This window comes from Paenibacillus sp. FSL K6-3182 (assembly GCF_037976325.1).
GTDB lineage: Bacteria > Bacillota > Bacilli > Paenibacillales > Paenibacillaceae > Pristimantibacillus.
On sequence record NZ_CP150265.1, the window covers coordinates 2,991,617 to 3,106,959 of the forward strand.

General features: G+C 43.8%; 101 protein-coding genes, 2 tRNA genes, 1 pseudogene and 1 riboswitch (2 of these 105 running past the window's edge). Of the genes and pseudogenes, 78 read left to right on the forward strand and 26 right to left on the reverse strand.

Annotated elements, in window-relative coordinates; translation table 11 throughout:
* Positions 1-1,707, reverse strand: the 5' portion of a protein-coding gene (locus MHH56_RS12790; protein ID WP_339208622.1) for an SNF2-related protein. It extends 120 nt beyond the left edge of the window; only the first 1,707 of its 1,827 coding nucleotides appear in the window; the start codon lies at positions 1,705-1,707; its stop codon lies off the left edge, out of view.
* Between the two features lie 256 nt (positions 1,708-1,963).
* Between MHH56_RS12790 and MHH56_RS12795 the strand changes: the two genes are divergently transcribed.
* Positions 1,964-4,534, forward strand: a complete 2,571-nt coding sequence (locus MHH56_RS12795; RefSeq protein ID WP_339208624.1) for an adenosylcobalamin-dependent ribonucleoside-diphosphate reductase — start codon at positions 1,964-1,966, stop codon at positions 4,532-4,534.
* Between the two features lie 433 nt (positions 4,535-4,967).
* Here MHH56_RS12795 and uppS read toward each other — a convergent pair whose 3' ends face one another.
* Entirely contained in the window at positions 4,968-5,684 is a 717-nt protein-coding gene (uppS, locus tag MHH56_RS12800) for a polyprenyl diphosphate synthase (protein ID WP_339208626.1), read from the reverse strand.
* Between the two features lie 33 nt (positions 5,685-5,717).
* Positions 5,718-6,512 carry a lipid II flippase Amj family protein gene (locus tag MHH56_RS12805; protein WP_339208627.1) on the reverse strand — a complete coding sequence of 265 codons (795 nt, stop codon included), beginning with the start codon at positions 6,510-6,512 and terminating at the stop codon, positions 5,718-5,720.
* 274 nt (positions 6,513-6,786) lie between these two features.
* Here MHH56_RS12805 and MHH56_RS12810 point away from each other — a divergent pair, with 274 nt between their 5' ends.
* From MHH56_RS12810 to MHH56_RS12830, 5 genes are all read left to right on the forward strand, one after another.
* Positions 6,787-7,467, forward strand: coding sequence for a FadR/GntR family transcriptional regulator (locus MHH56_RS12810; protein ID WP_076270001.1), 681 nt, complete (start codon positions 6,787-6,789; stop codon positions 7,465-7,467).
* A gap of 95 nt (positions 7,468-7,562) precedes the next feature.
* Positions 7,563-8,891 (forward strand): sugar ABC transporter substrate-binding protein, encoded by a 1,329-nt coding sequence (locus MHH56_RS12815; RefSeq protein WP_339208630.1) that lies wholly within the window; start codon positions 7,563-7,565, stop codon positions 8,889-8,891.
* A gap of 60 nt (positions 8,892-8,951) precedes the next feature.
* A complete protein-coding gene (locus tag MHH56_RS12820) occupies positions 8,952-9,842 on the forward strand; it encodes a sugar ABC transporter permease (protein WP_339209580.1) in 891 nt (296 codons plus the stop codon).
* A 1-nt stretch (position 9,843) separates the two neighbouring features.
* Positions 9,844-10,671: a carbohydrate ABC transporter permease gene (locus MHH56_RS12825; protein WP_076269999.1), complete on the forward strand. Its 828-nt coding sequence runs from the start codon at positions 9,844-9,846 to the stop codon at positions 10,669-10,671.
* Positions 10,672-10,678: 7 nt separating this feature from the next.
* Positions 10,679-11,881 carry an aminotransferase class I/II-fold pyridoxal phosphate-dependent enzyme gene (locus tag MHH56_RS12830; protein ID WP_339208632.1) on the forward strand — a complete coding sequence of 401 codons (1,203 nt, stop codon included), beginning with the start codon at positions 10,679-10,681 and terminating at the stop codon, positions 11,879-11,881.
* 125 nt (positions 11,882-12,006) lie between these two features.
* Here MHH56_RS12830 and MHH56_RS12835 read toward each other — a convergent pair whose 3' ends face one another.
* The 3 genes from MHH56_RS12835 to MHH56_RS12845 form a co-directional block, all read right to left on the reverse strand.
* Positions 12,007-12,138: a hypothetical protein gene (locus MHH56_RS12835; RefSeq protein WP_339208633.1), complete on the reverse strand. Its 132-nt coding sequence runs from the start codon at positions 12,136-12,138 to the stop codon at positions 12,007-12,009.
* Positions 12,139-12,668: 530 nt separating this feature from the next.
* Entirely contained in the window at positions 12,669-12,971 is a 303-nt protein-coding gene (locus tag MHH56_RS12840) for a hypothetical protein (protein ID WP_339208635.1), read from the reverse strand.
* A gap of 74 nt (positions 12,972-13,045) precedes the next feature.
* The gene (locus MHH56_RS12845) at positions 13,046-13,942 is read right to left on the reverse strand and encodes a diacylglycerol kinase family protein (protein ID WP_339208636.1); all 897 of its coding nucleotides are present in this window, start codon (positions 13,940-13,942) and stop codon (positions 13,046-13,048) included.
* 240 nt (positions 13,943-14,182) lie between these two features.
* Here MHH56_RS12845 and MHH56_RS12850 point away from each other — a divergent pair, with 240 nt between their 5' ends.
* The 8 genes from MHH56_RS12850 to MHH56_RS12885 all read left to right on the forward strand — a co-directional run bounded on the left by MHH56_RS12850 (position 14,183) and on the right by MHH56_RS12885 (position 23,510).
* Positions 14,183-14,560, forward strand: coding sequence for a BlaI/MecI/CopY family transcriptional regulator (locus MHH56_RS12850; protein ID WP_339208637.1), 378 nt, complete (start codon positions 14,183-14,185; stop codon positions 14,558-14,560).
* Positions 14,561-14,573: 13 nt separating this feature from the next.
* Entirely contained in the window at positions 14,574-16,079 is a 1,506-nt protein-coding gene (locus MHH56_RS12855) for a M56 family metallopeptidase (RefSeq protein ID WP_339209581.1), read from the forward strand.
* Positions 16,080-16,245: 166 nt separating this feature from the next.
* Positions 16,246-18,204: a serine hydrolase domain-containing protein gene (locus MHH56_RS12860; RefSeq protein ID WP_339208639.1), complete on the forward strand. Its 1,959-nt coding sequence runs from the start codon at positions 16,246-16,248 to the stop codon at positions 18,202-18,204.
* Positions 18,205-18,260: 56 nt separating this feature from the next.
* Complete coding sequence (locus MHH56_RS12865) at positions 18,261-18,935, forward strand: response regulator transcription factor (RefSeq protein ID WP_339208640.1); 675 nt, start codon at positions 18,261-18,263, stop codon at positions 18,933-18,935.
* The gene (locus MHH56_RS12870) at positions 18,932-20,284 is read left to right on the forward strand and encodes a HAMP domain-containing sensor histidine kinase (protein ID WP_339208642.1); all 1,353 of its coding nucleotides are present in this window, start codon (positions 18,932-18,934) and stop codon (positions 20,282-20,284) included. Before MHH56_RS12865 ends, MHH56_RS12870 begins: the two co-directional genes overlap by 4 nt.
* Positions 20,285-20,448: 164 nt before the next feature.
* Complete coding sequence (locus tag MHH56_RS12875) at positions 20,449-20,934, forward strand: sigma-70 family RNA polymerase sigma factor (RefSeq protein WP_339208643.1); 486 nt, start codon at positions 20,449-20,451, stop codon at positions 20,932-20,934.
* Position 20,935: 1 nt separating this feature from the next.
* On the forward strand, positions 20,936-21,907 hold the full coding sequence (locus tag MHH56_RS12880) for a hypothetical protein (RefSeq protein WP_339208645.1): 972 nt from the start codon (positions 20,936-20,938) through the stop codon (positions 21,905-21,907).
* 241 nt (positions 21,908-22,148) lie between these two features.
* Positions 22,149-23,510: a sodium-dependent transporter gene (locus MHH56_RS12885; protein WP_339208646.1), complete on the forward strand. Its 1,362-nt coding sequence runs from the start codon at positions 22,149-22,151 to the stop codon at positions 23,508-23,510.
* A 57-nt stretch (positions 23,511-23,567) separates the two neighbouring features.
* On the opposite strand, the gene MHH56_RS12890 is transcribed toward MHH56_RS12885, so the two are convergent.
* Positions 23,568-24,317, reverse strand: a complete 750-nt coding sequence (locus MHH56_RS12890) for a class I SAM-dependent methyltransferase (RefSeq protein ID WP_339208647.1) — start codon at positions 24,315-24,317, stop codon at positions 23,568-23,570.
* Positions 24,318-24,650: 333 nt separating this feature from the next.
* Here MHH56_RS12890 and MHH56_RS12895 point away from each other — a divergent pair, with 333 nt between their 5' ends.
* Both MHH56_RS12895 and MHH56_RS12900 read left to right on the forward strand, forming a co-directional pair.
* On the forward strand, positions 24,651-25,745 hold the full coding sequence (locus MHH56_RS12895; RefSeq protein ID WP_339208648.1) for a glycosyltransferase family 2 protein: 1,095 nt from the start codon (positions 24,651-24,653) through the stop codon (positions 25,743-25,745).
* A complete protein-coding gene (locus tag MHH56_RS12900) occupies positions 25,742-26,356 on the forward strand; it encodes a glycerol-3-phosphate acyltransferase (RefSeq protein ID WP_339208649.1) in 615 nt (204 codons plus the stop codon). Before MHH56_RS12895 ends, MHH56_RS12900 begins: the two co-directional genes overlap by 4 nt.
* A gap of 97 nt (positions 26,357-26,453) precedes the next feature.
* On the opposite strand, the gene MHH56_RS12905 is transcribed toward MHH56_RS12900, so the two are convergent.
* Positions 26,454-26,915 carry a VOC family protein gene (locus MHH56_RS12905; protein ID WP_339208650.1) on the reverse strand — a complete coding sequence of 154 codons (462 nt, stop codon included), beginning with the start codon at positions 26,913-26,915 and terminating at the stop codon, positions 26,454-26,456.
* A 197-nt stretch (positions 26,916-27,112) separates the two neighbouring features.
* Here MHH56_RS12905 and MHH56_RS12910 point away from each other — a divergent pair, with 197 nt between their 5' ends.
* From MHH56_RS12910 to MHH56_RS12920, 3 genes are all read left to right on the forward strand, one after another.
* A complete protein-coding gene (locus tag MHH56_RS12910; protein WP_339208651.1) occupies positions 27,113-27,466 on the forward strand; it encodes a VOC family protein in 354 nt (117 codons plus the stop codon).
* A gap of 52 nt (positions 27,467-27,518) precedes the next feature.
* Positions 27,519-28,367: a methyltransferase domain-containing protein gene (locus MHH56_RS12915; RefSeq protein ID WP_339208652.1), complete on the forward strand. Its 849-nt coding sequence runs from the start codon at positions 27,519-27,521 to the stop codon at positions 28,365-28,367.
* A 169-nt stretch (positions 28,368-28,536) separates the two neighbouring features.
* Positions 28,537-28,839 (forward strand): hypothetical protein, encoded by a 303-nt coding sequence (locus tag MHH56_RS12920; RefSeq protein ID WP_339208654.1) that lies wholly within the window; start codon positions 28,537-28,539, stop codon positions 28,837-28,839.
* Between the two features lie 148 nt (positions 28,840-28,987).
* Here the strand turns inward: MHH56_RS12920 and MHH56_RS12925 are convergent, their stop codons facing one another.
* Positions 28,988-29,845 carry an SDR family oxidoreductase gene (locus MHH56_RS12925; RefSeq protein ID WP_339208656.1) on the reverse strand — a complete coding sequence of 286 codons (858 nt, stop codon included), beginning with the start codon at positions 29,843-29,845 and terminating at the stop codon, positions 28,988-28,990.
* Between the two features lie 94 nt (positions 29,846-29,939).
* The gene (locus MHH56_RS12930; protein WP_339208657.1) at positions 29,940-30,959 is read right to left on the reverse strand and encodes an alpha/beta hydrolase; all 1,020 of its coding nucleotides are present in this window, start codon (positions 30,957-30,959) and stop codon (positions 29,940-29,942) included.
* Positions 30,960-31,264: 305 nt separating this feature from the next.
* On the opposite strand from MHH56_RS12930, the gene MHH56_RS12935 reads away from it, so the two are divergent.
* A complete protein-coding gene (locus MHH56_RS12935; RefSeq protein ID WP_339208659.1) occupies positions 31,265-32,716 on the forward strand; it encodes an amidase family protein in 1,452 nt (483 codons plus the stop codon).
* Positions 32,717-32,942: 226 nt separating this feature from the next.
* On the opposite strand, the gene MHH56_RS12940 is transcribed toward MHH56_RS12935, so the two are convergent.
* The 5 genes from MHH56_RS12940 to MHH56_RS12960 all read right to left on the reverse strand — a co-directional run bounded on the left by MHH56_RS12940 (position 32,943) and on the right by MHH56_RS12960 (position 38,564).
* Positions 32,943-33,152 carry a YrzA family protein gene (locus MHH56_RS12940; RefSeq protein ID WP_139997791.1) on the reverse strand — a complete coding sequence of 70 codons (210 nt, stop codon included), beginning with the start codon at positions 33,150-33,152 and terminating at the stop codon, positions 32,943-32,945.
* A 52-nt stretch (positions 33,153-33,204) separates the two neighbouring features.
* Positions 33,205-34,578: a sugar porter family MFS transporter gene (locus MHH56_RS12945; RefSeq protein WP_339208660.1), complete on the reverse strand. Its 1,374-nt coding sequence runs from the start codon at positions 34,576-34,578 to the stop codon at positions 33,205-33,207.
* A 233-nt stretch (positions 34,579-34,811) separates the two neighbouring features.
* Positions 34,812-36,146 (reverse strand): AraC family transcriptional regulator, encoded by a 1,335-nt coding sequence (locus tag MHH56_RS12950; RefSeq protein WP_339208661.1) that lies wholly within the window; start codon positions 36,144-36,146, stop codon positions 34,812-34,814.
* Complete coding sequence (locus MHH56_RS12955; protein WP_339208663.1) at positions 36,121-37,572, reverse strand: histidine kinase; 1,452 nt, start codon at positions 37,570-37,572, stop codon at positions 36,121-36,123. The genes MHH56_RS12950 and MHH56_RS12955 overlap by 26 nt, the downstream gene beginning before the upstream one ends.
* Entirely contained in the window at positions 37,569-38,564 is a 996-nt protein-coding gene (locus MHH56_RS12960; protein ID WP_339208664.1) for a sugar-binding protein, read from the reverse strand. Before MHH56_RS12960 ends, MHH56_RS12955 begins: the two co-directional genes overlap by 4 nt.
* A 158-nt stretch (positions 38,565-38,722) precedes the next feature.
* On the opposite strand from MHH56_RS12960, the gene MHH56_RS12965 reads away from it, so the two are divergent.
* From MHH56_RS12965 to MHH56_RS12990, 6 genes are all read left to right on the forward strand, one after another.
* Complete coding sequence (locus tag MHH56_RS12965) at positions 38,723-40,459, forward strand: hypothetical protein (protein ID WP_339208666.1); 1,737 nt, start codon at positions 38,723-38,725, stop codon at positions 40,457-40,459.
* Positions 40,460-40,712: 253 nt separating this feature from the next.
* Positions 40,713-43,469, forward strand: coding sequence for a sugar-binding domain-containing protein (locus MHH56_RS12970; protein WP_339208667.1), 2,757 nt, complete (start codon positions 40,713-40,715; stop codon positions 43,467-43,469).
* 534 nt (positions 43,470-44,003) lie between these two features.
* Complete coding sequence (locus MHH56_RS12975) at positions 44,004-44,330, forward strand: metalloregulator ArsR/SmtB family transcription factor (protein ID WP_076268106.1); 327 nt, start codon at positions 44,004-44,006, stop codon at positions 44,328-44,330.
* The gene (locus tag MHH56_RS12980; RefSeq protein ID WP_339208670.1) at positions 44,327-44,743 is read left to right on the forward strand and encodes an SRPBCC domain-containing protein; all 417 of its coding nucleotides are present in this window, start codon (positions 44,327-44,329) and stop codon (positions 44,741-44,743) included. The genes MHH56_RS12975 and MHH56_RS12980 overlap by 4 nt, the downstream gene beginning before the upstream one ends.
* Positions 44,744-44,979: 236 nt before the next feature.
* The gene (locus MHH56_RS12985; RefSeq protein ID WP_339208671.1) at positions 44,980-48,147 is read left to right on the forward strand and encodes an ATP-binding cassette domain-containing protein; all 3,168 of its coding nucleotides are present in this window, start codon (positions 44,980-44,982) and stop codon (positions 48,145-48,147) included.
* Positions 48,148-48,280: 133 nt separating this feature from the next.
* On the forward strand, positions 48,281-49,666 hold the full coding sequence (locus MHH56_RS12990; protein WP_339208673.1) for a M48 family metallopeptidase: 1,386 nt from the start codon (positions 48,281-48,283) through the stop codon (positions 49,664-49,666).
* A gap of 64 nt (positions 49,667-49,730) precedes the next feature.
* Here MHH56_RS12990 and MHH56_RS12995 read toward each other — a convergent pair.
* Together MHH56_RS12995 and MHH56_RS13000 are read right to left on the reverse strand one after the other, a co-directional pair.
* A tRNA-Pro gene (locus tag MHH56_RS12995) sits at positions 49,731-49,807 on the reverse strand.
* 8 nt (positions 49,808-49,815) lie between these two features.
* Positions 49,816-49,891: transfer RNA gene (locus MHH56_RS13000), tRNA-Thr, on the reverse strand.
* Positions 49,892-49,984: 93 nt separating this feature from the next.
* Between MHH56_RS13000 and MHH56_RS13005 the strand changes: the two genes are divergently transcribed.
* Positions 49,985-51,106: a glycerate kinase gene (locus MHH56_RS13005; protein ID WP_339208674.1), complete on the forward strand. Its 1,122-nt coding sequence runs from the start codon at positions 49,985-49,987 to the stop codon at positions 51,104-51,106.
* 67 nt (positions 51,107-51,173) lie between these two features.
* On the opposite strand, the gene MHH56_RS13010 is transcribed toward MHH56_RS13005, so the two are convergent.
* The gene (locus MHH56_RS13010) at positions 51,174-52,493 is read right to left on the reverse strand and encodes a hemolysin family protein (protein WP_076268110.1); all 1,320 of its coding nucleotides are present in this window, start codon (positions 52,491-52,493) and stop codon (positions 51,174-51,176) included.
* 256 nt (positions 52,494-52,749) lie between these two features.
* Here MHH56_RS13010 and MHH56_RS13015 point away from each other — a divergent pair, with 256 nt between their 5' ends.
* From MHH56_RS13015 to thiI, 15 genes are all read left to right on the forward strand, one after another.
* Positions 52,750-53,520: a DUF1836 domain-containing protein gene (locus MHH56_RS13015; protein WP_339208676.1), complete on the forward strand. Its 771-nt coding sequence runs from the start codon at positions 52,750-52,752 to the stop codon at positions 53,518-53,520.
* A 72-nt stretch (positions 53,521-53,592) separates the two neighbouring features.
* Positions 53,593-53,677, forward strand: a riboswitch (cyclic di-GMP riboswitch).
* 85 nt (positions 53,678-53,762) lie between these two features.
* Positions 53,763-55,520, forward strand: coding sequence for a methyl-accepting chemotaxis protein (locus tag MHH56_RS13020; RefSeq protein ID WP_339208678.1), 1,758 nt, complete (start codon positions 53,763-53,765; stop codon positions 55,518-55,520).
* 163 nt (positions 55,521-55,683) lie between these two features.
* Entirely contained in the window at positions 55,684-57,456 is a 1,773-nt protein-coding gene (locus MHH56_RS13025) for an HSP90 family protein (protein WP_339208680.1), read from the forward strand.
* Positions 57,453-58,496 (forward strand): hypothetical protein, encoded by a 1,044-nt coding sequence (locus MHH56_RS13030; RefSeq protein WP_339208682.1) that lies wholly within the window; start codon positions 57,453-57,455, stop codon positions 58,494-58,496. The genes MHH56_RS13025 and MHH56_RS13030 overlap by 4 nt, the downstream gene beginning before the upstream one ends.
* A 73-nt stretch (positions 58,497-58,569) precedes the next feature.
* The gene (locus MHH56_RS13035; RefSeq protein WP_339209583.1) at positions 58,570-59,481 is read left to right on the forward strand and encodes a prenyltransferase; all 912 of its coding nucleotides are present in this window, start codon (positions 58,570-58,572) and stop codon (positions 59,479-59,481) included.
* A 29-nt stretch (positions 59,482-59,510) separates the two neighbouring features.
* Positions 59,511-60,239: a DUF6081 family protein gene (locus MHH56_RS13040; RefSeq protein WP_339208684.1), complete on the forward strand. Its 729-nt coding sequence runs from the start codon at positions 59,511-59,513 to the stop codon at positions 60,237-60,239.
* 23 nt (positions 60,240-60,262) lie between these two features.
* The gene (locus MHH56_RS13045) at positions 60,263-61,666 is read left to right on the forward strand and encodes a HAMP domain-containing sensor histidine kinase (RefSeq protein ID WP_339208686.1); all 1,404 of its coding nucleotides are present in this window, start codon (positions 60,263-60,265) and stop codon (positions 61,664-61,666) included.
* Entirely contained in the window at positions 61,659-62,357 is a 699-nt protein-coding gene (locus MHH56_RS13050) for a response regulator transcription factor (RefSeq protein WP_339208687.1), read from the forward strand. Before MHH56_RS13045 ends, MHH56_RS13050 begins: the two co-directional genes overlap by 8 nt.
* Before the next feature lie 83 nt (positions 62,358-62,440).
* Entirely contained in the window at positions 62,441-63,151 is a 711-nt protein-coding gene (locus tag MHH56_RS13055; protein ID WP_339208688.1) for a TIGR02206 family membrane protein, read from the forward strand.
* 51 nt (positions 63,152-63,202) lie between these two features.
* Positions 63,203-64,807 (forward strand): DUF2339 domain-containing protein, encoded by a 1,605-nt coding sequence (locus tag MHH56_RS13060; protein WP_339209584.1) that lies wholly within the window; start codon positions 63,203-63,205, stop codon positions 64,805-64,807.
* 170 nt (positions 64,808-64,977) lie between these two features.
* Entirely contained in the window at positions 64,978-65,580 is a 603-nt protein-coding gene (locus MHH56_RS13065) for a nitroreductase family protein (protein ID WP_339208690.1), read from the forward strand.
* Between the two features lie 170 nt (positions 65,581-65,750).
* Positions 65,751-66,506 (forward strand): HAD family hydrolase, encoded by a 756-nt coding sequence (locus tag MHH56_RS13070; RefSeq protein ID WP_339208691.1) that lies wholly within the window; start codon positions 65,751-65,753, stop codon positions 66,504-66,506.
* Between the two features lie 57 nt (positions 66,507-66,563).
* Positions 66,564-67,241 (forward strand): lytic transglycosylase domain-containing protein, encoded by a 678-nt coding sequence (locus tag MHH56_RS13075; RefSeq protein ID WP_339208693.1) that lies wholly within the window; start codon positions 66,564-66,566, stop codon positions 67,239-67,241.
* A 92-nt stretch (positions 67,242-67,333) separates the two neighbouring features.
* A complete protein-coding gene (locus tag MHH56_RS13080) occupies positions 67,334-68,482 on the forward strand; it encodes a cysteine desulfurase family protein (protein ID WP_339208694.1) in 1,149 nt (382 codons plus the stop codon).
* Between the two features lie 2 nt (positions 68,483-68,484).
* Complete coding sequence (thiI, locus tag MHH56_RS13085) at positions 68,485-69,705, forward strand: tRNA uracil 4-sulfurtransferase ThiI (protein WP_339208696.1); 1,221 nt, start codon at positions 68,485-68,487, stop codon at positions 69,703-69,705.
* A 153-nt stretch (positions 69,706-69,858) separates the two neighbouring features.
* Here thiI and MHH56_RS13090 read toward each other — a convergent pair.
* Together MHH56_RS13090 and MHH56_RS13095 are read right to left on the reverse strand one after the other, a co-directional pair.
* A pseudogene (locus MHH56_RS13090) lies at positions 69,859-70,134 on the reverse strand (helix-turn-helix domain-containing protein); the annotation flags it as partial.
* Positions 70,135-70,255: 121 nt separating this feature from the next.
* A complete protein-coding gene (locus MHH56_RS13095; protein WP_339208698.1) occupies positions 70,256-70,963 on the reverse strand; it encodes a TerC family protein in 708 nt (235 codons plus the stop codon).
* Between the two features lie 139 nt (positions 70,964-71,102).
* Between MHH56_RS13095 and MHH56_RS13100 the strand changes: the two genes are divergently transcribed.
* The 7 genes from MHH56_RS13100 to MHH56_RS13130 all read left to right on the forward strand — a co-directional run bounded on the left by MHH56_RS13100 (position 71,103) and on the right by MHH56_RS13130 (position 76,448).
* Complete coding sequence (locus MHH56_RS13100; RefSeq protein WP_076268134.1) at positions 71,103-71,765, forward strand: TerC family protein; 663 nt, start codon at positions 71,103-71,105, stop codon at positions 71,763-71,765.
* Between the two features lie 168 nt (positions 71,766-71,933).
* Positions 71,934-72,416, forward strand: a complete 483-nt coding sequence (locus MHH56_RS13105; protein WP_054027942.1) for a hypothetical protein — start codon at positions 71,934-71,936, stop codon at positions 72,414-72,416.
* 39 nt (positions 72,417-72,455) lie between these two features.
* Entirely contained in the window at positions 72,456-74,297 is a 1,842-nt protein-coding gene (gene typA, locus MHH56_RS13110; RefSeq protein ID WP_076268135.1) for a translational GTPase TypA, read from the forward strand.
* A gap of 179 nt (positions 74,298-74,476) precedes the next feature.
* Entirely contained in the window at positions 74,477-74,788 is a 312-nt protein-coding gene (locus tag MHH56_RS13115; RefSeq protein ID WP_339208700.1) for a YlaH-like family protein, read from the forward strand.
* Positions 74,785-75,057: a hypothetical protein gene (locus tag MHH56_RS13120; RefSeq protein ID WP_339208701.1), complete on the forward strand. Its 273-nt coding sequence runs from the start codon at positions 74,785-74,787 to the stop codon at positions 75,055-75,057. The genes MHH56_RS13115 and MHH56_RS13120 overlap by 4 nt, the downstream gene beginning before the upstream one ends.
* Positions 75,058-75,074: 17 nt before the next feature.
* Positions 75,075-76,124: an LCP family protein gene (locus tag MHH56_RS13125; protein ID WP_076268138.1), complete on the forward strand. Its 1,050-nt coding sequence runs from the start codon at positions 75,075-75,077 to the stop codon at positions 76,122-76,124.
* Between the two features lie 81 nt (positions 76,125-76,205).
* On the forward strand, positions 76,206-76,448 hold the full coding sequence (locus tag MHH56_RS13130; protein ID WP_339208703.1) for a hypothetical protein: 243 nt from the start codon (positions 76,206-76,208) through the stop codon (positions 76,446-76,448).
* 39 nt (positions 76,449-76,487) lie between these two features.
* Here MHH56_RS13130 and MHH56_RS13135 read toward each other — a convergent pair whose 3' ends face one another.
* Positions 76,488-77,024 carry a YhcN/YlaJ family sporulation lipoprotein gene (locus MHH56_RS13135; RefSeq protein WP_339208704.1) on the reverse strand — a complete coding sequence of 179 codons (537 nt, stop codon included), beginning with the start codon at positions 77,022-77,024 and terminating at the stop codon, positions 76,488-76,490.
* A 118-nt stretch (positions 77,025-77,142) separates the two neighbouring features.
* On the opposite strand from MHH56_RS13135, the gene MHH56_RS13140 reads away from it, so the two are divergent.
* Entirely contained in the window at positions 77,143-78,474 is a 1,332-nt protein-coding gene (locus tag MHH56_RS13140; protein ID WP_076268141.1) for a PhoH family protein, read from the forward strand.
* 140 nt (positions 78,475-78,614) lie between these two features.
* Positions 78,615-79,886: an extracellular solute-binding protein gene (locus MHH56_RS13145; RefSeq protein WP_339208706.1), complete on the forward strand. Its 1,272-nt coding sequence runs from the start codon at positions 78,615-78,617 to the stop codon at positions 79,884-79,886.
* A 75-nt stretch (positions 79,887-79,961) separates the two neighbouring features.
* On the opposite strand, the gene MHH56_RS13150 is transcribed toward MHH56_RS13145, so the two are convergent.
* Positions 79,962-81,068: a hypothetical protein gene (locus MHH56_RS13150; RefSeq protein WP_339208707.1), complete on the reverse strand. Its 1,107-nt coding sequence runs from the start codon at positions 81,066-81,068 to the stop codon at positions 79,962-79,964.
* Positions 81,069-81,141: 73 nt separating this feature from the next.
* On the opposite strand from MHH56_RS13150, the gene MHH56_RS13155 reads away from it, so the two are divergent.
* A complete protein-coding gene (locus tag MHH56_RS13155) occupies positions 81,142-82,296 on the forward strand; it encodes an SAM-dependent methyltransferase (RefSeq protein WP_339208708.1) in 1,155 nt (384 codons plus the stop codon).
* Positions 82,297-82,481: 185 nt separating this feature from the next.
* Here the strand turns inward: MHH56_RS13155 and MHH56_RS13160 are convergent, their stop codons facing one another.
* Complete coding sequence (locus MHH56_RS13160; RefSeq protein ID WP_053375484.1) at positions 82,482-82,718, reverse strand: DUF2626 domain-containing protein; 237 nt, start codon at positions 82,716-82,718, stop codon at positions 82,482-82,484.
* A 276-nt stretch (positions 82,719-82,994) separates the two neighbouring features.
* On the opposite strand from MHH56_RS13160, the gene MHH56_RS13165 reads away from it, so the two are divergent.
* The 21 genes from MHH56_RS13165 to ftsZ all read left to right on the forward strand — a co-directional run bounded on the left by MHH56_RS13165 (position 82,995) and on the right by ftsZ (position 108,738).
* Positions 82,995-83,645, forward strand: coding sequence for an RsfA family transcriptional regulator (locus MHH56_RS13165; protein ID WP_076268145.1), 651 nt, complete (start codon positions 82,995-82,997; stop codon positions 83,643-83,645).
* Between the two features lie 178 nt (positions 83,646-83,823).
* The gene (locus tag MHH56_RS13170) at positions 83,824-84,825 is read left to right on the forward strand and encodes a 2-dehydropantoate 2-reductase (RefSeq protein WP_339208709.1); all 1,002 of its coding nucleotides are present in this window, start codon (positions 83,824-83,826) and stop codon (positions 84,823-84,825) included.
* Between the two features lie 6 nt (positions 84,826-84,831).
* Complete coding sequence (locus MHH56_RS13175; RefSeq protein ID WP_339208710.1) at positions 84,832-85,227, forward strand: DUF3397 domain-containing protein; 396 nt, start codon at positions 84,832-84,834, stop codon at positions 85,225-85,227.
* 148 nt (positions 85,228-85,375) lie between these two features.
* The gene (gene bshC / locus MHH56_RS13180) at positions 85,376-87,016 is read left to right on the forward strand and encodes a bacillithiol biosynthesis cysteine-adding enzyme BshC (protein WP_339208711.1); all 1,641 of its coding nucleotides are present in this window, start codon (positions 85,376-85,378) and stop codon (positions 87,014-87,016) included.
* Between the two features lie 20 nt (positions 87,017-87,036).
* Positions 87,037-88,302: an adenosylhomocysteinase gene (locus MHH56_RS13185; protein WP_076268149.1), complete on the forward strand. Its 1,266-nt coding sequence runs from the start codon at positions 87,037-87,039 to the stop codon at positions 88,300-88,302.
* A 173-nt stretch (positions 88,303-88,475) separates the two neighbouring features.
* The gene (locus tag MHH56_RS13190) at positions 88,476-89,483 is read left to right on the forward strand and encodes a DUF4349 domain-containing protein (RefSeq protein ID WP_339208713.1); all 1,008 of its coding nucleotides are present in this window, start codon (positions 88,476-88,478) and stop codon (positions 89,481-89,483) included.
* A 145-nt stretch (positions 89,484-89,628) separates the two neighbouring features.
* A complete protein-coding gene (gene mraZ, locus MHH56_RS13195; RefSeq protein WP_076268151.1) occupies positions 89,629-90,066 on the forward strand; it encodes a division/cell wall cluster transcriptional repressor MraZ in 438 nt (145 codons plus the stop codon).
* Between the two features lie 29 nt (positions 90,067-90,095).
* Positions 90,096-91,046, forward strand: a complete 951-nt coding sequence (gene rsmH / locus MHH56_RS13200) for a 16S rRNA (cytosine(1402)-N(4))-methyltransferase RsmH (RefSeq protein WP_179089802.1) — start codon at positions 90,096-90,098, stop codon at positions 91,044-91,046.
* 23 nt (positions 91,047-91,069) lie between these two features.
* Complete coding sequence (gene ftsL / locus MHH56_RS13205) at positions 91,070-91,462, forward strand: cell division protein FtsL (RefSeq protein WP_256710903.1); 393 nt, start codon at positions 91,070-91,072, stop codon at positions 91,460-91,462.
* 56 nt (positions 91,463-91,518) lie between these two features.
* Positions 91,519-93,810 (forward strand): penicillin-binding transpeptidase domain-containing protein, encoded by a 2,292-nt coding sequence (locus MHH56_RS13210; protein WP_339208715.1) that lies wholly within the window; start codon positions 91,519-91,521, stop codon positions 93,808-93,810.
* Positions 93,811-93,947: 137 nt separating this feature from the next.
* Positions 93,948-95,888 (forward strand): stage V sporulation protein D, encoded by a 1,941-nt coding sequence (locus MHH56_RS13215; protein ID WP_339208717.1) that lies wholly within the window; start codon positions 93,948-93,950, stop codon positions 95,886-95,888.
* Positions 95,889-95,962: 74 nt separating this feature from the next.
* On the forward strand, positions 95,963-97,450 hold the full coding sequence (locus MHH56_RS13220) for a UDP-N-acetylmuramoyl-L-alanyl-D-glutamate--2,6-diaminopimelate ligase (RefSeq protein ID WP_339209585.1): 1,488 nt from the start codon (positions 95,963-95,965) through the stop codon (positions 97,448-97,450).
* Positions 97,447-98,862: a UDP-N-acetylmuramoyl-tripeptide--D-alanyl-D-alanine ligase gene (gene murF / locus MHH56_RS13225; RefSeq protein ID WP_339208718.1), complete on the forward strand. Its 1,416-nt coding sequence runs from the start codon at positions 97,447-97,449 to the stop codon at positions 98,860-98,862. The genes MHH56_RS13220 and murF overlap by 4 nt, the downstream gene beginning before the upstream one ends.
* Positions 98,863-98,866: 4 nt before the next feature.
* A complete protein-coding gene (gene mraY, locus MHH56_RS13230; protein WP_076268158.1) occupies positions 98,867-99,826 on the forward strand; it encodes a phospho-N-acetylmuramoyl-pentapeptide-transferase in 960 nt (319 codons plus the stop codon).
* 75 nt (positions 99,827-99,901) lie between these two features.
* A complete protein-coding gene (gene murD / locus MHH56_RS13235) occupies positions 99,902-101,341 on the forward strand; it encodes a UDP-N-acetylmuramoyl-L-alanine--D-glutamate ligase (protein ID WP_339208719.1) in 1,440 nt (479 codons plus the stop codon).
* A gap of 46 nt (positions 101,342-101,387) precedes the next feature.
* Positions 101,388-102,485, forward strand: a complete 1,098-nt coding sequence (spoVE, locus tag MHH56_RS13240; RefSeq protein WP_076268160.1) for a stage V sporulation protein E — start codon at positions 101,388-101,390, stop codon at positions 102,483-102,485.
* A gap of 483 nt (positions 102,486-102,968) precedes the next feature.
* Complete coding sequence (gene murB, locus MHH56_RS13245) at positions 102,969-103,874, forward strand: UDP-N-acetylmuramate dehydrogenase (RefSeq protein ID WP_339208721.1); 906 nt, start codon at positions 102,969-102,971, stop codon at positions 103,872-103,874.
* Positions 103,875-103,889: 15 nt separating this feature from the next.
* Complete coding sequence (murA, locus tag MHH56_RS13250; protein WP_076268162.1) at positions 103,890-105,158, forward strand: UDP-N-acetylglucosamine 1-carboxyvinyltransferase; 1,269 nt, start codon at positions 103,890-103,892, stop codon at positions 105,156-105,158.
* 111 nt (positions 105,159-105,269) lie between these two features.
* Complete coding sequence (locus MHH56_RS13255) at positions 105,270-106,022, forward strand: FtsQ-type POTRA domain-containing protein (protein ID WP_339208722.1); 753 nt, start codon at positions 105,270-105,272, stop codon at positions 106,020-106,022.
* A 236-nt stretch (positions 106,023-106,258) separates the two neighbouring features.
* Positions 106,259-107,500, forward strand: a complete 1,242-nt coding sequence (ftsA, locus tag MHH56_RS13260) for a cell division protein FtsA (protein ID WP_339208723.1) — start codon at positions 106,259-106,261, stop codon at positions 107,498-107,500.
* A 119-nt stretch (positions 107,501-107,619) separates the two neighbouring features.
* On the forward strand, positions 107,620-108,738 hold the full coding sequence (gene ftsZ / locus MHH56_RS13265; RefSeq protein WP_339208724.1) for a cell division protein FtsZ: 1,119 nt from the start codon (positions 107,620-107,622) through the stop codon (positions 108,736-108,738).
* 977 nt (positions 108,739-109,715) lie between these two features.
* Here the strand turns inward: ftsZ and MHH56_RS13270 are convergent.
* Entirely contained in the window at positions 109,716-110,399 is a 684-nt protein-coding gene (locus tag MHH56_RS13270) for a DNA-binding response regulator (RefSeq protein WP_339208725.1), read from the reverse strand.
* Between the two features lie 430 nt (positions 110,400-110,829).
* On the opposite strand from MHH56_RS13270, the gene spoIIGA reads away from it, so the two are divergent.
* The 3 genes from spoIIGA (at position 110,830) to sigG (ending at position 113,461) form a co-directional block, all read left to right on the forward strand.
* Entirely contained in the window at positions 110,830-111,813 is a 984-nt protein-coding gene (gene spoIIGA / locus MHH56_RS13275; protein WP_339208726.1) for a sigma-E processing peptidase SpoIIGA, read from the forward strand.
* 38 nt (positions 111,814-111,851) lie between these two features.
* Entirely contained in the window at positions 111,852-112,574 is a 723-nt protein-coding gene (gene sigE, locus MHH56_RS13280) for an RNA polymerase sporulation sigma factor SigE (RefSeq protein ID WP_054027973.1), read from the forward strand.
* Positions 112,575-112,678: 104 nt separating this feature from the next.
* Complete coding sequence (gene sigG, locus MHH56_RS13285) at positions 112,679-113,461, forward strand: RNA polymerase sporulation sigma factor SigG (protein ID WP_054027974.1); 783 nt, start codon at positions 112,679-112,681, stop codon at positions 113,459-113,461.
* 55 nt (positions 113,462-113,516) lie between these two features.
* Here sigG and MHH56_RS13290 read toward each other — a convergent pair whose 3' ends face one another.
* Both MHH56_RS13290 and MHH56_RS13295 read right to left on the reverse strand, forming a co-directional pair.
* Positions 113,517-113,945 carry a DUF3995 domain-containing protein gene (locus MHH56_RS13290; RefSeq protein WP_339208727.1) on the reverse strand — a complete coding sequence of 143 codons (429 nt, stop codon included), beginning with the start codon at positions 113,943-113,945 and terminating at the stop codon, positions 113,517-113,519.
* Positions 113,946-113,961: 16 nt separating this feature from the next.
* On the reverse strand, positions 113,962-114,528 hold the full coding sequence (locus tag MHH56_RS13295; protein WP_339208728.1) for a TetR/AcrR family transcriptional regulator: 567 nt from the start codon (positions 114,526-114,528) through the stop codon (positions 113,962-113,964).
* Positions 114,529-114,706: 178 nt separating this feature from the next.
* Here MHH56_RS13295 and MHH56_RS13300 point away from each other — a divergent pair, with 178 nt between their 5' ends.
* Positions 114,707-114,988, forward strand: a complete 282-nt coding sequence (locus MHH56_RS13300) for a YlmC/YmxH family sporulation protein (RefSeq protein WP_339208729.1) — start codon at positions 114,707-114,709, stop codon at positions 114,986-114,988.
* Positions 114,989-115,206: 218 nt separating this feature from the next.
* Positions 115,207-115,343, forward strand: partial view of a peptidoglycan editing factor PgeF gene (pgeF, locus tag MHH56_RS13305; RefSeq protein ID WP_339208730.1) — the beginning only. The gene runs 715 nt beyond the window's last position; the window shows 137 of its 852 coding nt (coding positions 1-137); the start codon lies at positions 115,207-115,209; the stop codon falls past the right edge of the window.

A 115,343-nucleotide genomic window follows, 5' to 3' on the forward strand; every position in this document is an offset into this window, starting at 1 on the left:
CAAATGATTAATTTTTTGTTTTAAATCCGTATCGTTGCCCGATTCTAGCAGCATTCGAGCAAGCCGCTGCTCCAGCGAGCCATCCCCTTTTTCAAAACGCTCCAAAATATGATCCAGCTCGCCAATAACAAGCTCGAACAGGTTTATTTTTTCATGCAATAGGTTGACGATATGCTCTTCAATAGTACCGATTGTGCACAGATTGTAGATTTTTACATCTTCCTTTTGCCCGAGGCGATGCACCCGTCCAATGCGTTGTTCGACTCTCATTGGATTCCAAGGCAGGTCGAAATTAATCATGTGGTGGCAAAATTGCAGGTTTATCCCTTCGCCGCCTGCTTCCGTTGCGATGAGGATTTGCGCGCGCCCGCGAAATAAATCCATCATCCAATCCTTTTTGCCGCGGTTCATACCGCCGCGATAAGGGACGGCAATCATATTTTGAGCGCGGAAAAACTGCAGCAAATATTCCTGAGTAGCCCTGTATTCAGTGAAAATGATAACCTTGTCGTCCATTTCCTTGACAAGCTCCATCGCTTTTTCTGCTTTGGTATTGGCTTTGATATTACGAATTTTTTCTACAAGCTCCCATATTTTTGGACGCATCGGGGAGTCCTCGGACGTTTTCTTAAATAGATTTACAAGCGTTAGAAAAACCGCATCTCGGCTGCTGCAAACTTCACGCTGAAGGGTAACGAGTGAGAGCATGCTCGATAAATCGCCGCCGCTTTCTTCATACCGTTCCTTGACAAAGCCCGTCACCGCGTCGTACAGCGCTTTCTCTTCTTCTGAGAGAGTAAGCGGTATATTTTTGACAAAACGTTTCGTGAAATGAATGCCGCCGTCCCCGCGCCGATTCCGAATCATGACGCCAGAGAGTGCTTCCTGCAGCTGATCTTCATTTTTCGGAAGCCGCTTGTCGACAACAAAGTTTGCTGCAAATTCACTTTGACCTCCCAGCTGACCAGGCTTGAGCAGTGTAATGAGATTGAACAGCTCGTCCATATCGTTTTGGATTGGGGTAGCCGTAAGGAGCAAGCAATATTTTTTGCGTAAAAGATTAGCAAACTGATAGTTCGTCGTTTTCTTGTTTTTCAGCTTATGTGCTTCATCGATGATGATGATGTCATAATCTGTTCCAAGCACAATCTCGCGATGCGGATCACGCTTTGCGGTATCGATAGAAGCGACAACTACATCATATCCCCATGTATGCTCCTTCTTCTGAGCTACGGCTGAGATGCCGAATTTCTGATTAAGCTCACGCACCCATTGAAGCACAAGGGAAGCGGGGACAAGAATGAGAATACGCTTAGCTAAACCGCGCACAATATATTCTTTGAGCACGAGTCCTGCTTCGATCGTTTTGCCAAGCCCAACCTCATCGGCCAAAATCGCACGGCCGCCCATCTCATGCACCACTTTGCGCGCTGTGCTGATTTGATGTGCCATTGGCTCGAAGGCTGGAAGAGATCGCAAGCATAACAATTCTTCGAAGCTTTCAATTCGTTTCGCTTGCTCGGCTTCCATAGCGAGCTGATATAACGTCCAATCATCCCATGGGCCGCCTTTTGTTAAACGGTTTTGCAGTTCTTCAAACCAAGAGCGGTCATGCTGCAGCTCAACTAAAGGATGAAGCTTGCGAGAAGTAAAGGCGGCAGTGCCTGCTTCACCTGAGGCAGCCTGCGGCGTCGTCTGAAATGTCATCTAGTACAGCTCCTTCCGCAGTAAAAGGGATAAGTTGTTATTAGTATTGCCTTTTCATCTAATATTAATAAGATGCTGCTTAAAAAAGAGGATGGACTAGCAATATAACGAGAGTGGGCATGTAAGCGGACAGGTTTGCTAAATTTCGCCACAAACGAGCATGTGAATCAATATGTAGTATAGTATAATGGTTTTATGACACAATATATTGTGCTAAAAGCATATCTGATCTTACCTATGCCTTCAGCACGTTAGTATGAGGGAGGAAGCAGCTGCGATGGAGATGTCTGGTGGAAATCGGCTTGAGGGCCTTAGTGAAAAAATCTTTTTGGATCGATATGCGTGGAAAAATGCAGATACGAGTAAAACGGCGATCGGCGATATCGTGCTTGTTCTAACGAAGGATGATCCGAAATTCCCTGTTAAGGAAGTCGGAGAAGTTATCGGCCGTGATGGCAGCAAGGTGACCGTAAAGCTTAGAAACGGCGAGCATGTGGAGTCTACAACAGAGAAACTTACGCTGACGATTGAGAAAACGCCTGAGGAAGTGTGGGATCGTCTTGCAGATGCAATGGCATCCGTTGAAGATGGATCAGAGAAACAAAAGGAATGGCGGGACAAATTCAGATACTTATTAGATGATTGGAAGCTGGTTCCAGGCGGGAGAATTGCAGCGGGGGCTGGAGCCAGTGAAGAGCTGACGCTATTTAATTGTTATGTCATTCCCTCACCGAAGGATAGCCGGGGCGGCATCATGACAACGCTCACGGAGATGACTGAAATTATGGCGCGCGGCGGCGGTGTTGGGATGAATTTATCTTCACTGCGACCTCGAAGAGCGATAGTTGCAGGTGTTAACGGTTCATCGAGCGGTGCTGTGTCATGGGGCGGGTTGTTTAGCTATGCAACGGGACTCATTGAGCAGGGCGGCAGCCGCCGCGGTGCCTTGATGCTTATGATCAATGATTGGCACCCGGACGTATTAGAGTTTATAACGGTCAAACAAACGATGGGTCAAGTGACAAATGCCAATCTGTCGGTATGTATCAGCAACGCTTTTATGCGGGCTGTAAAGGAAGATTTGGAATGGGAGCTCGTATTTCCAGATACCAAAGATATAGAGTATAACGAGCTCTGGACCGGCGATCTGGATGCATGGCGCAAGCTTGGCAAAAAGGTTATCCCCTACAAAACGGTGCGCGCTCGTGAAATATGGCAAGCGATTATTGAATCCGCATGGAAGTCAGCCGAGCCAGGCGTTGTCTTTATGGAGTATTATAATCAAATGTCGAACAGCTGGTATTTCAATCCCATTATTAGTACGAACCCTTGCGGTGAACAAGGCTTGCCAGGCTGGGGCGTCTGTAACTTGTCAGCTGTAAACCTGTCGAAGTTTTATGATGAAGAGAAGCATGACGTTGCTTGGGATGAACTTGCTAAAGTTACGCGCTGGTCTGTAAGATTCCTTGATAATGTCATCGACAAAACACCCTATCATTTTGAAGAAAATGAGCGCAATCAGAAGCTTGAGCGGCGTATCGGGCTCGGTACGATGGGACTAGCTGAGCTTATGATTAAGCTGCGTATCCGATATGGCAGCGCAGAGTCATTGGTTTTTCTAGATAAGCTGTATGGATTTATGGCTAGGGAGTCTTATTTGGCGTCTTCGGAAATCGCTGCTGAGAAAGGTTCGTTCCAAGCGTTTGAAGCGGATAAATATGTTCAGAGCGGATTTATGAAGCAATTGATAGCTGAATTTCCGGAGATTGGCGACAATGTGACCCTGAACGGCATGCGAAATGTGACGGTCATTACACAAGCGCCGACTGGCAGCACGGGAACAATGGTCGGAACGTCTACGGGAATCGAGCCTTATTTTGCATTCGAATACTATCGTCAAAGTCGTCTTGGTTTTGATAAACAAGATGTTCCGATTGCAGCGTCTTGGAAGGCGTCTCATCCGGAGGAGGAGCTTCCAGATTATTTTGTAACCTCGATGAGTTTGTCGGCTGAGGATCATATTCGGGTACAGGCGGCTATTCAGCGCTGGGTGGACAGCTCTATTTCCAAAACAGCGAATTGCCCGGCAGATTTCACAGTGGAAGAAACAGGAAGATTGTATGAGCTTGCTTTTGAGCTCGGCTGCAAAGGTGTGACGATTTACCGAGATGGCAGTCGTGATGTTCAAGTTCTCTCTACGTCATCAGAAGAAGAGAAAACAGAAGCACCATTTGATGCGGATTTGGTGGAAGCCGTTATCCCAGCAGCCGTACAACCTGAGCAGGAGCTGGATAAGCAGTATAAACGCAGACCGCAGGTGCTGCGGGGTGCGACCTATAAGGTGAACACACCATTTGGCATGGCTTATATTACGATAAATGATCTCAATGGCACACCTGCAGAAATTTTCTTGAACGTAGGCAAGGCAGGTTCGGATGTGTTTGCGATGGCTGAGGCATTAGGGCGTGTGTGTTCGTTATTTCTGCGTTATGGCGATCATGGAAACAAGGTGAAGCTGCTCGTCAAGCATTTGAAAGGGATTGGCGGATCGGGGGCGATCGGATTCGGAGTCAACCGAGTGGAGTCCATTGCGGATGCCGTTGCAAAATCGCTTGAGATTCATATGGAGAATGGGACGGAGCAGGAGACGGCAGCGAAAATAGTACAAAGAGAAGAAGCAGCAGCGTCTGTGGATTATCCGGCGATCTCCAAATCTGCTGTAGACACTTCTTCCGTTGATTTGTGCCCCTCTTGCGGCTCAGCAGCGCTTATTAATATAGAAGGCTGCAAGCAATGTACGCAGTGCGGCTTTAGCAAGTGTAATTGATAGGGTATAGAAATGAATTAGGTAAGCAAAAAAAAGAGAACCTCAACGTTCTCTTTTTTATTTTGTGTAGTCTTTCCATTAATGCAAAAGAGTTAGGCTGGCTCTGGAAAGATATGATGACGCTCCAGCAAATACCAGCAAACCAAGTTAAGTTTATTCGCAATTATAGAGGGATTGTATACAGCTTTCAGAAAATATACCATATGTCGCCGATTACCAAACTGATCGATGGGTCCCCCATGAAATCGCAGCGTTAATGAATAAGTTTACAATTTTAAAACATAAATCTAATGTTTTGACTCCACATTTGGATGAGATTGCTCAGCAATTCAATGCCAAGTTTGTAGAAATAGCGAAACAAAACTAATATGATTTTCAAACAAAAAAGACCATTCTCCTCGTATAGGTGAAGGGTTTGGTCTTTGCAGGTTCATTATTCCCGTTCTTTTCTTTTCGAATAATTTTGTATCGCATCGTTCAATAGGGCATAGTTGAAATCCGGCCAGCTTTTATCTGTAAACCATAATTCAGCATACGCTGCCTGCCATAGTAGGAAGTTGCTCAGTCTCTTTTCACCGCTTGTCCGAATGATTAAATCAACTGGCGGATAATCGGAGGTAGCGATCGTTTTCTCAAATTGTTCATCGAAAGTGAGCGGGTCTGCTCCGCTTGCGATGAGCTTTTTTGCAGCTTGCAGAATTTCAGTTCTCCCCCCGTAATTAAGAGCCATATTTAGAAGCATGCCAGTGTTGTTCTTCGTTATTTCACATGTTCTCTGAATGACATCCACCGTATGAGCAGGAAACGAGCTAATGTCGCCGATATAAGTTACTTTTACATTTTTTTTATTTAGTTCTTCGATCGTTTGATTCTGAAAATATTTGATAGGCAGCTCCAATAAATAATCAACCTCGGCTTTGGGCCTTCTCCAGTTCTCTGTTGAAAATGCATATAAGGTCAAGCAGCTAAGCTTTAGCGAAATTGATCTTTTTATGATTTTCTGCATCGTTTTCATCCCGTAAAAGTGTCCAACGTTTCGTGGCAGCCCTTTACGAGTTGCCCATCTCCCGTTGCCGTCCATAATGATCGCGATATGTTTTGGAAAAAATTTATAACGATCCTGCTTGAAAAATAAATGTGACCACAGCATGACTTTCCTCCTCAAGCAAGTTAACTTTCTTTTTTATCTAGATACGACCCACAAAATCAAGGTTGCTGCCGGTACGAGCAGTAATTGTGCCAGCACGGTGCCCATCACACGGGACAACATAAGCAAACCGAATACTTTAGTTAACGCAGCGCTTTTTTTCTCTCCCTTTAGCACTTTATCCGTCAATAAGCCAATTTCAGGATCAATAAGAAGTGCTAACAATATCGTTGCTACCCCATTGATTAGTCCTGATGATTGAGAAGCTGCGATCGCATGCTCAGTCGTAATGGAAGAAGCGAGTAAAGCAGCCAGAACGCCAATCGTATAGATCGCAGTTACGATAATGTTGAGTAGAAACAATCGTTTTGGTATGCCGCCAATTCTTAATCGCGCCAGCATTCCCAGCTTTGGCAGCCGGATGTGTGAACGCGAGTTTTTAAGTTTCTCAATGGATACCGTCGTTCTAAGCAAGCCTGGGATAGAGCCTGCTACCTCCAAATGGGCAATGACTCGTCTAGCCAGCATCACCGCGGTTGGAAATGCTAGCATTGCAGCAATTGTTCCGAGTGACGCGCTTAAGATTATAATTCGAAATTGCTCAATCAGTGAATACTCCATGGAAGTTTTGGCAGAATCGATGAGCTTTCCCATAAGCGGTGCTTGCACCATGTTGGCTGTTCGCGATACGAGCAGGATAATGCCGGTTAACGATATAGCGACAGCTATTTTTCCCATACGCACGCCTGCTAATCGAAGAGAGTATGTAATCGTTTCTGCAAAATGAATAATAAACGTAAAGCTGCTAACTAGAATAATCTGCTCAAGCATGGCAGCACCTCTTTCCCTTATGGAGGTAAGATTCTACTATCATTAAATAGGAAATACCGAAATTAATAAATAGAAAGTAAATAAGCAAGTTTTTCTTATTTTATGTTCGAAGGAGCGTTATCATCTCTCATCTAGCAAAATATTAGTTGTGAAAATGGTAAACTCAGACTCTATCGGCTTGTAAGCAATGCTTGCAAAAAGAGAGCGCTTTATTGACAAAATACATATAATCGAATAAGATTCACCTATCTGAAAGGTAAAAAGGATGATAGAAATGATTCAGAAAGTTAAGAAGCAAAATGTCCATGAGTTGGTCTCAGAAGAGATTCAAAAATACATCGAGGTTAAAGGTTTGCAGGAGGGAGACAAGCTTCCATCAGCCGAAGAACTGACTAAATTATTAGGTGTAGGACGTTCCTCTTTGCGCGAAGCACTGAGGTATCTTGAAGCTATCGATATTGTTAAAGTGGTGAATGGAAAAGGTATATTTGTTAATGATTCTGAGTCCTATCGCTATAGCGGAAAGGTGAAAATTGAGAATGAGAAGAAGTTTCTTCTTCATATTCTTGACGTGCGCAGAGCTTTGGAAGGAAAGGCTGTAGAGCTTGCTGCTATACGGATTAGCAACGAAAAAATCGAGAAGATGAGACTATGTTTAGAAGAGTATGATGTGTGCAAAAACAGAGGTCTGGATACATCGGCAATTGACTATAAGTTTCACCAGCATATTTATGATGCTGCCGCTAATCCGCTGCTTCACAGCGTCTATGAATCTATCTCTGAATTAATCAAACGTTTCTTTGCTGGCCCGTTCGGCGTTAAGGAATTATTTGATAACACGTATCCGTTCCATCGTACGTTATTTGATGGTATTGCCAAACATGATGTACAGCATGCATTAGCTGAATTTAACAAAATGATGGATATTATCGAGGAAACGATACGTCATTATTAATTAAAATTAGTTATTGACAAGATGAAAGTGCTTACATTATATTTAACCTATCATACAGGTAGATAGTATGACACTACGTCTTTAGGGGGATTCATATGTTTGGTAAACCAATGAAAACATGGATGTTATCCGCTTTGACGGCTGTAATGGTTTTTACTCTCACTACAGCTTGCAGTTCATCAAATGATGGGAAAAAGCCTGACAGCGGAAGTAAAGAGAAAGTAATTACGCTTCGCATGATTGAAAGCTTGACCAGCCCGAGTCGTACAGCATTGATTAAAGCAAGCATCGACAAATTCATGGCCCAGAACACGAATATCAAGGTTGAATTGATTTCTCCACCGTTTGATCAGGCTGATAACAAAATCAGAACGATGTTGGCCGCCAAACAACCGCTAGACGTTTTGGAAGTACGCGATCTTAACGTTGCGGAATTCGTAAATAACAACTACGTAGAGCCATTGAACGATTATACAGGCTCATGGAGCGACTTTGGCACTGTAACGGCTGTTGCCAAATCCGTTGCTTCCGTCAAGGATAAGCTCTACTTCATACCAAACGGATTGTATCAGCGCCAATTGTTTTATCGTGCAGATTGGTTGAAGGAAGCGGGAATCAATGCTCCGGTTACCTACGAAGAGTTAGTTAATGCTTCTGTTAAGCTGACGGACGCTGCGAAGAACCGTTATGGCTTCTCATTCCGTGGCGGTCCTGGTGCCAACGGTGTTCCTGATACATTGATTCAAGCGTACGACGCAGACAAGATCAATGTTGATGATGCGATGTTCCTGAAAGATGGCGGAACAATCTACTCTTCTCCAGAAGCCAAAACGGCATTGGATCTATATGTGAAGCTGTACAAAGAAGGATCACCTCCGGATTCCATTAACTGGGGCTTCCAAGAGCAAGTACAGGCATTTACTTCTGGTGTAACTGCATTCCTTTTGCAAGATCCAGACGTTATTCAAGTATTGGGCGAGAACATGCAAGAAGGCACATGGGCAACAGCTCCAATGCCTACTGGCCCATCAGGTAAAGCGATGATTTCTGCAGGTGGAGCAGGTTGGGGTATCACTTCACACTCGGAGAACAAAGAAGCTGCTTGGAAATTAATTACTTTCCTATCCTCCCCTGAGGAGAATACACAGCTATCCAAAAGCCATGGTACTGTACCGATCCACTCTTCGGCTACAGAGGATGAGTTTTTCCAAAAAGGACCTTACAAAACTTTGCTTGATATGACGAACAAACCAGATACTTTCATCAATTTCAAACCGCCATTCGAATATCCTGCTAATGGACAATGGGGTACGGTCGCTATGGAAAGTGGTCAGGCGATGCTACTAGGCCAAACTTCAGTTGAGGATACGTTAACGAAGTGGAATGAATATTGGGCGAAAGCGAAAGCGGACATGAACAAATAATCTGAAAAATAGTGATGGGTGGCTCAGCAGCCGCCCATCGCATTTTCTAAGTCAAGGGCGGTGATTGCATTGAGAAAGCAGCGAACGTATATTTTGCTCAGCTTGCTACCAGCTTTGGTGTTGCTGCTCATATTTACGTTTTATCCATTCCTGCAAGGGGTAGTCATGGCGTTTCAGAACTATGTTCTGTTCGATCTGACGAACGTTCGATTCATCGGATTCCAGAACTTTGTAACCGCATTCCAAGATGCTAAGTTTCTAAAAGCAATGACGAATAGCGCATACTGGGTGTTTTTCTCCTTAACGTTTCAATTTTTGATTGGCCTCTCACTTGCACTGATTTTGCGCAAACCGTTTAAAGGCAGAGGGGTATATCAAGGGTTTATCTTTTACTCTTGGGCTTTGTCTGGTTTCTTAATCGGCTTGATTTGGAAATGGATGTTCAACTCCCAAATGGGCGTTATTAATGATCTTTTAATGCGCATCGGCCTTATTGATACTAGAATCGGTTTTCTCTCTGACCCAGATTGGGCGATGTCATCGGTCATTATCGCCAATGTATGGTACGGGATCGCGTTTTTTGCAATCATGCTGCTTGCGGCACTTCAATCGGTGCCAGCTGATTTGTATGAGGCAGCGGATATGGATGGAGCGGGGAGCATTCGCAAATTTGTTAATGTCACCTTTCCTTTTATTCTTCCTACGATTATCGCAACGACGTTGCTCAGAGCGATATGGATATTCAATGATCCAACGATTATTTACGGTTTGACTAACGGCGGTCCTGCGGGAACAACCCATATTTTATCCTCATTAATGCTGGATAAAATTATTTACGGCGGGGACTACGGGATGGCATCGGCAATTGGTGTTACGATGATCGGCATTCTAATCTTGTACACGATTTTCTATTTGTTTGTGACCAAGTCGGAAAAGGTGGGTGATTTTTAAGATGAAGCCACGCATACTGACAGGTCTGAAGGTGCTGTATCTAGCGTTGCATTTTGTAATCATGGTATTTCCTTTATACTGGATCGTCATTACTTCACTTAAGCCTCAAAAGGATATATTCTCTTTCCCGCTTCAATATTGGCCAAAGCAATTCACGCTGGATAACTACATCCAGATTTTTAAAATATCGAAATTCCATATTTACATTTTCAACAGCTTATTGGTGGCTGTTCTTGCTGCCGCGATCGTTATTTTTATAGCGACTCTAAGCGCTTATGTCATGGCCCGCTTTCAGTTTAGAGGGCATAAACAGATTATGATGGCGTTTTTCGTTACGCAAATGCTTCCGGGATTTATTGCACTAGCTCCATTGTACTTATTGATGGCGGACTTGGATTTGATTAATTCAAGGATGTCATTAATTATCTGCTACACGGTTATGCTTATTCCATTCTCAACTATTATGCTTCGAGGCTTTTTCCAACGCGTTCCGAGCAGCTTAGAGGAGGCAGCCATGATTGATGGTTGTTCACGTCTGACGGCGTTGTTAAGAGTGATCATTCCGGTCATGTTGCCGGGCATTGCTTCAACCTTCATCTTTGCATTTGTACAAAACTGGAATGAGCTGTTTATGGCTGTCATGTTTATCGATGACGAGGCATTGAAGACGTTGCCGGTAGCTATGAACTCCTTCGTTATGAAATTTGATGTCGATTGGGGTGCAATGTCGGCTGGAACGGTACTATCGGTCATTCCTACCGTCGTATTGTTCGCTTTTGCCCAGCGTTTCATCGTAGAGGGATTAACACAGGGAGCAGAAAAAGGATAATAAATTCATGGAATGGATAGAGGGAAACGACATGATGGAGAGAAAAGAAATGGATAATCAACTGCATACAAAAGTCTCTCACGATCAGGTAGACAAACAACATTACGGTGCGGTAACCATACCGATCTATCAAAATAGCTTATTTACTTTCGAGAATCATGAAACCTTCGATCAAGCGATGCAGGATGTATTAGCTGCCAACGTATATTCCCGCGGCAACAATCCAACGGTAAAATATTTGGAAAGCAAAATCGCCGAATTGGAGTGCGGTGAGCAGTCGCGCTGCTTCGCATCGGGCATGGCTGCAATTGCAGGAACGCTGCATGCGCTGCTTAGTTCAGGCGATCATGTCATCTGTGTTGATCAGGCTTACGGGCCAACACGAGAGTTTCTAAACGAGATGTCAGAGAGGTATCAGGTTGAAGTCACTTATGTAGATGGCAGTTTGCTCTCCGATTTCGAGGATGCAGTACAGCCAAATACAAAAATTATATACGTGGAAAGCCCTACTTCAGGACTTTTCCAGCTGCAAGATCTTGAAGGAATAGCTGAGCTGGCGAAAAAAACAGGGATCATTACAATGATAGATGGCAGCTGGGCAACACCTTGTTTCCAAAGGCCGCTGACTATGGGAATCGATCTCGTGCTGCATTCAATGACTAAGTTTTTTTCAGGACATAGTGATTGTCTAGGCGGAGTTGTAACTGGAAGTGCTGCGCTAATTAGTAAAATTGAGAACAAAGGGTATATGCTGCTAGGAGGAATCATGACCGCTCATACAGCGTCGTTGATGATTCGTGGTTTACGTACGCTTCCGCTTCGTATGGAGCGCCATCAGAAGAGCGGCATGATCATCGCGGAGTATTTGGAGAAACACCCTATGGTCAATCGTGTAAACCATCCAGCTCTTCGTTCACACCCTCAGCATGAACTGGCACAGAAACAACTGGACGGATACAGCAGCTTGTTTTCTTTCGAAAGCAAGCTTCCCGTTGCTGTCATGAAGCAGTGGGCTGATGCGCTGCATTATTTCCGGATTGCAGTCAGCTGGGGCGGTTATGAGAGTCTCGTTACGGTCAATACAACGCCTGAGCGTAGAAACCCGGACGGAACGAACCCTTCAGTAGCCAGATTGTACATCGGTATGGAAGATCCATATACGCTGATCGATGATATGGAGAGAGCGTGGAAGCTAGTAAAAGCTTATTAGGGTAAATAGTGACTCATCGGGAGTAATAGCTGCTCTTTCACCGTAGTTGCTCCAGCGAGCAGCAGTATTATCTTATTGGAACGAAGGTTGTCGGGGAAGGTTGGCGGATTGCTAGCATGGGAGCTTTAGAATCCTCGTTCCTTGCGCAGCTTATCGAGCGTAATTGGAGCAACTTGCGGATATTGGGATGGGAAACGAAGGTTGCTGAGAAGCATTAAAGGATACGATTGCTTTAGTGGATTGATCTTTCTCAACATGCTGTTAGAGCACTTTTTTAACGATTTTCGGTTTTTTTGAAAATTATGCGAATATCAAGCGAATATCTTCAAGGCCACTTCTTCGGAAGTGGCTTTTTTGTATTATTAGAGCGTAGCAAAGGGGGAGCAGTCTCGAGTTTTCGAGTTTTTGAGGTTTTGAGCAGTGCTAACGGACATCAGTTCCGCTAAATTACGGTTTAAGGGGGTTTGTAAGTATGTAACGGACATGAGATCCGTTATTTGTGATAAACCTCCCGAAATTACGCAGATTTATAGCAAATAGCGGAACCTATGTCCGTAGAACTCTCAAAATGGGCTAATATTCACAAATAACGGAACTTATGTCCGCAAGATAAGCAAAATGAGGTTAAATGTTCGAAGATTAGAATCAATGTCCGTACGATGAGCAAAATGAGCTAATATTCACAAATAGTGGAGCCTATGTCCTTAAAATAAGCAAAATGAGCAGATGTTAGCCATTACGTCTTACATTCATCTGTCCAATCTTGGTAGGCAACCTTGCTCCAAAGCTAGTATTTGTCCTCGTAATCAACGACGAATGGACCTAACGTTGTAGAATCCGAAAAGGCTTGTAATGCTCCATTGACAAGGACACCTATCACGCCGATCCCACCAGTTTCAGCGTTCCTATTGATTCCGCCGACCTCAGTGATTCTTCCGATCTCACCGACACCTCCGACCTCATCGATTCCAATGATCCCACCAATCTCAGCGTTCCTATTAATTCCGCCGACTTCCACTGACCCCACCAATCTCACCGAATCAACCGACTTCATCGATTCTTCTGGTCCCACTGATCTCGCCGATCGCACGGACTCCATCGACCCCATCGATTCCACCATCGGATTAAAATTGAATTTGATCTACGAATAGCTGCGGACTAGGACTACGCTGTAGCCTCTTCCGGTACAATCACCTGAATATGACGAGGCATACTGCTTATTTGGATGGGCAAGGAGGGTCCTTCTTCACCATCAACGTTAGTCCTTACTGATTCAGGCGAGCTTATACTTACATTTTTGGCTGTAAAATAAACCACGTCTTTATGATTCTTAAAATTGCCGAACAGCAATGACAGGCTGGCTGTAATCGTATTGAATATAGTCAAATCCTTTATAATAAAACAGTGAAGCAGACCATCGTCAACAGCCGCGTCGGGTGCCAACCTCTCAAATCCGCCTACTGAATTGGTTAACGCAGCGAGAAAGAGTGGAGATTCTCCTTCCCATGTTTCTCCATCATATTGAATGCAAAGAGGATGAGTCGGCTGGTTCATAAGCTCTTTGATCCCTTCTTTTACGTAGGCTAAAGCGCCGAACCGGGATTTATCGTCTGACGTAACGGAAGAGAGTGATTCAGCAAATGAGCCTACAGCAACGGTGTTGACGAACAATTGGTCATTTAATTGGCCCAAATCTGCAATTTTTATTCGGGAAGAAGAGAGGGTCTGAATCGCTTTGTCGGGAAGAAGCGGTATCTGTAATGCGCGAGCAAAATCATTAACTGTTCCAAGAGGGACTACTCCAAGCTTTGGAAGATGTTCTTGATTGATAAGTCCATTAATCGTTTCGTGAAGCGTTCCATCCCCTCCGATTGAAACGACCAAATCATAACTGGCCTCACACGCAGAAATACAAAACAGGGTTGCGTCCTGTTCTTTTGCCGTCTCCTTGACCGTAACCTCGTACCTTTGATCAGTCAAAAGGTCTTCCACGTTTCTGACATAGTTGAGTGCCTCTTCTTTACCAGAAGTGGGATTAATAATGATCATCGCTTTTTTCATAAATAGTATCCTCTCTATGGACATTTCTATTAAATTCGTTCGTTAACACTTACTATTACCCCTCAGGGTTCGTCGTTAATCTGAAAGACTAGGAGAAAACGATGTAATCTTAATGGTTTAAAACCTTCAACAATTAACCTCCACCAACAGCTGTCAGTTAGCTACAGGAATGATTTGACAGTCAGAGGTTACTGTTGTAAACTCTAATCAGAGTCTACATACGTAACCTTGAGGAGTGGGATGATGAGCAGCTTAGTTTCAAAGATAACGGATTCAGAGCTTGAAGTTATGCGTGTATTATGGGAAGCCGGGACCGAGCTGCCTATATCTGAAATTAGAAAATGTCTTGAAAAATCAAGCAGCTGGGAAAGCTCTACAATAAAAACCTTGCTTCGGAGATTGTGCGAGAAGGGTGTAGTCATTGCAACCAAGAAGGAAGTGTTCTATTACAAGCCACAAGTGAGCGAGCAAGAATATAACGAGCATGCGACACAAACATTAATCGATCGTTTATATTCAGGCAGTGCAAAAAGTCTAGTGGCAACGCTATTAGGAGGCAATAAGCTAAATGAAGCAGACATTAAGGAGCTGCGTACCTTATTTAAGGTAGGTGACTGAATTGAATGACATCATGAAACTTATATTGTCGCTTTCGATATCAGGAAGCATCCTCTTCATTTTATTGTTTTTAATGAAGCCAAGAATCCAGCATAAATTCTCGAAGTCGTTTCAGTATTACATCTGGATCGTGGTTCTCCTAAGATTGACGATTCCGTTTTCGTTTGATGAGAGTATTATGAATGATGTTTTTAACAAAAATCCATTTCTAACAGGTCCCATTTTACAAGGTGGGGAAGCTGCAAACTTTGATATAGAGATCGACCCAACTCATGCGATCACCCTACCTCAAGCAAATGATGCTCAAGCAGTAGAAAGTATCAGAGCTGATAATTCAGAAATTTTTGTGATTACAATAATTAAGCAATATGCCATTTACGTTTGGCTAATTGGGACAATACTATCACTCTTTATAAAATTAAGAGGTTATACTCGATTTTTAAAGTATATGAAGACAACCAGCAAACCTGCATATGATTGTGAAAATAGGATGCTTGGCATGATGTTGAATGGACGGTATAAAGCGAAGCTTGTACGCAACTCCTACATCACCACTCCTATGCTTATAGGAATGATTAGGCCAATAATCATCTTACCGGATACCCACTTCACTGAGGTTCAGCTCAAAAATATTTTGATTCACGAAATCACACATCTGAAACGGTTTGATATTGTTGTAAAATGGTTTTCCATGCTCGTTACTTCTCTGCATTGGTTTAACCCCGTAGTTTATTTTGTAGAAAAAGAGACTAACCGTCTTTGTGAGCTGTCTTGCGATGAAGTGGTTATTCGTAAATTCACCTCATCAGAGAAGCAGGAATACGGTGAAACCTTAATTGCGTTAGCCTCAAATGAACAATACCCCGTTGGAGGATTACAAGCTACTTTTAGCGATGAGAAGACGATTTTAAGAGAAAGGCTGGTGGCTATTATGCGACCTAGCAAAAGATCGACATTCATAATATTATCCTCATTCGTATTAGCTGCAGTTGTCATTTTTAGTGCAATTGCACTTGGGGCTAGTGTGGGAGCAAGCAATTCCAATGTAAGCAGCATCATCAGTCCAGTTGAGCCACCCGCAATTGTTATCTCACATGAGAGAAATGCTGATCCCATCGAAAATTATTCAATATTAAAATCAAGTTGGAATGGGGTTAAGTATGATCGAATGTCCTTTTACCAAGCAGCTTGGCATAGTGAGCCTACTCTTCTAACAGGTCTGCGTCGTTTAAAGCCAGGTGAGAAATTGAAAGTCGATTTTGGAGAAAATACACCAGATAAAGTTACAGTGAAAATGGCTTTTTTGACTGAAAGCTTTGAGCAATCGTTATTGCCGATTGAAAAAGTTGCCGTAAACCATGTTAATGGAAAGATTGAATTCATTAATCCACCAACAACTGTGAGCGACATTCCGACAACTGGCCGAGTTTATAGCATCACAGCCACTTGGGGGCAAAATAGCTGCGAATATGTTTTCGCTTCGGATGGAAAGTTTGATTACGAGCAGTTTCCCGAATAAATAGATGGTTTATTACGATTAAGAGTCGCCCAAGCAGCATGCGGGCGGCTCTTTTTTTGTAAAAACTAGCGAGGTTCACTCTGCGTTCACAAGCTTATGTTATGCTCTCACAAGCAAGTCGAGAGTAGGTTGTCAAAAAAAATGCGCAGAATGTTGGAGGCTTATCATGTTATCGATTATGAAGAAAATAGGTTACAAAATGATGTTAGTCACATTACTTGTAGCTGTTGCAGGTTCGAGTTTATTCGGAGCTCAGGCGCCGATATCGGCAGCGCAGTCCACACCCGTAAAGTCTGAGGGAGAAGCCAATTCTCTAAACGATGTCGCTGGGCTAACGGCGTTCATTGATGGTATTATGAAAGTGCATATGGACAATTTCAAGTTTCCAGGTGCGGTTATTTCAATCGTCAAGGATGGGGAAATCCTGCTCGCTAAGGGGTATGGTTACTCTAACCTCGAGAAGAACCAGTTGGCGAACCCAGAGACAGATCTATTTCGAATCGCTTCAACAACGAAGCTGTTTACTTGGACCGCTGTGATGCAGCTTGTTGAGCAAGGCAAGATCGATCTGGACACAGACGTTAATACCTATTTGAAAACGGTGAAAATACCGAATACCTATTCAGAGCCGATTACGATGCGTCATCTAATGACCCATACCGCTGGCTTTGAAGAAGGCGGAGTCGGCTATCAAATTACTACAGATCCTAAAAAGCTGCCGGTATCGATTTCGGAAACGCTTGCCAAGCATATGCCGGCACGAGTAAGGCCTCCGGGCGAGATGTCGTCTTATTCCAACTATGGCGCCGCGCTAGCAGGATTAATCGTCGAGGAAGTTAGCGGGATAGCGTACAATGATTATATACAAAAGTATGTTTTTGATTCGCTGGATATGAAATACGCTACGGTTCAAGAGCCTATCCCTGCTGCATTAGAAGCTTTTTCTGTACCGGGTTATGCCAAGGAAAACGGCGTATTCGCAGCTCAGCCGCCAACGTTTGAGGGAGGATTTCGGCCTGCGGGATCTGCTGCAGTATCTGCAATTGATATGGCTCATTTCATGATTGCTCATCTTCAGAATGGACGTTATGGAGAAAAGCAACTTTTGAAGCCAGAAACTGCCCTATTGATGCATGCACCGGCTTTCCAGTTTCATAAGGATTTACCAGCAATGGATCTTGGTTTCTATGAGCTGTACATGAACGGGCGGAAGGTTATTTCCCACGGCGGAGCAGATATGCAGTTTAATACGGAGCTATATCTTGTTCCAGATAAGCAGATCGGCATTTTTGTTTCTTACAATGGCGGTGACGGCGCATTAGCTGCGGATGGGCTCGCAAAAGCCTTTTTAGACCGCTATTTCCCAGTCGAGGAAGCCAGCCTGCCTCTAGTATCCTCTGAACTTAATGATGCTGTACAAAAATATGCGGGTTCCTATCAATTTACTCGTCGCAATCATACCGATATTGATAAGTTTTATAGTTTTATGTCCAAGATCAGTGTAGCGGCTGCAGGTAATCGTTTATTCATTGGGAGTGGTGCCGAACAGCAAGTATTTGAACCTATTGGACCTGATGTATTTCAACAGGTAGGCGGAGAGGGACGGATTGGATTCCGCACCGACGAATCAGGAAAAGTCACGCATTTGCTTCTTGATTTCTTACCTGCGATGCCGCTTGAACGCGCGTCGCTGCTGGATCAAACATCGTTCTGGTTTCCATTGCTTGGCATCTCAGTTTTTCTATTTATTACGGTAATATTAGGCTTCCTATATCGCAGGCGTGAAATCAGCGCAATGCCAAATGAGCAGAAGTGGGCATATCGGCTGTCTGCAGCCACCGCCGTTTGGGCACTATCAACCATTGTTGCGACGCTTGTTATCGTGATGAATATGGATTTGCTCACTCGACTTAGCCGCATTACACAGTCGTTGAATCTTTATTTGTTTATGCCTATTCTACTCGTTGGATTTACTTTGGCAATGATCGTTTTGAGTGTGCTTGCTTGGAAAAACAAATATTGGACGGTACTAAAACGCGTGCATTACTCTCTTATTATGCTATCGGCAGTAGCACTCAGTTTGTTTTTCTATCATTGGAACTTGCTTGGATGGCATTTTGGTTGAAACAGCAATCCACCCATATGGGAGGCGCATGTTAAAGAGGGGAGACGTACATCTTAATGGCCAAAATTCTGATCGCGGATGACGATGCACATATTCGCGAATTGATGTCTTTATTTTTGAAAAACGAAGGTTTCGAAATTTTAGAGGCAAAAGACGGTGCGGAGGCGCAAGGAATTTGGGAAAACAATCAAATTGATATGGTTATCCTCGATATTATGATGCCTCACGTAGACGGTTGGGAATTATGCAGGGAGATTAGACGTGTTGATTCCAATATTCCTCTTCTGATGGTCACAGCCAAGGGAGAGTCTGTGCAAAAAGTGAAGGGATTTCAGCTTGGCACGGACGATTATTTAACGAAGCCGTTTGACCCAATGGAGCTTGTGATGAGAGTAAAAGCGCTGCTGAAGCGTTATATGATTGTGTCTTCACAAACGATACAGCTTGGCGGTGTTACCCTCAATCGCCGCAACTATCAAGTAATTCGAGGAGATGAAACGCTAACTCTTCCATTGAAGGAGTTTGAGCTGCTGTTTAAAATGGCGAACCATCCTGGGCAAATTTTTACGAGGGAACAGCTGATCACCCAGATCTGGGGCAAAAATTATGAAGGTGACGATCGAACCGTCGATGTTCATATTAAACGGCTAAGGGAAAGATTTGCTGGCGATGTACAGCATTTTCAGATTGAAACCGCCCGTAGTCTGGGTTATCGACTTGTCATCACATGATCAATACATTATATGTCCGCATCATTTGCACGTTTCTCGCCGTCATCATTTTCAGCTTATTGTCTTCATTTTTTATAGGCTATTCTATATTCAAGAAAGAAATAAACCATGTCGGTCAGAACGACATGCTTGCAGCAGGAGAGGAAATGATTACTCTCTATGAACAAACAAGGCCGGATGATCTGAGTGTTTTCCTAACAAGAATGGTAAAGGTGTCCGCTTATCCAATCCACATGTATGATGCATCCGGAAATGTTACGATCTATGCTTTAAACAATACGAGTAATGTGAAAATTGCGCCGGAGGCTGTTCAGCAGGTGCTTCGAGGGCAATTTTATCGCTCACCTGGTAAGGAAGGTCAAACATTCGTTGGTATTCCTTTTCCCATCGATGGGAAGATACAGGCCATGTTTATGCAGTTTTCAGCGCAAAATGAAGATATTATAAATCGAATGATGCTGCTCATACTGCTTCTTGGCTTATTTATTGGGAGCCTATGCATCCTCATTGCGGCTCGTTATTTGGTGAAACCGATTCAAGCGATGACGCAAGCGACCAAGAGGCTTGCCAAGGGAGATTTCGATGTGGAAATCAAACTGAAAAGCGCGGATGAAATAGGAGTCTTAAGCCATAGCTTTAATGAAATGGCGAGTGAACTGAAACAGCTGGAGCAGATGCGGCAGGATTTTGTATCGAATGTATCGCACGAAATTCAAACACCGCTAACGTCTATATCGGGTTTTGCAATGGCGATGAAGAACAACAGCTTGGTAGCAGAAAATAATCGTAATTATTATTTGGATATTATTATTATGGAGAGCGGGCGGCTATCGAGGCTTAGCGATAATTTGCTGAGGCTTGCCTCGCTTGATTCCGATCAGCATCCATTCGAGCCGATGACGTATAATCTCGACGAGCAAATTAGACAAATCGTCGTTACTTGCGAGCCTCAATGGTCGTCCAAAGACATTCGTATCGATTTAGAATGGGCGAACACGATCAAGATTACAGCAGATCAGGATCAGTTGAACCAAGTTTGGATGAATTTACTCGGCAACAGCATCAAATTCACACCTGAAGGCGGACATATCGAAATTTCTTTAACTCAATCCGATACTGAAGTGCTATTCACAATAACCGATTCAGGTATTGGCATTGCGGCAGATAAGCTTGAGCATGTGTTTGAGCGGTTTTACAAGTCGGACCAATCGCGCAACCGCAATATTAGCGGCAATGGTTTGGGGCTTGCGATCGCCAAAAAAATTGTTACTCTTCATCATGGAACGATCGAAATGAAAAGTAGGCTAGGCGAAGGTACGACAGTAATGGTATATTTACCCATTCAATAATAATAATTGGAGTGATCGGTCAAATGACCGATCATTTCTTTTTTTTTAGCATACTGTTGAACCCAATTTGAAACTAAAAAACGATTTTTCAAAAAAAAAGTAAAACAATATGTGACCAATCTACGTTCTTAATTGTGTTAATGGGTAAAGGAGGTCATATTACAATGCCAAGCAGTTCGCTCCGGCCGGGCGTCGATTTTGGGGAAACCTATCTTTTATACGGCAAAATGCTTTACCGAATCGCAATGATTCACCTCGGAAACAAAGAGGACGCAGAAGAAGCCATGCAGGAAACATTTGCGAAATTATTGTATAAATCACCTGAATTTAATGATCAGAATCATAAAAAGGCATGGCTCATAAGAGTCATCACGAACCAATGCAAAAATATGTTAGGCAGCTTATGGCGAAGACGTGTAGTGAAGATGGAAGAAATGAATGATTTTTTTGAATCGGAAACGGACCGTACCGTTATGGATCATGTCATGGCACTGCCGTTTAAATTCAAAGCGGTGATTCATCTTTATTATTATGAGGATTACTCGGTCAACCAAATTGCAGACATATTGCAAATTAGTGAGTCTGCAGTAAAGATGCGTTTGCAACGGGGAAGGCAGCGGTTAAAGCTTGAATTGGAAGGAGAACGATAATATGAATCACAAGGCGTACAAGCATATGATGGATCAAATAGAGCCGGAGGCAGATTTACAGAATAGAATCGCTCAACAGCTGCTTCGTCAGAAACCAGCGAGTCCATTTCGAATCAAACGATTTCAATATATTGTGGGTAGTTTACTGTTGGTCGTTATCCTTGGATGGATAGGTGCAGATAGGTGGATGAGTGATAATAAACTTCTTATTGATATAACGGAGCCCATTGTACAAAGAGACCCAGTTGAACCTATAAACGACCCGAATGCGATTGCGATTCCGAAAATAAAGCTTCCAGATCAATCAAATGCCATGGCTGATATGATCGGTCTAATCGTTTATAAAGGCAATATTTATACACAAACGCAAACTCGCATCTCTGCGGAAAATGCGAAGGAGCTGCGCGGCGACAAGCTTGGACGTACAAAAGCTGGTATTGACGAGTGGAGCAAGCAAACAGATTATGTTGAACTAGCTTCAACGATTGGCGTTGCTGACATTTATTCCGTGAACGGATACGATAGTGATTTTAGAATTATGTCCTACCAAGAGCATGAGGGACAGATCTATGCTGAATTGTATGAACATCTAAATGGCATTACGATTGCGAATGGCGAAGATTTAATAGGAAAAACGAAAGTAAAGGATCATATGGAATCAGTAAGATGGCAGGATTATAATAGCTGGAATTATAGCAAGCCGCAATTTAATAAGTTCCCAATCGATCAAACGCTTCATGTGTTCATGACAGCATTATATGATGCTAAGCCTATTGATGAGGATAAGCTGTACAAGGAAGGCATATACAATGAAGGTGCACAAAATCAGAAGGTTTTGTTCTTTAAGCTGGAGGATCAGACGGAAGTGCAGATGTGGTTGTTTAAAGGAAACTATGTAAAATATTCAAATGCACCTGTCTTTTTTCAGTTAGAGCCGGCAGCTTTCTCAGCGCTTTGGGATCGTTTGCAATAAGGCAGCAAGTTTTTTGGTAATAAAATATCGACAATAAAGGTTGACCTTTCGTTGTTGCCGTACTATAATTCCGTAGACTATTAATAGCGTAAGAGCGATAAGCAGGAAACAAAATTTGTTTTCAATTAGGGTGGTACCGTGTGAATAGCCTCGTCCCTATCGTTAAAGATAGAGATGTGGCTTTTTTTGTCTTTTACATTTTAAAAAAAAGACATAATAAAAATAGACTGGATTGATTTGTATGCAAACATCAGCGCAATGGACATCGAAGATTGGTTTTATTTTATCCGCGGCAGGCTCTGCTATTGGAGTGGGCGCAATATGGAAACTTCCCTATGTTACGGGGATAAGCGGGGGAGGGGCATTTTTTCTCTTATTTATTTTATTCACTTTTTTTATGGGTTTCCCATTGTTATTAGCAGAGTTTGTAATCGGGAGAAGCACACAAAAAGAAGCCATTAGTGCTTATCGCAGCTTAGCTCCTCATAGCAATTGGCATTGGATCGGAAAGCTCGGGGTATTTACCTGCTTTCTTTTATTGTCTTTTTATAGCGTTATTGGCGGTTGGATTGTTATTTATTTTGCAAAAGGTTTGTTTGGTGGAATCATTAGTGAAGGCGCAAATTATGGAGCGGTCTTTAACGATACCATTGCTAATCCTATTTTAGTTATTGCGGCACAATTTGTGTTTTTGGCTTTGACAGTTGTTGTAGTGGCAAAAGGGATTCAAAACGGTATTGAAAAGGTGAGCAAAATTTTGATGCCAGCTTTATTTGTACTCTTTATCGTACTCATCATTCGCTCACTTACGCTTGATAACGCGATGGAAGGTGTGAAGTTTTTTCTAGCACCTGATTTCTCAAGGATCACATCCCAAAGTGTATTGTTTGCGATGGGTCAAGCGTTTTTCTCCTTAAGTGTCGGAGTATCCGTAATGGTTACATACAGCTCTTATTTGTCAAAAAAAGAAAGCTTGATTCAACCGGCTATTTCCATCGTAACCATGAATTTGCTGATTGCATTATTAGCAGGATTGGCCATCTTTCCGGCTGTATTTTCACTAGGTTTAGAACCAGCGGAAGGACCTGGCTTGTTGTTTGTTGTATTGCCCGCGGTATTTGATCAAATTATTTTTGGAGAAGTTTTTTTATTAGGCTTTTTAGCATTATTTTTATTTGCAACATTAACGTCGGCCTTCTCAATGCTAGAAATCATTGTAGCTTCTATGGTTAAAGGCAAAGAGGAGAAGAGAACAAAATATGCCTATATGCTTGGTGCATTCATATTTGCGGTGGGCATTCCGTCTGCGTTATCTTATAGTGCTTTTGCCGACATTTTAATCTTTTCGAAAAATCTATTTGATTCAGCTGATTATTTAGTAAGTAATATTTTGATGCCGCTTGGCGTGTTTTTGATTTCGATTTTTGTACCGCTTAAAATGAAGAAAAGCACGCTGCGAGAGGAGTTATTGCAGCATTCTCGTTTTGGCGCTACTGCCTTTACTATTTGGTTTTTTATTATCAGGTTTATTATTCCTCTAGTCATTATCATCGTATTTCTTGATATTACTGGGGTGCTTGATAAAATAACTTCATTATTGTAGTATCCAACATTATGAGCAAAAGAAAGGGATACCCATAACCGGGTATCCCTTTCTATTTTATTTCCTTGCTGTAATCATAAATCGTTCTGAATTTGTTCTGATTCCTTGTTCGGTTTGGTTGTTTTTAATAAATTGTTGAAGGATTTGAAAATCTGTCTCGGATTGTCCGAAGTTCGGAATAATTGGCGTGTGTTTCAATAGAAAAATAAAGTCTTCAGCCGTCTCAAAATAATCGGTTGCGTTGTATTCAAATGACTGAATGTCTGTGAAGCCTGCATCAGCTAACTCCGCAATATATTGATTTTTCAACACACCTTTTTTTGTACCAAATGACTGTCCTCTTCCGAATGCCTCTTTAAGGTTGAGCTTATCGTACTCACTAACCTGTTGGGTAAAAAATACACCATCGTTCACCAATACTTTTGCGATTTCTTTGGCAGAAAAAGCGGAATGTCTGCAAGAGACTACATTGAAAAAGTGGTCAGGAAAATCGAGCTTCTCCGCATCCATTTGTAAAAAGCGTATATTTGATTTATTTGATTGTTTTACGTTATTTAATGCGGTCTCAATCATGCCTGTGGAAAGATCAATGCCAATTAAAAGCAATGCTGAATCTGCTATTGATAATAATGCTTCTCCGCCGCCAGTGCCGATATCAAGCAAAAGATCAGACTTCTTGCAATACTGGATGACTTCTTCATAAAAATCCCATGCGATTCCTTCTGAGACAGATTTCACTTTGCTGAAATCCCAACCGTTGATTTTCCCGACTTGATCATAAAATTGTTTGTATTCTACTGCATTCATATTTCTTCCACCTTCCAAAGAGGATAATAAAAAACAAATGGATTGCTGCCGATATCCGTTCAAAATTTAGTTTCATGTGGTCAGAAGGACAGACAATCCCCTCTGCAGCTGGTACGCGTTTTATCCAGCCCGGAAACTAATTACTTCGAACCATTCGGAAAGACATTCCATTCACCTCGATTGAAAGATTGTTCTCATTATATGGCAAAGTGAGCTTATCAATCAAGCCATCGTGCAAAATGTGCCGTTCCCATATGGATGGAAGAATCAATGAAACTAAAATAATACAGACGGCCCCTTCATATACATAAATACATGAGGGGGGATTAGAAAATGTGGATGCTCATTCTAATGCTAGTCGGATGTCTCTCTGGTTTTTTTCTGTTCAGGAAAAATACTCTGACCGTCACTAATCAGACAGATCAGAGCGTGTGGAAACTGTCCATTATTATTCCAGCTAGAAATGAAGAATGTAATTTACCACATTTGCTTGAATCCCTTAAGTCGCAAACGGTTCAACCCTTTGAAATTATTGTGGTAGATGATTATTCCGATGATCGAACCAAAGAAATAGCTGAAGGCTATGGGGTCAAAGTTATTTCAAATAGCAGCCTCCCTAAAGGCTGGACAGGTAAGAACTGGGCGGTATGGAATGGATATTTGCATGCCTCTGGTGATATGTTTGTATTTTTAGATGCGGATATAAGACTGGCGCCTAACGCCTTGGCTTCATTAATAAAGGCTAGGGAGCGATCGAAGGGTGTTATTTCAGTTGTTCCTTTTCATCACACCGAGAAGCTATATGAGAAGCTTGCTTTGATTATGAATGTGCTTGGGATATTTGCGTTTACATCGGTCTTTGAAAAGAAAAACCGGATGAAAGGGCTCTATGGCTCCTGCATTGTTGCTTTAAGGGAGGATTACGAAAAAATCAATGGCCACGAAAGCGTAAAAGCTGAAGTGCTGGACGATTTGTTTCTAGGCTCCAAATTTATGGCAGCGGGGGTACCAGTCACTAATTTTATCGGATATGGCTTGGTTTCTTTCCGCATGTATCCGCAAGGCATTCAAAGCGAAATTGAAGGATTTAGCAAAGGGGCGGTGTTAAGCACTTCGACGCTTAGTCCGTGGACAATTATCCCGATAGCTATTTGGGTGGTAGGACTGCTTCTATCGGAAACGGTGTTTATATTTGCGAATACTTCATGGGCTTTACCTTTCTTAATCGGTTATTTTGTCTATATGTTTCAATTATTTTACTTCACGAAGTATGTAGGCGCTTTTGGGATCGTTATTCCGCTGCTCCATGTTTTTGCTTCGTTATTTTTTATCATTGTTATGCTTTATTCCATGTATCAGGTGGTTATTCTAGGGCATGTAAGCTGGAAAGGCAGGCACATCCGGGTAGGGGGCAAGAGGGACCTATGATCATATTTTGGATTGCGGGTTCATTTCTATCGGGCTCTCTTATGTTTTCGTATTGGCTTGGTCTGCTCCGCAAAAAAAACATAAAAACGGTTGGCGACGGTAACCCTGGTGCTTTGAATCTTTGGAAGTCATCTGGATATAAATTTGGTGTGGTCGGTATTTTATTGGATTTTTTGAAAGGATACTTGCCGGTGCTTTTTATAATGGGAAGCAGCTATAATCATGGTTATCTAATCGTTCCGCTTGCCATCGCGCCTGTAGCAGGGCATGCCTTTTCTCCTTTCCTGAAAGGGAAGGGCGGCAAAGCTATTGCAGTAACATTCGGAATATGGAGTGCGCTCACGGGGTTCGAGGTTTCATTGGCTTATGCCGTAATTCTAGCGCTGATGGCCGGCGTGAGCCGTATGATATATAAAAATAAGCCTAAATCCACCGAGGCGGATGGCTTGCAGGTTGTGGTTGGTATGCTGCTTCTTTCCGTTTATTTGTATATAAGGATGTTCTCAGCTGCCATACTCCTCATATGGCTTGGAAATTTTGCAATTCTTGTTTATAAGCACAGAGTTGAAATAGGGAAGTCGTGGAAAAAAGGATATGACAAAGGTGTCTAAAATGAAAAAGAGATTGTCTCTTAAGGTGATGCCTACCGAGATAATCTCTTTAATTATGTTCCCGCCGAACGAGCCTTCATCAGGAGTTGTATTTATACTACGAACGGGAATTTTCACGCATAGCGCCCAATACGATGTGATATCCATCTGGGTCTTTGATATAAGCGTTTTTAAATTCGTGATTGCCGTGAGCATCAGTAAACGGTTCGACCGCAATATGTCCGCCAAGCCTACGCACTTCCTCGATAATGGAGTCCAAGTCCTCCCAACTAACGTGAATAAATGTGTCCCAACCATAGTCAGGGCCTTCCCATTCCGTTGGGTAGTCTGGACGTTTTTGTGAGCGTGCATTAGGTCGTACATCTTCTGGGGAAACCGCCTGTTGTAGAATCACGGTCATTCCGTCTCGTTCCGCATGTCCCCAGTTATCTACATGGCAACCGAGAACGTCACGGTAGTATTCCTGCGATTTCTTTAAGTCTGAGACCAACCGAACTTGAATGGTTTGACCGAATTTTGCTTTTTGACCTGTCAGAGTCTTTGCAGCTTGCTCGCTCATTTTATTTCTCCTTTGTCATCAGAAATTTTTCTAAGCATGCCTGACTTTATTCGATTATTCACCAAAGTTTTCCTGCAAGTTGGTTTAAAAATTGCCCTGTAATCTGGTGTTACGATAATCATCCGTAAGACTTCTATTGCTATTTTATATACATATACTTATAATAAGTTTAAAATTTACCATTATGGGAGGTACAGATGAACATACACGAAGCTGGAATCATCATTTTTATGGAAAATTATAAGGAAACATTAGACTTCTATAAGACTAAGTTAGGACTTCCTGTTAGAGAACAGAAAGAGGATTTGACTATTTTTGATTTCGGAAAAAGCTATCTCATGGTTGAGGATCATGGAGTGTCCTCGGCCGCTGAAAAAACAAGAGCTCAAAATCCAACTGTATTAAGGTTAGATGTGACTGATTTTGATGTAACTATAAAAGAAATAAGAGATCGCGGTATTGAAGTCAAAGTATACACACCCAGTTGGGGAACCATTGGAGTTATTATCGACCCTGAAGGAAATAGAATAGAAATTAAAGAAGCCATTTAAAATGGTAGAATGAATAATAGAAATGAGAATGCAGCGGTTGGAAAGGGGATTTATGGACAGCGACGAAACGATTCAAACCATTGTGAACTGTATGGCTGTTTCAGGTGAGGATACTTCGATACAAAAAATACAGACGGAGCATCGACTGAAATTAGCACAATTCTGGGGCATAACAAAAGGCAGCAGAGTGCTGGAAATAGGCTGCGGTCAAGGGGATACAACAGCAGTTCTTGCCTTTTTGACTGGAGAAAGCGGTCTTGTTCAAGGGATTGATATCGCATCTGCTAATTATGGAAGTCCAATCACATTAGGTGAAGCTTATGAGTACTTGAAAAAATCTGAATTAGGAAATCAACTAGAAATGAGCTTTGAAGTTGATATTTTATCCGATAAGATAAATTATCCTGATCAATCCTTCGATTTTATTGTATTGTCTCATTGCTCATGGTATTTAGAATCGTTTGAACATTTAACGAGCATTATGGAAAAAGTGAAGAAATGGGGGAAACAGCTTTGTTTTGCTGAATGGGATTTAAGAGTTCAATATCCGGAGCAAACTCCTCATTTCTTAGCGGCTTTAATCCAAGCACAATGTGAATGTTTTAAGGAAAACAGCTCGTCTAATATACGCACGCTGTTTTCTCAAAGTGATATTCGAAATATTATAGAGAACGCTGGCTGGGAGATAACTGATGAAATATCGATATATTCCTCGGAGTTGCAGGATGGCAAATGGGAAATTAATATGACATTAGAAGATTATCCACATGAGCTGAAAGCTCTTACCAAAATACCAAGCAAGCTAAAAACGCTCATTAACTCGGAGATTGGTTTACTTCTAGAAGCGGTGAAGCAAGATCATACAAAACCAATGTCGACTTTTGCATTGGTTGCACGATAATGTAAATGCTAGAAATGAATATTTATACGTTTGTAACGCTAGCTTGAATATAGATAAAAGTCCAAATCTATAAAACAATCAAATGTCTGGTTACAAAAGATAGAGTTGGTTCATATGTTGTAAGTATCTTCTAGAGGAGGTATTACAAATATGCCAAAAGAAAAGAAAAATGCAAAAAACAGCTCAACAGGCAATCGTAGCGAAGGAAACCGTACAGGCGGTAACCGTACCGGTGGAAATCGTACGGGAGGAAATCGTACAGGTGGCAACCGCACAGGCGGAAATCGTACTGGAGGTAACCGAACAGGAGGCAATCGCACAGGCGGCAACCGTACAGGCGGTAATCGCACGGGAGGCAACCGTACTGGTGGAAACCGTACTGGAGGCAACCGTACTGGTGGAAATCGTACCGGAGGCAACCGTACTGGTGGAAATCGTACCGGAGGAAACCGCACAGGCGGCTATCCTTTAGGTGACACAGCTCCAGGCAACGAAGTTTAATTGACGCAAATGAAGCTATAGTTGTGTAGAGACTATGCTTGAACAAGATGGCAGCTCATGACTCTTAGAGAAATGAGCTGCTTTTGTTTTCAAAGATTCATAGGAAGCGGCTGATCGACTCAACCTTTACCCTTGCGCGTCATTTCAGCCAGCTCATCCCATTGCTTATCGGACACCTCTGCTAAGCTGTTGAATTGCCCTGCACCTTGCAGCCACTCGCCGCCATCAATCGTTACAACTTCACCGTTCAAATAATGTGCGAAATCCGAAACTAAATAGGCGGCCAAATTAGCTAGTTCTTCTTTATTGCCAACACGTTTTAAGGGGATGCGGCTAATCATCTTCTCTTCAAGCTCAGGAGTGGGAGAGAGGCGAGACCAAGCGCCTTCTGTCGGAAAGGGACCTGGTGCAATCGCAACTTGGCGAATACCGTAAGGTGCCCATTCAACGGCGAGCGATCTTGTAAGCGCAAGAACGCCAGCTTTTGCAGCAGCGGAAGGTACAACATATCCCGAGCCGGTAGAAGCATAGGTGGTGACGATGTTCAACATCGTACCGCCTCTTCCTTGTTCAATCCACCGCTTGCCCACTTCCAGAGTCGTATAAAAGGTGCCATGTAAAACAATATGTAAGATTGTATCTACTGCTCTTGGAGAGAGCCTCTCGGTAGGACTGATGAAATTTCCAGCAGCGTTGTTGACGAGGATATCGATATGTCCAAAATGGTTCTCGACGGCTTCAATCAGCTCATGAACTTGTGATGGATCACGAACGTCACAGCTTTTGTAGTAAACGGTGCTGGTGGGCAAGCTCATTTCTTCAGCCGCTTGCTTCAATACCGCCTCACGGCGGCTGGCAATTGCGAGTTTAGCACCTAACGCAACAAATTTCTCACCCATGGCGCGTCCAAGTCCGGTCGCTCCTCCCGTTATTAGAACGACCTTTCCTTGCAATAAATCGTTTGTAAATGGTCCCAAATGCACACTCTCCTCTGAATCAGAATGATTCTGTCTGTTTATTCATATCAGGGAGTGGTATAGGTTATGTGCAAAATAAAGAATCATTTAGACACTATCCATTCATAACATATCGACTGAGAAATGCCGCCACTTTTTGTTCATAGGCTGTTGTATCCGTACCATAGGACATGCCGTGACCAGCACCCTCGGCGATATAAATATCTTTGTCAGCTTTACAAGCTTCATAAAGCCTCCACACCATTTCTGTAGGTACAAAAGTATCGGCGGAACCATGAATAAAGAACATGGGCAGCTTATTTTTATCCAGCTGCTTGATTGCAGATGCCTCCTCGAAGCTATAACCTGCTTTAAGGCGGGTTAATAAGCTAGTTGCAGGCAAAATCGGAAAAGCAGGCAGCTTGTACATCCGCTTTAGTTGATAAGAGAGCTGATCGGTAACTGACGTATAGCCGCAGTCCTCCACAATGACCTTGACTTGTTTTGGAACATTTTCACCGCTTACCATCATCACAGTCGCTCCACCCATTGAAATGCCGTGCAGCACGATTTGCACCGATTCACCAAGTTTCTGTACGACCTCGTCTATCCAAAGGAGATAATCCTTCCGATCTGGCCAGCCGAAGCCGATGTAATCGCCTTCACTATCGCCATGACCTCGATCATCAGGCATGAGCACGTTATACCCAAGCTTGTCATAATAAAATTTAGCGAAGCTGCCCATATCTTTCCCTTGCGAGGAATAGCCGTGTGCAAGAATGACGGTTTTGGACGTCAAAGTTTTGGCTTCAAGGTAATAGCCAACCAAGGAGAGACCGTCACTTGAAGTAAGATGCCAAATTTCATAAGCTTGTTTTTCTATCCATTCTACCCCTATAGCCTCTACCGGTGTTGGACCAGATTCATCTGCTAATGCAATGGCAGCTTGATCATCCATTTCCTTTTCTCCGTGAATTTGCGCTAAATCCTGATTATTGCTTAAAAATGCTTTGGAGTTTCGTTTGATTGCCACGTAATAGAAATAATAACTAATCACGGTAAGTAAACCGATAAAAAGGACCGCCAAACCTCCTATTCCAAGTACAATTCTGCTCATCAGCATCGTCATAGTCATTCATTCCTCCAAGTAGGCGGTTATGTGTGAATTTGTGCTATGTCTCTATCATACTGAAGAAAGCTGCTAAAAGGGAGCGGATTGTTGAAGTGATGGTTTGATTGTGGAGATTATAAAGGTATTGCCAGCTTCTTTATGGAATCAATCGTTATTATTGTTTCTTTTCTAATGAAAATCATTCCTTGTCTGCAATATTTCTAGTCTAAGCTCATTAGCTTACCTTTATCAATGATGTTCATTACCAAAAAATAGTATATACTAGGCTCATATCGTACATATTCGGGTTTATGAGGGGTATAAGAGGCATGGAAATCGTAGAGGCAACCATTTCGTCCATTCAAGCCGCTTTGGAATCTGGCGAGATCACATCTCGCGAGCTTGTACTATTTTATTTTGACCGAATTGCAGCGCATGATAAAGATGGACTCACGATAAATTCGGTGCTTGAGCTTAACACCGATGCTTTATTTATAGCTTCTGCATTAGACAGCGAACGAGCTGTCCAAGGCCCAAGAGGTCCGCTTCACGGCATCCCCATCATGCTCAAGGATAATATTAATACAGGGGATAACATGCATACGAGCGCTGGCTCGCTTGCGCTTGCCAATTCCTATGCGGGAGAAGATGCTTTTATTGTAAAAAGGCTGCGCGAAGCGGGGGGCATTATATTAGGGAAAGTGAATATGACGGAGTTTGCTAACTTTATGACAGATGGAATGCCGTCTGGCTATAGCTCGCGGGGCGGCCAAGTTCTTAATCCTTACAACATATCAACGCCGACTGGGGGATCAAGCGCTGGTTCAGGCGTCGCGGTGGCTTGTAATTTTTGTATGGCTTCGATTGGCACGGAAACCTCAGGATCGATCTTAAATCCAGGCAATTTAAGCTCAACCGTTGGCATTAAGCCGACTGTTGGACTGGTGAGCCGATCAGGCATATTGCCACTCTCGAACTCACAGGATACTGCGGGACCAATGGCAAGAACCGTAACGGATGCAGTGCTCGTATTAAACGCTATAACGGAGCATGATGACAGGGATGCTGCAATGGGTGCGGGGTACTTTAAAAAACATAAGGATTATCGTGTTTTCCTTGATCCGAAAGGTCTTGGGGGTGCACGAATTGGCATTCCTAGAGATTATTTTTTTGAGGAATTAACGGACGAGCAGCTAGCCATATTTAACGACGCAGTAGAGGTGATGAGAAAACAAGGCGCTGTCATCATTGACCCGGCTGATGTAAGAACTGCTAGGCAAATCGTTTATTCATCGGTAGTGCTGAATGAATTCAAATCCTCGATAAACGCTTATTTGTCCAAGCTGCCTCCAAACGGCAAAATTCGCTCGCTCAAGGACATTATTGCTTTTAATAACGAGCATCCGGTTGAAACCTTGAAGTATGGACAGTCTACTCTGCTGCTAGCAGAAACGACGACTTCAGGTACGCAGACGGAGCTTCCATATCTTCGAGATCGGATTGCAGATCTCCGTTTATGCAAGGAAGAGGGAATAGATGCGACGATGAAGGAGCATCAGCTTGACGCGCTGCTTTTTCCTGCTGACTTTGGAGCAAGGATTACATCGCGTGCAGGTTATCCATCGATTGTCGTCCCAGCTGGCTATACTTCAAAAGGAGTGCCGTTTGGTGTGACATTCGCTGCGAGAGCTTTCGAGGAGCCGATGCTCATTAAACTCGCTTATGCATACGAGCAGCACAGCATGGTGAGGCGTCCGCCTTCATTAAAGAGCTTTATTTAATGGGATAGGACGAGATGCCGCATCTCGACTATTATACGTTTGACGGAGATTTGACTCAGAGCTTTTTAAGCGCGTAACAAGCAAAAACGCCTTCGGCTTCCTTTAGACGCTGTGTAGCTTTGACGGTGAAATATAAGATAAGAATGAGAAAATGATATGCTTTCCTATATTTTTAAAAAATCCTCTCGACTGTTGGAGTCGGGAGGATTTGTATGCCTTTAAAGCGCTATTTCTTCGCTTTAAAGTGAACAACCGCACTATAAAGCATCTTTTCGATTTTAGGATTAAAAACAGCATGATGGCTGACGTGGAACACTTCCAGCAGCAAGCCTTTATTATTTTCAATTTGCTGATCAATCTTGCGCTCTAGCGTCTTCAAGTCATAGGCTTCAAAAAATTCGATCTTATTTTCAATTAAATCTAAACGAAAGTCCATTTGTTTATCTCCTATAAATAGATTTATAACCTAAACCCATTATACAGAGATATTACTTCGCCCACAAAGCTTCAATTTCTTCAAGTGATTTTCCTTTGGTTTCCGGTACAACACGCCATGTAAACAAGAAGGCGAGCAAGGCCATGCCACCATAAATCCAGAATGTAGCGGCAGGTCCTGCGGAGCTAAGCATAGGCGGGAACGACTGTGAAACGAGATAATCCGCTGCCCAGAGCGCCATTGCAGCAATAGCCGTCGCTTTTCCGCGAATACGGTTAGGAAAGATCTCAGACATGATGACCCATACGACCGGTCCAAGCGAAATAGCAAATGAAGCCACATACAATAAAATGAAGATAAGCACGAGTGGACCTGCTGCATGTCCCGTTTGAAAAGCGATGCCTATAACAATCAAACAAATTGTCATAGAAGCCGAACCAACGAGCAGAAGCGCTTTGCGTCCTACTTTATCAATGAGCCATAGAGCAACGAGGGTGAACAATAAGTTGATAAAGCCGACCAAAATCGTTTGGATCAATGAAGCGTTTGTTCCTGCGCCAGTTGCTTTGAAAATTTCTGGGGCATAATACATGACGGCGTTGATGCCTGTCACCTGTTGGAGCACAGCAAGTCCAACTCCTACAATTAAAGCAATTCGAAGCCCTGGAGAGAATAGCTGCCGAATCGAACCGCTCTCTTGCTCGAAAGAATGCTTAATATCGATCACTTCTTTTTTGGCGAGCTCTTCGCCGTGAATACGCAATAAGATCGGAAGAGCTGCCGCTGCGCGCCTTTGTTTGATCAGCCATCTTGGGCTCTCGGGCACAAAAAATAGCAAAATCAAAAATAACAAACCAGGTATAGCGCCAACTCCGAACATCCAGCGCCAAGCGGAGGCGATGCCCCATGCTTCGTCACCTGAGCCGGAAATCCATAGGTTTACGAAATAAGTAAGAAAGATGCCTGTAACGATGGCGAGTTGGTTAAGTGCAACAAGTCTGCCGCGATATTTTGCAGGTGCAATTTCGGCATTGTAAAGCGGGCATAACGTAGAGGTAATTCCGATTCCGATTCCACCAATAATCCGAGCCACAATAAACGCGGAAAAAGTATCCGGAACAGCTGAGCCAATCGAGCTGATAATAAATAGAGTCGCGGCAGCAATAAGAACCTTTTTACGTCCGAAGCGGTCTCCCAAAATACCAGACATAGCCGCGCCGACAATACAGCCAATAATTAAGCTCGATACAGCCCATCCCACTTGTAGCTTAGATAAGTCGAATCGATCCTCCATAAAACCGACAGCACCTGATACGACTGCTGTATCGAATCCGAATAATAATCCGCCAAGAGCGGAAACAATGGAAACAAGCGTCACAAATTTCATGCTTACTTGTTCATTTTTGTTAGTAATCGGCATTTCCATTTCCGTTTCTCCTCTCTGTCAAAAACCTTTCCTGCGTGAAAACGAACTTTATTATAGCATGCAAAAAGAGCGAATCCGCTCGTAAAAACCTGCATTAATGAGTGTTGTTCCCGCATTTATTTTAGACATTGCAAGCATAGGGAAACGAATAAAGAGAACTAGCATTTTGTTGTCATCCCAGCACAAAAAAGTCCATGTCGTTGCAGCATGGACTTTACTTTTTTGCTCATTTTTTATCCCCGGTAGTCGGAGGGGGGGACACCGGTCACTTTTTTAAAGACACGGCTAAAATAGTTTGGATCATTATAACCGACCTCGAAGCAAACTTCCTTTAAACTTAGTTTTCCAGTTGCCATTAACGCTTTCGCCTTTTCGATACGAAGGGCAGTGACATATTCGATAAAGGTTGTGCCTACTTGCTGCTTAAATATTTTACTGAAATAGTGTGGGTTTAGATGAACGGATTCGGCTACTTCTTCGAGTGAGAGGTCCTTTGTATAGTTGTCCTGAATAAAACGTTGTGCACGGTCAAGCACGGATTGGGTTTGCTGCTCCCGCTGCTCTCGAATACGCTGCATTGCTGAGATAACATACGCTTCAGGTATAGCTTCCACATGTTCATGCTGCTTGTTATTACGATTCAGTGAAGGGACTGCACCATGTATCAATTCATCAAAGTGGCATATCTTGCCGCATTGCTCATAATAATTGGAGGCAAATACAGCCTCAAAATAGGATTTGCGCAAACCCTCAACACCCGAGCGCGTTTTTCCGATTCCGACTAAGATGTCAACCTCTAGCTGACGTGCTGCGATCGTGCATAGTTCTTCACCTAAAGCGGTTCCGGCTGCCTTCCAATCTGCGTCCACAACAGATTTATCATGATTGATGAAGATAGCCATATGGCGATCAATTAAGGAGCTTACAATACTATTCGTTAAAGATGATTTGATAAAGCTTCTAATCGTATCGTAAACTTTTTGCTTGGGATTAGCTTTGACATGCTCGGGAAATGCGATCACGATCACACAGCCTTGTTCTAGTGGAAAGCTGAGCCATTCTGATAATTGCTCGATATCGGTATTTGTAACATGATCGACCATAAACATCATAGCGAGTTCATTTTCTGCTAAAGGCATTAATTGAGAAACTTTATGCCGCAGCTCTAGTTCATCCGAGCGTTTCCTCTTCTCCAGCTCGAGTTCCTGTATGAGCTGCTGAAGCGTATGTACGATTTGCTCGCGTTTGGCAGGCTTGACTAAATATTCCTTCACTCCGAGAGAAAGGGCTTCTTTGGCATAAGCAAAATAATCATAAGCGGTCACCATGACGAATTTGGCATCCGGCAAGGTATGCTTGATTTCGCGGATCGCTTCTAAACCTTGAATGCCGGGCATATTGACATCCATAAGTATGATATGGGGGCGATATTCCTCTGCTTTTTCTATCGCGACACGTCCATTCTCGGCATGGATTATTTGAAAGGTATTCGGAAGCATTCGTTCAATAATCAATTCCAAGCCTTCCCGCTCAAGTGCTTCATCATCCGCGATTAACAGTCGGTACATGTATGTTTTCACCGTCCTCTCTAACAGGTATTCGGATTGTGACTGTCGTTCCTTTACCCCGTTCGCTTTCAATATCGACTAATCCATGTAGACCATAAAATAGTTGGAGGCGCTTAAACACATTTTTTGTGCCAAGGCCTGTTGATTGTTCGGTGAATGCGCCAGCTTCCATTCGGAGCATCGAATCTCGAATTTCTTCAGTCATACCGCTGCCATTGTCGGAAATAGAGATACGTACATGATGTTGATCATGCTTTATTTCAAGGCGGATCTTCGCTCCATTCTCCATACGTTCAATGCCATGAACAAAGGCGTTTTCTACGATGGGTTGAAGTGTGAGCGCAGGGATGTGATATGACAATGCAGATGGGTCGATATCCTTCACCAGCTGAATGCGTTCGCGAAAGCGTGCTTGTTGAATGGTGAAGTACTCCTCTACATGTGCTACCTCATCTCTGAGCGTGACCGCATGCTCCAGATTGCGCAAGTTATATCTCAGTAAATTGGACATCGAAATAATGAGATCACTTGTTTTCTCGGCTCCTTCAATGAGCGCTAGCTTGGATAATACATTGAGCGTATTAAAGAGAAAATGCGGATTAATTTGGCTTTGCAGCGCTTGCAGCTCTAATTCCTTAACGAGTCGATCCTTCTCCAGGCTTTCTTTATCCCGCTCCATCAATTCGAGGAGGTCGCTCGACATTTGCTCGAATGCGCCTGATAATACGCCAAGCTCATCCTTGGCTTGCAGCTCGTTTGAGCTTTGCTTTAGATGTCCCTTGGAGATCTGCTTCGCACGTGAGACAAGACTGCTTACAGGTCCAGTAATGCTGCGTGAAATCCAAATGGCAAGTAAAATGCTCAGCAGGGTGTTCGTTATGAAGACGGCGGCACCGAGCAAATACATGCGTTTATTTTCTGCTTGAATCTGCTCATATACAGGTTCATAAATGTTTAACTCCAATTCAACCAGCTGCTGGCTGTCCTCTTGTATGAAGCTTGCTGTCCTTTCCGCATTCTCGTATTGAGTGAGCGACACCTTCGATCTTTCGGCAGAAGCTGCAGTGAAAGCGTCTTGCTGCTGCTCCAAAAAAGTATCTAACAGATGAACGTAGCTAGTAATAGTGGAGGAAGATATGGAAACATTCGACTTTTCTTGGAGCAGCAAGCGCAGATCCTGAAGTTCCACTCGACTATGATCGTATCGCTCTTTATTGCTGTCGTCTGGATTAAGTAAATAGCTATACAGCGTACTTAAGTTGTTATCTACAATCTTGGAGGACTGGTTGTACAAAAGGATACGATCGATCATTTGATTATAGCTTTGCTGAACCATCTTTCCACTTTGAAATAAAAAGAACGTAACCAAATTAATAAGGAGAACGAGTAATGGGATGAAAATGAGCAGCTTAGTCCGAATGGTCATGGGCTAGTTTCTCCATTTTCTTGAACGAAGGGCTTCTGGCTTTGTACCGATATTTTCGTAAAATGCTGCACAGGAAGCTCCTTGCCATGGAGGTAATCGTTCAACTGCGATACGGCTTCATTGCCCATGTCGTAAGGCTGCTGGACAATGGTTGAATGGATGATTCCACTGAGAATAAGCTCCAGAGTTTCATCGAGCGCGTCAAATGCAAAAATTTGCAGGCCTTTTGGCCGAATGCGTTCAGTTGCCTCTGCGATGCCGATCGCATCGAGTGCGCTTAATCCGACCATTACATTCAGCTGTGGATAGTGCTGAAGCAGTTCCTCTGTTTCACCTGATGCTTGGAGGCGTGAAATGTTTGAGGAGCGCACCTCGACAAGATTCAGCTCGGGGTAACGTGAAATAACCTCTCGAAATCCAGCAAGCCGCAGCTGCTGATTGGGGGCTTGCTCGTTTCCGATTAAAGCGGCGATTTGCCCATGGTTTCCAGCCGCTTCGGCAACCAATTCACCCATAACTTTGCCTGCATCGAAATTGTTTGTGCCGACATAAGAGAGCCTGCGGCTGTTCGGAGCATCTGTATCAATCGTTAAGACAGGAATGCCATAGCTAATCGCTTTATTAATTAATCCGATATACTGCGGGTCGTTAAGCCCCTGTACGAGCAGCGCATCAGCTTTGGCTGCAATAGCTTTCTCCAGCAGCTTCATTTGCTCCGCGGGATTAATGCGAAACGGACCTGTATATTCAAGCACCATCCCAAATTCAACCGCTGCATCTTTTGCACCTCGTTCAATTGATCGCCAATATGGATTATCGATTTCTTGGGAGATGAGGACAATGTGATAAGGAGGTTTCTCGCTTACCTCGGTTGAGAGAATGGGCTGCAGCAGATCCTTTATCCGAAGCGTGGAGAGAAAGAAGCTTAGCAGAAGGCTGGAAAATACAATAAACAGAATGGCAATGCCTATGTTCCATTTACGATTAGACATTATACAACTCCCTTACTGCGTCCATTTATATCGGATTATTATACAAGAACAGGCGAATAATCAAAAGCTGCAGCGAAAATGAGCGATATTGAAGCTATACAACATACAACTAAATCATTATAATTTAGTAAAATTACGGAAAAAGAAAGGGGTTTATTATGGAGCATCAACCGCCTAATGCCCAAAGCAATCTACATAACCAACTACATGATCCAGACAGTCTGCCTCAGAGAATATGGAAGTACAAGCTGCATTACTTGATCGTCATTCCCGCTCTTATGCTCATATTGATTTTTAAGCTGCTTCCATTTGCTAACGGTATAATTTTATCGTTTGTCGACTACAAAGTTTTTGTTGGCCTATTTGAGAGTTCGTGGGTAGGCTTTAATCATTTTGCCCAATTGTTTAACGATGAGAACTTCCAAAGGGTAATTGTAAATACATTTGTTATCAAAACGGGTTATACACTGGCTAGCGGTTGTATCGCATTCCTTCTGGCGCTTGCTCTGAGCAATATTAGTTACAAGTGGTTGAGAGGGCTGTTCTCGTCTTTATTTCTTATTCCTTTTTTCATTCCTTCTATTGTTTTTGTGTATATTTTCATTTATATACTGTCGATAAGCACATCTCCCTTTCTAACCTCGGGGACGCTGATTTTGGGTGATGAGACATTATTTCGACCGATCATTGTATTCGTTGAAGTGTTAAAAACATGCGGTATTCCGATCATCATCGCGCTTGCAGCTATAGCCTCGAAGCATGCTTCATTGAACCGTCAAGAAACGGGGCTTGCAGGCATCGGGAATAGCTACCTTGTAATGAATGTGATTCCAGCACTGAAAGCGGTAGCCGCTTTTATGGTGCTGCAGCTGTCTGCCATCATGTCCACGGACTATGAGCTCATTAGAAGCTTGCTGAATCCCTTGGTATCGAAGACAGGAGAGACGCTCGACGCTTATATTTTTCAACTAGGTTTTTTGATGATGAACGTAAGTCCTTCCGCTGCTGCGGGCATTTTTCAGTATGCGGTTCAACTGCTCTTTACGATCATCGCTTATTTCATTGTAAAAAGACTGTTTTTAAAGCAATTATTCAGTATTCACACAGGTGCAGCTGACATTAAAACAACAAATATTGGACGTAGCATAATTGGGATTGTGACAGCTTGCTTATATTCAATCGTTGTCATTTTTTTACTGTATATGCTGTTCATCTATCCGTTTACTGGAACCGGAGAAGCAAGGCAATCGGTGTGGAGCTTCATATCGTTCTGGAACGTTTTTTCTTATTCAGTCGTTAACTTTGTTGCTGTAATTATATTTTTATTGATGACTGTCACACTGGCTTATCCGCTGACTGTCAAACATTTGCCAGGGCGCAGCTGGTATAAGTTGTTTCTGCTTATCGTCATTTCGATGGGAAGCGGGATGATTAATGAGTACCTATTCGTTCGGAGCCTAGAAATGGTCAATACGATTATTCCGCAAATGATATTCGGCTTTTTTAATTTAGCGGCGGTTTTTGTTCTCAAAAGTATTTTCAACAGTAGACACGCCGACTTAAAGACTGAGGCCGAGCTATCGGGAAAAGGGGAACTGCATACGTTTTTCACTCTGTTTATCCCAAAAATATGGAAGCCACTGCTTGCGCTTGGCGTGCTCCATTTCGTCGTATTATGGAACTCATACTTACCAGCGTTAATTTATATTTCTAATATGGAGCTGCAAACACCGATAATGAAATTAGTACAGTTAGCAAGCTCAGGAGGAGAAATGGACAGTGCATTAATGCTGCAGCTTGGAGCATTGACAAGCCTGCCGTCAGTTATGTTATTTCTTATATTCCGGAGATGGCTGACTTCCGAGATATTTATCGGTCAGATCAGAAAGCTTTAGCATTATATTTGGAGGGAGCTTGGCTAAGGCCAGCTTCCTTTTTTGATTTCAATGAGGATTCACTATATATTAGAGTAACTTAATAGTTAACTATATAATAGGTTTATCACGGGTTTTCAAAGTAATAGTTGACAAACAAGTTAATGAAGACGTATTCTTGTTACGAAATGGTTGTTATTTCGGTTTATTATTAACTTTTTAATTAATCTTATGAACGTCATCAAAATATCAAAGAGAGGCAGTGTGATTAATAATGTCTTTAAATACGGTACATGCATCACAAGTGAACATCCCTCGAGCTGAGTATCCTCGGCCAGATTGGCAGCGCTCGGAATGGTTGAATTTGAATGGAGCATGGTCCTTTGAATTTGATCATGAGAATCGCGGCATCGGTGCAGATTGGCATAAATCGAAGGGGCAATCCTTAAAGTCGGAAATCACTGTTCCTTTCTCCTGGTCAAGCCCGTTGTCGGGAATCGGAAGCAATGATAAAGGCATCGCTTGGTACGATAAGGAAGTAGATTGGGCACCAGAGCTAGCTGATGCCCGAGTAATCCTTCGCTTTGGCGCGGTCGATTTTAAGTCCGACGTATGGGTAAATGGGATCTCCATTGGTTCGCATGAAGGCGGATATGGCCATTTCGAATTTGATGTAACAGACGTATGGTCAATCGACAGCACAAACTCGATTACGGTTCGTGTTGAAGATTTTGATCATTCATTCCAAGGCCGTGGCAAGCAAGGTTATGGGGAAATTCGCGGCATTTGGCAGCCCGTATGGCTGGAGGCTCGTCCTCAAAACTATGTACAGGATTCGAAGTTTAATACAAAAATGGACGGTACTATACAAGTTACGACTAGAGTGACAGCAAGCCGCGCAGGTCATGCTCAGCTTTCCTTCTTGTTTGCAGAAGGTGCTGTATCACATCAATTCGAAGCAGAGCTGACAGAAGGAGCCAATACGATCAGCACTTCATTTGTAGTGGCAGATCCTAAGCTATGGAGTCCAGAATCTCCTTTCTTATATGAAGGCGAAGTTTCCCTGTCCAGCAATGGCCAGTCGGATGTTATAAGCACTTATTTCGGTATTCGTGAAATTTCAACTGCACTTGTAGGCGATCGGAATTATCGCTGGATTATGTTGAATGGCAAACCTGTTTATTTGAATGGAACGTTGGATCAATCCTTCCATCCAACCGGATTTTTCACGTACCCGTCCGATCAAGAAATGCATGATGAAATTTTCCTTTTGAAACGTTTAGGCTTGAACTTTGTTCGGATTCACATTAAGCCGGAAGAGCCGCGCAAGCTTTACTGGGCTGACAAACTTGGAATTCTCGTAATGGAGGATATGCCATGCTTCTGGGGGGACCCGGATGAGCAGGCACGGCTTGCTTACGAGAGTGAAGCGCGTGAAATTATTGATCGTGACTACAATCACCCGTCAATTTTCTCTTGGGTTATGTTTAATGAGACATGGGGCTTGAAAACGGAAAGTGAATCCGCTTCGCTTACAACAGATGCATCACATCCGCAAAATTATTTGCCGCAAACGCAGGAGTGGGTTCGTTCCATCTATCGTTGGGCCAAACAGGTTGATCCAACCCGTATAGTTGAAGATAACTCACCATGTAACTATGATCATGTGGAGTCTGATATTAACACTTGGCATTTCTACATTAATGGCTACAATGAGCTACGAAACCATGTAACAGAGGTCGTTGATAAAACGTTCGTAGGTTCTACCTTTAACTATACTGCGGGCAATGTACAATCAGATGCACCATTAATGAATAGCGAATGCGGCAATGTGTGGGGGATCGAAGGCGGAGCAGGAGATAGTGACTTAGCCTGGCATTACCGCTATATGATGAATGAATTCCGCCGTCATGATAAAATGTGCGGTTTCGTATTTACAGAATTCCGAGATGTTGTAAATGAGTTTAACGGTTATTACCGTTTGGACGGCACCGACAAGCATTTTGGCTACGAGTGGTTCGTTCCCGGCATGACGATCGCAGATTTGCACTCGCCAGATTTTATCGTTATTGATGCACCTCCTTGTCAAACGCTGGATACAGGGGCACAGGTTACATTGGAGCTTTTGCGTTCCAGCTTCTCGGATCGTTATCATGGTCAAGCGCTTCAGCTGGCGTGGGAGCTGTCGTATGATCATTTTGGTGTACGTACTGTCGCACAATCAGGACACGAAATCATTGACTGGAACGGATTTGGCGTGAGTGCATTGCAGCCGCTTTTCTTGAAAATGCCTCAGCAGGATGCGGTTGCGGTAATTGCAGTACGTCTCTTGTCTTCCGATGGCAAAACGATTACACGCAACTTCGTTACATTCGACGTTCGTAGCGGTCAAACGAATGGAAAATACGAGGTTGACGGTCAAACGATAAGCGTGCCGGTTGCAAGCTTCACCGATAGCGAGTGGCCGCATAGCTGGAATTCGTTGCAGAATCAGAAAGTGAATGGCGGAATTGCAGGACAATTTACTTATGATGTACAGCTGCCATCCATTTCGGAGCAAACGATGATTTATGATATTGAACTGTTTTTTGAAGCGGGCTCTAAGCGTCTGCTAAAACGTGATCTTGAGGAAAGCATTCAGAAAAAGCTGGACATTTCCTTTATGCATGGTGCGCTGTCTGATCCAGAGTACAACATAAATTCTTATTTTATGACGGATTCGGATCGCCATGAAGCTAAGCTAAATGTTCTCATTGATGGACAGCTGGTTGATACTATTGTGTTGACAGATGATCCAGCGGATAGCCGTGGCGTTCTGTCTTGGCACTATCAAGCGGTTTCTAACAAGCTGGAGGATGCAGGCTCATACGGCTATCTCTGCAAGGTCATTTTGCCTAGTGCGCTGACTGCTAAGCTGAACCAAAACCGCAGCTTTAAGCTTCAGTTCGAAGCTGAACAAGGCGGTTTGACGCTATACGGACGCAATGCTGGTCGTTATCCGATCGATATTATCGTTCACCATAGAGGTTAATTCATGAAGTGTAATCCGTTATTTGCTACTCCGTCCTTGATGATTTATGATTAGAAAAGTTACGAATTTGTTAACGGATCTGTTGAAAATAATCGAATGGGATCTTGTAAAATAGAGGGAGTAGACAAAGAGGGGGTACATATAGATGAACGTTCCTGCAGGTGTTTGGATTTTTTCGGGTATTATCGTTGTATTGCTCACATGGCTGACACTTTGGGTTACAAAAAAAGCCTATTCGAAAAAATGGGATGAATCGGATCATTAGTTGTAATGATAAACTAAACTTTAGATAAGAAGAGATAGAAGGAGAGACTCTTTAGCTACGCGGCTGAAGAGTCTTTTTTATGTAAGCAGGGTACTCTGTTAAACTAACAAAGTAAGATTTAAAAGCCACATAGTGGATGAGCAAGAAGCTTGACACGACACCTTTTGGTGTCCTATAATCAATATGACTCCAAAAGGTGTCATAATAAGCTGTAATGTCGTTTAATTGGCAACATCACAGTAAATAATAATGAAAAGGTGGGGGTGGTTTTGAACGATAAAGGTCAGATGAGGGATGTTTATGACGCTGTTGCCGATCCAACAAGGCGAAAACTAATTCAATTGTTGGCAGAAGTTGAAGACTTGCCCCTACATGAGATAACGGTTCATTTTCAAATGGGTCGGACAGCGGTTTCCAAGCATTTGGCAATCCTGAAAGATGCTGATCTTGTCATTGCTCAAAAGGTTGGCAGAGAAACGAGATATCGGTTGAATGCTAATCCGTTGAAAGAAATAAAAGATTGGGTATCATTTTACGAAGGATTCTGGAATGAAAGAATAGATAAATTAAAACTTATATTGGAGGAAAAAAAATGAAACCAGATGTATCATTAGATTATCAATTTACTAGTTCAATCGACCAAGTGTGGAATGCTTTAACGGATTCGGATACGCTTGCGAAATGGATTTGGAATAATGATTTTGAACCGGTCGTTGGACATAAATTTCAGTTCAAAACGGAGCCTTCCGAATGGTGGAACGGCATTGTAGATTGCGAAGTGCTTGTAGTGGACGAGCCGCATACCTTATCTTACACTTGGATAAGTGCTGGAGAAAATACGACAATTACATGGACTTTGAAAGAAGGTTCAGATGGAACAGTTCATCTGCACCTCGATCAAACTGGATTTAGTGAAGAAACAAAAGCCCGTCCGGGAGCAATTGAGGGAGCAAAATCTGCTTGGACTTACAAGGGCAATCAGCTTGGAAAAGTGTTAGCCGAACTGTAAATATGATTTTTTCAACTTTCATGATACCAGTTATTCAGCACAAAACTTAATTCATCAATACAAATAAATTATTTTTTAAAAATAGGGCGCAATTCCGCAGTAAGAATTGTGCTCTTTCTTTTTGATAAGATGCCTTTTGAAATCATTTTAAATGAGCAAACATAGCAGGTTGGCAGTAGAAGCTTGCTTTTATCATATAAAGAGACAAATTTTTAGAGATTGGAGAGGAGATCACAATGAAAATAAAGCAATTAATTGCGAACAATATTAACAAATTAGATGAAGTACTGCCAGTAGATAAATCGTTAGGCATAGCTGGTTTATCTGGATCTGGAAAAACAACTTTTTCTCAAACCATTGGTGAAGAATCGAAGAAACGTCTTGTTTCCTTATTGCCAAAGGCGGAGTATCAGTATCTATTTCCTAATATTATGGAAACCAATTTCAGTGCCATTAAGATGGAGGAAATGCCGCTTGTCCTTTTTCTAGGTCGATCATCCATTTCTTCAAATCCTCGTTCAACTATTGGTACGCATACTGGCGTGTTTACTGAAATTCGAGTTGCTCTTGCTGAAAAGTATAATCTTTCTCCAGAAGTTTTTTCATTTAATAATGAATTAGGCTGGTGTCCAGACTGTAAAGGCCGCGGAACAACTAAAAATATCGAATGTAAAAAATGTATGGGGAAACGTTACAATCAAGAAGTTGAACAATATAAATTTGAGTTACTTGAACAAGCACAGAGTATATCGGACATCAACGACTTCAGTGTGGAAACAATATATTCACTAGCAGAAGTTCTAAAGATTAGTGAAGGTAAACAAAACATTTTAAAAAATATAATCAATATGAATATTGGTTACTTAACGTTAAATCGGATTATGGGAACATTGTCAGGCGGAGAAGTAACTCGGCTCTACTTAGCTGAATTTATGGCAACAAGTGAGAATACGGTTATTATCATCGACGAAATTTCCGTAGGTCTTGATCATCAGACGTTATTAAAGATTTTAGCTGAGATTAAACAATTGGGAGTTAAAAATCAAATTTGGCTCATTGACCATTCTGACACGGTGCTGGACACAGCGGATAAGCATTTGTTTTTTGGCCCTGGAAGCGGTAAATACGGCGGAAAAATAGTGGAAGAATCACCACGTCCAAAGCCAATCCACGGGGAACGAAACGAGGCAGCACCAACAGAATATTATCAATTTCTTGATCTTCACTGCCGGAATATTCAAATCAATGAAATTCAGATTCCTAAAAATAGACTTGTCACTTTTACAGGCGAGTCAGGCTGTGGCAAATCCACACTAGTTAATGAGTGCATGTCCAAAGATTTTGTGAAGCGCTATCCGAAAGATAAGCTGGTTATGGTTGGGCAAGATCGAAACCAATCGATCACTAGTCGGTCAACCGTTGCCACATTTCTAGATATTAAAAAGAAGCTTACAAAATATAGTGATGATATTGATGATATTTTTCAGCGCTCGATTGAAGATATTATTGTTGAGCTGCCAAATGAAGACATCGCTCATAAACGCTTGAGCTTATTGATCAAGCTAGGACTTGGTTATTTGACGTTGGAGAGAAAAACACAATCCTTATCAACGGGTGAATTTCAATGTGTTCATTTAGTTTCTGAGTTGTTTGCGGGCTCCAGAAACCCGAATACGCTATTTATTTTTGACGAGCCTTCAAAAGGGTTGTCACAAAACATTTTGAATCAATTCATTGATAGTGTGAGGGTCATTCTTCAGGATGAATCCGTCTCCATGATCATGATTGAACATAATTCGTATATGCTGGAAAGCTCTGATTTTATCGTTGATTTTGGCAAAAGACAGCTTGCACCCGTGGAGCATCTTGATGTGGTCAGTCATGATGATTATTACTGGGAACAAAACAATGAAGATAAAGCTGCTCCTTTCCATATTCCTTCAACACTTGATCAAAAAAATGGCGTTAATTATTTAAAAGAAAACCAGATTGCCTATTTTAAAAATGCGGAAAATGTTTATAAAGGCGGCATCTTAAAAAGTTTATCATCAATGGCTCGTCTCATTTATGGCGAATATGAATCGGATACCATTGCACCCGTCATCGCCATTGATTTGGAACGCCACTTGTACAGCCAATATACGTTTCTCTACGAAATTGGCGGCTTAATCAACCATATTGTGGCGGCACATCCAACCAATAAAGATACGAATAGCTTCGATTTCTATAATCAAGCTAATCATTGCCCATGCTGCTCGGGCCGCCGTGTAATTGAAAAATTTGATTTTGATATTGTTATTCAGGACAAAGCCGCGCCATTCTGGGATGGCTTATTGCATCCAGATGTGATGGATATTTTGAAGTTTTATCAATTCCCAAAAATAAAATTTATTTTTGAAGAGATTAAAAATGAGCTCGGCCAGGATATAAGCAAAAGTTATGCAGAGATGACAGACGCAGAAAAGCATACTTTTTTGTACGGATATTGGGAAAAGTCATTCTATGATAAAGTAGGCAAGGCATCAAGGACATGGGAAGGCTTTAATCACATCATTGGGATGTATATGGTGGTATCGAAATCGGAGATTAAAGAGCGTATAAAAGAATCCAAAAAATTGATTACTTGCCCAATCTGTCAAGGAACGGTGCTAAAGCATCATAAAAAGCTGAAGTTTGGCGAGACGGATATTCGTGACATTATTCAGCAGCCTCTTGATCAAGTCATTAAAACCGTTGGAAATCTACAGGTTCTAGACAAAATGAAAGCAATTGTTGGGGGCGATATGGTTTTGACGGAAGAGGTTTCTCTATTGCCTAGGGAGACGCAAGCTGCGCTGAAAATGCTTGAACTAGAGGTAGCGAGCTTTTCCCACTACGAAATGGTTTTGCAAAATGTACTGCCTTTCTGGGGCCGTATTAGCAACAGTATCGAATCCATCAGTATTAATAATCGGATCACTGTCTGTGATTTTGCCAATATCACCGAAACGAGAGAAACGATCATTGATAAGTATTTCACCAATGGTAAATACAAAAAACTGACCTATGTTTATGAAGCGTTTGGTTACAAAAAAATTGTTACCTTAATAAACAAAATTAAAGCCAGCCAGCCATGCCCATTCTGCAAAGGGAAAAGAGTAATTTCGGAAGATGGGCTCCATGATGGCGTGTTTAAATTATCGGTACCATGTGTTAGCTGTTATGCAAGTGGCATCAACGATGAAGGGCTTAAGGAAATCGTTGAAGGCATAGACGTGCAAACATGGCTGACCGGCAAAGTAAGTGATGTTGTTAAAGACAGCTCAAATATCGAGGCTGTAGCTGATATTCCTATTTTCAATCGCATTCGTGAGTTGAATAAACAAGAAATGATGGCTGTTTACCAATTCCTTGAGCAAAGCTAGATGTCATACACTGAAAGAAACTCATTTGCAATCCTAAATTGCAGATGAGTTTTTTTGTTATGCTGAAGGTTGTATAATAACTTTGGGAAATCGTGTATAATGTGGGTATTATTTTAGAAGGGGATGCCATTTATTGAATGCAATTGATTTAGAAACGTCGCTCATACATAAGAAAGAGAATCGTTACTTCGTTCTTGCGCTTATCTTTAGTGTTTTCATTTATTTATGTCTGTTTATTTCTATTATTTTCATTTTCATCCTACCGATTCTTATTCTCTTGCCCTTATTCGCTCAAGCGATTATGATGGCAAGCATTCGAACCAATGGCGTTCGGATCACACCGAGACAATTCCCGGAAGTGTTCGCAATTGCCCAGGCACAGTGCGAGCGGATGGGCTTTACTGTTGTACCGGATCTCTATGTCATGGAGTCAAGCGGGATATTAAACGCGTTTGCCTCGCGCTTTTTTGGCCGCAATATGGTGGTGCTTTATTCCGATTTGTTCGAAATGATTCAGGCGGGTGGGGAAAAAGAGCTCACTTTTGTCATTTCACACGAGCTCGCCCACATCAAACGAAATCATTTGTCGAAGCAGCTGCTCATATTGCCAGCGTTATGGCTTCCATTTCTTGGCGAAGCATACTCGCGGGCTTGCGAATATACATGCGACCGTATGGCTGCTTATTACACCAATGATGCTGAAGCCGCAATGAATGGTTTGACGATATTAGCTATCGGCAAAACGCTCTACAAACGGGTAGACCGTGAGGAATATCTGCTGCAAAGCAGCTATGAGAAAGGTTTATTTGTATGGCTGGCTGAGAAGCTATCGACTCACCCTCCCCTGCCGAAGCGTATCTACGCGATTCAGCAATATGCAGGCATCTCATCGAATATCATTTTTAAGACATCTTCTTCGCGAATAGCACTTATCATCGTTTTAGCTGTTATTCTTGTTCTCGGGGGTTCTGTTACGATCGGAGTGACCTTCTCGAAATCGATTGATACCTTTATGTCTTCTCTTGATGGGCCACCAACCGATGATCAAATGCTTGGTGCAGCTTCAGAGGCTGATTTGGAGCTTGTTAAATCTCTGCTTGATGCTGGAGGAAATCCGAATGCAGCAGACGATGAAGGGTGGACAGCGCTAATGTGGGCAGCCCAGCTAAATGAAACAGCAATCGCTTCTTCATTGATAGATGCGGGAGCGCAATTGAATGTGATTGAGCAAAGTTATGAAGAAACGGCATTAACGATAGCGTTGTATAATGAAAGCATAGAGATGGTAGCGTTATTGCTGGAAGAAGGAGCTAATCCGAATTTACAGGATAGTACCGGATGGACACCGCTAATGACGGCAGCAAAAAATGGTGATATAGAGGGAGCGGAACTTTTGCTAAAAGCAGGGGCTGATCCGTTGAAAGTTGATGAAACAGGATATACAGCTGAGGATTATGCGCTGGATGCTGGGTTTGACGAGCTCGCTGAGCTGTTGCAAAATTTAGGCGATCAAATATAAAAGAAAGAAGCTTGATTGCTCAAGCTTCTTTCTTTTATGTATATTCAATTCATTATGTTTAGGATGGTCGGGACGACACGATTTGAACATGCGACCCCCTGGTCCCAAACCAGGTGCTCTACCAAGCTGAGCTACGTCCCGGGAAAAGATGGTGCCGTCGAGAGGACTTGAACCCCCAACCTACTGATTACAAGTCAGTTGCTCTACCAGTTGAGCTACAACGGCAAGATGTATTCGCTAAACACAAGATGTATTATCGCATATAAACTGAAATAATTGCAAGTGTTTTTTTAATTTTTTTCTGAAAGGATGATAAGAATGAAAATCGTTATTGCACCGGATGCGTTTAAGGGGTCAAGAAGCGCATTTCATATTGCTAGCACGATGGAAGCAGGCATTCGCACAGTACATCCACATGCTGAAATCGTACAGCTCCCAATGGCTGATGGCGGTGAAGGAACGATGGAGATTTTGGTACAAGTTACAGGCGGGAGTTATATCGAAGTTCCTGTTCACGACCCGCTGAACCGAAGCATTCACGCAAGATATGGCGTAATGGGGGATGGCCAAACCGCGGTTATTGAGCTTGCTGAAGCATCGGGTCTTGCTTTGCTCAAGAATGAAGAGAAAAATCCGCTTATCGCTTCAACAGTTGGCACCGGTGAATTGATTCGGCATGCACTCGGTTCTGGTTATCGTCAATTTATTATTTGCTTAGGAGGCAGCGCGACCAATGATGCCGGATCGGGCATGCTGCAGGCGCTCGGAATGAAGCTGTTAGATGAAAATGGAGCTGAGCTGCCGCTTGGAGGCGTTCATTTGTCGAAGCTTGCATCGATTGATGATGCTGGTTTCCATTCGAGCATTCGCGAAAGCAGCTTCATTATTGCTGGCGATGTACGTAATCCATTGTGCGGGGAGCATGGAGCTTCTTTGGTTTACGGTCCTCAGAAGGGAGCATCGTCTGAAGCAGTCAAGCAGCTTGACCTTGCATTAGCTCATTTTGCTGAAGGTATATCCAAGCATACAGGGATTGATGTGGCGAATTTGCCAGGCAGTGGAGCGGCAGGAGGAACAGGTGCAGCACTTTTAGCTTTTTTTGACGCCGCTATGCACGCTGGAGCAAAACTTGTTATGGATAGAATTGGGTTTGAGGAGCATATTGTTGGCGCTGATTGGATTTTGACAGGCGAAGGGAGATTAGACAGCCAAACGGGATCAGGTAAGGTGATCAAGGCGATATGTGATGCCGCTCGGGGGCAGCGCATCCCTGTTATCGCCGTTTGCGGGTCAATTGATGCGAGTTCAGCATACACGTCGGAACTTGGTCTTCGTGCAGGCTTCTCGCTCGTGCCGGGTCCATGTTCTGTAGAAGAGGCGATAGACCACACGGATGAGTGGCTGCTTGATCGTATCGTTCATATTTTCAGCTTGTTATAAAGACATAACAAAAAAAGAAGCAGCCTATGCAATGAGCAAAGGCTGCTTCTTTCTTGTTAACCTATCGTTATGCGGTTTCGCCTTCAACGGCTTCTTGATTTTGCTCAATTAGCATTTCGACCTTGCGAATCCGGTTTTTGCTCGTCTCACGAATGATAAATTTATAGTTTTCGTAAAAGTGCTCTTTGCCTGGCTTTGGATCGGTCACTTGACTGTACAACCAGCCGCCGACCGTATCCACATCCTCTTCCTCGAAGTTCATGCCGGTTAGATCGCTCAGCTCGCTAAGTGATACTTTACCATCGAGAAGATAGCAGTTATCGGCCAACTGTTCAATTTCCTTGCGTTCGTCAGCATCAAATTCATCACGAATTTCACCAACGATTTCTTCCAAAATATCTTCAATTGTAATTAGTCCGGAAGTACCGCCGTATTCATCAACGAGAATAGCGATGTGAACACGTTCTAATTGCATTCGCTTTAGAAGCATTTTGACTGGCGTAACCTCAGAAACGCTCAGTACAGGATGAACAAGCTTTTTGAAATCCAAATCACGATCTGATTCATATTCTAGGAAAAGCTGCTTCGTGTTAATCATGCCGACGATGTTATCCTTGCTCTCAAGTGCGACCGGGAAACGCGTATATTGTTCCTTGCGAATAATTTCCATGTTCTCAGCTAATGATTTGTTTGTATACAAACAAATCATATCGGTGCGAGGCACCATAATTTCTTTGGCCAGCAATTCGTCAAAAGCGAAAATGCGGCTTACATATCCGTATTCTGTATTGTTAATCTTTCCGCTTTGGTAGCTCTCGTTAAGAATAATTTGAATTTCTTCTTCCGAGTGTGCTTCTTCATGCTCTGTAGCTGGTTTCAATCCGAACAAGCGAACCAAAGCGTTAGCCGAGCCATTTAGCAACCAAATGAAAGGATATAAAATCTTGTGGAATAAAATAATCGGTTTTGCTGTTAAGAAGCTAATAAATTCAGCTTTCTGGATCGCCCACGTTTTTGGTGCAAGCTCCCCGACAACAACATGCAGGAATGTGACCGAAATAAATGCGATTAAAAAGGATAGAATATGACTGATGTCATCGTTAATAGCAAAACGTTCAAACAAGGGTAAAAGCATTTTTTCAACTGTCGGTTCTCCCAGCCAGCCCAGCCCGAGCGCTGTAATAGTAATACCTAATTGACAGGCTGACAAGTAGGCATCCAGATTACTCGTAACCCGTTGAACGGCAAGTGCGTTCTTCCGGCCCTCAAGCACTAACTGATCGATCCGACTGGAGCGAAGTCTGATGATGGCGAACTCCGTTGCGACGAAAAAAGCAGTTAATAAAATAAGAAGAGCAATCATGAATAAATTGAATCCTATACCCATTTTCGTTTTTCACTACCCTTTTATGTTTATATTTTTTTTATTCTTATGATCTACTATAACGAATGATTACATGATATGACAAATGCCATATCCAACGGTAACAGCCTTATACGCGCTTTAAAAGCGATTTAACGAGAATGAAAGGCTTATTCTCATTGATTTTCGAGCCTTTACAAGCGTCATTCTCCGGCATATGATGAGTTCATATGAACTTGTAATATAGGAATGCAAGACGAATGTGCGAGGAGGAAGCGAGATGGAGTCCTTTACGCTTACTCGAAAAGAGATGGCTTGCTTGCTGCTGGCTCTGGACGGAAAGTATAATTTGAAGCCACTGCAAGTGCTGCAAGCCGCATGGACCAAAACGCATCAATGTGATTTGGAGAAAGGCACGGGACTGCCTGCATTTATGTCTACGCTGCTGCCTCCAATTATTGAAAAGCTCATTAAAGGAAATGAGATTAAAGGCTTTTCACTACATGAAATTGCTGCGTTGGGCCAATTAATCGAATATTCGAATCTGTCGATTACCTCCATGCAAAACTGGGTAAAGCGAGATTTCAAACCTTATTTCGATTGTCCGAAAGCTGGGAAAAAATATTCTCTAAACCAAGCTGCGTTATTATTTATTATTGATGATTTAAAGTCAAATCTTGATTTTGAATCCATACGCAAGCTTTTTGAGATCGTATTCAAGAAACCAGAGGATGAAGCAGACGATTTAGTTGGGCCTATTGAATTATATGCATCTTATACTAGTATGTTTGAGGAGCTAGATGCGAATAACGATCAACTGCTCGACATTTCCGGTCATCTGAAGGAAAATCCGCATCAAGATTTATTGACAGAGCATGTCATTCGCTCTTCAGCGAATCAATTTGCAAGCAGATTGCCGAATTTAACAGAAAAACAATGGGAAGCGGTGCGAAATATTTTGCTCGTTGCGGTTATTTCCATCCAAACCTCCTATTTTCATTCGTTAGCAAGGCGTTATTGCAATGCAACCTTATTTTTAGCCACAGAATAAATATGGTTCAAGGGATGACAAACTCACTAAATAGTCCTATACTGGTTTAAGTTGTAAACTACAAAATAGACAAACTGAAAAAGGCAAACTTGTTGAAAGACAAGGACGCAAAGTTATGGGCCTAAGGTGTACGCACTATGGCTGCCAGACCGCCGGAAGGATAATAAGCTAACTGAGCTGTCCGCCTCCTGTGGCTGGATAGCTTTTTTTGTTTTCAGGAGACAGAGGAGAGAGCAAGCAGGATGGTTTTTAAGGATATGATAGAGAGAGCAAAAATACTGTTTAAGAAATTGAGTTTGAAGAAAATAACGAGCAAATTATTGCTTGTTACCGCAATCATCACACTATTTAATGTAGGCTCGGGCGTTTTGATTTATTTTCAAAATCATTCAGTAGCAACCTCAGTCGAAGGTTCAGAGGAATTGCAGCGTGCTGAACGCAATTATCAAGGTATATCGAATAGGCTGCTGAAAGTGATGCTTCTAATGGTAGATGCCATTGAAAATGGCAAAAGCGATGCAACGCTGATCATGAAGGATTTGGAAACGATGCCTGCCAACATCGATGAGTTGGAGAAACAGCTTATCGATATGGATAAGAAATATCCGCCTGCAACGGAAGATGGTCCTTATTATGCGAATCAAGTTAATGTTCTTAAGCTAGCATTAGATAACTTGAAAGTGACGAATACAGACGTGAGTGGATTATCATCAGATGAGAAATCGCTCCGCATAAGCAATCTAATAAGCGTATATACCGTCATTCTAAGTTATTCCAACGATACAATGCACGAGCGTTTGACCGCAGACGCTAACGCGACGCAGAGGCTTCTCGATAAAGACATATCCAGTGCGAACCTTATTGTGCTTATAAATGTCATTTTGCTAGCTATTCTTCCTGCTATTATGATTTTTGTCATCTCACAATCGATTAGAACAGGACTTGTAGGCATTACAAAAAGAATTAAGCAGTATGGCAATAATGATTTTACAAGTCAAGAAAAACTCGTTCGCTCTGACGAATTTGGCGATCTTGACCACGCTTTGGCTAATATGGGCGATCAGCTGCGAGAAACGATTAAAGCTACGCTTGAAGTGAGCGAATCTGTGCTCCACATCTCGAATAATATGGATAATATGATTGGTATTAATCGAAAAGCATCAGAGGATGTAAATGGCCAAGTGGAGCTGGGCAGAAAAGTGTTGCTGTCGCAGTATGACGATGCTTCATCCATTTCGGCAGTTACGGAAGAAATCTCAGCAAGCTCTCAGCAAATTGCTGCGTCGAGTGAATACATAAACAATGATATGCAAAATATGAAGCAATCATCTCATAACGGCACGCAGCAGATGGCTGGCGTGGTCTCGATGGTAAATGAAACAGTAGACCAGTTCTCAAAGCTAACTGAAGCTTTCGAAACGATGAATGAACGATATAACAATGTAGCTAAGTTTTTGAACGGCATTCAGGATTTGAACACACAGACGAATTTGTTGTCACTGAACGCATCCATTGAATCGGCAAGAGCGGGTGAGCATGGCAGAGGGTTCGCAGTAGTCGCTGATGAGATCCGCAAGTTGTCCAGTCAGACCGATATGATCTCGAAGCAGATCACGAAGGAGCTGACACTCATACAGAGCGATGTGGCAGCAAGCAGCCGCACGATCGGCAGCTTCGCGAATGTTATTAACACGACGCGTCAAGCATCTGAAACCGCAAGCAGCACATTCCAAGCATTGGAATCACAAAGCAGCATGCTGTCAGATCAAGTGAGCGAGATTTCTACGGCAATTAGTGAAATTACAACAGGCATGTCTCATATCGTGTCTGCAGTAGACAAGCTATTGACTACGTCTTCAGAAGTGAATGGGAAAATGGAACATATGAGCGAGCTTTCAGTTAAGCAAAATGATATTTCCGATGATTTGCGCACGCTTGCGGAGAAGCTTTCACTTTCCTCGCAGGATTTGAAGGAGAAAGCATCTGTTTTCAAAGTATAAGCAACACAAAATGATAATCGTGTGAGGCAGGCAGCATCCATAGGTTTGGGGTGCTGCCTGCCTCTTTGTGCAAATAAAGAAGGATAAGCGAGTATAATGCCGAATCAATGAATGGAATAGACCAATACAAAACAGATCCACTATGGGAGACAGGATGAGCGAAATGAACTTTCAAGTTAATTTACAAGGGATGATCGAGCTTCTCTCAAAGCATTTATATTCGAGCCCAGGCGTATTCATTAGGGAATTACTACAAAATGGCGTTGATGCGATAACGGCACGCAAACGGCTTGGACATCGTTTTGATGCACGCGTAACAGTTGAAATTTACGGTTCTCGAACGATTGCCGTTCACGATAATGGGATAGGCCTGTCCGAATCCGAAATCCAGCTTTTTTTGGCTCAAATCGGAAGTACCTCCAAGCGTGACGAAATGGATTCAGCAGACGACTATATTGGACAATTTGGCGTGGGTTTGCTGTCCTGCTTCGTAGTGAGCGGCGAAATCGTTGTTATTACCCGCTCCGCTCTAGAAGGCGATACTTTAGAATGGCGCGGGCGGCCAGACGGCACGTACACGATTCGCAAGCTTGAGAAGGATGCTCCAATCGGAACAACCGTGTTTTTGACATGCAAGGAGGGTTACGAGGATTATTACGAATGGGATCGTGTGATGGAGTTAATGAGCCATTATGGTCAGTTCCTACCTGTTCCGATTCATTTGTCCGAAGGGAAAACAGATATTAGGATTAACGAGGAAACTCCTCCGTGGTCCATGAATAGCAGTGATGCGCTCACCTATGGCGAAGATCACTTGTATCAAACCTTCTTGGATGCCATACCTTTAAAATCAGTAATTGGTGAGCTTGAGGGTGTCGCTTATATTCTTCCTTATGCTGTAAGCTTGCAAGCCGAGAAAAAACATAAGGTATATATGAAACGTATGCTGCTTTCCGATCAAGTTAACAATATGCTTCCGGATTGGGCTTTTTTTGTTACGTGTATCATGAATACGAATGGACTTCGACCAACGGCTTCTCGGGAGTCATTTATGGAAAATGAGCTTTTTCATACCGTAAAGGATGAAATTGGCGAAAACATTAAACAGCATATGATTCAGCTTTCAGAATCAAATCCTGTACTATTCGGGAAAATTATTGTTATTCATTCTGCTTCCATTAAAGCGATGGCTGCCGAAGATGATGAGCTTTATCGATTGTTTATCCCTTTCTTGTCGTTTGAGACTTCATTTGGCATGATGAAGATGAGCGAAATATTGGAACAGAACAAACGGATCGTTGTATCTTCAACACTTGATGAATTCCGCCAAGTGGCTCGCGTTGCCAAAGCGCAAAATGTGATGGTTATTAACGGCGGTTATGTCCATGATTTTGAACTTGTACGCAAGCTGCCTGCGCTGGATGAGGATATCGAGGCGTTAGTTCTAGATCCGATTAATTTCTCGAACGTCTTCCAATCCATAACTCCCGCGGAGCATAAAAGCATTCTTTCCTTTCTGGAGCTCTCGGATCAGCTGCTAGCTCCATTTCAATGCAGAAGCGTAGTAAAGCGATTTGAGCCAGTGGATTTGGCTGCTTTATACAATACAAATGATGAAGTGAATTTTCTGAGAATGGCAGAGCAAACGAAAGATGAAGCTAATGATTTGTTCGCAAACATTGTGGATGTTGTCATCCATGAGTTATATGAGGTGCCATATGCGACGATTTGCTACAACTTTAATAATCCGCTTATGCAGAGGGCTATGACCTGTCAGAATGCGGATATGCAGAAGCTAAGCATTGAGACCGTTTATACGCAGGCCTTGCTGCTTGGTCAATATCCTCTTGGCCCTGAGGAGCTGAAGTTAATGAACAAATCGTTTATGCAGGTGCTGGAAATCGGTCTTAGTCAGGCTGGTGATCGAGAGCTATGAAGCAGCGATATGATCAATTGCGAAGCGAGGCATGGAGCTTGCCGCAGGGAAAACAGAAGCTTGCGGTGCTTGAGGAGGCTATTCGGATAGCCGATTTGCATATGACGAAGGAAGACTCCTATTACGCCCGCATGACTTATTCCGAGGCAGCGCTTGATTCGGGCTATGAAGAGCGATTTCTTGTTTCGTTTACCTGGTGCTTAACTCAGTTTGAAAAAGATCCGGCTGCTTATTCGAGCTTCACCCTTATTTGGCACTATAAATGGTTTGTTAATCAAATTTGGCGGTTTCCGCAATTTGGTACGGATCAAATCAATTCGATTTTTAATGATTTTAAGGCAAAATGCTTACAATACGGTCACAGCCTGCGCCCATATTATCAATGTCTTCATCGATACGCGCTATCTCAAGGCGATCATGAGTCGGCTCAAGCAAACTATGAGCTTTGGCGCAAGACGGCTAGAGATGGAATGTCTGATTGCAGCGCCTGTGAGCAAAATGGCTTTGGCTACTATCATTTTACAGTTGGCAGATATCGGCGAGGACTGCAAGCTATGAAGCCTATTATGGATGGTCGAATGACCTGCAAATCCATTCCGCAAAATACGTACAGCCATCTGCTTCTCCCGCTCCTTGAGACGGAGCAAGCAGATGAAGCTGTAAAGATGGCAAAAAAAGGCGCGCGTTTGTTAAAGGGACCTGGTTACTTAAGCGAATATGGGAGCTTCCTTGCTTATTACACAGCAACCGACATTCATAAAGCCGCCAAATGGTTTGAACAAACCGTCCAATATGCGCTGGATACGAGAGTAGGCTGGGATCGGTTGTTGTATATGATTTCAGCTAGAGCATTTCTACAATTGTGGCATGCGAAAAACCGTCGGAGAAAGCTGAATGTTAGCAGCGATATTACGTATGAGATGATTGTAAAGGATACCGAACAATTAGCTGCTGCTTTTGATCTAAGAAACCAAAATCATTATTGCACCGAGCTGCTCAAACAGAAGCTTAAACAAGTTCAAAAACTAAGCCATTTTTAATCCATGTGTTGACGTATAGCAAATGGAAGTGGTTCAATTGAACGATCGACAACAGAGAGGGCAGTGGCAGCTTATGTTTAAACAATTTATGAAAGCATCCAGGCTGAGGGTTCTTCCTGTTATGCTTATTCCCGTGGCGTTAGGTGCGCTGGGGGCTTTTGTGTGGAACGGCATTTTCAATCCTTTATTATTTATCATCACCATAGTTGGGGCAGGAACAGCCCATTTATTTTCTAATATGATCAATGATTTATGGGATTATTATAACGGTACGGATACGGCCGCTCAATCGACGGAAGGGGCAATTGCAACCAACTCTGGCTATTTGACAAAAGGGACGTGGAGCATTCGCACCTTTGCGACCGTAACATGGGCATTATTTGGCATTGCAGCGATTTGCGGCATTATAATTAGTATAACAAGCGGCTGGCCGGTGCTCGTATTTGGCGGGCTTGGGGCGTTAATTGCTTATTTCTATGTAGCTCCGCCGATCCAATTCGGATACCGCGGCAAAGGCTACAGTGAAGTCGCGATTTTGATCTCCTTCGGCATACTGCCTGTCGTAGGCGCTTATTTTGTACAAACCTCAGAATTAGATTCTCGGGCATTTTGGCTATCGCTCCCAATAGGACTTTTGACTACCCTAATATTGTTTAATCACCATTTCCTGCACTGGCAGGCTGATCGTCAAGCAGGGAAAAGAACATTAGTCGTCGTTTGGGGAGAAAAGAGAGCACTCGTTTTCTCGCGCGTTTTGCTTTTTCTCGCCTATATTTCACTTATCCTATGCGTGGTCGTGAAAGCATTGCCTATTTACGGGCTGCTGGCGCTGCCAACAGCGATACCTTTATATTTGGTATACGGCAGGTTATCATCAAATAATGTATCTGCTGCATACGTACCGCTTATGGGTGCCTCGCTGAAAGCAACGATGCGATGCGGTGTGATCTTAATCGTTGCCTTAATCATTCAGGGTCTTATTTAAAACATACAACTTAGAAAGAGGTCAAGGATATGGAGAAGCAATGGACTTTAGGAGATTTTCATACGATTCTAAATGAAGGGGAAGTATGGAAAATCGGCGGTTTTCCGCTGCAAGACGGAACCTTCTGGCAGTACCGAGAGCCAAATGCGGTTGTCATTGTTCGCAATGGACTGCTGTATGTAAGAGCACCGCTTAGCCGCTCGAACGATCAAATTCAAATACTGGATAATGCTAAGCATATGTATTATTCTGCTGAACCTGTTCTTGTACCTGAATCCGGTGAGATCAGCTTTGAGCTACAAATTCGCGCACGTTCGCAAAATACAGCGCCTGATGATCTTTATGATGGTTTCGTTTCTTTGAATCTGCTCGATTTCACGACAGGCGGGGCACTCGACTTTTTTGCGGGAAATGACAAATATGCAAGTGTATATGCCGTTCTTCCTTTTCCAGGAGTAAAGGTGCCGGAGACGGATAAAACGAGATATTTCTGTGTGTTTAAGGAAGACACAAACTTTGCGGCGCGCGAATTTAATACGTACAAAATTACGTACAATCGCACCAATGATGAAGTCGTATTTTTTTTGAATGGCCAAGAAGTGCGGAGAGAGCGTGATGTTCCGGTTAAATTTAACCAATTTATCGTTGCGCTAGGCATTATGACGGAAAAGGATTTGTCGCCGGAGGGCAGCGTGTCGGTGCACGGACAGACTGTGATCGGAGAATGGTCTCCCATTACAATAGAAATTAAAGAGTAAAGTTGTTATGAAGGAGCTGCGTTATGCTATTCGTTCTTATTGCTTTGTGGGCTATTGCAGCCATTATATGGCTCTCCGATCGGCGAGCATCCGTTAATCATTGGTTAGGCGCTGTGGCGTTTAGCGGAGGAGCTGGTGCGCTTGCTGCCGTACTTGACCTGCAATGGCTGCCAGCAGCAGCGGAAGCTGGAATGAATCAAGTAGCGCAGCAGCTTCTTTATCGCTTGCAAGCGTTCTCCTCGTTGACCTCCTACTACGGATTGCCGTATTCCTTTGCATTGTTTGCTATAGCGTACAAACCTGTACGGCTACCAAAACGGCTGCAGCAGCTTATGCCCTTTTTACTGTTAATTCCGATTGTTTTATGTGTTTTGTTTACTCCATTTTATAATACGATGTACCCCATCTCGTTCAAGATTGTCGTATGGTGGGCGGTTCCTTATATTATGTACGGGGCGATACAGGTACTGCTCAAGCGGCAGCTGCATGCCTCTTTTTCTCGCACACACTGGATAATATGTTCAACCGTGCTGCCGCCAGTTATGTTCTGTATGGTCATGAATTACGTATTTCCAAGCTTCGGCATGCTGCGGATGTGGGTCTATAATACTTGGATCATTGGTTTAGCCGTAACTGTATTTGTTATTGCATTATTCACCTATGGCTTCATGGGTGTGCGAGTGAAGATCGATCGCCGCAGATACGATTCTACGTTAAGAGCAGTCACCTCAGGAACTGCCATACTTAATCATGCGATCAAAAACGATGCAGGAAAAATGCGGCTTTTCTCGGAGAAGATGAAAGCTTATGCCATTGAAACCGATCAACAAGAGCTGCTTGCGGATGTTGAAACGGTGCTGAACGCTTCTCGCCATATGCAGGAGATGCTGCAAAGGGTGCATCGTCGAACGGAGGATTTGGTGCTTCGTGTGGAAGTGACCGACATTGCAGCGCTTATCGAGAAGACGATGAAAGGATACGCCCAAAGCCTTGGCAACATCGAGCTGCAAAGCGTGTTAAACGAAGGCTGGAGTTGTCGCATCGATCCCGCGCAGATAAGCGAGGCTTTAGGCAATATAATAGCCAACGCTTTGGAGGCTATGCAAGACAAAGGCGTCCTGTCTATTCTGTTAAGCGAAACCAAAAGAGAGCTTATTATTGAGGTCAGAGACACGGGCCTTGGCATGGACAAGAGTGAGATAACGAAAGTAATGGAGCCGTTCTATACGACCAAAAGCGGCAGTGACACTAATTTTGGACTCGGACTGCCCTATGCGTACCATGTGATGCGCAAGCATAAAGGTATGCTTGGCTTGCGAAGCGTGCCAGGAGCTGGAACATCTGTCTACATGACTTTTCCGAAACGAAATGTTCAAGCCACAAAAATAGATGTACATGTTTCGCAGAGGAGGGAAGCAAATGGATAAAATCAAGGTATGGATCGTCGAGGATGATCGTGATTGGCTGCGCGGCCTTGTCGCTTATTTAAACAAGGAGCAGGATATTGAAGTGGTTTGGACTGCCAGCAGGGCAGACGATGTTAGACAGGCGCTTATGGAAGGGAAGCAGCAGTCTGTGCCTGCAGATGTAGTGCTGATGGATATCATGCTTGACGGAAGGCCGGAAGGCGTTCTGCTCGCTGAGGAGGCGGCAATAGCTACCGGAGGAAGGGTCATCATGCTTACGTCAATGGAGGAGAAGGAGCTTATCTTTCGATCCTTCCAAGCGGGAGCTATCGATTACCAAATCAAATCTGATTTTGAAAGCTTGCCTGAAGCTGTACGCTCGGCATACCGAAGCCAATCCCCCATTAACGCGGCTGTAGCAGAACGGATGCGCGAGGAATTCCGTCGACTGAAGCAGATGGAGCGCGAGTTCGAGGCGAAGAAGCTCGGTGATTTGATTACACCGTCTGAGCTTCAGCTGCTTGATTTAATTGATCAAGGATATACCCAGCCGCAGATTGCCGACAAGCTGGTTGTATCGATTCGTACCGTCAAAAACCATGTTAATCATATATTAAAAAAGCTGAATTTGAGCGGGTCGCGCGAAGCAGCAAATAAAGCCAAAGAGATGGGCTTATTTCATAAGAAAAAGGACGAGGATAGTACCATGTAAAGTTGGTACTATTTTTTTTATGTCATTTTTTACAAAATAGATAGTAGAAGAACGCTTACATCAACAGATTGGAGGCATAACCGATGGATTTTGAAATGTTCTCGGCTGCTCATTTTGGGGCATTGGCGATTCTCGTTGCAGCCATTATCTGCATTATCGTTTTCCGAAAGCGAATGAGAGTTCCTAGAATAAACAAGATGGTACGAATAGGGCTGGCTATTTTGCTAATATGCTGCGAGGTCTCGCTTCAGCTATCTTATATTCTCAATGATAATTGGGGAGTAGGCTCGCTGCCATTTCAGCTTTGCAGCTTAATGCTTTTGATTAGCGCGGTCGTATTGCTTTGGAACCCAAAAAGTCTGTATGATGCTTTATTTTTTCTTGGAAGCATGGGTGCGCTGCAGGCGCTGTTAACCCCCAATTTAGATGAAGCGTTTCCGCATTTTCGTTATTTTCAATTTTTCATCGCACATATAGGTATTGTTAGCGCAGCGCTATTTATCGTCGTAGTAGAACGCTATCGACCGACTTTCTTTTCCGTAGTGAAGGCTCAACTTTGGCTGCATGTATTCGCTATTCCGGCTGCGATTACGAACGTGGCATCGGGTAAAACAAACTTTATGTTTTTAGCTGAAAAACCGGGAACAGCCTCGTTGCTTGATATGCTGGGGCCATGGCCATGGTATTTGCTGCAGCTGGAGCTTATTGCATTTGTAATATTTTTGCTGCTATATGCCGCTGTAAGGCTGCTCGATTGCTTAATATTCGTTAAACCAAGCAGTTCTGCTCAGTAACATCAGAAATGTATTTATTATTTACAGAGAGAAGGTGGGAAAGTGAAAGAGATGCAGGAAATGGTGAATAGACATTGGACTTCACTGCTTGGGGTATTGTTCGTTATGGCTGCTTTTATTACGTTGTTCAAATATTCGATAGATCAAGGCTGGATTACGGAGTCGATGAAAATTGGCTTTGGTATGATATGCGGAGCGGGTGTAGGCGCAGTCGGCTTGAAGCTCGCAAGCCGGCTGCCACACAATCCGATTGGTGAAATCTTGATTGGCATGGCGGCTTGCATTTTGTATGCCACGTTTTCTTTTGCAGGAATTTTTTACCGGCTATGGAACCCAATGACCGTCTTGCTTGGAATGAGTGCAGTAACCATTGGAATATCCGTTTATGCGTATAAGTTTATGTCTCGGCTGCTGATGAATATAGCGATGCTGGGTGGTTTATTATCTCCGCTGCTTATGCGGCCGGAAACAGATCAAGTATTTGCTTTATTCCTTTATCTTCTTGTATTAAATGTTGCCTTCCTATTTCTTAGCATCTCGCGCAATTGGCATGAGCTGCGGTTCATCAGCTTTATCGGATCATGGCTGATGTATATCGTATATTTCATTCATTATAATCCATCGACTGAAGGTTTTTGGAGTATGCCGTTTCGATATGCGCTCGCAGCTTTTCTCTTTTATACAATCGGACTAATGGTCTCTTCATGGAGCAATAAGTTATCCTTTGAGGGAATCGATTTGTATATGAACGCGATAAATGGCATTCTTTTTGGATTTTGGGCACTATTCATTTTGAACGGTGAAGTGGCTTATGGGTACATACTCTCTTTTATCGGAATCGTTTTTTTATTCGGTGGTTTCGTTATTTATATGTTAACAAACAAGATTACGCCATCCTCAGGCGTGTATTTCCTTGGCGGTTTGCTGTTGATTCTCGTGTCGGTAAGCAGCATTGGCGGCGGATATGAGTCAAAGCCTTTAATTACGGTGCTTCTATGGGGCTGCATAGCTGCGATAGCAGCAGCAATCGGCTATGTTAAGCGCTGGATCCTGCTGAGCATCGGCTCGCTCGCTATCTGGTTTGTGGTCGGATGTTATTGGTATGTAGTCACTTGGGACACTCCTCGCGGCGAATGGTTTGGGATGTACATCCCGTTTCTGAATTGGGGGGCTGTTGCTTGGATGGTGCTGGCTGCACTGGGTTTCTTTTTTTCTAGAAAGCTTGTCGTTCCTCAGTTCGCTGATCAAGCGAATCGGATGCTTGCCCGTGTGTATGCACTGTTATCCCATCTCATCGTCGGCGGATTGCTGACAAGGCAAATTGAAAATATTTTCACAGAATATATGTATGATTCCGCTTCAAGTTATTTAGGTTTGGCTTTGTCTGTTTCTTGGGGCTGCTATGCATTGCTGCTAATTTTGTGGGGTGTTTATTATCGCGAGCTGCTGTTTCGTGCATTCGGTTCAGCGGTACTTGTTATCGTTGCAATTAAAGCGATATTTATGGATTTAAGCGGGCAAGAGGCACTTTACAAGGTGGGTGTACTGTTAATACTAGGAGCGATTTCGTTTTTTATTACGTGGATAAATAGCAAATGGCGTGTTAAGAATGGAGAAATTAATGGCAAAGGTGAAGAGGCTGTCACTGAATCATAATTAAGAACGCAGGGGGAATAATGAACCTGTTGGTCTTGACAAGTGTACTCCAATACAATAAAGTTACTTACGTAAAGTAATTAAATTTATTTGGATTTGTAACTGCCTTTTAAGGCGGATACTTAGTTCACAGATGGAAGACACACAACATGTGAGAGGCAGGAGAAAAAATGACATCACAAGCTTTTTTGGAAGCAGTAAGTAAAAGACGCTCGATCTACGGCATTAGCAAGGAGGCCGTTATCTCCGATGACAAAATTGTAGAATTGGTACATGAAGCGGTCAAGCATACTCCATCATCATTTAATTCACAAAGCACTCGTGTAGTTGTATTGCTTGGTGAAAATCATGATAAATTGTGGGATATTACGACGAATACGCTTCGCAATATGATTGCAGCAGATCAATTCGAGGCAACTGAGCAAAAAATGGGCGCTTTCAAAAGCGGATACGGTACCGTATTGTTTTTTGAAGATAAACAAGTCGTTGACGGCTTGATGGCCAACTTCCCAGCATATGCTCACAACTTCCCGATCTGGTCGCAGCATACTTCAGGCATGCATCAATTTGTAATATGGACGGCGCTTGAGAATGAAGGTTTCGGCGCTTCGCTTCAGCACTACAATCCACTTATTGATGAAGAAGTAAAAACGACATGGTCATTGCCGGATTCTTGGCAGCTTGTTGCTCAAATGCCATTTGGCAAACCAACAGCAGCTCCAGGCGAAAAAACGTATCAACCGATTGATGAGCGTGTGAAAGTATTTAAATAAGCACTATATTATATAATAGCTTTGAGCCAAAGATCGTTCCTATTTATAGGGGCGATCTTTTTTTATGCCGTATGAACACTGTCTATGAATTTATAGTTAACAGCTGCCATAAGCGCTATAATAAAAAAAGATTTAAAGCGACAGCATGATGCAACGATAGGAGATAACGAGTGATTAAAGCGGTCTATTTTGATTTGGACGATACCTTGTACGATCAGCTTCAGCCTTTTCGGCTTGCTGCTCAGGGTACTGACTTGGAAAAACATGTCATGGGGAGCTTTCCTATAGAAGATGTGTACAAACGTATCAGAAGACACAGTGATCGTTTATGGGAGCAGCATGCAAGAGGTGAATTATCACTTGAGGAGCTTCGCATCCAGCGGACGGTATCGGCGTTCTCTGATATTGGCCTAGCTGTGTCGAGCGAGGCAGCCGTGCAGCTGCAGCGGAACTACGAGCAGGAGCAATTGCAGATTAAGCTCCGAGCAAATACTGCTGAGCTGTTCGAGCAGCTGGAAGCTAGAGGCATGCAAATTGGCTTGATTACGAATGGTCCGGTAGAGCATCAAATGAGCAAAATTAGATCATTATCCCTATTATCATGGATAAATGAAGAGCACATATTCATTTCAGATGGCATGGGTATTGCTAAGCCTAATAGAGAAGTCTTTCAGCATGTTCAGCAGCAATCCGGTTACAGACCGGAACAGCTTATTTATGTAGGCGATGCATGGCATAACGATATCAAACCATCCTTTCTTGCTGGCTGGACGCCTATTTGGCTGAATCCCAGAAAGCAGCTGCCTCTTGCAGAGGATGGGCATGTGAAATATTTGGAGTGTCAATCGATAAAACAGGTAATGCCGCTCATTGAAAGGATTCATGAGGGGAAACTGGCTGTTTGCTCTAAAAACATGTACAATTAAAACCGATATACTTAAAGTACACGTAACAAACTTACATAATGATTCAGCTAGGAGGATATGATGAGTATTGACCCTCGGATAATCAAAACATTATTGCAGCTTCAGCTTTCACCAAATGTAAATTTACAAGCAGCTACTAATCCGTTGCAAGCGACAACAGGCGATGGCTCGGCATCCTTATTTGATACTCTTTTATCCCAATATATGACCGATACTTCTTCTGAAAATAATACATTGGCGCAAGTCATGCCAGCAGATGCGCTCGCGCAGCTGAGTTCACTTAGCGGCATGCCTAACCTGTCGTTTAGCAGTCAAGGCGTGTCTAACAGCTCTCCATCTGCTTATGACGAGCTTATTCAACAGGCATCAGCCAAATATGGCGTAGATTCTTCATTAATTCAAGCGGTAATCAAAACCGAATCCGGCTTTCAAGCAGATGCTCAGTCAGGTTCTGGCGCTAAGGGCCTTATGCAGCTAATGGACGGAACAGCAAGAGGTCTAGGCGTTAGCAACTCCTTTGATCCCGCGCAAAACATTGATGGCGGCACTAAATATTTATCGATGCTGTTAAACAAGTATAATGGACATGAGCAGGTTGCGCTGGCTGCGTACAATGCAGGACCGGGGCGAGTGGACCGTGCAGGAATAAAAACGAACGAGCAGCTAATAGAAAATCTTGAAGCGTTGCCGGAAGAGACGCAGCGCTATGTTGCCAAGGTGCTTCAGGCCAAGTAGAACGACAGCAATAAGATCACGATTTAGCGATCCGTCATGCAGGCGGGAGCAATCGATGATCTTTTTCTTTTTGAAAAGGAGACAAATCGAAAATGTTATATTTTGATCATTGTGCTTCAACACCACCGTATGAAGAGGTGGTGCAGACCATGATGGAAGTGATGAAGTCGCAGTATGCGAACCCTTCCTCGCTGCATCGTGCAGGTACTGACGCTGACAAGTTAATTGAACGCTCGCGTGCTGTTCTAGCCGAGCAGATGCAAACCTCTAAGGGGAAATGGGTATTTACTTCCGGCGGTACAGAGTCAAATAATATAGCGATAAAGGGTGCTGCTCGTCAGTACGCTGGACGAGGCAAACATTTGATAACGACACAAATTGAGCATGCCTCCGTATACGAATCTTTTGCGCAGCTGGAGCAAGAAGGCTTCAAAGTCACCTATTTGCCAGTGGGCAGATCGGGTCATGTAGAGCTTGAGCAATTGGAAGCGGCAATTACTGTGGAAACGATTCTCGTTAGCGTGATGCATATCAACAACGAGATCGGCTCCATTCAGCCAATCGAGAACATTGCAAAGTTGCTTAAACGATATCCGAAGGTCATCTTGCATGTCGATGCCGTTCAGAGTATTGGGAAGCTGCCGATTCATTTGGAAAACTTCGGCATCGATTTGCTTAGCGGTTCGGCGCATAAGCTTCGTGGTCCCAAAGGCGTAGGTTATTTGTACGTGCGTGATGGCATTACGCTGTCCCCTTTGTTTAGTGGCGGCTCCCAGGAGTATGGGCATCGCGCTGGAACACAAAACGTACCCGCTATCGTTGCGTCAGCGAAGGCATTGCGCATGTCGCTTGCTTCAATGGAGCAAAGATCAAAACGATTGAAAGTGCTCAAACAGCAGCTTTTAACGCATATTGAGCAAATTCCAGAGCTTAAGCTGAACGGGGCGGAGCCGTCAGCTTCCCATATTATACATTTCTCCTATCCGGGCATGAAGCCAGAGGTTGTCATCCATATGTTAGAGCAACGTGGTATAATGGCTTCAACGAAATCGGCATGTTCTTCTAAGGATGACAAGCCGAGCCGCGTGCTTCTTGCCATCGGTGCAAGTCATGAGCAGGCGAGCAGCGGCATTCGGATTAGTCTCGGAGACGAACATGAAGAGCAGGATATTGCAGCCTTAGGAGCCGCACTGCGTCATGTTGTCGCACAACTTAAGCCGCTTGAGAGGAGATTGACTTAATTTTGCTTTATGATCAGATCGTGCTCCGTTATGGAGATTTAATGGTAAAAGGAAGAAATCGGAACAAATTCGAGAAACGAATGCTTGATCAAGTAAAGCAGGCATTAATTTCTTATGATAATATTACTTATTTCAAATCGTTTGGTCGTCTTTATATCAAGCTGAATGGACATCCCTATGAGCCTATAGCTGATCGCTTGAAGGACTTGTTCGGCATCGTTTCTTTAAGTCCAGTTGTCAGCACAGAGGCTGATCTTGAGAAAATAAGAGCAGCTGCGCTAGCTCTTATGCAAGCTTTGCCAGAGCAGCCAAAAACGTTCAAGGTGAGCGCGAAACGTGCTTGGAAAGAGTTTCCTCATAATTCGCAGGAAATGAATCATTTGGTGGGCGGACATGTTCTGCGTGCGATGCCGGGACTTAAAGTTAACGTCAGCAAGCCGGAAATTGAGCTGCGGGTGGATATTCAAGCGGAAGCTACTTACATCTTCTACGATGTCATCACTGGCGCTGGCGGATTTCCGTTTGCATCGAATGGCAAAGCTATGTTATTGCTCTCCGGGGGCATAGATAGTCCTGTAGCGGGCTGGCTGGCACTGCGTAAAGGCCTTGAAGTGGAGGCAGTGCATTTCCATAGCTACCCATTCACGAGCGAGCAGGCTAAAGATAAGGTAATTGCGCTTGCAAAGCGATTATCCTATTTCAGCGGGGAGCCGATTAAGCTTCATCTTGTGCCGTTTACCGAAATTCAAACTACGCTAGTACAAGCGAAGAGCGATAATCTGATCATTACATTAATGAGAAGGGCGATGCTTCGGATCACAGAGCAGCTGGCAGAACGCAATGGGGCAAACGGTATCGTTACTGGCGAGAGCTTGGGGCAGGTTGCGAGCCAGACGCTGCCGAGCATGAATGTCATTGGTCGAGCAACAGATCTGCCGCAGCTTAAGCCGTTAATTATGATGGACAAGCATGAAATTATTCGGATGGCGGAGAGAATCGGAACGTTCGAAACGTCGATTTTGCCATATGAGGATTGCTGTACGTTATTTTTGCCGAAATCGCCAAGTACGAATCCGAATCTTCGTATCGTTGAGAAGATTGAGGCTCTAATTCCTAATTATAATCAATTGCTCACTGCCGCTGTTGACGGTACGGAGGAAGTTTTATTGTCACCGCAGCTTCAAACTGCTGCCCAAACCGCTGGAGAGGATAGCTGGTTTTAATTACGAATGAAGAAGCTTTGCAGGTATATGGTTCCTGCGGGACTGACCCTCATTTGTCAGACAGGGATTAAAATACCTTTCAAGTTTAAACGGCCAGTCGCCTGTAATCAATCGGCGACTGGTTATTTAGTTTCGTTTGAATACGAATTGCGTTAGCACATCTATTTGTTGCTTTAAGAACCGATTCTCCGCCTTTATTTGCTCCAGTTCCGAGGTGAACTCGGGTCCTTTACCGTAGCTGTATTGTTTGCCAGCAGGCTGCTCTAAACGGTTTAACTCGCCGCTACGATACCATCGCATCCAAGTCTTCACTTGCGTTTCATTTTGTATGTTGAGTTGCTCCTTTACCTCCTTAACTGGTATGCCTGCTATTCTCAATTCAATAGCTTTCATTTTTGTTTCCACTGGGCAACTTACTCTTGTTGCCAACGTAAAAACACCTCCAAGGTTGTCTCCATATCTTACGACATGGTTGCATTTTCTTGAAGGTGTTTTGATTTGTCTCACGTTATGGTCAGTCCCTTGCTGGATGCAACTACACAACGGCTTTTCAATGTTCTCCCTTAGTGGAATCGCTATTTAATTGTTCTGCCTTTTGTTTTTTGCCTTTATTGGTCAATAATCCAGCTGCGATTGTAAGAATAATGACTACGATAACAAAGGACCAGAAGAGGAGTTGATTCTCGAAAAATGCTTTAAACGATTTTTCATGTGTGATCATCTTCGCAGCGGTATATGCAAGAACCGCTGAGCCTAGATAAACGATCCAATTATAGCGATTGATTAGTTTGATGAATATCGTACTGCCCCATACAACGACTGGTACGCTGATGAGAAGCCCAAGAATAACGAGCAAAGTGTTCCCGTGGGCTGCGCCTGCAACTGCGATTACGTTGTCAAGTCCCATTGCCGCATCGGCAATAATGATTGTACGTATCGACTGCCAAAGGGTATTGCCTGATTTGATGCCATCATGTGCATCATCCTGTACGAGAAGCTTGTATGCGATCCAAACGAGGAGAAGTCCTCCAACAAGATTAAGCCAAGGAACGTTTAGAAGCTGAACAACAAGCAAGGTGGCAATGATTCGTATGCTAATCGCTCCAACCGTTCCCCATATAACGGCTTTCTTCTGCTGTTCCTTAGGTAGGTTTCGTGCTGCCATCCCAATAACAATGGCGTTGTCACCAGCCAATATAAGGTCGATAAAAACGATGGTCAGCAGGGCGGAGAAAAACTCGACAGAGAATAGTTCCATAAGTCATTTCCACCTTCCATAAAAAGGAATATCTTGAAGTCTACAATAAATACGCTGCGCAGTGAAGAGGGATTCAAAAATTTTTATGGACATATTCCTCACAGCTTGTTCATACAGCTGATTAGAGGGGGGATGTGACTTGGACAGCCTGATTATATTTATCGAAATCGTCTTAATTAATGTATTGCTGAGCGGAGATAACGCCATTGTGATTGCAATGGCTAGCGGCCAACTTCCGCCAGAGCAGCGTAAACGGGCTGTATGGTGGGGTGCAATGGCTGCTGTAGGCTTAAGATGCGTATTGACCGTCGTAGCGATTAAACTGCTTCAGGTGCCTTTTTTACAAGCCGTAGGAGCTTTGCTATTGTTTTACATAGCGGTTAAGCTGCTTGCAGAGGCAGGCGGCAATCAAGATATGCATACGGTGAAAAAAGCAAAAACGATTGGTCAAGCGATATGGACAATTGTTGTAGCTGATTTCATTATGAGTCTTGATAATGTTCTCGCTATTGCAGCGGTAGCAGATGGAGATATTGTACTTATTTTGCTCGGAATTGCGCTCAGCATACCTATGATTATTTGGGGAAGCCAAATGCTGGGAACGCTCCTTCAGAAATTTCCTGCTCTTTCCTATATTGGGGCAGCTTTACTCGCTTATGCTGCAGGTGGAATGCTAATGCATGACCCTGGCATGAATGATTTGCTGTTTCATGGGTCAAAAACGCTTGCTGAAGCCATTCCTTTGCTCTGTGTTCCGCTTGTCATTGTACTCGCAATTGTCAAAAAAAAGGCTGTTTTATAAGGATTATGACGCGCTCCGTTCACGCAAAATAATGCGGGACGGTTTTTTTTTTGTTAAGACCCTCGCAACGTACTGGTATTTTTGCCTCAGTTCCTATAAACTAATATAGATAAAAACTGTCGTCTTTCGTCAACATATGCGAAAGGCGCTGTAAGGAGCGGAACGCGAATGCCTAATAACAAATATTCCGCTGGAATCATTTTGCTGTTAGCCGGGGTCGTTATTTTGTTGGGCAAGTTAGGTGTATTCAGCTTTCTGGGCGCAATCTTCTGGCCGCTGCTCGTCTTAATTCCCGGCGTGCTTCTGCATGTTCTCTACTTCGGCAGATTAGTTCCGGCGGTCGTGCTCGTCCCAGGCGGAATGCTCGTCGTATATGCCCTGCTGTTTGTCGTTTGCAACCTTTTTGGATGGGATAGTATGAAATATTTGTGGCCGCTGTTTATCTTTGGAGTGGCAGCTGGTCTTTACGAATATTATTTGTTCGGTTCATCCAGACCGCGTGTTGTACTCACGGCATCGATTGCGCTTGCTGCCGCATCGGCTGTGTTTGTCATTCTTGTGCTTTTGTGGAGCTGGGGGATTTATGCGATTGCTGTTGCGTTAATTGCAGCAGGTGTTTGGATGATGCTAAGCAAACGCAAGCGTTGGTAAAAGATTTAAATAAAAAACAATTGGAGTGGATTACAAGTTATGCAAGCAAGAGAGAAATTACGGAATATCGCAATTATTGCCCACGTTGACCATGGTAAAACGACATTGGTTGACAAACTGCTACAACAATCAGGCACGTTCCGCGACCATGAAGCAGTGCAAGAGCGCGCAATGGACTCAAATGACATTGAGCGTGAACGCGGTATTACGATTTTGGCAAAAAACACAGCAATCAATTACAAAGACTACTTGATCAACATTGTTGATACACCTGGACATGCTGACTTCGGCGGCGAAGTTGAGCGTATCATGAAAATGGTTGACGGCGTTCTTTTGGTTGTTGATGCATTTGAAGGCTGTATGCCGCAAACGAAATTCGTTTTGCGCAAAGCGCTTGAGTCAAACCAAACGCCAATCGTAGTAGTTAACAAAATTGACCGTCCAAATGCAAGACCTCAAGAAGTTGTAGATGAGGTTCTTGACCTGTTTATTGAACTAGGTGCAAATGACGCTCAACTTGAGTTCCCAGTAGTTTATGCATCTGCATTGATGGGTACTTCAAGCCTTGACCCAGAAAAACAAGATGAGAACATGGAAGCACTTTACGAAACAATCGTAAGCAACATCCCGTCCCCAACTGAAGATACAGAACAGCCATTGCAATTCCTTGTAACTTTGCTTGATTACAACGAATACCTTGGCCGTATTGCAATCGGTCGTGTTAACCGCGGCATGATTAAACAAGGGCAATCCGTTGCTGTTATGACTCGTGAAGGCGGAGTTAAGCAAGCAAGAATTGAGAAACTGTTTGGTTTCGTTGGTTTGAAGCGTGTTGAGATCGAAGAAGCAGGAGCGGGCGATATCGTTGCGATTGCTGGTATTCGTGAAATCAACATCGGAGAAACCATTGCAGATCCACAAAATCCAGAAGCGTTGCCGGTTCTAAAAATCGATGAGCCAACACTTCAAATGACTTTCCTCGTTAATAACAGCCCGTTTGCAGGCCGTGAAGGAAAATGGGTAACTTCCCGTAAACTTCGTGAGCGTCTATTCAAAGAGCTTGAGACAGACGTAGCACTTCGCGTTGACGAAACAGACAGCCCTGATGCTTTTGTCGTTTCAGGTCGCGGTGAGCTTCACCTTGGTATTCTTATCGAGAACATGCGTCGTGAAGGTTTCGAGCTTCAAGTATCCAAGCCTGAAGTAATCATTAAGGAAATCGATGGTTCGAAAGTAGAGCCTTACGAGCGTCTTCTTATTGATTTGCCTGAAGAGAGCATGGGCGCAGTAATGGAGAGCCTAGGAACTCGTAAAGCAGAAATGATCAACATGATCAACAACGGCAACGGCCAAGTGCGTCTAGAATTCAAAATCCCTGCTCGCGGCTTGATTGGTTACCGTACACAATTTTTGACGTTGACACGCGGCTACGGCATTATGAACAACGCTTTTGACAGCTATGGACCTCTAGCTGGCGCTGGTGTAGGCGGCCGTCGCCAAGGCGTTCTTGTTGCAAGTGAAAATGGTGTATCAACATTCTACGGTATGATGGGCGTAGAGGATCGCGGTATTCAGTTCTTGGAGCCAGGTACAGAAATTTATGAAGGTATGATCGTTGGCGAGCACACTCGCGAGAACGACATCATCGTAAACATCTGTAAAGTAAAACAACTGAACAACATTCGTTCAGCAGGTAAAGACGATACCGTAACATTGAAGAGCCCGCGTCTATTCTCACTTGAGCAAGCGCTTGAGTACTTGAATGATGATGAGTTCTGTGAAATTACACCGAAGACGATTCGTCTTCGCAAGAAAATTTTGAACAAAAGCGAGCGCGAACGTGCGGACAAAAACCGTAAAAATGCGCAAGCAAGCGTGTAAGATTAGTTTTCTAAATGAACGTAAGGTTTTGCTCTGCAAAGCCTTACGTTTTCTTTAAAATATAAGTGGGATTATAAGTTGCTTAACTTATAATCCCACTTATATTTCACAGTGTAATGCCTACTGTGCAACTAAAGCACGGCGAAAGCCGTTTACAATGAATGAAGGAGGAATACGATATGCAAGCATGGTTAAGCGATCATAAGCTAGTCTCTTATTTAATCATTCTGGGTTTTACGATATACATATTCAATAAAGTATTTCGTGCACAGCAGAAGCTTCCGTTATTTAAAGAAATTTTAGTGTATACATTGATTGCCTTCGGCTCTTTCGTTCTAATGATTTTGCAGGTGGACAAGCTGCCAATCATTCAATGTATGGGAGTAGCCGTTCTTATGATGCTTATGCTCCGTGGTCGTCAATTGTACGACAAATGGAAGGGCAACAAACCAAATGACAGTCAATCTCCAAATGCGGAATCCGGCAAATGAAGTTCGAGGACGCACTATTCAACTGGCTTCAAATCAAGCTGGTTGCTGATGCTCGTCCCGATGACAATGCAGCATTTGAGACACTATCGTTTTTTGAGCAAATATTGACGGAGGATCATGGGTTGACGGAATTTGTAATTACGAAGACAGATGATACGATGGTTCATGTGAAATACGAGAAGGATGGCCGTACCAAACTTCAGCTTTATCCTCGTGAGCTGGGTGAACAGCTCTTGACGGATATTGAATCCAATCCCAAATACAACTGAACTTGAAGGTGGATCATATGAGTAAAGGATCAACAGCATTACCACCAAGAACGGGCTCTCGTCCACCAGCAAAACCAAAAAAGCAGAAGCCGCGAAAAAAACGTTCGGCAATGAAAATCTTTTTCACATTGCTATTTTCAATACTTCTGATCGTAGCTGCGGGTTTAACTTATTTGGTCTTGCAAGCGGATAAAGCCATTGATGAAATTTCATCGCCAGTTGATGAAGAGGTTGTTATACCGCCTGGAGAAGCGGTAAATGAGAAGGCAGTTGCCATGCTTCTGATGGGGATCGATGCTCGTGCTCATGGAGGAGGTTTGAATACAGACGTTATGATGGTCGCTGTATTTAATCCGAATTCGAAGAGCGCTACTATCGTTACCATTCCTCGGGATACTAACATTGATATCGAAGGGTATCGAGCTCGCAAAGCCAATAGCTTTTATGCTGATTTCTATATGAATGCGCTCAATAAGAAGAAATTAAGCAAAGAAGCAGCGTATGCAGATGCGAAGCAAGAAGTGCGCAACGTCATGAGCAAGCTGTTCGACATCGACATTAAATACTCTGCAGTTATTAATTTCCAAGGATTCGCTGATGTGGTTGATGCGCTTGGCGGCGTGTCAGTGGATGTAGATAAGCGAATGAAATATAAGGACTCTGCTGATGGTACAAATATCGATTTGGAACCAGGCGTTCAAACGCTAAGCGGTGAGAAAGCACTCGACTTTGTTCGTTACCGGAAATCAAATAATGGGAAAAACATGTCAAGCGACTTTGAGCGCAATGCACGTCAAAGCCAAGTTATCGGAGCACTAACAGACAAGATGAAATCATTTGACGGCGTTACGAAGATTGGGTCCGTCATGCAAGCAGTCGGCAAAAACTTGACGCTGGATATGCCTTCCAAAGAAATAAAAAATATGATGACTACTTATTTGGGTTTAAGCCGCAATGATATTACATTCATCCCTCTTGAAGGAACTTGGAGAAGTCCTTATGTTTATATGGACGAAGAAAAGCTTAAGGAAGCTCGGGCTGCACTTCAAGCAAAAATGGCTGAATAACCGTAGACTATAGCTAATATTATAGCTATAATAAATCTACAGAGGCCATTTTTGAAATCTGTTCAAAAGGAGGTCATGCGAATGACCAATACCGTATCCTTAGTATCCGAGCTACCGATCGAAGTTTTGCATAAGCAATCTATCGTTCTAATGCACAGAATTGATGCGGTTTCTGACGGACTGGCCTTGAACTTTTCTGATGGGCTCAGTGCGAACGACGACGTCGTAAGCTTGTCCACTACCCTTGCGTGCGAGGAACCGAATATGAATATTGCTGCGAACACCTTTGTTGTACAGGTTCTCGCAGCTGTGAAGAAAGCCTAGTGATTGCTCACTAGGCTTTTTGTGTCTTCAGGGATGCCTTTACAATTTCTTATTTATTTTTGGGGCTTGTTTCTCGAGTTCCTGAGGGATGACATCACGCGGCATTTGTGGAATTACTCTGCCGATAATATCGGCCATCTCCTCGGCAAAGCCAGATATCGGTTTGCCACGTCTAATATCGGCGCCGATTTCATTGATTCTCTGGGACATATCGATATCTGCAGTCACGAGTGCATCTATACCGTATGGATCTTTACGGAATGCTTCGGCTACGGCATATTTGATTGTACCGACTCTAGAACGCTCCATCTTGGCGTCTACATCGATGCCAACAATTGCAGTATTCCCGAACACGACACAGTGCGCGTTCGTAACTCCGTCAATTCCTTTGGCCAACTGCTCCAGATGTACCGCAACCTGTTCCGAGTTTTTAATTTCTTTTTTCCTTGGCTCGGTTTGCTGCGTATGGACACGGCCATCATTTCGTGGAGAGGGTGATGTTTCATTACGTGCGACGGTGCTGCAACCTGTCGCAACAATCGCAACAATGATCGCAGAAGTAAGCCATTTGTACATGTTTGACACCTCTTTTTCTCGATGAAAAGCTGATAGTCACCTGTCCGCCATAGTTTACCCGCAGCAGCGATATGCTATGTATGGCCTCTAATGAATATCCAACACCGGGAGGGTTCTCATGAAAAAAATATTCGTGCTCGATACAAATGTGCTGCTTCATGATCCGCAAGCGATTTTTGCTTTCGATGATAATGAAGTCATAATTCCCGCGGTTGTGTTGGAAGAAATTGATTCAAAGAAGAGGTTGGCTGATGAATTAGGACGAAATGCGCGTTCGATCTCGCGTCTGCTCGATAAGATGAGAGAAATAGGCCACTTGCATGAAGGGATTGAACTGCCTAGCGGCGGCTTGCTCAAGGTAGAATTAAATCACCGCAGCTTCATGCGAGTACAAGAAATGTTTGGGGAAATGTCCAACGATAATCGGATTTTGGCGGTTGCGCTGAATTACCATATAGAACAGGAAAATGAGCCGGAGAAACAAAGTATCGTATTAGTTAGCAAGGATGTACTCGTTCGTATCAAAGCTGATGTTCTAGGCTTGCAGGCTCAAGATTATTTATCTGATCGGGTTGTTGTTTCGTCGGAGTTTTATTCGGGCTATATGACGCTTTATGTTCATCCTGCAGTCATAGACGAGTTTTACACTTATCGCTTCCTTACAGTTAACAACATGCACTTGAATATTCGATTAAATCCGAATGAATTTGTGATTTTGCGCGATGAAATGGGAACATCGAAGTCAGCGCTGCTTAAGGTTAGCCAAGACGGGGCAAGGCTTGAGCCTTTATTTTTAAGCAATGATCCGGTTTGGGGAATAACCGCTCGCAATGCTCAGCAGCGCATGGCGCTTGAGCTGCTTCTAAATGACGATGTGCCGCTCGTAACACTTACCGGCAAGGCTGGTACGGGTAAGACGCTTCTCGCGCTGGCAGCGGGTCTTCTGAAGACGGAGGATGAGCATAAATACAAAAAGCTGCTAATCGCAAGGCCTGTCGTACCTATGGGGAAAGATATCGGATATTTGCCAGGCGAGAAGGAAGAGAAGCTGCGGCCATGGATGCAGCCGATTTATGATAATTTGGAGTATTTATTCGATACGAAGAAATCAGGCGACATTGATAAAATATTGATGGGAATGGGCAGCATTCAGGTCGAGGCTTTAACTTACATTCGCGGCCGATCTATTCCCGGGCAATTCATTATTATTGATGAAGCACAGAACCTTACGAAACATGAGGTGAAAACGATTGTTTCAAGGGTCGGTGAAGGAAGTAAAATCGTTCTTATGGGAGATCCCGAGCAAATAGATCATCCTTATCTGGATTCGATAAGCAATGGTTTGACTCATATTGTGGAGCGCTTCAAAGCAGAAGGCATCAGCGGCCATATGACGCTTGAGAAAGGCGAACGCTCCAAGCTAGCCCAATTGGCAGCGGATTTACTATAACGATTGTGCCCCTCTCTGGAGAGGGGCTTTTTTTATTTGCAAAAATATAAGGTTTTTTGGACAAAAAAACAAATTATTGTTATCCTATTTTTAGTAGATTTAAGGATGAAAGGAAGAAGGCTGTGACTCCCAGAAAATACGTGCTGGTTTTATTCGGCACATTACTGTTAGCAGCATTATTACTTATCCCATTCTCACGAAATGCAAACCCTGCAAGCACTGGAAAACCTGACGGGAAAACAAATGTTCAACCCGCTCCCGGTACTCTAGTTGTTGATCAGCTGTCTGACATTACTGTAAGCGTTTCCTTGCCGAACATGCAATATCAACAGCTGCAGGAATTAAACCGGAATTTTATGATGAAATACCCTCATATTCAAGTTGAGCTTTCAAATGAGCCCAATAAGGAAAGAGCATACGAACTGTGGACGCTTCAGAGCCAGCAGAGAGAAGCCGCAGATATTATGCTATTAGATAATGGATGGGTTAGATCATTTGCTGTACGAGGGTTTCTAAAGCCTGCAGACAGCATGATGACAGGTGACACGCTCACCGATCAAATGACAGGATTGCTCGATTCGCTCAGATGGAACGGTTATTTATGGGGCGTACCAAAGGACTTAAACCCGTATATCATCGTTTGGAACTCTGCACTGCTTAAGGAGACAGGTCTTAAGGAGCCTCCTTCTGACTTTGCTTCCTTTCAAGCCGCCGCTTCAAAAATGATCGAGCTTCACCCGCAAGCGAGTATTGTAAACTGGAGTGCAGGCGATTTGCAGCAGCAGCTAACTTGGTTAGCCGCGTTTCAAACGAAACCATCCAACTTGTTGAAATTGCTTCCGCTTAGTGAGCAGCAGACTCAGCAGCTGGAATGGTTTCAACAAATGGAAGTGAATTTGAGCAGAATCGATGTGGATGCAATCAATCAATTAGCAGAGGAGTTTCAAAATAATAATCTGTTTGCAGCTGTAATTCCTTGGAATCAATACGAGCGTTTAAATGAGGATTTGCAAATGAAATTAACGATTGATCGTGAGCAAGTCTATTATCCATGGTTGAATGGACGAAGCTACGCGATTTCCTCCAACAGCGATGAAGAAGAGGAAGCGATGCTTTGGATTGGGGAAATGACCGAATTAATGAATCAACAGATGACCTATGACCGATTTGGCTTTTTACCTGCAAGATCATCATTATATTCGTTTAACAGCTCCCTTCAAAGCGATCAAATTCATATCCCGCCTGCTTGGTGGAAAAATGCGCTGAACACTAAGCTCGCAGATGAAGATCTCCCGATTTCAGATCCAATTTGGCCTGAGAAATGGCGTCAAAGGGAGAAGTTATGGGGAATGTTTTCCGATGGCAATTTTCGATTGGCTGATTATATGAAGTCGCTTGCCGCTTTAGAGTAAAATGAAAACAGCCGGCCTCATTTTGCGATGATGGCAGGCTGTTTTTTTTGCTTAATAGATGAATGATGACAGCAGCTATAACTTTAGGCTGAGTTTGATGGTCAGTTCTCCGTCTTTCATTTCAACAGCATTCGCTTTAAGAAACGAAACGATTAAATCAGGATAAAATCCGAGATCGAATTCCTTCTCGAGCGCACTGCGTGTCGTGTCAGGAAGGGAGAAGCCATTAAATATGAGTTCATCGACATGAAATAGGATGGCGTTTTTGGGATCATTTTCGATCGTATAATGACCGCTGATTTTTATTTCCATGTTGTCGCGTTTTCCTTGAGCAATGACCTTGTCATCAATGAATTCAAAAGAGAAATGATTGAAGATATCATTTTGCTCGCGAAGGAATGTATTTAAATCATCTTCGGGTACTCGAATGGTGTATTGAAAACCTTTTATTTCGAGCAGCTGCTTATTTTCTTGTACCCAGCTTGGCAGCTTCTGCATAGCCTTCGAGAGTGCTCGGAAATATTGTTTCACTTCAGCTATTCCTGCTGTTTCCCAGTAAGAGGTAAGCTCCTTCATCAAAATGCGTATGCGATCGGCATCTGATCTACCAGCTAGCTGCTCGTCAAGCTGCATCTCTAGTGCAACTACGCGTTCTCTCTGCGTTTTGAGCTGTTGTTCAATCGTATTGAGCTCATTCTGCCTAGCTTCAAGCTTCTCATAACCCACTTTAACTTTCTTGTATTGCTCGACATATGTATTCAAGGTATGCTTGTCATGAGTAAGTATAATTTCGGCATAATCCAGCATTTGAAACAACTCCGATAATGAATCGAACGATAAAAGAGCGCTAAGCAAAAAATCTCGTTCTCCCATATAGTAAGCGCGCAGCACATTTCCTGCTTCTTCTTGCTTGTCCGCTATTTGCTGTTCTTGTATGAGCAGCTGCTTCTCCGTGTCCGTCATCGTCAGCATGAGCTGCTGCTTCTGTTCTTGTATGCGGATGATTTCTTTATCGATTTCCACGACAGACAAGCTTTTCTCAAGCAATGCATGCATATCCGCCTCATCAGCCGGCAGAGGCTCAGCCCAAGCGGGAAGCCGAAACAGGAACAAGAAGATGAGTAGAATCGAAGTGGCTGCGATAGAAAATCGATTGCGCCTGGCTGGCAATGTCAACGGCATCGTCCCTCCTCAGCATTCATTTTATGCGGCAATCCATTCTATTATATCTTACAATTGGAAAAGGATGAACCTTATGATGATGGAAAACGAGCTCGCAGCCTCCATTGCGGAAAAAATAGCAGGTGCAAAAACGTATGGCAAGTTTGTAGATGAGGCTGGAGGCTGGAGTTCAGTCAAATGCATCTCTTTTTTTCAATATATGCAGGCATGTCTATATGATCCGCAATATGGTTATTACCTTTCAGGGCCAATTAGAGTGGGCAAGGAGGGTGATTTTTATACGAGCTCAGGCATTGGGCAGGTGCTTGCTGAAGTTCTAGCGAAATATGCGCTGGACTATGCGGCATTAGTGGATAAACCTCTTAAACTAATCGAGTGGGGAGCAGGTACGGGGCGATTGTCTGCTCAAATTGCGGCTGCAGGTTGTGAGCGAGACTTGGATTGGAAAAGAAAAATGCAGCCAATTCTAATAGAGGATCATCCTGCGCATGCTGAGGCAGCGCGGCATGCCTTTGCAGATTTAAGCTTATCGGGTGAAGAACCGCTGCTTTCATCATCAGATGATGCTTGGGGGGAAACCTGGCTTAAGCAGCCAACGATTGTGCTCGCAAACGAGCTGTTTGATGCTTTTCCCGTACACCGTGTGCAGCTAGTGAATGGAGAACTGATGGAGTTAGGTGTTGCCTATCATGATGAGCGTGGCTTCGTTGAGGTTCAAATGCCGCTTACCGATACTCGGATTACAAATTGGCTTAATCGGGATCATATTCAATTGCTTGAGGGGCAGCAAACGGAGGTGCATGCTGGAGCAGTCGATTTCCTTAATAAGCTTGGAGCCGTAATGACTAGGGGACGTGTCGTTATTATTGATTATGGGCATAAAGCGGAGGAATATGCGGCGGAGCACCGGATGCTTGGTACACTTATGTGTTATTCGCGGCATCAGACGAACACCAATCCGTATAGTCGAATCGGGGAGCAGGATATTACTTCACATGTCCCCTTTACCTTTATACATCATTCCGCTGAAGAAAGCGGATTTCGCGTAGCAAGCTATATGACACAAAAACAATTTTTGATTGAGCACGGCGTAATGGATATGCTTCAAAATCACAACAGCACTGACCCCTTCAGCAAAGAGGCGCGAAGGAATAGAGCGATTAGGCAGCTGCTGCTAAGCGATCAGATGAGTGAGACGTTTAAGGTGATGGTTTTGGAAAAAGGATGAATGATATACAAAAAAAGTGTCAGCCCTAAAGGGGCTGACACTTTTTTGTTTAAGGAAAAGAACTCATATGTACTCTTGTTTGTTCTTACCTTAAGCGCATAACGAACCATTATCATATAAGATAATGGCTGTTCTTTCATGGCTTTGATTAAAGCTTGCCTTAGCGTATTTCGCTGACGCCTTTGTTAGAACGGCAAGTCCATCTTGAAGACCGACCAATACGTGAAACCCACGAATGAAATGATCATATATCCCCAGAACATTACAATGTAAGTTCTTTCGGAGAAATTCAAGTAGCCTAGAAATACGAAAGCAACGGCTTGTGCAAAAAACAATAGCGCAAATTCCGTCATATGGCCTGCGAAAGCCATAAGTCCGATTACCAGGGTCCAAAAGCCAAGTACCCGATACATACGTGCCATGATAACATCCCCCTTTCGCTGCGACCCGATTTTCTAATGATCATTATAACGTTTGGTGTAATAAGTGTAAACCAAAATACGTGAAGAAATCGCAAATTTTTTGTTTGCATCTAATTAACTCCTGTTGACTTAGATATAGTTTGCTCAAATATAAGAGCTAACATGTATGAGTAATTGAAAATTTGGTTATACAAATTAGTATCCAATAGATTCTATGAACTCTACCAAGGGCATAGAGATAAAGTAAGCGCCTTTACGTTAGGAGGTTTTTGTTGCATGACAGCAGTTAGACAAGATGCGTGGAGTCCGGACGATGATTTAATTCTCGCCGAGGTTACACTACGCCATATTCGCGAAGGTAGTACTCAGCTTGCAGCATTTGAAGAAGTGGGCGAACGAATTGGGCGTACATCCGCAGCATGTGGATTCCGCTGGAACAGTTGCGTTCGCAAAAGGTATGAGGATGCAATACAAATCGCTAAGCAGCAGCGCCAGAAGCGTAATTATTTAAAAAAACAAACGATTATCGCAACGCCGCATGTTTCATCGATTGCCGTTTTTGAAACGGAAGAACGTGGATTCAAGCAAGAGAGTGGTGCAATCGAGGAAAGTTTATCGGTAGATGCTGTTATTCGTTTTCTCCGTGGATGGAAGACGACCTATCAGGATTTAACTCGCCAACTCAAATGGTATGAGAAGGAACTGAAAGACAAAGAGGAAGAGCTATACCGTTTGCGTGATCAGAATGAGAGATTGTCCAAAGAGGTTAACAATGTTCAAACGGATTACCGTGCTGTGAACGACGATTACAAGACACTTATTCAAATTATGGATCGTGCAAGAAGGCTTACCGTTTTAACGAATGACGATGAAGCTAAGCCGAGATTCAAGATGGATGCTAATGGCAATTTGGAACGGATTGAATAGGTTATAATGCGTAAATAAGAGGAGCTGGCCATGATATGGCCGGCTTCTTTTTCTTTTGCGCTTTTTTATAGAAGAGTCTAGTCGGCTAAACTTGTATTAGTTGCAATATTTTCGGAAAATTTGATACGATGTTTGCTAATATTATTGATGAGCAGCAGCTGGTCGGAAGGAGTGTAAGGTGCAGATAGATGTAGTAGGTGGGGGCTCGTTAGGACTGCTCTATGGAGCAAAGCTAGCAGAAGCAGGGGCGGATGTTACGATTTGGACGCGCAGTGAGGAACAGGCTGATGTGCTTGCTAATCAAGGCATTAGGCTTAAGGAGCTAGATGGAGCAGATGAGAAATCGATTCGTATCAAAAGTTTATGGAGCGGGTCTGTTTCAGAACATAGAGAACGTTATGACGTCACAAAACAGAATGCCGACTATCGCTGGGTGCTGCTGAGCGTTAAACAATCGGATTTGGATGATGCTTTTCTAAATATGCTTGCTTCGCTTCTTGCCAGCTATGTTGGAGAGCCTGTGGCAGTCGTATGTATGCAAAATGGAATTGGGCATTTAGAGCGAATTAAAAGCAAACTTCCTACCTATCCGCTATTTGCAGCGGTGACGACAGAGGGGGCGAAACGACTCGATGTTCGTTCGGTTGAGCATACGGGGAAGGGACAGCTTTGGCTTGGTGAATGGGGAGAAAATGAGCGTAATCAAGATGATTCTCTCGATAACTCGCAAAAAATGTTGATTTCTTTGCTTGAAACGGCAGGATTTACCTCTTTTCTGTCGAAAGACTTGGAGGATCGAATTTTTAATAAGCTGCTGATTAACGCAGTCATTAATCCATTGACGGCAATATTGGATATGGAGAACGGACAGCTGCCGCTCCATCCTGTCGGCGTGAAGCTTATGCAAGCGCTATATGAGGAAACCGAGTTGGTGTTAATAAAAGCTGGAATGAGCTTGCCGGAGAATGGGTGGGAGCTCATTATAAAGGTTTGCAGGCAAACCAGCAGCAATATTTCTTCTATGCTTAGTGACGTAAGAGCTGGCAGAGCGACAGAAATTGATGCCATTAATGGCGGGGTCGTGCAGCTGGCTGAGAAGAATGGGCTGCAAGCGCCGTTAAACCAAGCAATAGTTACGATGATTAAAGCACTAAATCTTAAGTCGACTATGAAGGAGTGAAGGCCGATGGAAATGATTTGGGAAAGCATCAAACATGCATATGCTTATTTGGCTGTAATTCCAATCATACCCTTCACCATCATTTTGTTTGGATATGGAGCATATATTCAGGATCGAAAAAAAGCGTTCCGATTGGCAATGGATGTTACGACAGCCTTATTAATTGGCTGCGTTGCTGTATTGTTTGATGAGCTGTTTAACAGCAGATTCGGGATTTACGGCATATTGCTATTCATGCTGCTTGGCGGAGGATTGCTTGGAAACGCCCAATTTCGCAAGCGCGGCGCAGTGGATGCCAAAAAGATATTTCGGACGATATGGCGGCTAAGTTTTTTTACCATGAGCGTGCTGTACATTGTTTTTATGTGCATCGGCATCGGAAAAATGTTTCTGACTGCTTAACTCAAATAATAAATTGCTAAACGCCTCTCCCGAGCAGAGGTGTTTTTGTTTTGACGGACGGCTTCACCATTGTGTACAATTAAAATGTTCAGTTTTACAATATGAAGTCGTACTAACGACTATTAAGCGGGAGGTTACGGGCTGCGCTATGAGAACAGATACTTATGCATTGCCTATTGCACAGCCTTTGACAGAGGCTTATATACATCAAAACGATGACCGCATTGAAGCTTTATATGGCTATCATGCGGGAGTTGATCAAGATTGGGTTAAACGCTTTAATCGTTTGGAGCAAAGCGGAGAGGTAAGAGCTGATGAAGCTCAAGTAGCTCGCGCGCTTCGTGCTTACAATGAAGCGATTAACGCTGATCCAGAAGTTTTTGCTTCCATTTCTGCGATGGCAGAGGGGGCTCCGGTCGTGGTTGGAGGTCAGCAAGCTGGTTTATGGACGGGTCCGCTGCTTGTCATACATAAAGCGGTATCCATCATAGGTGCAGCCAAAGCTGCAAGTGAGCAGCTGGGGCGGACGGTTGTTCCTGTATTTTGGGTAGCTGGTGAAGATCATGACTGGGATGAAGCGAACCATGCCTACGTTATTACAACGGAGCAGGAGCTTCGCAAGTTGTCAGTTGCGCGTCCTGAAGGTGCGCGTACAGCTGTAAGCCGCACGATGATTGCAGCAGAAACATGGGAAGAGCTGCTTGCTGAGCTTGAACAATCGCTTCCGCATTCGGAGTTTAAACCTGTGATGCTAGAGGAACTGCGCCAAATGTCGGAACAAGCGAAATCATTATCTGATTTTTTTGCAATGATTTTGAGTCATTTATTCGGGAAACACGGCTTAGTATTAATGGATGGCGATCATGAGGATATTCGTCGTATAGAAGCGCCTATGTTCAGGAAGCTGATTGAGAAGAACGATGAATTAGAGCATGCTTATGCTGCTGCTGCAGATAAGGTGAGAGAGCTTGGTTACAGTCTTCAGGCGGATGTAACGGCTGGCAGCTCGAATCTTTTTCTCTTCAACTCGGATAACGGCGAAGAAAGAACGCTTCTTCACAAGAAGGATGGAAAATTCCAAGATCGTAAAGAGCAAGTGTCGCTAACGGAGGAACAGCTCCTTCGGATCGCTGACGAGCAGCCGCAGCAGCTTAGCAATAACGTTCTGACACGGCCGCTTATGCAGGATTATTTATTCCCTGTTCTTGCGACTGTGCTTGGTCCTGGGGAAATAGCCTATTGGGCTTTAACTGGAGAAGCATTCCGCACGCTGAATATGGAAATGCCCATTATCGTGCCGCGTATGTCTTATACTTTAATTGAAGGAACAGTTGCCAAGCACATGGATAAGTATGAGCTTTCCTTTGAGGATGTTATGGAACATTTCGAAGAGAGCAAAGGGAAATGGCTGAAGGCACAAGATGGCTTGTCCATTGAACAGCAGTTTGCCGAAGCAAGAGATACGTTTGAACAGCTATATAAACCGCTTCTTGAGCTTGCAACTTCCGTTCAACCATCGCTCTCTAAGCTTGGGGATACGAATTTGCAAAAAATAGTAGAGCAAATCAACTACATGGGCTCAAAAACGGTAGATGCCTTCAACAAACAATTTGAAGCATCCACACGTCAGCTTGATCGTATCCACCTGTCGATTAACCCGCAGAACAAGCCACAAGAGCGAGTGCTTAATATGGCAGCCTATTGGAATCGTTACAGCCTGATTTGGCTCGATAAGCTGCTTGAAGCGCCATTTAGCCGTACTGGTGGACATGAAATCGTTTATTTATGAAATATGAGGAGGCAAATGGAATGAGTACAGCAAATAAAAGCATCGTAGCCGATCTATCATTGGCACCTGAAGGCCGTTTGAAAATTGATTGGGTAGCTGCGCATATGCCGGTATTGAATACGATTCGCGAGCAATTTGAAAAGGAACAGCCTTTTAAAGGACTGAAAGTTACAATCGCTCTTCATTTGGAAGCGAAAACCGCTTATTTGGCTAAGGTTGTTAAGGCGGGCGGTGCAGATGTTACTATAACAGGCAGCAACCCGCTATCAACACAAGATGATGTTTGTGCCGCTCTCGTTGAGGATGGCATTACTGTATTTGCCAAATATAATCCAAGTGCTGAAGAATTTAAAGCACTTAATATTAAAGCGCTGGAGTGGAAGCCTGATCTTATCATTGATGATGGCGGCGATCTTGCAACGATTCTAAATTCGGAGCATCCAGAGTTTGGCGAGAATCTGCGCGGCGGCGCGGAAGAAACAACGACAGGCATTATTCGATTGAAAGCGATGGAGAAAGACGGTTCACTGAAATTCCCTATGGTCGCAGTTAACGATGCATATTGCAAGCATCTTTTTGATAACCGCTATGGTACAGGGCAATCCGTATGGGACGGTATTAATCGCACAACGAATTTGATGGTTGCGGGCAAGACCGTCGTTGTTGTCGGTTATGGCTGGTGCGGAAAAGGAGTAGCCATGCGTGCGAAAGGTCTTGGCGCAAATGTTGTCGTAACTGAGATCGATGCGATTAAAGCGGTCGAAGCTTATATGGACGGTTTCGCGGTAATGCCTATGATCGAAGCGGCTAAGGTTGGTGAGTTTTTCGTAACGGTTACCGGGAATCGCGATGTTATTCGCGGAGAGCATTACAAGGTGATGAAGGATGGGGCGATCATTTCCAACGCAGGTCACTTTGACGTCGAAGCAAACAAACCAGAACTTGCAGCATTATCTTCAAGCGTAAGGACCGTTCGCCGCAACATTGAAGAATATAAACTGGAGGATGGACGCAGCATTTACTTGCTGGCAGAAGGCCGCCTTGTTAATTTGGCTGCTGGCGATGGTCATCCTGCAGAAATTATGGATATGACGTTTGCACTGCAAGCTGTTGCACTGAAATATGTAAATGAGCAGTACAAAGCGATTGGCAGCAAAGTAGTCAATGTTCCTTATGAGCTCGATGAGCAGGTAGCGAGATTGAAGCTGCAATCTCTAGGCTTTGGCATTGATCAACTGACTGCGGAGCAATCGGCATATTTGGACAGCTGGAAAGAAACAGAATAGAGCATTGAATAAGCCGCGAGCAATCGCGGCTTTTTTTGTAGAAATAAAAGAAGCAATTGATACGTTTACATCAATGATTAGATCCGGCGGATGTTCGGGTTTTGATGGACAAAGTTGTAACCTTTTATTCCCAGATTTCGTCTAGAGGTAAATAAAAGCAAGGGGGTATTTTCTTGTATAGACATAAAAAAGGGATATTTGCATTTATTTTAATTGTTTCTCTGGTTGTTCTGCTTGTTGGATGCGCTTCCTCAGATGGGAATACAAGCAGTTCTAAAACCTCGGCTTCTGAACAGATGTTATCAACAACAGCTTCTAGAAACGTAGAAACTGAGATGAGCTATACCATGAATGACAATGCTGCTAAAGCGGAAGAGGCTCCAGCTGAGGGATCGGGCGAGAGCAAAGCATCGGGCGGGGGAATTGATGCTCAGCTGGCAATCGGCACGGATGGATTCAACCAGAAAATTATTTATACCGCTAATTTAAGTATGCAGGTGGACGATTTAGCTTCTGCAGCAACCTCGCTGCGCAATGCCATTCATCAAAGCGGCGGTTATCTTTTGCAATTTCAAGATACGAAGCACGAGGGAGAAATTGGATCAAGCTATACGATTAAAGTTCCTGCTGCAGGGTTTATGTCGTTCATTGATCGGATTGAGCAAATTAAACATAATGAATTTGAACGCAATATCGGCGGCAAGGACGTATCTGAGGAATATGTGGATCTTGAATCCAGGCTGAAAGCGAAGCAGCTTGTTGAAGCTAGACTGCTCACCATGATGGATAAAGCGACAAAAGCTGATGATCTGTTAAAATTTTCACAGCAGCTCTCAGGTGTGCAGGAAGAAATTGAACGAATCAAAGGAAGAGTTCGCTATCTGGATAATAATGTAGCGTTCTCGACGGTGGAGCTGCGCATGTACCAAACGAATCAAACACTAAAAAATAAAAGTATGGAAAAACCACATTTAGGCGGCAGAATGTCTGACGCGCTAGTTAACAGCACGAAAGTCGTTTGGGATGCCATCAATCTATTGTTAGTTATTTTAGCTGGAGCATTGCCTGTATTAGCTATATTGGCTGTTATTTCAATCCCAATCATTTGGTTTTATCGAAGAAGGAAAGAGACGGCGCCGAAGCCATCCAAGCCTGAAGAAGAGCAGCCGCCAACGCTGTAATGATTAATAATCTTTAATAGTGTGAAATATTTTAGAAAATCCTGCTCACTGAGCAGGATTTTTATTTTAGGTGGCGAACTACTGTTACTAGGTGGGGAAAAGTGGGGCAAAGTGGTGGAAATAGGGGAAGGGGTGGTTCAAAGTCATGTTTATGGGTGAATATCAACATAGCATTGATGAGAAAGGCCGAATCATCATACCTTCGAAATTCCGCGAATCGCTTGGAGCCTCGTTTATTGCAACCCGTGGATTAGATAATTGCTTATTCGTATATCCCATGAGTGAGTGGACTGTTTTGGAGCAAAAGCTGAAAACATTGCCTCTTATGAAATCAGATGCGCGAGCATTTACCCGGTTTTTCTTTTCCGGAGCAACCGAATGTGAGCTGGATAAACAGGGAAGGGTAAATATACCTAGCCATCTTCGTGAATATGCGAAGCTGGACAAGGATTGCATGGTGCTCGGCGTTTCTAGTCGCGTGGAAATTTGGAGCAAGCAGACTTGGGACGGTTATTACGAACAATCCGAACAAACCTTTAACGAAATCGCCGAAAAGCTCGTTGATTTCGATTTCAACTTCTAGAATAGACAACAAGAATGGAGGGCTTAGGCGTGTTTCAGCATATTACAGTACTTTTAGAAGAAGCGGTTGACGGTTTGGCTATAAAGCCAGATGGCATCTACGTCGATTGTACGCTTGGGGGTGCAGGTCACAGCGAATTAATAGCCTCCCGGTTAGGCGAAGGAGGACGGTTAATCGCTTTCGATCAGGATGACTGGGCGCTGGAAAATGCTCGTGTTAGGCTTGCTCCTTATTTAGATAAGGTTACACTCGTAAGAAGCAACTTCCGCGATTTGGAGCAGGAGCTTAGAAATTGCAACGTTCCAATGCTGGATGGCGTTCCGCAGGTCGATGGCATATTGTTCGACCTTGGCGTATCCAGTCCACAGTTAGACGAAGCCGAGCGCGGCTTCAGCTATAACCATGATGCCCCGCTCGACATGCGCATGGATCGCGAGGGTGATCTAACCGCTCATGAAATCGTCAATACTTGGGACGAACGTGATATATCCCGCATTTTGGATCGTTATGGTGAAGAGAAGTTCGCTCGGTCCATCGCTAGAAATATTGTGAAGGCAAGAGAAAAGGCGCCCATTGAGAAGACTGGTGAATTAGCTGAATTGATAAAAATATCGATTCCTGCTGCAACTAGGCGCACAGGCGGACATCCCGCCAAACGCTCCTTCCAAGCGCTTCGTATCGCAGTAAACGATGAGCTGGGAGCAGAAGAAGAAGCTTTGGAGCAAACGATTCGCTGTCTAGCCCCTGGCGGCAGAGCATCGGTGATCACTTTTCATTCGCTTGAAGATCGTATATGCAAACAATTGTTTGCAAAGTTTGTGGAGAAATGTACATGCCCGCCCGATTTTCCGTTATGTGTATGCGGCAATGCTGGGAAAGTGAAATTAGTCAATCGTAAGCCGATCGTACCTTCAGAGAGAGAGCTAGAGCTCAACCCGCGTGCAAGGTCGGCCAAGCTTAGAGTTGCAGAAAAATTGTAAGAGGGGGATTTGAATTGGCGTATGTGAATGGCAATTTAGCGCTGCAGCCTAAGCGAAAGCAGGATCAGCAACCGGTTATCAAGGAAACGAAGCGGCTTGTTAAAACTCGTAAATCCTTACCGGTTCAGGAGAAGTTGTTGTATATGTTTACTGTATTAATGTGCGTTGTAGTTGCTGGTGTCATTATTTTACGCTACGCGCAAATCTATGACATGAGCCTCGAAATTAAAAAGTTGAATAGCGAATACCAGACGATGAATGTAGAGATGGAAGACTTGAAGAAACAAGTAGAGATGCTCAGTGATTCAGAACGTATACGCAAGCTTGCAGAGACCCAAGGGATGGTTAGCTCTATTGAGAGTGGAATTACCGTAAATACAGGTGACGACGCGATAAAATCAGCAATGAGTGAATAGGGTGAGCGATGATGAAAAAAAGAATTAGATTGCGGACACTATTGTTTGGAGGGGTAATGACCCTCCTTTTTCTTGTTTTAATAAGCCGAATTTATATTGTGCAAGTAGTAGAAGGCGCCAAATGGTATGGACTTGCAAAGGAAAGATGGTCAACAGAAGAAAAGATGCTGGCCAAGCGTGGCACGATCGCCGATCGCAACGGGAGTGTTCTGGCAATGGATACGATCGCTTATAATGTGACGTTAAATCCGAAGCTGATTAACGATGAGAAACTTACAGAAGAAATTATAAATGGTTTGCATGACATCCTTGGCACTTCTAAGGAAGAGCTCCGGAAAAATGTAACTGCCAAAAAAGAGGACGGGAATTACTATGTATATCGGGAGGTGCGTAGCGGAGGCTGGCAAATTGACAAAGCACATGCCGATAAAATTAAAAAGTTTCGTGAAGATTTAGCCAAAGAAAAGGAGGTATATAGCGTCGGCATCGATTTGCAAGAAAATTTGAAACGGTATTATCCTAAAAATTCTCTAGCTGCACAGCTTGTCGGTTATTTGGATAAAGAGGGAGTCGCCATGACTGGCGTTGAAGCTTCGTTCAATGAGCAGCTCTCTGGCGAGGACGGCTATATCAAGTATGAGAAGGACGGAAAACGCGTTCAGCTCACGGAGGGCGAAGTAGACTACAAGCCAGCCAAAGACGGTCAATATGTACAGCTGACGATCGATAACGAAATTCAGCATTATGTGGAGGAAGCGCTGCAGGAAATTATGAAAACCTATTCTCCTAAGAGCGCGACAGCGATTGCGGCTGATCCAAACACGATGGAAATATTGGCGATGGCAAACATGCCGCAATATAATCCGAATGAATATTGGAAAAACAACTCGAACTCTTACAATCATGCAATTAAATCTTTATATGAGCCGGGCTCAACCTTCAAAATTGTAACGCTGGCTTCAGCGGTTGAAGAAGGTTTGTTTAATCCAGATGAATTATACAAATCAGGTCAAATCAAACTGAAAGGTGTACCTAATCCAATCCGTGATATTAAGCGAGAGGGATGGGGAACCATTTCATTTTTGGATGGCTTGAAATATTCAAGTAACGTTGCCTTCGTCAAGCTTGGTTATGAGAGATTAGGGGAACAGAAGCTGAGAGAATATTACACGAATTTTGGATTTGGGCAAAAAACAGGCATTAAGCTTGGGAATGAGCTAAGCGGTACGATTAACTTTAAATACCCGAGTGAGATTGCGAATGCTACCTTTGGTCAAGGGGTAGTTACGGTTACGCCTATACAACAGGTTGCAGCTGTCGCGGCAGTAGCTAACGGCGGAAAGCTGTTTCAACCACAAATCGTAAAAAGCATGACAGATCCGTCGACCAAAACGACGACGACTTTCGAACCGAAGATGGTTCGCCAAGTGATCTCAGCGGAAACCTCTAAAAAAGTCGGTGAGTATTTGGAGCAGGTTGTATCGGATCAGGATAAGGGATCCGGTAAAAACGCTTATATCGAGGGTTACCGTGTAGCAGGTAAAACAGGAACCGCTCAAAAGGTTACTACGGTAAATGGAAAAAGCGGCTATTCTGATTCCAAATATGTTGTTTCATTTATTGGCTATGCGCCGGTTGATAATCCGAAAATCGTCGTTTATGTCGTCGTAGATGAGCCAAATACTACTTTTGCTTCCGGGGGAAAGATCGCTGCTCCAGCTTTTAAACAAATCGTTCTCAAAAGCTTGCGTAAAATGGGAGTAGCGCCTAACTATCCGGCTGGTTCTGCAAACTCGAAGAAGGAAGCGACAATAACGGTTCCAGATTTAACAGAGTTTAAAGTTCAACAAGCGAAAGCAGAATTAACAGCGAAGGCCATGACATTTGATTTGATCGGAAATGGTAAAACCGTGCTGCAGCAAATACCTGCTCCCGGTTCAGCCGTACACCCGACACAGCGAATATATTTAATAACGGAGCAGCGTGAAAAGCTGGCTATCCCTGATCTGACTGGAGTTTCGCTGCGGGATGCTCTTGAATTAACCTCTCTTATCGGCATTCGGCTCATTCCGGAGGGGCAAGGGTTTGTTGTGTCTCAGAAGGAAGAGACTTTGAATAAAGTAAGAGTGCTCAAAGTTGTACTTGCTCCTCCGACAGGAAAAGAAGGCCAATCCGGCAATGCGGAAACAAACCCTGATGCGACAGAAGGCGGCGATAAGGGTAGTGAGGCTGGAAAAGAAGATGAAGCTGGCACGAACGGTGGAACCTCCGAGGGTCAGACAACTTCAAATGGGGATCAGGCTGCTAATTCCAATACAAGCAGTAATGGTAACGCTGCTCCTGAGTGATCCATATATCGAATTATTAAGGGATCTAATATGATGTTGCTTAAAGCTTGTTCTATCATCCGCTTGTCCCGAATAATCTGGGAATGAGCGCAATTGAGCGCTCCTTTCGAAACGGTCATGCGGAGGGGGAACAAGCGATGAAGGTATCTAATGTAACGGTTAGACGACGTTTATTTATCGTGCTCATACTTGCTGGGGTGTCATTCCTAGCATTATGTGTGAGACTTAGCTTTGTACAACTATGGCAAGGTGAGCAGCTGGCGGATAAAGCAGAGGATTCATGGAGACGCAACATCCCATACGTAGCCAAACGAGGCGAAATCGTTGATCGCAACGGTATTCAGCTCGCCTACAACGTAAGCTCACCTACCGTATATGCGATTCCTGTCCAGATCAAGGATCAACAGGCAGCAGCAGCAGCGCTTGCCCCTTTGCTCGACATGTCGCAAGAAACGCTCTATAAAAAAATTAAAACACGAGCGTTAATTGTTAAGCTTGGCCCAGGCGGGCGAAAAATTACGATTGATAAAGCTGAACAAATACGAGAGCTGGGTCTTGATGGCATCGTTGTAGCTGAAGACAACAAACGATTTTATCCCTTCGGCAGTTTAGCGGCGCATGTGCTAGGTTTTACGGGGATCGACAATCAAGGCTTAACCGGTGTAGAAGCAAAATATAATACAGAGTTAAGCGGTATCGGAGGCAGCGTATCCTTCTTGTCAGATGCAGCAGGCAGACAAATGCCTAATTCTTCGGACACCTACGTGGAACCTAAGGACGGGCTTACGATGCAGCTTACGATCGATAAGCAAATTCAGACGGTTATGGAACGTGAGCTTGATCAAGCGATGACGAATTTACAGCCTAATGGTATAATCGCGATTGCGATGGATCCGAATAACGGTGAAATTTTAGGCATGGCGAGCAGACCTACTTACGAGCCAGACAAGTATCGAGAGGTTCCAACTGAGGTTTATAATCGAAATCTTCCGATTTGGATGACATACGAGCCAGGCTCTACCTTTAAAATAATTACGCTTGCTGCAGCCCTTGAGGAAAAAAAGGTTGATTTGAAAAACGAACGTTTTTTTGATCCAGGCGCTATTGAGGTGGGCGGTGCTAGACTTCGCTGCTGGAAAAAGGGCGGACATGGCAGTCAGACTTTCCTTGAAGTTGTTGAAAACTCCTGTAACCCCGGGTTTGTAACGCTTGGTCAGAGGCTGGGCAAGGACAAACTATTTGATTACATTAAGAACTTTGGCTTCGGGACGAAGACGGGCATCGATATTGGCGGCGAGGAAAATGGGATCTTATTCAAGCTTAGTCAGGTCGGTCCGGTGGAACTTGCCACTACAGCCTTTGGCCAAGGGGTCTCCGTTACACCAATTCAGCAAATAACGGCTGTTTCCGCAGCAATTAACGGCGGAACGCTGTATAAACCCCATGTAGCAAAAGCATGGATAAACCCGGAGACGGGAGCGACCGTAGAAACGGTAGAATCGGTAGCGGTTAGGAAGGTTATTTCGGAGGAAACGTCCAAGCAGGTGCGTGAAGCGCTTGAGAGCGTCGTAGCCAAAGGAACAGGCCGCAATGCCTTTATTGACGGGTATCGCGTAGGCGGCAAGACGGGTACTGCTCAAAAGGTTATTAACGGACGTTATTCCCCTAATGAGCATATTGTATCTTTTGTTGGCTTTGCCCCGGCAGATGATCCGAAGATCGTTATTTATGTAGCGGTTGATAATCCGCAAGGGATTCAGTTCGGCGGAGTCGTTGCAGCGCCAATCGTTCGCAATATGCTGGAGGACGCGCTCACCATTCTGGAAGTTCCGGCTCGTGAGAAGCAGATCGACCGTATTTATAAGTATGGAGAAACACCTATTGTTACAGTTCCGAACTTGATTGGCAAGACGGTATCGGATTTGTATGAGGATATGAATATGAATTTCAATCTAACTTCCGCAGGTTCTGGGAAAACGGTCATACGCCAAGCTCCAGCTGCTGGAACCCGTGTAGATCGCGGATCAACGATTCGTATCTATTTGGGCGAAGAAGATAATATATCCCACTCGCATTGACTATAATGGTAGTTAACGAGGGTGCAGCAGGCGGGGAAGTTTGTCCGCCGGCGCTTAAGGGAGGAGCTGGGCAGATGCGATTAAAGGATGTTGCGGAATTGCTAATAGCCTCACGGCTGATAGGCGATGGGGAAACGGAACTGACTGGCATTGAGACGGATTCACGAAGCGTAATTGAAGGGCAATTGTTTATTTGCTTGAGAGGCCACACCGTTGATGGTCACGCGTTTGCTTCGGAGGCGGTTGCCGCCGGAGCAGCAGCACTAATAGCGGAACGAAAGCTGGACCTGTTGGTGCCGCAAATTATTGTAAGAGATTGCCGCCTTGCCATGGCTGTAATTGCTAATTATTATTATAGACAGCCTAGTCAAACCCTGAAGCTTATCGGTGTCACGGGGACGAATGGCAAGACGACAACAACTTATTTGATAGAGCAAATTCTAAATGACCAGAGTAAGCCTACCGGCGTGATCGGTACGATTGAGCGTCGGTATGCGGGAAAATCGTTCCCTATGTCCAGTACGACGCCTCAAACACTGCAGCTTCAAAGCTATCTCGGGGAGATGCGTGATGCGGGCACGCAATATTGTGCAATTGAAGTGTCCTCCCATGCTCTCGAGCAAGGACGGGTGAAGGGCTGCAGATTCCGAACGGCAGTATTTACTAATTTGACGCAGGACCACTTGGATTATCATGAAACGATGAGTCGATACGCTGCGGTAAAGGGATTGTTCTTCTCGCGACTTGGCAATGTGTATGCATCTGCGGAAAACGAAAGATCTTATGCGGTTCTTAATGCAGACGATGCTTTATCTGCAGAATATGCCGAGCTCACAGCGGCAGAGGTCATCACTTATGCTATTGATAAAGAGGCAGACGTTCGGGCAACGAATATTCGAATAACTGCACAGGGTACGACCTTTCATGTTGACACATTCAGAGGCGAGCAGGACATCACATTGCAAATGGCTGGGAAGTTCAACGTATACAACGCGCTTGCCGCTATAAGCGCTGTACTTCTTGAAGGCGTGGAACTAGAGGCGATTGCACACAGTCTAAGCAAAATTCCCGGCGTACCCGGACGGGTTGAAGCGGTTAATGCGGGACAGGATTTTGCGGTAATTGTAGATTATGCCCACACGCCGGATGGGCTAGAAAATGTACTCAGAGCTATTCAACAATTTGCAGAAAATCGAATTATATGTGTATTTGGCTGCGGCGGTGACCGTGATCGCTCCAAGCGGCCGCTAATGGGGAATATTGCAGTGAAATACGCGGATTACGCTATCATAACATCGGATAACCCACGATCGGAGCCGCCTGAGTCCATATTAAAGGATATTGAAGCTGGATTAATAAGCAGCAGAATTGATCCTTCATTTTATAAATTAATCGTTGATCGCAAGGAAGCAATTGAAAAAGCGGTTGAAATGGCAAGCCTCGGCGATGTAGTATTGATTGCGGGGAAAGGTCATGAAACCTACCAAGATATTAACGGAGTCAAATATCCATTTGACGATCGAAAAGTAGCGAAAGCAGCGATAAGGGGAATCATACAGTGATTAAACGTACTATTAAACAAATTGCCGAAATGAGCGGCGCTAGATGGAATGGAAATCATGCAGAGCTTAACATAACAGGAGTAACAACTGACTCGCGGCAGGCTGCTGCGGGCCAGTTGTTCGTTCCGATCGTAGGCGAGCATTTTGACGGGCATGCCTATTTGGAGCAAGCTATTGCAAATGGAGCGGTTGCTGCGCTTTGGCAGAAAGGCCGCGAGGTTCCAGCATCTCTTGAGGGAGTGCCGCTTCTTATTGTTGGGGATACGCTGGTTGCATTGCAGCGCCTTGCAACAGCTTATCGCAGTGAACTTGTCACTCGTGTTGTTGGCATTACAGGCAGCAATGGCAAAACAACGACAAAGGATATGGCAGCTGCTATTCTCGGCACAACTTATAAAGTGCATAAGACTGAAGGCAATTTGAACAATCACATCGGCTTGCCTCTGACGGTGCTGAGGCTTGAAGAGGACACGGAAGTAGCCGTGCTCGAAATGGGAATGAGCGGCTTCGGCGAGATCGAGCTGCTGACGAAGATTGCACAGCCTGATGCCGCAATTATTACAAATATCGGCGACGCGCATATGCTTCAGCTCGGCTCAAGAGCCGGTATTGCGAAGGCAAAGCTTGAAATAGCACTCGGGCTTAGCGAGGATGGTTTGCTGCTCTACAATGGCGATGAGCCACTTCTTGAAGCAGAGCTTGAGCGTTCAATACTTCCAGCAGGCATCGTACGCCGTAAATTTGGGTTATCGAAGCAAAATGAATGGTCAGCATCTGAAATCAGCATTGAATCGGAAGCGACGACCTTTACTGCTATTTATAATGGAACTGCCAGTGGCCTCGGAACTGTTCGAATTCCTGTTCCAGGGCAGCATAATGTCAGCAATGCGCTCGCTGCAATAGCGATTGGCCGCTTCTTCGGAGTTCCAGCTGCAAAAATTGCTGAAGGTCTAAGCCATCTTAAGCTGACAGGCATGCGCATTCAGCCTGTTCGCGCGTTTAATGGCACTATGTTATTGAACGATGCTTATAATGCCAATCCGACTGCCGTTCGTGCGGCGATTGATCTGGTAGAGCAACTGGACGGCTATAGCCGCAAATGGATCGTGCTTGGCGATATGCTTGAGCTCGGGCCAGAGGAGCAGACGCTTCATTTTGAAGTAGGTGCATATATAACGCCAAGCAAGGCGGATGCGGTTCTTACCTTCGGACCTTTGGCAAAACATATTGCTGAGGGCGTGAAGTCGCAATTTCCTAACGCAGGCGCGAATGATGTGATTAAACATTTCGAAGATAAAAATGAGCTGACGCTGTGGCTGAGGGAGCAAATGCAGCCAACGGACATCGTGCTCATAAAAGGTTCACGCGGCATGCAGATGGAACAGATTGTCCAAGCATTGGAAGTGGGGTGAGGAAATGGATATGATGGTCATTTTATTTTCGATTGGCGCTTCATTCCTGCTAGCGGTTCTACTCGGACCATTGTTCATTCCAGTGCTCCGCCGCTTAAAGTTTGGGCAGCAGATTCGTATGGAAGGTCCGCAAAGCCATTTGAAAAAAAGCGGTACGCCAACGATGGGCGGCATTATCATTATGGTTGCTCTAATGATCGCGTTCCTGAAGTTTTCTGATAAAACGGCTGAATTTTGGGTGCTGCTGACCGCATCGCTTGGATTTGGTCTTGTCGGCTTTTTGGATGATTACATCAAAATTGTATTTAAACGTTCTTTGGGACTAACCGCAAGACAAAAGCTTTTTGGTCAACTTCTTTTTTCTATAATCGTGTGTGCAATGCTCTATAATATGGGGCACAGCACCGAAATATCCGTGCCTGGTACAGGCTGGGGAATTGATTTAGGATGGTTTTATTATCCGCTTGTCGTCATCATTCTTTTTGCAGCAAGCAATTCAGTTAATTTCACCGATGGTCTTGACGGCCTGCTGGCTGGGACGAGTGCCATCGCATTTGGTGCCTTTACTGTAGTTGCTCTACAAACGTCAGCTCATGAATCAGCAGTATTCTCGGCAGCCATGGTAGGCGCTGTTTTAGGTTTTCTAGTATTCAACGCACATCCAGCAAAAGTGTTTATGGGAGATATGGGCTCGCTAGGCATAGGAGGCGGTATTGCAGCAGTCGCTATTTTGACCAAAACGGAGCTGCTCCTTATCGTAATCGGCGGTGTTTTTGTACTTGAGATGCTTTCTGTTATATTACAGGTAGGCTCCTTCAAGCTTAGAGGGAAGCGTATTTTCAAAATGAGTCCCATTCACCATCATTTCGAGCTTGTTGGTTGGTCTGAATGGAAGGTTGTTACTGTGTTTTGGTTTGTAGGAATCGTGTTTGCAGCAATTGGTTTACTATTTGTTATACTATAGAGATAAAGCTTTCGAAAAAGCGGCTTTTATTTGATTAAGAGCCGCTTTATGCATACATAGAAGGGACTGTCAGTTATGAATCATCCGGCATCTTATGAAGGCCGCCGAGTTGTCGTCTTAGGCTTGGCTAGAAGCGGGGTAAGCGTCGCAAAAGTATTTCATCAATTAGGCGCAGAAGTTGTAGTGAACGACATGAAGGAACGTGAATTATGCCCCGAAGCGGACGAATTGACTGCTTTGGGCATTTCTGTGCTATGCGGTTATCATCCAGATGACCTAATTACAGAAGAAACAGCGCTCCTTATCAAAAACCCTGGTATCCCATATACGTCTACTCCAGTCCAGAGGGCGGAGGAGCTTGGCGTTGAGGTCATTACGGAGGTTGAAGCTGCATATTGGCTTTCTCCTGCACCGATAATAGGCATTACTGGCTCAAACGGCAAAACAACAACGACGACTTGGATCGGCGAAATATTAAGCGCAGCTGGCTTGAATCCCATCGTGGCAGGCAATATCGGTCGTCCTCTATGCGAAGCAGCCTTGGAAGCGACACCCGATCAATGGATCGTTGCTGAGCTAAGCAGCTTTCAATTGAAAGGAACAAGCGAGTTCCGTCCGCATATTGCGCTATTGCTTAACATTGCAGAGACGCATTTGGATTATCACGGCGATATGGATGACTACGTCAATTCAAAAGCAAAACTTTTTGATAACCAAACGGAAGATGATGTTGCTGTCGTCAACTGGGATGACCCGGAATGCCGCGCGCTTTCGGAGTTTCTTATCGCACAGCTGCTGCCTTTCTCTATATATGAGCGACTGGACGCGGGCATTTACATTGATCCGCCATATGAGCGGGACAACGGTGACGCACAAAATGATGAAGCCGCTGTGGATAGACAAATTGTATTCCGCCAGTCTGAGGACTCGGAAATTAACATTTTACCAGTTTCAGAGCTAGGCATACCAGGCCGCCACAACGCCGCTAACGCGCTTGCTGCCATTGCGGCGTGTTTGGCTGCTGGAGTTGCACCAGAGCGTCTTGTAGAACCGCTGCAGTTGTTTAGAGGCGTGGAGCACCGCCTGGAGTTCGTCCGTGAAGTGAATGGTGTCAAATATTATAATGATTCGAAAGCGACAAACCCGGTTGCAACGATGATGTCCGTTCGCTCGTTATCGGCACCGATCGTTCTAGTGGCTGGAGGACTTGACCGCGGCTCTGACTATATGGAGCTTGTTCCTTTATTCCGCGATCGCTTAAAGGGGCTTGTTGCTTTAGGAGAAACGAGAGAAAAGCTCTCCCGTGTAGCAGAGCTGGCAGGTTTAGCTAAGGTGGAAATCGTCGAACCTAGTGAGGACGCCGAGTCCGTCCTTCAGCAAGCGGTGAAACAAGCAGCAGCGATCGCAGAGCCAGGTGATATTGTTTTATTGTCGCCTGCATGCGCAAGCTGGGATATGTTTACATCGTATGAGCAAAGAGGGCGCATTTTTAAAGATTCGGCGCATACCTTGTAAGTAGGGGGCATGTCCCTACTTTCCCATGCTAAGAGGTGTGTTCGCTATGGCCAAAGCGCGTTCTGCCCCGGATATTTGGATGCTGACTGCAATTGGGCTCATTCTCGCTATCGGGTTGATTATGGTGTACAGCGCTAGCGCAGTGCTTGCTTTTCATGAATTCGGTGATCGTTTTTACTATGTAAAGCGTCAGGTGCTATTTGCTGGACTCGGTATAGGCGCGTTGTTGTTTACAATGAATACGCATTATACGGTTTGGAAAAAGTGGGCGCCAATGGCTTTATTGGTTTGCTTCGGCCTTCTTCTGCTCGTGCTGATCCCTGGTGTCGGCGTCGTTCGCGGCGGCGCACGCAGCTGGCTTGGCATTAGCTCCTTCGGTATCCAGCCTTCTGAATTTATGAAGCTGGCGATGATATTATTTTTAGCCAAATGGCTCTCTGAGAAGCAGCAAACGATTACGCAGTTCACAAAAGGGCTTATGCCGCCGCTAGGGCTTGTTGGACTAGCCTTCGGACTCATTATGCTGCAGCCTGATCTAGGTACAGGAGCGGTGATGGTTGGCGCCTCTTTAATTTTAATTTTTACTGCTGGCGCTAGATTATCTCATTTAGGCGGCTTGGCGCTTATCGGTGTCGCAGGTTTTGTTGGCCTTATCATCGCTGCGCCATACCGATTAAAGCGAATAACGAATTTTCTTGATCCATGGGCAGACCCGCTCGGAGGCGGCTATCAAATTATTCAATCCTTATATGCGATCGGACCAGGTGGACTCGTTGGGCTCGGTCTAGGTATGAGCCGACAGAAGTTCAGTTATTTGCCTGAGCCGCAAACCGATTTTATATTCTCGATTTTAGCGGAAGAGCTTGGCTTCATCGGCGGAGTTACTCTTATACTATTATTTCTAGTTGTCATCTGGCGGGGGATACGCGCTGCTATTGCAGCTACGGATACATTCGGGAGCTTGCTGGCAGTCGGAATCACAGGCATTATCGGTGTACAAGTATTGATTAATATTGGTGTCGTCATTGGCATGATGCCCGTTACGGGAATTACGCTGCCGCTTGTTAGCTATGGGGGTTCATCCCTAACGCTTCTCTTAACTGCACTAGGGATTTTGTTGAACATATCTCGTTATTCGAGGTGAGGCTTCATGCCTAGGGCATTAACCAGCAGATGCTTAGTAGAAAAAAACAATAAACGTCCGGCTTGGATAGCTGCAGGTTGCATAACAGCAGCTGCAACTATCCAAGCCGGATATTGTTGTTTACAGGAAAATTTGCTCATTTAATATGATGAGATATTGAATACACTTTTATTTGAAAGAGACAGTCAATTCGCTAAAGCGGCAACCAGCTTTGAGTTCTGGTCTGCTGCACAGACCAATCAGTGAGCCAGTTGGCTCGATATAGGCCATTGTCACACAAGAGCCTATATGGGCATAAGATACACTATATTCGTGACCGTCACCCGAAAGGAGTGGTGATTACAACAGAAAAACCGGCAGCAGCGATTCAGACTGCTGAATGGGAATTTCTTTTTCTTCTTACACAGAAAGGCTTGTGCTTGCGGAGTAGGTTTTGCTTACGAAGTAGGTTTTGCTACGCAAAACCTTAGGGAGGTTCAACGAATGGAAGCTTTTAAAGCGGAATTGGAACAAGCTAATCTTGGCGAAGTTTTGTACTACGAACCGCTATCGAACTATACAACTTGGAAAATCGGCGGTCTCGCTGATATCTTAATCCTCCCTAGCAGCAAAGATGAATTGGTATCGGCGGTACGTTTGGTGCAAAAACATCAAATACCCTGGACTAATTTAGGCAGAGGCTCGAACATGCTGGTAAGTGATAAAGGGATTCGCGGCGTTGTAATAAAACCGCACAGAGGGCTCGATTACTTGCGTTTTGAAGGATCGACAGCAATAGCCGGTGCTTCATATTCTTTAATTAAGCTATCAGTCATGGCTGGGAAACAAGGTCTGACCGGACTTGAATTCGCGGGGGGAATCCCAGGTACGGTAGGCGGAGCCGTTTATATGAATGCTGGCGCGCATGGATCAGATGTGTCACGTATTTTTAAGTCAGCTGATATTGTACTGGAAACAGGAGAATTGGTTCGCTACGATCGTGAGGCTATGAACTTCGCTTACCGCCATTCCATACTTCACGAGCAAAAGGGCATTGTCATTGAAGCCGCCTTTGAGCTGGCAGAAGGGGATAGGCAGGAAGTACTCGCTAGGATGGCCTCCTACAAAGAGAGAAGATTGAGAACGCAGCCTTTGCAGCTTGCCTGTGCAGGCAGCGTATTTCGCAATCCGCCTAATGATTATGCCGCTAGACTCATTCAAGAGGCTGGATTAAAGGGTGAAAGCCTCGGAGGAGCGCAAGTATCGAAGCAGCACGCCAATTTTATTGTGAATACCGGGCAAGCAACAGCTGAAGACGTTCTCGCCCTCATGACTCATATAAAAAGCACTGTTCAGGACCGCTATGGCATCCTGTTGGTGCCGGAAGTATTGGTGGTGGGTGAGCGGTAATTCGGAGGTGATACATTGGACAAATTGGTGATTGAAGGTGGGAAACCTCTCTCAGGAACCATAGTTATCCAAGGAGCGAAAAATGCCGCTTTGCCGATTCTGGCTGCCAGTCTATTGGCCGAAGGCACAACAACGATAGATCATGTGCCTGATTTGCTAGATATCGATGTCATGCTGAACATTTTGCGCGAATTAGGATGCCGCGCCGAGCATACGGGAGGAACTGTGGTGCTGGACACTGAGACTGCACATACATCCCACGTGCCGGAATCGTTAATGAGACAGATGCGATCTTCTATTTTTTTAATGGGGCCTTTGCTTGCTAGATTTGGGGAAACTCAGGTTTATCAACCAGGTGGATGTGCAATCGGTGAGCGGAAAATTGATCTTCATTTAGAAGGTCTTCAGGCTCTGGGTGCAGAAATAGAAGAATTGGGTAACCGGATCATATGCCGTGCCGAGAAACTAAGGGGAGCGGATATTCACTTAAGCTTTCCAAGTGTCGGCGCAACAGAGAATATTATGATGGCCGCTGCTTTGGCAGAAGGCCGAACCACAATAAGCAATGCTGCAAGGGAACCGGAAATTCAAGACTTGCAAGGCTTTTTAAATGCAATGGGCGCTAAAATAATGGGAGCCGGAACCGATACGATAACGATAGATGGGGTACAGTCGCTAACACCTTGTCGTTATAAAGTGATTCCGGATCGTATTGTAGCAGGGACCATCATGGTAGCCGCCGCTGCAACACGCGGTCAAGTCACGCTCCAAAATACGCAGCCAGCCCATTTATCTTCCTTGATTCATGTTCTGCGCCGGGCAGGTGTTCAAATTGTTGTCGACGATGATATAATTAAAGTTGGCAGTGCAACAAGGCCTAGAGCGGTTGAAAGAATCGTAACCTCTCCATACCCGGCTTTTCCTACCGATTTGCAGTCTCAGGTTATGGTGCTGCTTACGCTTGCAGATGGTGTGAGCGTATTGAAAGAAACGATTTTTGAAGGCAGATTAAAGCATGTGGATGAACTGTCACGTATGGGTGCAGACATTCGCGTAGACATGAATGCGGCATTCATTCGCGGCGTGCCAAGGCTTTATGGAGCGACGGTGGAAGCAACGGATTTGAGAGCGGGTGCCGCCCTTGTCATAGCTGGTTTAGCAGCGCAAGGAAGGACGGTCGTTGAGCAAATTCATCACATCGATCGAGGCTACGAAAAAATCGAAACGATGCTGTCTAGGCTGGGTGCGCGGATTTCGCGTTATTCGCCAGTGCCTAATAACTAATACTATGCGCATGAGCTGCAAGATAGAAACAGCCGGTACCCTTTTGATGCTAAGCGAAGGCTGACGCGGAGAGGTTAACCGGATGTTTTTTGGGGAAAGAAGGGACAAGTTATGAGTGCACAGATGCCAGTACTTAAGGAACCACCGAAAAAAAGAATGGGCAGTCGGAAGCTGTTGACCATACTTATATTATTGTTTGTGGCGCTTTTGGCTGTATTATTTTTTAATTCCTCTATTAGCAAAATATCAGAAATCCAAATTGAAGGAACTAGATTCGTAACCAGAGAAGAAATAGGCAAGGCAGCTGCTATTTTGGTTGGCGATGCTTTTTTTCGAACTTCGTCTTCTACTATAGAAGATAGAATTGTCACATTGCCACAAATTAAAGGGGCTAAGGTTACGAAGGTATTTCCAGGTGTGGTGAAGATTCATGTAGAGGAGTTTCCTGTTGTTGCATTCGAGCTTTCCAAGCAAGGGGAAATGACAGCGTTATTGACAAATGGAACGACAGTTGAGGCTGACAGCGATGAAATGCAGCTTGTGGACAAGCCTGTATTGTCAGGCTGGGCAGATGGAGATCCCGTAAAAGCACAGCTCACGAAGCAGCTTGCAAAAATATCGACGAAGCAGCTCTCCGACCTGTCTGAGATTTTACCATTTCCGTCAACCGCTTATCCCGATCGGATTCTGATGTACACTCGCACAAAATTTGAAGTGGTAACAGCGGTGTCGGTTCTTCCAGAGAAGATTGAAGCGTTGAATGCAGTAATCGAGACCCAAGAGCCAGGTAAGATCACGATGCTTCTGGCGGATACATATGTGCCTTTCGTAAGTGAGAGTCCAGAAAATATAGATTCTGAGTAAAATTATACTACTCAATAGTCTGAAAGAATGGTAGAATTTTATTTATGCATTAATACTCGATTAAGCTGGATAAACATAGGAAATATAGAGAATCGCAAGGGGCGGTGCTCGACACAAAGCGAGAAACATCGAAAAATTTGTTGAAAAAAGAGGGAAAATAATAAAAGCGTTGAATATGTAGGAAGACCTTAACATGTGGTAAAATAATTAATTATTTGAAACGGAGGTGCCGCAAGATGAGCAGCAACGACATCATCGTCAGTTTGGACATCGGTACATCCAAAGTTCGTGCTATTATTGGTGAAGTGAATAATGGAGCCATTAATATTATTGGAGTTGGATCTGCCGACTCAGAGGGTATTCGCAAAGGAGCAATAGTAGATATTGACCAGACTGTGCAATCGATCCGTAATGCCGTAGAGCATGCGGAGCGCATGGTAGGCATTCAAATATCAGACGTATATGTTGGTATTCAAGGCAATCATATTGCTTTGCAAACCAATAGAGGCGTCGTTGCAGTATCCAATGAGGACCGTGAAATTGGTGAAGAAGATATTGAACGAGTATTACAAGCTGCTAAAGTAGTGGCGCTCCCTCCAGAGCGTGAAATCATTAACTTGGTTCCAAAGCAGTATCTAGTAGACGGCTTGGAAGGTATTTCCGATCCGCGCGGTATGATTGGCGTTCGCCTTGAGGTTGAGGCGACGATCGTCACGGGGACGAAGACTGCTATACATAACCTTATGCGTTGTGTAGAGAAAGCAGGCCTTCGTATTTCTGGTGTCATTTTGTTATCACTCGCTTCAGGCGTGGTTTCGCTCACCAAAGATGAGAAATCGATAGGGACAGTTCTTACTGACATAGGAGCAGGATCATGTACGATTGCCATTTATGATCAAGGCGGCCTAGCTGCTACGTCAACGCTTCCAATTGGTGGCGAATATGTAACAAATGATATAGCTTATGGTTTGCGCACGCAAAGTGAGCAAGCTGAGAAAATCAAACTTAAATATGGCTGTTCTAATGTATTGGATGCTGCTGAAGATGTGAAGTTTAAAGTAGCACGAATGGGCAGCAATGTGGAAAAAGAGTTTTCACAGGTTGATCTTGCTAGTATAATTGAGCCTCGCATGCAAGAGATTTTCCATTTAGTTCGTCAAGAGGTACGTCGACTTGGTTATGGAGACAAGGTTAACGGTTATGTGTTGACCGGTGGCACTGTATCGATGCCAGGAACACTCGCTTTGGCCCAGGCAGAGCTTGAGTCTTCCGTCCGAATTGCACTCCCTGATTATATTGGTGTAAGAGACCCGGCGTATAGCAGCGGCGTTGGCATGATTCAATATGTGTCAAAATATATGGGAGCTCGCGGAACTGGAGCAGTGAAGAAAACGGCAAGCCGCAAAGCAAGTCCAACACCTTCTACTAAACCCGGTATGTTCGAGCGGATTAAAAGTATGTTTAATGAATTTATTTGAGGATTTAAGATAATATAAGTTTCACCTTATATACGATACTTATATTTTACTGCGAAACGTTGCTGTGCCGTCTCATAGATGTTATCAGCAGTTTACGCTTGACTGGGGGAAAATGAAAGATGTTGGAATTCGACTTTGAGCTTGAGCAGCTTGCTCAAATAAAAGTAATAGGTGTTGGCGGTGGCGGTAGCAATGCCGTTAACCGAATGATAGAAAATGGTGTTAAAGGCGTGGAGTTTATTACGGTAAACACCGACGCTCAGGCGCTGCATTTGGCTAAATCCGAGCATAAGCTGCAAATCGGCGATAAGCTTACGCGTGGACTTGGTGCGGGTGCCAATCCTGATGTAGGCAGCAAGGCTGCCGAGGAATCTCGCGAAATTATTATGAACCAGCTTAAAGGCTCGGACATGGTATTCGTGACAGCAGGAATGGGCGGCGGTACGGGAACGGGAGCAGCTCCGGTTATTGCCGAAATCGCTCGCGAATGCGGCGCACTCACTGTAGGGGTTGTTACTCGGCCTTTTACCTTTGAAGGACGCAAGCGTGCTGGACAAGCTGAGCTTGGGATTGAAGCACTTAAAGAAAAAGTAGATACGCTTATTGTCATTCCTAATGACCGTTTGCTTGAGATTGTAGACAAAAAGACACCAATGCTGGAAGCTTTCCGTGAAGCGGATAACGTGCTCCGTCAAGCCGTTCAAGGCATCTCGGACCTTATTCAAGTACCAGGCCTAATCAACCTTGACTTTGCAGACGTAAAAACGATTATGACAGAACGCGGCTCCGCTTTGATGGGTATCGGTATTGCTACTGGCGAGAACCGTGCTGCTGAAGCAGCGAGAAAAGCGATTATGAGCCCGCTGCTTGAAACGTCAATTGACGGCGCTCGCGGTGTTATTATGAACATTACTGGCGGCAGCAACCTTTCACTCTATGAAGTGAATGAAGCAGCTGAAATCGTCATTTCAGCATCTGATCCAGATGTGAACATGATCTTTGGTGCGATCATCGATGAAGATCTGAAGGACGAAATTAAAGTAACCGTTATAGCAACGGGCTTCGAGCACAAGTCACCAGCTGCGCGTCGTGTTCCACAACAGCAGCCAGAAGCAGTTGATACAAGGCAACAGGGCAGCTCCAATGCAGTTAAGCCTTTTGGAGCTAGCAACACTTCAAGCGACCAGCTTGAAATTCCAGCATTTTTGCGCAATCGCCCTCGCAACAACGATCGTTAGAACTTTTTGTACTAAGCCTCACCATTATGGTGAGGCTTTTTTTTATTTTTTTGATTGTAAGTTGATCGAGAAAAGGGGAGTAGCAGCTGTAAGCACGCATATGCATTTATATGATCTTTTTACCTACGATTAGCGAATGGGCAAGGTAGATGAGCCTCTGTAAGAACGTATAGGTTCTTACAGCATGAAAGAAACCAAGGTTAGCTGCCAATAAGCGCCTATACGTTTTTACAGCCTACTATTTGCGAATGAGCAAGGTAGATAAGCCTCTGTAAGCGCATATGGGTTCTTACAGCATAAAAGAAACCAAGGTTAGCTGCCAATAAGCGCCTATACGTTCTTATAGCCTACTATTTGCGAATGAGCAAGGTAGATAAGCCTTTGTAAGCACGTATAGGTTCTTACAGCATGAAAGAAACCATGGTTAGCTGCCAATAAGCACCTATACGTTCTTAAAGCCAATGCTTGGTGAATGAGTAAGCTAGATAAGCCACTGTAAGAACGCATAGGTTCTTACAGCATGAAAGAAACCAAGGTTAGCTGCCATTAAGCGTCTATACGTTCTTACAGCCTACTATTTGCGAGTGAGCAAGGTAGATAAGCCTCTGTAAGCACATATAAGTTCTTACAATATGAAAGAAACCATGGTTAGCTGCCAATAAGCGCCTATACGTTCTTACAGCCTACTATTTGCGAGTGAGCAAGGTAGATAAGACTCTGTAAGCACGTATAGGTTCTTACAGCATGAAAGAAACCATGGTTAGCTGCCAATAAGCGCCTATACGTTCTTACAGTCTACTATTTGCGAATGAGCAAGGTAGAGAAGCCTCTGTAAGCACGTATAGGTTCTTACAGCATGAAAGAAGCCTTAGTTTGCTGCCAATAAGCGCCTATATGTTCTTACAATCAACGCTTGGTGAATGAGCAAGGTTGAGAAGCTGCATTTTATAAATGCTAATAACCCTCTAATGTGCCTGCTAAAGTGATGTGAATAATAGAGTATGCAGCTGCTCTTGGTTTACTTTGTAGCATCGAATTCTCTGGGTGCCATTCCCTGCGGGCAACAAGGCTTGATTGAGAACCATACGGTGAAGCAGTTTTTGAGCTTCGCGTTTTTTGATTTTTAGAAGATCGATTACATCAGTGGGCCGGATAGGATACTGTAGTTGAGAAGCATAACGTAATACTTCCAACTGCAAGAATGCATCAGCGCTTGTATCTTGTTTATTGCCAATTAAGCTCCTACCCATAAATTGTTGGAGAAGCTGTTGGCACATTCGCGGTTTTTCTTTTAGGTCATCATAGGAAAAACGTAATATTTTCCAACCGTCGAGCACAAGGTGGTTTTGTCGCATTAATGAATCTGAAAACTGCCAACGAGTGGTTTCTGAGGAATGAGTGCGATATCCATCAATTTCGATCGCTAGCAGTAAGCCTGATTTTAAATATGCAAAGTCCAAAAAACGAGTGCCGTCTCGAAAATCAGCAATCTCAAACTCTGGAATAAGCCCATCAAGTTGATGGAAGGTAGGATACCACACCCTTTCTAAAAATAATTTTTCAGCGTGTCCATGTCCTTGCTCCAGCCTCCGTCTATATTCTCCACTACTCTTTTTCAGATGAAGTCCCAGCCAACATTCGTATACCGATTGAAACGACAAATTTATCATCCTCCTACGGAAAATAAAAAAAACCGCATACTGCGGGAGAAAGATCTCCCGAGTAAGCGGTGTGCTTCACTGCTTCTATCTATTTAGAATGATAATCTAATTGCCAAAGTGGATCAAGTATCCATTCCAAATTTTTTTGTATTTTTTAAAAAACGGCCAGATTATTTAGTCGAAAATTATTTTAGCAATGTCAAGTGCCTCAATAAGAAACAAAAAGGTAGATTCAGCCTGACATAGGAGTGATCCCTCACAGGAGCTGCCCTAGGCTAATGAACTGTTAGCAAAATATGACGAGCTAAAGATATAAGCCTCTGCAATAAAACGTAAAAGACTTGCCGTTTTTTATACTCCTACTCGACAAAAAAAGATACGTCATGCCGTCATGAATAGACAGACTTTGAAATAGGATTTTAATATACTAGTGTCAATCGTTCTCCCGGGTGCCGGCTGCAGGCCGTTTACCGCCAGTTGCAGGAAGGTGACCGAAGTGGCTGTTTATGTTGATGTTATGTTTTTACGAGAGCTGCTCGTTGACGGTGCTATTCTATTAACTACTGCTTGGGCACGTCATCTTAAACCGAAGCCTTGGCGAGTATTATTGGCTTCTGCTGTCGGAGCTTGTTATGTCGTTTTAATGCTTTTTCCACAATTATCTTTTTTATTCACATTTGCAGTTAAGGTTGCTACGTCGTTATTGATTTTATGGATTGCTTTTGGCTTTGCCTCGATTCAGCACTATATGAGGAATGTTGCAGCGTTTTATGCGGTTAACTTTGTGGCTGCTGGAGCTGTGCTTGGACTTTATTATTTGTTCATGCAAGGGTCCCGTGAGGTTTGGAAAACGATGATGTTCGTAAACGGAAACATGCGTGTGGAGCTTAAGATGGGATTGTTTTATTTGATTGCTGCGTTATGTATCGGATTGTATATATACCGTGCCGTATTGACGCAAAAAAGAGAAAGGGAGCTGGTGCAAACTCATTTGGCAGAAGTGAAAATTATGATTGGAGAACGTATACAAACCTGCATAGGCCTGATCGACACCGGCAATCAGCTTTATGATCCACTTACACGGACACCGGTCATGGTAATGGAGGCATCCTTGTGGCAAGATGATTTACCTGAATCGTGGTTGAATAGCATACGAGATGCACAAGTGGATCGTCTTGTAGCGGGAATGGATGAGCACACCTTTGTTTGGCAAGATCGACTTCGTCTTGTACCATTCAGAGGTGTCAATCGAGGGTCACAGTTCATGCTAGCGATAAAGCCGGATGCGGTTGAAATTACTAGGGAAGGACAAGTTTTTGAAACGCGGAAGGTGCTTATCGGGCTTGACGGCGGTAAGTTAACGTCTGATGGGGCATATCGAGCCATTATCCATCCGTCTATGGTACAACAGTAACGAACGTATGCTCATACAAACGAGGAGGGATGGGCCAGATGCTCGTCAAGTACAAACTGATCCTTCAGTTATATTATTATCGTGTCATGTTTTTATTCGGATTAAAAAGTGAAGAAATTTATTACATTGGTGGCAGTGAGGCATTACCGCCTCCCCTAACACGTGAAGAGGAAGAATATTTGCTGGAAAAACTGCCTACCGGCGATACGGCTATTCGCGCAATGCTAATCGAACGTAATTTAAGGCTAGTCGTATACATCGCTCGTAAGTTTGAGAATACCGGCATTCATATTGAAGATCTCGTATCAATCGGCGCGATCGGTCTAATTAAGGCGGTTAACACGTTTGATCCTGAGAAAAAGATTAAGCTGGCCACCTACGCCTCGCGTTGTATTGAAAATGAAATATTGATGTACCTGCGCCGCAATAGCAAGACGCGTACCGAAGTGTCCTTTGATGAACCGCTTAACATCGACTGGGATGGAAATGAACTGCTTCTATCGGATGTGCTCGGAACGGAGAATGACACGATTTACCGTAATATTGAAGAGCAGGTAGATCGTAAGCTGCTTCACAAAGCGCTTGATAAATTGTCAGAGCGTGAACGAATTATTATGGAGCTTCGCTTCGGTCTTGCCGACGGCGAGGAAAAAACACAAAAGGATGTTGCCGATCTTCTTGGCATTTCACAGTCCTATATTTCACGCCTTGAGAAGCGAATTATTAAAAGGCTTCGTAAAGAATTTAACAAAATGGTTTAAATCCCGCATCCTGCTTGCGGTTGTCGAACGATGTCACAATAGGAATAAAAAGGACTCCTGAGGAGATAATGTACATTAATGTTTCTCCTTGGGAGGTAATCACGTTGACCCGAAATAAAGTCGAGATCTGTGGAGTGGATACCGCGAAACTGCCTGTCCTTAATAATGTCGAAATGAGAGAATTGTTTACGGCATTACAAACCCGTAATGAGTGGGCAGCAAGAGAGAAATTAGTTAACGGTAATCTGCGGCTAGTGCTTAGCGTTATACAACGGTTTAACAATAGGGGAGAGTTTGTAGACGACTTATTCCAGGTCGGATGCATTGGACTTATGAAGGCGATAGATAATTTCGACCTTAGCCAAAATGTCAAATTTTCCACCTATGCCGTACCGATGATTATCGGGGAAATACGCCGTTACTTGCGTGACAATAACCCTATACGCGTATCACGCAGCTTGAGAGACATCGCCTACAAGGCGCTTCAAGTTAGGGATAGCTTGACGAACAAAAACTCACGCGAACCGACGATTTTTGAAATATCGGAAGCATTAAACGTTCCGAAGGAAGATGTCGTATTCGCACTGGATGCCATTCAAGATCCTGTTTCATTGTTTGAACCGATCTACCATGATGGCGGCGATCCTATTTATGTTATGGACCAAATTAGTGACGAACGAAACAAAGACGTATCGTGGATCGAGGAAATCGCGCTTCGGGAAGCTATGCATAAGCTGAACGACCGTGAAAAAATGATTTTGTCGATGCGCTTTTTCGAAGGCAAGACGCAAATGGAGGTAGCCGATGAAATCGGCATCTCACAGGCACAGGTATCTCGTTTGGAAAAATCGGCTATTCAGCAAATGCAAAAGCATGTAAAAACATAAAAAAACGGTGCCGAGAGGCACCGTTTTTTTTGTTTACGTGATTTATTGAAGGAGACTAATCCATAATCATTAACCAAAAAGATAAGAAACTGATGATCAGACAAAGCGGAGAGTAGACATACGTATCCATCCGTGCAAAATGCGTGTTTCGAATCGTTTTGAATAACCCGACTGCACGAAACTCACCAACTGCTCTAGCCAAAAAAATAATAGCAAGTGCCCATGCTGCAATGGAGGGCAGCGATGCTGGTCCGATGACAGGGATAATATCAGCAAACATAAGTATGAAAGCGGCGCCCGCAAAGAAAAGTACTGCAACAGCTGCCGTACCAACGGGACGAGGTTTAAAAAGAGGCTGAGATGTATAATTCTTTGTCGGGACAGCAATGGAGATTCCATGCCGACCACCTAACACCCAATATATATGTATCACGCCGATGACGAACAACACCGCACTAATGAGCGCTGCTAATAACGATTGCATCACATATCCCTCCGTGTCATGTATGATTTTTTTCAATAAACGGCATGAGCAGGTCAATCTGCTTCTTGGTTTCTTCCGGATTGAGAGTACGATGTTTATTTCGTTCGTACCATCCCAAGTAATAACTGTATAAGAGTTCAGATGTATTTTTTGCCTCATCTTCTAATAATTCGCACGCTATGAGCAAGCCGCTCATATAATCCAAGCGCTGCTGCTCAATTTGCTGAAGCAGCACGGCATACGCAGGCGATGTCGTTCCTAATTTTCGGAAATGATAAATAAAATCTTTTCCTTCTATCGTGCTGAACATGACGCTGAGCAGCTGGTGTACCTTTTGCTTCGGTTCTAATGAATCATGCTGCTGAATATGAGCGATGATTGATATGGTTGTTTGTTCATGCCAGTAATGAATAATACGATCCACATACAAAATACGATTTTTAAAATACCAATAGAAGCTGGTTTTACTGCTGTTTAACTGCTTAGCGAGCTGTTCGATAACGAGAGCTTCGACACCCCCTTCAGAAAATTTTTGCAGTCCTAGCTTAATCCAATCGAGTTCCGTTGCGACGATTTTTGGCATGATATGCTCCTTATTCGATCCTCTGATATTCTTTTATTGTACGCTATCGTACATAAAAATCAAATTTTGAAATAAGAGGCTCCTTTTCTTGATAAGAAGGACATTTTGGGCGATTTCCACATATAGTTATAGGAGAGACAAACGGGTGATCACTCTACTTGAAAAGTGGTGAGCGGAAATGAAAATATCTGATTTTCAAACAAAGGACGTTATTAATATTGTGGACGGAAAAAAGCTAGGTCAAATAACGGATTTGGAGCTTGATCTGCGGCAAGGTCGGATCGATTCTATTGTGGTGCCGCAGTATACTAAGTTTTTGGGGATGTTTGGCGGTGGCGGCACGGAAGTCGTCATTCCATGGCGCAATATTGTGAAAATTGGGGCAGATGTTGTGCTCGTTCGAATGGATGACACGAAACAGATTCGTTCCGAGGAAGAAGATTTGCACGCTCGCTCATAAAACGCTAAACTGTGACTATACCAGCAAAGCTGATTTGCTTTGCAAACCTAAGCTTATGCTTACGAAGTAGGTTTGCTTCGCAAACCTAAGCAAATGCTTACGAAGTAGGTTTGCTTCGCAAACCTAAGCAAATGCTTACGAAGTAGGTTTGCTTCGCAAACCTAAGCAAATGCTTACGAAGTAGGTTTGCTTCGCAAACCTTTAATAGAGGTGAACAAATGGAAGCTTTTAAACATAATCAATCAGCGAAGGGACCTTCGCTTTTTTTATTGTCTGAATGGGAATCACGTTACGATCGTTTGAATACGGGGTTTACAGGACGTCAAGGCGGGGTTAGCGAAGGCCACTTTTCATC

Bases quoted from the DNA above. Each gene is read 5' to 3' on its own strand.
- MHH56_RS12795 (WP_339208624.1), top strand. From the start codon at position 1,964: ATGAGGGAGGAAGCAGCTGCGATGGAGATGTCTGGTGGAAATCGGCTT.
- uppS (WP_339208626.1), bottom strand. From the start codon at position 5,684: ATGCTGTGGTCACATTTATTTTTCAAGCAGGATCGTTATAAATTTTTT.
- MHH56_RS12805 (WP_339208627.1), bottom strand. From the start codon at position 6,512: ATGCTTGAGCAGATTATTCTAGTTAGCAGCTTTACGTTTATTATTCAT.
- MHH56_RS12810 (WP_076270001.1), top strand. From the start codon at position 6,787: ATGATTCAGAAAGTTAAGAAGCAAAATGTCCATGAGTTGGTCTCAGAA.
- MHH56_RS12815 (WP_339208630.1), top strand. From the start codon at position 7,563: ATGTTTGGTAAACCAATGAAAACATGGATGTTATCCGCTTTGACGGCT.
- MHH56_RS12825 (WP_076269999.1), top strand. From the start codon at position 9,844: ATGAAGCCACGCATACTGACAGGTCTGAAGGTGCTGTATCTAGCGTTG.
- MHH56_RS12830 (WP_339208632.1), top strand. From the start codon at position 10,679: ATGGAATGGATAGAGGGAAACGACATGATGGAGAGAAAAGAAATGGAT.
- MHH56_RS12835 (WP_339208633.1), bottom strand. From the start codon at position 12,138: ATGTTGAGAAAGATCAATCCACTAAAGCAATCGTATCCTTTAATGCTT.
- MHH56_RS12845 (WP_339208636.1), bottom strand. From the start codon at position 13,942: ATGAAAAAAGCGATGATCATTATTAATCCCACTTCTGGTAAAGAAGAG.
- MHH56_RS12850 (WP_339208637.1), top strand. From the start codon at position 14,183: ATGATGAGCAGCTTAGTTTCAAAGATAACGGATTCAGAGCTTGAAGTT.
- MHH56_RS12855 (WP_339209581.1), top strand. From the start codon at position 14,574: ATGAAACTTATATTGTCGCTTTCGATATCAGGAAGCATCCTCTTCATT.
- MHH56_RS12860 (WP_339208639.1), top strand. From the start codon at position 16,246: ATGTTATCGATTATGAAGAAAATAGGTTACAAAATGATGTTAGTCACA.
- MHH56_RS12865 (WP_339208640.1), top strand. From the start codon at position 18,261: ATGGCCAAAATTCTGATCGCGGATGACGATGCACATATTCGCGAATTG.
- MHH56_RS12870 (WP_339208642.1), top strand. From the start codon at position 18,932: ATGATCAATACATTATATGTCCGCATCATTTGCACGTTTCTCGCCGTC.
- MHH56_RS12875 (WP_339208643.1), top strand. From the start codon at position 20,449: ATGCCAAGCAGTTCGCTCCGGCCGGGCGTCGATTTTGGGGAAACCTAT.
- MHH56_RS12880 (WP_339208645.1), top strand. From the start codon at position 20,936: ATGAATCACAAGGCGTACAAGCATATGATGGATCAAATAGAGCCGGAG.
- MHH56_RS12885 (WP_339208646.1), top strand. From the start codon at position 22,149: ATGCAAACATCAGCGCAATGGACATCGAAGATTGGTTTTATTTTATCC.
- MHH56_RS12890 (WP_339208647.1), bottom strand. From the start codon at position 24,317: ATGAATGCAGTAGAATACAAACAATTTTATGATCAAGTCGGGAAAATC.
- MHH56_RS12895 (WP_339208648.1), top strand. From the start codon at position 24,651: ATGTGGATGCTCATTCTAATGCTAGTCGGATGTCTCTCTGGTTTTTTT.
- MHH56_RS12900 (WP_339208649.1), top strand. From the start codon at position 25,742: ATGATCATATTTTGGATTGCGGGTTCATTTCTATCGGGCTCTCTTATG.
- MHH56_RS12905 (WP_339208650.1), bottom strand. From the start codon at position 26,915: ATGAGCGAGCAAGCTGCAAAGACTCTGACAGGTCAAAAAGCAAAATTC.
- MHH56_RS12910 (WP_339208651.1), top strand. From the start codon at position 27,113: ATGAACATACACGAAGCTGGAATCATCATTTTTATGGAAAATTATAAG.
- MHH56_RS12915 (WP_339208652.1), top strand. From the start codon at position 27,519: ATGGACAGCGACGAAACGATTCAAACCATTGTGAACTGTATGGCTGTT.
- MHH56_RS12920 (WP_339208654.1), top strand. From the start codon at position 28,537: ATGCAAAAAACAGCTCAACAGGCAATCGTAGCGAAGGAAACCGTACAG.
- MHH56_RS12930 (WP_339208657.1), bottom strand. From the start codon at position 30,959: ATGACTATGACGATGCTGATGAGCAGAATTGTACTTGGAATAGGAGGT.
- MHH56_RS12935 (WP_339208659.1), top strand. From the start codon at position 31,265: ATGGAAATCGTAGAGGCAACCATTTCGTCCATTCAAGCCGCTTTGGAA.
- MHH56_RS12940 (WP_139997791.1), bottom strand. From the start codon at position 33,152: ATGGACTTTCGTTTAGATTTAATTGAAAATAAGATCGAATTTTTTGAA.
- MHH56_RS12945 (WP_339208660.1), bottom strand. From the start codon at position 34,578: ATGGAAATGCCGATTACTAACAAAAATGAACAAGTAAGCATGAAATTT.
- MHH56_RS12950 (WP_339208661.1), bottom strand. From the start codon at position 36,146: ATGTACCGACTGTTAATCGCGGATGATGAAGCACTTGAGCGGGAAGGC.
- MHH56_RS12955 (WP_339208663.1), bottom strand. From the start codon at position 37,572: ATGACCATTCGGACTAAGCTGCTCATTTTCATCCCATTACTCGTTCTC.
- MHH56_RS12960 (WP_339208664.1), bottom strand. From the start codon at position 38,564: ATGTCTAATCGTAAATGGAACATAGGCATTGCCATTCTGTTTATTGTA.
- MHH56_RS12965 (WP_339208666.1), top strand. From the start codon at position 38,723: ATGGAGCATCAACCGCCTAATGCCCAAAGCAATCTACATAACCAACTA.
- MHH56_RS12970 (WP_339208667.1), top strand. From the start codon at position 40,713: ATGTCTTTAAATACGGTACATGCATCACAAGTGAACATCCCTCGAGCT.
- MHH56_RS12980 (WP_339208670.1), top strand. From the start codon at position 44,327: ATGAAACCAGATGTATCATTAGATTATCAATTTACTAGTTCAATCGAC.
- MHH56_RS12985 (WP_339208671.1), top strand. From the start codon at position 44,980: ATGAAAATAAAGCAATTAATTGCGAACAATATTAACAAATTAGATGAA.
- MHH56_RS13005 (WP_339208674.1), top strand. From the start codon at position 49,985: ATGAAAATCGTTATTGCACCGGATGCGTTTAAGGGGTCAAGAAGCGCA.
- MHH56_RS13010 (WP_076268110.1), bottom strand. From the start codon at position 52,493: ATGGGTATAGGATTCAATTTATTCATGATTGCTCTTCTTATTTTATTA.
- MHH56_RS13015 (WP_339208676.1), top strand. From the start codon at position 52,750: ATGGAGTCCTTTACGCTTACTCGAAAAGAGATGGCTTGCTTGCTGCTG.
- MHH56_RS13020 (WP_339208678.1), top strand. From the start codon at position 53,763: ATGGTTTTTAAGGATATGATAGAGAGAGCAAAAATACTGTTTAAGAAA.
- MHH56_RS13025 (WP_339208680.1), top strand. From the start codon at position 55,684: ATGAACTTTCAAGTTAATTTACAAGGGATGATCGAGCTTCTCTCAAAG.
- MHH56_RS13030 (WP_339208682.1), top strand. From the start codon at position 57,453: ATGAAGCAGCGATATGATCAATTGCGAAGCGAGGCATGGAGCTTGCCG.
- MHH56_RS13035 (WP_339209583.1), top strand. From the start codon at position 58,570: ATGTTTAAACAATTTATGAAAGCATCCAGGCTGAGGGTTCTTCCTGTT.
- MHH56_RS13040 (WP_339208684.1), top strand. From the start codon at position 59,511: ATGGAGAAGCAATGGACTTTAGGAGATTTTCATACGATTCTAAATGAA.
- MHH56_RS13045 (WP_339208686.1), top strand. From the start codon at position 60,263: ATGCTATTCGTTCTTATTGCTTTGTGGGCTATTGCAGCCATTATATGG.
- MHH56_RS13050 (WP_339208687.1), top strand. From the start codon at position 61,659: ATGGATAAAATCAAGGTATGGATCGTCGAGGATGATCGTGATTGGCTG.
- MHH56_RS13055 (WP_339208688.1), top strand. From the start codon at position 62,441: ATGGATTTTGAAATGTTCTCGGCTGCTCATTTTGGGGCATTGGCGATT.
- MHH56_RS13060 (WP_339209584.1), top strand. From the start codon at position 63,203: ATGCAGGAAATGGTGAATAGACATTGGACTTCACTGCTTGGGGTATTG.
- MHH56_RS13065 (WP_339208690.1), top strand. From the start codon at position 64,978: ATGACATCACAAGCTTTTTTGGAAGCAGTAAGTAAAAGACGCTCGATC.
- MHH56_RS13075 (WP_339208693.1), top strand. From the start codon at position 66,564: ATGATGAGTATTGACCCTCGGATAATCAAAACATTATTGCAGCTTCAG.
- MHH56_RS13080 (WP_339208694.1), top strand. From the start codon at position 67,334: ATGTTATATTTTGATCATTGTGCTTCAACACCACCGTATGAAGAGGTG.
- MHH56_RS13095 (WP_339208698.1), bottom strand. From the start codon at position 70,963: ATGGAACTATTCTCTGTCGAGTTTTTCTCCGCCCTGCTGACCATCGTT.
- MHH56_RS13105 (WP_054027942.1), top strand. From the start codon at position 71,934: ATGCCTAATAACAAATATTCCGCTGGAATCATTTTGCTGTTAGCCGGG.
- typA (WP_076268135.1), top strand. From the start codon at position 72,456: ATGCAAGCAAGAGAGAAATTACGGAATATCGCAATTATTGCCCACGTT.
- MHH56_RS13115 (WP_339208700.1), top strand. From the start codon at position 74,477: ATGCAAGCATGGTTAAGCGATCATAAGCTAGTCTCTTATTTAATCATT.
- MHH56_RS13120 (WP_339208701.1), top strand. From the start codon at position 74,785: ATGAAGTTCGAGGACGCACTATTCAACTGGCTTCAAATCAAGCTGGTT.
- MHH56_RS13125 (WP_076268138.1), top strand. From the start codon at position 75,075: ATGAGTAAAGGATCAACAGCATTACCACCAAGAACGGGCTCTCGTCCA.
- MHH56_RS13130 (WP_339208703.1), top strand. From the start codon at position 76,206: ATGACCAATACCGTATCCTTAGTATCCGAGCTACCGATCGAAGTTTTG.
- MHH56_RS13135 (WP_339208704.1), bottom strand. From the start codon at position 77,024: ATGTACAAATGGCTTACTTCTGCGATCATTGTTGCGATTGTTGCGACA.
- MHH56_RS13140 (WP_076268141.1), top strand. From the start codon at position 77,143: ATGAAAAAAATATTCGTGCTCGATACAAATGTGCTGCTTCATGATCCG.
- MHH56_RS13150 (WP_339208707.1), bottom strand. From the start codon at position 81,068: ATGCCGTTGACATTGCCAGCCAGGCGCAATCGATTTTCTATCGCAGCC.
- MHH56_RS13155 (WP_339208708.1), top strand. From the start codon at position 81,142: ATGATGATGGAAAACGAGCTCGCAGCCTCCATTGCGGAAAAAATAGCA.
- MHH56_RS13160 (WP_053375484.1), bottom strand. From the start codon at position 82,718: ATGGCACGTATGTATCGGGTACTTGGCTTTTGGACCCTGGTAATCGGA.
- MHH56_RS13165 (WP_076268145.1), top strand. From the start codon at position 82,995: ATGACAGCAGTTAGACAAGATGCGTGGAGTCCGGACGATGATTTAATT.
- MHH56_RS13175 (WP_339208710.1), top strand. From the start codon at position 84,832: ATGGAAATGATTTGGGAAAGCATCAAACATGCATATGCTTATTTGGCT.
- bshC (WP_339208711.1), top strand. From the start codon at position 85,376: ATGAGAACAGATACTTATGCATTGCCTATTGCACAGCCTTTGACAGAG.
- MHH56_RS13185 (WP_076268149.1), top strand. From the start codon at position 87,037: ATGAGTACAGCAAATAAAAGCATCGTAGCCGATCTATCATTGGCACCT.
- mraZ (WP_076268151.1), top strand. From the start codon at position 89,629: ATGTTTATGGGTGAATATCAACATAGCATTGATGAGAAAGGCCGAATC.
- MHH56_RS13210 (WP_339208715.1), top strand. From the start codon at position 91,519: ATGACCCTCCTTTTTCTTGTTTTAATAAGCCGAATTTATATTGTGCAA.
- MHH56_RS13215 (WP_339208717.1), top strand. From the start codon at position 93,948: ATGAAGGTATCTAATGTAACGGTTAGACGACGTTTATTTATCGTGCTC.
- MHH56_RS13220 (WP_339209585.1), top strand. From the start codon at position 95,963: ATGCGATTAAAGGATGTTGCGGAATTGCTAATAGCCTCACGGCTGATA.
- mraY (WP_076268158.1), top strand. From the start codon at position 98,867: ATGGATATGATGGTCATTTTATTTTCGATTGGCGCTTCATTCCTGCTA.
- murD (WP_339208719.1), top strand. From the start codon at position 99,902: ATGAATCATCCGGCATCTTATGAAGGCCGCCGAGTTGTCGTCTTAGGC.
- spoVE (WP_076268160.1), top strand. From the start codon at position 101,388: ATGGCCAAAGCGCGTTCTGCCCCGGATATTTGGATGCTGACTGCAATT.
- murB (WP_339208721.1), top strand. From the start codon at position 102,969: ATGGAAGCTTTTAAAGCGGAATTGGAACAAGCTAATCTTGGCGAAGTT.
- MHH56_RS13255 (WP_339208722.1), top strand. From the start codon at position 105,270: ATGAGTGCACAGATGCCAGTACTTAAGGAACCACCGAAAAAAAGAATG.
- ftsA (WP_339208723.1), top strand. From the start codon at position 106,259: ATGAGCAGCAACGACATCATCGTCAGTTTGGACATCGGTACATCCAAA.
- ftsZ (WP_339208724.1), top strand. From the start codon at position 107,620: ATGTTGGAATTCGACTTTGAGCTTGAGCAGCTTGCTCAAATAAAAGTA.
- sigE (WP_054027973.1), top strand. From the start codon at position 111,852: ATGCTCGTCAAGTACAAACTGATCCTTCAGTTATATTATTATCGTGTC.
- MHH56_RS13290 (WP_339208727.1), bottom strand. From the start codon at position 113,945: ATGCAATCGTTATTAGCAGCGCTCATTAGTGCGGTGTTGTTCGTCATC.
- MHH56_RS13295 (WP_339208728.1), bottom strand. From the start codon at position 114,528: ATGCCAAAAATCGTCGCAACGGAACTCGATTGGATTAAGCTAGGACTG.
- MHH56_RS13300 (WP_339208729.1), top strand. From the start codon at position 114,707: ATGAAAATATCTGATTTTCAAACAAAGGACGTTATTAATATTGTGGAC.